Here is a 115,343-nt window from a genome sequence, read left to right on the forward strand (position 1 = left end):
TGCAAAGGGGCGATGACTTTGTGATCAACGGCAGCAAGCATTTCATCAGCCACGCCGGGCACGCCGATTTCGCCATTGTCTTTGCCGTCACCGACACCTACGAACACAACGGCCGCCAGCGCAACGCAGTCACTTCATTTTTGGTGGACCGCGACACCCCCGGCATGACTATCCGCCGAGGCCCCAAGTGTGTGAGCAACCGTGGTTATCACACTTACGAAATGTTCTTCGATGACTGCCGCGTGCCGGCCTCCAAAGTGCTGGGCGAGGTGGGCAAGGGCTGGGACGTGGCCAATGCCTGGCTGACCGCAGGCAGAGTGATGGTGGCCGCCAACTGCGTCGGCCAGGCCCAGCGCGCGCTGGACCTCTCGCTGCAGTGGGCGGCGGACCGCAAGCAGTTCGGCCAGCCCATCGGGACTTATCAGGGCGTGTCGTTCAAGCTTGCCGACATGGCCACGCAGATCCGCGCCGCTGAACTGTTGACCCTGCATACCGCCTGGAAAATGGACCAGGGCAGCATGACCGACGGCGAAGCCGGCATGGCCAAGCTGTTTGCCAGCGAAACGCTGGGCAAGGTCGCCGACGAAGCCGTGCAGATTTTTGGTGGCATGGGCCTGATGGACGAAGGCCCGGTGGAGCGCATCTGGCGCAACGCACGGATTGAACGGATCTGGGAAGGTACCTCGGAAATCCAGCGTCATATCATCGCCCGCGAACTGTTGCGGCCCCTGTTGCGCTGATCGGGTCGGAGAACGCTCATGTCCCAGACAATTCGCGACAACCTCAAGCGTCTGCTGGCGCCTCGTCACCTGGCCTTCGTCGGCGGGCGCAGCATGGCCCGAGCCCTCAAGCGCTGCGCTGAAGGCGGCTTTGCAGGGCAGATGTGGCTGGTCAATCCCCAGCATGACAGCCTCGACGGTATTCCCTGTGTGCGCCGCGTCGCCGACTTGCCGTGCGGCCCGGACGCGGTGTTTATCGCCACCAACCGCGAACTCACCCTGACCTGCGTCGGCGAGTTGGCCGCCATGGGCACCGGCGGCGCCATCTGCTACGCCTCAGGCTTTGCCGAAGCTGGTGCCGAGGGCCAGGCCTTGCAGCAACAACTGCTCAAGGCGGCCGGCGACATGGCTCTGCTCGGCCCCAACTGCTACGGATTGCTCGATTACCTGCACAGCTCGGCGCTGTGGCCGGTGGCCCATGGCGGCAAGCCGGTAGAGCGTGGCGTGGCGGTGCTGACCCAGAGCGGCAACTTCGCCTACAACCTGTCCATGAGCGACCGCTCGCTGCCGGTGGCCTATATGGCCTCGGTGGGTAATCAGGCGCAATTGGGCGTTGCCGAACTGATGGACGTGCTGCTGGATGAGCCGCGCGTCACTGCCATCGGCTTGCATTTGGAAGGCTTGAAAAATGTGCCGGGATTCGCCCGTGCCGCTCATAAGGCCTTGGAAAAAGGCATCCCGATCATCGCCCTGAAAACCGGCGTGTCGCAGATTGGTGCCGAGCTGGCCTTGAGTCACACTAGCTCGTTGTCCGGCTCCGATGTGCTGTACGACAGCCTGTTTGCCCGTCTTGGGGTGATTCGGGTCAGCGGGCCGGTGAGTTTTGTCGAGACCCTGAAAGCGGCGGCCTGTGGCAACCTGCCGGCGGGCAATAGCCTGATCGCGCTGGCCTGTTCCGGTGGTGACGCGGGGTTGATTGCCGACTACGCCGAACGCAATCACCTCGCACTGCCCAAGCTCGATGAGGGCCAGCGCGTCGAGTTGGCGCAGGTGCTGCCCAGCTATGCCAACCTGGTCAATCCGCTGGATTTCACCACGGCGATCTGGGGCAACAGCGACGCGCTCAACGCGATGCTCGACACCGCGCTGCGCACCGAGGCCGATGCAGCGATGCTGGTGCTCGATTACCCGGCGCCATTTACCGGCGAGCGCAAGGAATGCGACCTGCTGCTGGAGTTGTTTTGTGCGGCCCTGGTTCGCCATGGCAAGACCGGTTTTGTCACTTCGGCCTTCCCCGAGTTATTGCCCGCCCATGCCCGTGAGCGCTTGCATGCTCAAGGTGTTGCCGCGCTGCAAGGCGTGGAGGACGCGCTCGCCGCCTGGGGCCGGATCGCCCATTACCAGAGCAATCGCCAAGTCCTGCTGGCGCGGGGCGAATCGACCCTGGAGCTGTTGTGCCCCCAAGCCTTGAACCATCAGGGGCAAGTGCTGAATGAATGGGATTCCAAGCAAGCCTTGCGGGCTTTTGGGCTACCCACGCCGGCCAGTGTCTTGAGCACTCCCGAACGCGCCATCGCCGACGCCAAGGTGCTCGGCTACCCGCTGGTACTCAAGGCGGTCAGTGCGCAGTTGCCCCATAAAACCGAGGCCGGCGCCGTGGTGTTGAACCTGCAGGATGGCCTGGCCTTGACTGCTGCCCTGGCGCATATGCGTGTGCAAATCGGCGCCTACGCGCCGGATGTGGCGTTCGATCAACTGCTGCTGGAAACCATGGCCCTACCACCGTTGGCCGAGCTGATTGTCGGCATCAAGCGCGAAAACGACTTCGGCCTGGCGCTGGTGATCGGTGCCGGTGGGATTCTGGTGGAGTTGCTCAAGGACAGCCGCAGCCTGTTGTTGCCGACCACTGACGATGCTATCCGCAACGCGCTGTTGAGCCTGCGCAGCGCTACGTTGCTGCAAGGTTTTCGCGGTCGTGAGGTGGCGGACATGGACGCCCTGGTGGCAGCGATCCGCGCCGTCGCCGATTACGCCTGCGCCAACGCCGGGCAGTTGCTGGAGCTGGATGTGAACCCATTGCTGGTCAATGCCCAGGGCGCCACGGCGGTCGACGCGCTGATCCGCCTCGGCCAGGCTTGAAGGAGATAATGATGCAAGGCATAACCTTGACGGGCGGCCAGGCCCTGGTGCGATTGTTGGCCAACTACGGCGTCGACACCGTGTTCGGCATTCCCGGCGTGCACACCCTGGAGCTGTATCGCGGCTTACCTGGCAGCGGCATTCGCCATGTCCTGACCCGCCACGAACAGGGCGCGGGTTTTATGGCGGACGGTTATGCGCGGGTCAGCGGCAAGCCGGGGGTGTGCTTCATCATCACCGGGCCCGGCGTAACCAACGCCGCCACCGCCATCGGCCAGGCCTATGCCGACTCGATCCCGATGCTGGTGATTTCCAGCGTCAACCACACCGCCAGCCTGGGCAAGGGCTGGGGCTGCCTGCATGAAACCCAGGACCAGCGTGCCATGACCGCGCCTATCACCGCGTTCTCGGCGGTGGCCTTGAACACCGAGGATCTGCCTGAACTGATCGCCCGTGCCTACGCGGTGTTCGACAGTGAACGGCCACGTCCGGTGCATATTTCGGTGCCGCTGGATGTGTTGTCGGCGCCCATCAAGCGTGATTGGAGCAATGAGGTGGTACGCCGTCCGGGACGTTGTGTGCCGTCGACTGAAATCCTTGATCAAGCCGCAGCGAAGCTGTCGGCGGCCAAGCGGCCGATGATCATCGCCGGTGGCGGTGCATTGTTGGCTGGCGACGCCTTGCAACGCTTGAGCACACAACTGGCGGCGCCGTTTTTCACGAGCGTCGCCGGCAAGGGATTGTTGCCTGTGGGCGATCCGTTGAACGCCGGTTCGACCCTGTGTGTCGAACCCGGTTGGCAACTGATCAGCGAGGCTGATGTGGTGCTCGCCATCGGCACCGAAATGGCTGACACCGACTACTGGCGCGAGCGTTTGCCGCTCAACGCCGAGCTGCTGCGGGTGGACATCGATTCGCGCAAATTCAACGACTTTTATCCCTGCGCCGTGGCCCTGCACGGCGATGCTCGGCACACGGCATTGGCGCTGCTGGAACGCTTGCCGTGCGCACCGCGCAACGCCGATACAGCGATCAAGGCTGTCGCGGCGCTACGCCTGGCGGTCATATCCGGGCATGGCCCCTTGCAGTCGATCCACCAGGCCATTCTCGACCGTGTTGCCGCCGAGCTGCCGACCAATGCTTTTATCAGCAGCGACATGACCCAACTGGCCTACACCGGCAATTACACCTTCCCCAGCAACGCGCCGCGCAGTTGGCTGCATCCCACCGGCTACGGCACCCTGGGTTACGGCTTGCCGGCGGGAATCGGCGCCAAGTTTGGCGCGCCGCAAAGGCCCGGGCTGGTACTGGTGGGCGACGGCGGCTTCCTCTATACCGCTCAGGAACTGGCGACGGCGGTGGAGGAATTGGACAGCCCGCTGGTGGTGTTGCTGTGGAACAACGACGCCCTGGGGCAGATTCGCGACGACATGCTGGGCCTGGATATCGAACCCATTGGCGTCCTGCCGCGCAACCCGGATTTTTCCGCCCTGGCGCGAGCGTTTGGCTGCACGGTGAATCAACCCCAGAACCTGGATGAGCTGCAGACGGATTTGCGTAACGGCTTCAAGCGTAACGGCGTGACATTGATCGAGTTAAAGCATGCCTGCGCCTGTTGAACTCTATTAGAGGAGCAAGACCATGAGCGATAACAACAACAAAATGACTCAAGCGATGCATCGGCGCGACTTCCTCAAACACAGCGCCGTAGCCGGTGCCGTGGCGGCAGCGTTTTCCATGGGCTTGCCGCTGCACGCTTTCGCCGAGGAATCCACTCCCAAGCCCGGTGGCGTGCTGCGCCTGGGGCTGGCCGGCGGCAGCACCACCGATTCGCGTGACCCTGGTTCCTGGAGCGATACCTTCACCTTCGTCGGCTTCTCGGCGGTGTACAACACCCTCACTGAAATTGCCGTCGACGGCACCGCCATTCCCGAACTGGCGGAGCAGTTTGAGTCCACGCCCGATGCGCGTATCTGGACCTTCAAGCTGCGCCAGGGCGTGACCTTCCACGACGGCAAGCCCCTGACTGCCGAGGACGTGGTGGCCTCGATCAACCATCACCTGGGGGACAAGTCCACATCGGCGGCCAAGACCGTGCTGGGCGATGTCGCCAGTGTTAGCGCCAAGGGCCTGGACGCCGTGGTGTTCGAGTTGCATTCGGGCAATGCCGACTTCGCCTATGTGGTCGCCGATTACCACTTGGTGATCATGCCCGCCAAGGAGGGTACCGCCGACTGGCAGGCCGGGATTGGCACCGGCGGCTATCGCCTGAAGACCTTCGACCCCGGCGTGCGCATGGACCTGGAACGCAGCCCCGACTATTGGAAACCGGGCAGGGCGCACTTCGCCAGTGCCGAGCTGATCGCCATTGCCGACGGTGCGGCGCGGGTCAACGCGTTGGTCACCGGGCAAGTGGATGTGATCAACAAGGTCGACCTGAAAACCGTGGCCCTGCTCAAGCGCAATCCCAAGCTAATCATCGAAGAAACCAAGGGCGCCCAGCACTACACCTTCCCGATGCTGTGCGACAGCAATGAGTTCAAGAACAACGACATTCGCATGGCCATGAAGTATGCGATCAACCGCGAAACCCTGTTGGCCTCGGTGTTGCACGGCTATGGCCTGGTGGGCAACGACCATCCGATCCAGCCCGGCAGCCGCTTTATCAACAGTGCTTTGGAGCAGCGCAGCTACGATCCGGACAAATCGCGCTTCTACCTGCGCAAGGCCGGCGTCGAGACCCTCAAGGTACGCCTGCAAGCGTCCGACGCCGCCTACACCGGTGCGGTGGACGCCTCGGTGCTGTTCAAGGAGCAGGCGCGCCAGGCCGGCATTGATATCGACGTGGTACGCGAACCCGCGGACGGTTTTTTCTCCAACGTCTGGATGAAGCAGCCGTTCACCACCTCGTTCTGGTACAGCAGCCTGACCGCCGACCGCATGTTCAGCATCGGCTACGCCAAGGGCGCGGCGTGGAACGAAACCCATTGGGATAACGCCCGTTTCAACCAGTTGCTCAACGCTGCTCGCGGTGAGATGAACGCGCCGCTACGCCAGGAGATGTACAACGAAATGCAGGCCTTGTGCCGGGACGACGGCGGGGCGATTGTGCCGCTGTTTGCCAGCTCCGTGGCGGCCCGTTCGAACCGGGTCAGCCATGGCCCGTTGACCGCGCCTTATGGGGAGTTGGATGGCTTGCGGGTGATTGAGCGGTGGTGGCAAGCCTGATTTTTGTAGGGGGCAAGCCCTCTCGCCACAGAAGTTCTATCCCTTTCAAGGCACCCTGCGATGAATAGTCTGCTAAAACTTGTGTTCCAGCGCCTGGCCCTCGGCCTGCTGTCGCTGTTCGCCGTGTCGGTGATCATCTTCCTCGCCGTCGGCCTGCTCCCCGGCGACATCGCCCAGGCCATGCTCGGCCAGTCCGCCACCCCGGAAACCGTCGCTGCGTTCCGTACGCAATTGGGCCTGGACTTGCCGCCGCTGAGCCGCTTCGTGCAATGGCTGCTGCGCCTGCTGCAAGGAGATCTCGGCGCGTCCCTGGCCAACCAAAGGCCCATCGCCGAACTGATCGGCGCCCGCTTGGGCAACACCTTGCGCCTGGCGGTACTGGCCGCGCTGGTGTCGGTGCCCTTGGCGCTGGTGCTGGGCATGCTTGCCGCGTTGTACCGCAACAGCTGGTTCGACCGTTTGCTCAACACTTCAGCCCTGAGTGCCGTGTCGTTTCCGGAGTTCTTCGTCGCCTACCTGCTGATCCTGGTGTTCTCGGTCAAACTCGGCTGGTTCCCCAGCCTGTCCAACCTGGCGCCGGATGCGTCCTTCGGCACCATCCTCGAACGCTCAGTGCTGCCGGTCGCAACCCTGAGCCTGGTGGTGATCGCGCAGATGATGCGCATGACCCGCGCCTCCTTGATCAACCTGCTGGCCAGCCCCTACATCGAAATGGCCCGGCTCAAGGGCATCAGTCGGTCGCGGATTATCTGGCGCCACGCCTTGCCCAATGCCCTGGCGCCTATCGTCAACGTGGTGGCGCTGAACCTCGCTTACCTGGTGGTAGGCGTGGTGGTGGTCGAAGTGGTGTTCGTCTATCCGGGCCTGGGCCAGTTGCTGGTGGACTCGGTGGCCAAGCGCGACATCCCGGTGGTGCAGGCCTGCAGCCTGATTTTTGCCGCCACCTACATCCTGCTCAACACCAGCGCCGACGTGCTGTCCATCGCCAGTAACCCACGCCTGATGCATCCGAAGGGGTAGACCATGAGCCTGATCAAACAACTGGCCAAGGCACCGTTGAGCGCGAAGTTCGGCCTGCTGGTCATCCTGCTCTACGTGCTGGTGGCGCTGTTTGCGCCGATGCTTGCGCCCTATGGCGAAACCCAGGTGGTGGGCGAGGGTTTTGCGCCCTGGAGCGGTCAGTTCTGGCTGGGCACCGATAACCTGGGTCGCGACATGTTCAGTCGCCTGGTGTACGGCGCGCGCAACACCTTGGGGATCGCCTTTCTGACCACCGTTCTGGCGTTTCTGCTGGGCGGCCTGAGCGGCTTGATCGCGGCGATCAGGGGCGGTTGGATCGACCAGGGTTTATCGCGGGTGGTGGATATCCTGATGGCAATCCCGCAACTGATTTTTGCCTTGCTGATCCTTAGCGTGGTTGGCACCAATGCCACTTCGCTGGTGCTGGTGATCGCGCTGCTGGATTCGACGCGGGTGTTTCGTCTTTCTCGCGCCGTTGCGATGACCGTAGTGGTCCAGGATTTCGTCGAAGCTGCCCGGCTGCGCGGGGAAGGGCTGTGGTGGCTGGTGACTCGCGAGGTGCTGCCCAACGCTGCCGCGCCTTTGATTGCCGAGTTTGGCCTGCGTTTCTGCTTCGTGTTTTTGTTTATCAGCGCGCTGTCCTTCCTCGGCCTGGGCATTCAACCGCCCACCGCCGATTGGGGCAGCATGGTCCGTGACAACGCTGTGCTGATCACCTTCGGCGACATCAGCCCGTTGCTGCCGGCCCTGGCGGTAGCGCTGATCACCGTCAGCGTGAACTTCGTCGTTGACTGGATGCTGCATAAATCCAGCGGCCTCAAGGAGTGTTGAGTATGAGCGTCAACGAAAAGCCACTGCTGGAAATCCGCAACCTGCACATCGAAGGCCACTACGAAGATGCCTGGCACCCGCTGATCAAGGGTATCGACCTGACCTTGCTGCGCGGTGAGGTACTGGGGCTGATCGGCGAGTCCGGTGCCGGCAAGTCCACCCTCGGCCTGGCCGCCATGGGTTATGCCCGCGATGGCTGCCGCATCACTGGCGGCTCAGTGTGTTTCGATGGCATTGCGTTGTTGCAGGCCAAGCCCGAAGCCCTGCGCAAGCTGCGAGGGTTGCGCATCGCCTATGTCGCGCAAAGCGCTGCAGCCTCGTTCAATCCTGCGCATCGCTTGATTGACCAGCATGTGGAAACGGCTGTGATCAATGGCGGCATAAGCCGGGCCCAGGCCGAGCGTGAGGCGGTGGAGTTGTATCGCGTGCTGCGCCTGCCTAACCCGCACCAGATTGGTCAACGCTACCCGCACCAGGTCTCCGGCGGGCAACTGCAACGGGTGATGACAGCGATGGCCATGGCCTGCCACCCGGATCTGATCATCTTCGACGAACCCACCACTGCGCTTGATGTCACCACCCAGATCGAAGTGCTGGCGGCCATTCGTGACGCGGTGAAAACCTTCGGCAGCGCTGCCATTTATATCAGCCACGACCTGGCGGTAGTCGCGCAGATGGCCGACCGCATCATGGTGCTGCGCCATGGCAAGCTGGTGGAGGAGGCGGCGACCCGCACCATGCTCAGTGATCCCCAGCAGGACTACACCAAATCCCTGTGGGCGGTGCGCAGCTTTCGCACCGAACCCAAGCCGTGCCCGGTGCAGCAGACGCCGCTGCTGGAAGTACGCCAGGCCTGCGCCAGCTACGGCCATCAACCGGTGTTGCACGACGTGTCGATGCGCCTGTATCGCGGCCAGACCCTGGCGGTAATCGGTGAGTCCGGCAGCGGCAAAAGCTCTACGGCGCGGCTGATTACTGGCCTGTTGCCGCCCACGTCCGGGCACGTGCTGTATGACGGCCAAGCGCTGCCGGCGGACTTGCGTCGGCGCAGCAAGGAGCAGTTGCGACGGATTCAGATGATCTACCAGATTCCCGACACCGCACTGAATCCGCGCCAACGCATCGTCGACATCATCGGCCGGCCGCTGACCTTCTACCTCGGCCTCAAGGGTCGCGCCATGCGGGCCCGTGTGGCCGAGTTGCTGGAGATGATCGAGTTGGACCCTGCGATTTTCATGGAGCGCCAGCCCCGTGAACTGTCTGGCGGCCAGAAGCAGCGAGTCTGCATCGCCCGCGCCTTGGCGGCCGACCCGCAACTGATCATCTGCGACGAGGTGACCTCGGCCCTGGACCAACTGGTGGCCGAAGGTGTGCTGAAACTGCTCAACCGCATCCAGCAGCAGTTGGGCGTGGCCTACCTGTTTATCACCCACGATGTGGCCACCGTGCGGGCCATTGCCGATGAAGTGGTGGTGATGCAGCGCGGGCGAGTGGTGGACCAGGGCAGTCGCAGCGCGATTTTCACTGCGCCGTATCAGGACTACACCGGCCTGTTGTTTTCATCGGAACCGGAAATGGACCCTGACTGGCTTGATCACTTGCTGGCCAAACGAGCCGCGATTACTTCTTGAGGAGCTTGTATGAATGTGTTGATTGTTCACGCCCATCCCGAGCCGCAATCCTTTACCGCCGCCTTGCGCGACCAGGCTATAAATACGCTGCAAGCCCAGGGGCATGAGGTAAAGGTCAGCGATTTGTACGCCATGAACTGGAACCCGGTAGCCAGTGCCGAGGACTTCACTTGCCGGGAAAATCCCGATTACCTGGTGTATGCCCTGGAGCAACGGCAGGGGGTCAAGAACCAGTCCATTGCGGCGGATATCCGCCAGGAACTGGACAAATTGCTGTGGGCGGATCTGCTGATCCTCAACTTCCCGATCTTCTGGTTTTCCGCACCGGCGATGCTCAAGGGCTGGATCGACCGGGTGCTGGTGTCGGGCGTGTGTTACGGCGGCAAGCGTTTCTATGATCAGGGCGGGCTCAGCGGCAAGAAAGCCCTGGTGACCGTGACCCTGGGCGGGCGCGAACACATGTTTGGCGAGGGGGCGATTCATGGGCCGCTGGAGGATATGCTGCGGCCGATTTTGCGCGGCACGCTGGCGTATGTCGGGTTTGAGGTGCTGGAGCCATTTGTGGCCTGGCATGTGCCGTATATCAGTGCTGAGGCGCGAGGGGAGTTTTTGAGCGCTTATCAGCAGCGGCTTGAAGGGTTGGCAAATGACCAGCCGTTGGTGTTTGCGAGGTTGGCGCAGTTTGACGAAGCACTTTATCCGCTATGACAGCGATTAAGGCGGGCAGGCTTGCGCGCTCCCGCAGTGGGGGGCAAGGCAGGATGATGTAGTCGTTCTCATACGGGGCTTGCCCCGGGAACTCCTTTGAACCCTTTTGCCGATGCAGTGCCACACTGTTACATCGCGAACTCATTTGGAGGTTTTCATGCGCACCATTGATCTGGCTGGCACTCCTGTCCCTGTTATCGGCCAAGGGACGTGGCGTATGGGTGAAAATCCCGCACAGCGGGGCGCAGAAGTGGCTGCGCTGCAGTTGGGTATTGACGAGGGCATGACCCTGATCGATACCGCCGAGATGTACGGCGAGGGCGGCGCTGAAGAAGTGGTCGGCGAGGCGATTCGCGGGCGGCGAGACCAGGTGTTCCTGGTCAGCAAGGTCTACCCCCACAATGCCAGCCGCAAAGGCATTCCTCGTGCCTGTGATGCCAGCCTTCAGCGCCTGGGCACCGACCATATCGATCTATATCTGCTGCATTGGCGTGGGCAATACCCCCTTGAAGAAACGGTAGACGCATTCGAGCGCCTGCGTGAAACCGGCAAGATTGGCCGTTGGGGCGTGTCCAATTTCGACTTGGCTGATCTTCAGGAACTGGCATCCCCGGCCTGCGCCGCCAATCAGGTGCTGTACAACATCGAAGAACGTGGCATTGAGTTCGACCTGTTGCCTTGGTGGCAGCAACACAACCTGCCGTTGATGGCGTACTGCCCCATCGCCCAGGGAGGCGAGTTGCTGTCCAGCCCGACCCTCAAGCAGATCGCCCATCGTCACGAGGCAACGCCTGCCCAGGTTTCCCTGGCGTGGGTGTTACGCCAGCAAGGCGTAATCGCCATCCCCAAGGCCGTGCAGCCTGAGCACGTGCGGCTCAATGCCGCTGCGGCGAAACTGATTCTCGACGAGCATGACCTGGAGGCTATTGACCGTGTGTTCGGTGCACCAAAGCGCAAGCATCCGCTGGCGATGGTGTGAAACTGGGGTATGAAATGGCATCGCGCGTGGCGATGCCGTCTCATCTTTACCAGGGCTTAGCCTGCTGCCGGGCTGCGCCAGTCATCTGAACCTGAAGTTCCGGAGACTTCGTGGGTCCAGACGATTTTACGGTAGGTGAAGTGCACATCTTCCAAGTGAGTGAAGTGGGCATTGTTCGGGTCCTGGCAGTTCGGCATCCGCGACTGGATGTCGACGATAATCGCGTCTTCCAACTCAATGGTGAAGTAGTGTTCCTGGGTACCCGCGGCAGAGGTGCGGTACCACTCAAGGCGGCATTTGACCATCTCCCCCGAGGTCAGTGCGCTGAACAGCAGGGGGGAGGATTTATCGAACACCTTGCTGATCATCAGCGGCTTGTGCACCCGCTGCCCTGTAGGCTGGCCGGACTGCGGATCACGGGGAATGATCACTTGATGCTGGAAGGCTTCGACCAGGATCTGGTCTTCATGGCCTTCCTGGTAGATGTTGCCTACTGAGTCCTGGGTGAAAGTGTCTGCCGTAATCAAACCTTGCTTGGTGCCGGTAATGGACAGATATGCGGGTGTTGGCATGATTGGTTTCCTTGCCTGATAGAGAGGTCGCGCCAAATAGCGATTTTGCCGGTTGGGCAGTGTTCAATAACAAGGATCGTGCCGGAAAGTTCTGGAGCCAATAGAATAAGGCGCGCGCGGTGCTTTGTTCGGGTGAGAGGGGTTTCGTTAGAGTGTTTTTTTGTTTTAAGTTGGATTTGGTTGCGCAGTAGTGCGCAGTTAGTTGCTCAGCTTGTATGGGCTTATATGTCGGCGTGGCAGGGGGTGGGTGGAGGGTTTGCTTGAATTTATCTGCGCAAATACTTGCGCATATATTTCCAGTCGGGTTGGTAAATGGGCTGGCGGGCCAATATTAATAGGCCTTCATGGCGAGGCAAAGGTGATGATTAAGTAATCAAAAGCAATCACCTGTTCGGTTGTTTTACTTTTATGGAGGGTTTTCTTTAGTTTTGTAGGAATCTCCTTAACTGTCCTTCTGCTGCTTGCTCAATGTTTTTGCTCTGGATAAGGTGCGCACTCTTCGTTGCGTGAAAACGCAATTTAAAGGGTGTTCAAGTCGGCAGTTAAAATGCCACTAACGCTTTATTGTGCATTGATCAGCAAAGTACAGTCCATAATGGTTTATTCAAACAAACTGTCCGCTTGTTATCTGGAACTTGCTCAGTCGCCAAACTCGAAAGCGAGTTTCGCAGGCGAAGATGTGCGTTTTTCGAGCGCGTACGAGGCGCTGGAGAGCGAGGTGGGCAAGGCACACTCGATCCACGGCAACAGCCAGCCTGACTGGCAGCAGGTCATGGAAAAAAGCGAAGACTTGTTGCGTCATGAGTCCAAGGATTTGCGGGTCGCTGTCTGGCTGACCTGGGCATTGCATCAGCGCGAATCCTTTCCCGGCCTGCTCGCCGGACTCGGGGTGTTGCGCTACCTCTGTGAATATCATTGGGCCGATGTGTATCCACGCAAGGCGCGTACCCGCAGTGCCGCGTTTGCCTGGCTGGTTTCGCGTCTTGAACAGGTGTTTATACAAACCCTGTCGCTCAAGGATCAGCGGCCATTGTTCCTGTGCATGGTCGAACATCTGGCGCGCCTTGATGAGCTATGGGCCGAGCACCTTGGAGATGATGCTCCCCTGTTACTGCCAATCTGCAGGCAACTGTCGGACATGCTGCAACAGGCCACCGAGAGCAATCCCCTGCCGAGTGGCGTGAGTGGTGTGATCGCCCAGGTCAAACAGGCGGCAACTCAACTGCTGGTGCCCGACTTAGTTGTGGACAATGAAAAAGACGCCCACAAACTCCTGCGCACGGTGCAGGAGGAGGCGCGCCCCTTGTGCGCCTGGTGGCTGCGGCAGAACGCCACTGACCTGCGCGCCTTGCGCCTGAACCGAACATTGGCCTGGCTGACGGTCAACAGCCTCCCGGGCTGCGACAACGAGCAGAAAACCCCCTTGCGAGGGCCGGCGGCGGACAAGCTCAAGCGCTACCAGGAGCGTCTTGCCCAGGGCCATTATGCTGACTTGCTGCTGGAACTTGAGGCCAGCCTGGCCTGCGCACCTTTCTGGTTTGACGGGGTGCGCATGGCCTGGGAGTGCCTACAGGCATTGCAGGCCGACATGGCCATGATCGAGACGGAAATGCACTTCGCCCTGCTGTTACAACGTCTGCCAGGGCTCATACAGCTGCGTTTTTACGATGGAGCTCCGTTCGCCGATGCTGCCACACGCAGCTGGATCAACACTCAGGTCGTCCGCCACCTGCAAGCACTGACGCCACCCAAGGCTGTAGTCGGTGCCCACCCTGCGCCTTGGGATGAAGCATTACAGGACGTCATGCCCATTCTGCGCAAGGACGGGCTCAAAGCGGCGGTCCAGGTATTCAAGCAAGGCATACAGGCTGCCCAGGGCGAGCGTGCCAGGTTTTATTGGCGACTGGGCCTGGCCAGGTTGTGTGTCCAGGCGGGCAAGCATGACCTGGCAAAAATCCAGCTCGAACACCTTGAGCAGGAGTTGCAGCACTCAGGCTTGCAGCACTGGGAACCCGATCTGACCCTTGAGGTACTGCAACTGCTGTACGCCTGTTGCGACCTGTTGCCACAAGGCCATGCCCTGCGAGAGCGCAAGGAAGACATCCATCGCAAGCTGTGCCACTTCGATCTTGAAGCGGTACTTCAATAGGCTTTCGAGCCACCAGAAACGGAGAAGCATCATGGCCAAAGAAGGTTCGGTAGCCCCCAAGGAACGAATCAATATCACCTTCAAACCCGCCGTGGGCGGCGCCCAGGAGGAGATCGAGCTGCCGTTGAAGCTGCTGGTACTGGGCGATTTCACCCAGCGAGAGGACCTGCGCAAGGTGGAAGACCGCAAGCCTATCGGTATCGATAAGAACACGCTGGATGAGGTGTTGGCCAAGCAAGCCCTGAGCCTGCTCATGAGTGTCCCCAATCGACTCCAGGAGTCTGGAGAAATCGAAGAGCTGGCCATCCAGGTCAGGATCAACTCGATGAAGGACTTCAATCCGGCCAACCTGGTTGAGCAGATTCCCGAACTGAAAAAACTGATGGAGTTGCGTGATGCATTGGTGGCGCTCAAGGGGCCTCTGGGCAACACGCCGAGCTTTCGAAAGGCGATTGAAAACGCCTTGGCCGATGACCAGTCCCGCGCCCGAGTGCTGGCTGAATTAGGGCTGATAAGCCCTGCCATATGACCTCCTCAGTAAAAGGACACTGATACCATGACCACCCGCCATATCCCGCAACACACGCCCCCAAGCGACGAATACAGCATTCTCGACGGCATCATTGCCCAGACCCGTCTGAGCACCGACGATGAGGCCTACGGTATTGCCAGGCGTGGCGTCTCGGCATTTATCGAGGAACTGATCAAGCCGCAGAACAGCGGCGAGCCGGTCAAAAAACAGATGGTCGACCGGATGATTGCCGAGATTGACGCAAAGCTCAGCCGGCAAATGGATGAAATCCTCCATCATCCCGCGTTTCAGGCCATGGAGGCTGCCTGGCGTGGCTTGAAGCTGTTGGTTGACCGCACCAATTTCCGTGAAAACATCAAGATTGAACTGCTGAACGTCTCCAGCCAGGACCTGCTGGACGATTTCGAGGACTCGCCGGAGGTCACCCAATCCGGACTCTATAAACATACCTACAGTGCCGAATACGGTCAGTTTGGCGGCCAGCCGGTGGGCGCGATCATCGCCAACTACTTCCTGTCCCCCAGTGCTCCCGACGTCAAGCTGATGCAGTACGTTTCCAGTGTCGCCTGCATGGCCCATGCGCCGTTCATTGCTGCGGCGGGGCCTGGTTTTTTCGGCCTTGAGAGCTTTGCCGGCCTGCCTGACCTGAAGGACCTGAAAGATCATTTCGAGGGCCCACAGTTTTCCAAATGGCAAAGTTTACGACAGAGCGAAGATGCCCGTTATATCGGCTTGACCGTACCGCGTTTCCTGTTGCGCACGCCTTACGACCCTACGGATTGTCCGGTCAAAACCTTTGCTTACACGGAGAACGTGGTCAACAGCCACGAGCACTATCTGTGGGGCAATACGGCCTATGCCTTTGCGACTCGCTTGACCGACAGCTTCGCCCGGTTCCGCTGGTGCCCGAACATTATCGGCCCGCAAAGTGGCGGTGCAGTGGAGGACTTGCCGTTGCATCATTTTCACAGCATGGGAGAAATCGAAACCAAGATTCCCACAGAGGTGCTGATTTGCGATCGTCGTGAATACGAGCTGGCAGAGGAGGGGTTCATTGCCCTGACCATGCGCAAGGGCAGCGACAATGCCGCTTTCTTTTCTGCCAGTTCGGTGCAGAAACCCAAGTCCTTCGGGATCAGTGCCGAGGGCAAGGTCGCCGAGTTGAACTACAGGCTTGGCACCCAACTGCCGTACATGATGATTGTCAACCGCCTGGCTCATTACCTGAAGGTCCTGCAGCGCGAGCAGCTTGGCTCCTGGAAGGAGCGCACCGACCTGGAACTGGAGCTCAACAAGTGGATTCGCCAGTACGTTGCCGATCAGGAAAACCCCAATGCCGAAGTTCGTGGACGACGCCCGCTGCGTGCGGCGCGCATTGTCGTCAGTGATGTCGAGGGTGAGCCTGGCTGGTATCGCCCAGGTGCGCCAGAGGTTCGAAGCGTTGCTCCAACGTTTGAGCGGTGAGCTAATCCAGCGTTTGCACCAAGAGCGTAATGCCGAACGCCGTGGCCGGATGCTTGATTTTCCTCAACAGGTGGCTCGGATGGGCGAGCGCCTGTGCCTGTACATCGAGTTGGCTTTTTCCGTTCATCGCTATCAGTGTGCCAACTCATTGCAGGGCTTTTACTTGACCAGCGCCGGTGACCGTCCTGAAACGGCCGCAGAACGCTCGCGCTTCATCCAGGGCTTGTTCAGCCGGGTAGTTTTTTCCGAGACTGACCTGGTCGGCCTCGACAGCCTTGAGTTGGGTCGAATCCGGAGACGCCAGCGCATGCTGGCCCTTGCTGCGCTGATGGTCTTCGGTGGGGCGGGCTTGCTGTGGATGCAGAGCTATTCTGTCAATCACCAGCAACTGGAGCAGCTGCGTGATCTGGCTCGGCAACCGTTACAGGCGCCGGCGGATGACGTCCTGGCGATACTGCCCTTGTTAGACAGTCGCCTGGCCGCCACTCAGGTTTTCCCGCGCCAAGGGCAGGCGAGGTGGCTAGAGCAGGTTGGTTTGTATCAAGGCGACAGCAGTCGTCCAGTACTGGAGGAGGCGTACCAACAGGCGCTGCAACATCTACTCCTGTCACAGGTCCGCGAGATACTTGAAGAGCAGGTGCGCACCAGCTTGCAGGATCGTGAGTTGCTGTTGCACAGCCTACGGGCGTACCTGATGCTCAATCTGCGCGAGCGTCGTGATTCGGATTGGTTGGCAGATCGGCTGGCGGACCAATGGTCGGTGCGTTATGCCGACGATACGTCGGTACAGCATCGCTTGAATCGGCATATGGTGCGATTGCTCGAACAGCCCTTCGTGGCGCCGCTCAATGACGAGTTGGTAGCCCAGGCGCGTCAGGTGCTGCGGGGCGAGTCATTGGCCAGCGTGGTGTATCGAGTGCTGCGTGAGCAGGCCGGCAGTCTTGAACCCTATCGCTTGAGCCAGCATCTGGACCCCCAGGAACGGGTGTTTTCCGGGATCGACCAGCCAATCCCCGGTTTTTTCACGCAGCAGGGTTACCTTCGGTATTTCACGGTGCAGGGCGCGCGGATGGTGGGCACCATCGTGCGGGATAACTGGGTATTGGGGGAGGGCACTGAACTCAGTGCCATGGGCTTGCGGCGATTGATGGTCGAACTGGAACAGCGCTATTTCAGCGAATACGCCCAAGCCTGGGGCGAGGCACTTGGCCGGATTCGTCTGCGAGAGACCGATACCGCCAAACAAGGTGCCGAGCAGTTGGCGAGCCTGACCTCAGCCCACTCACCGTTGTTGCAGCTGTTGCAACAGGTTTGGGAAAACACTCGTTTTCCGATGCCTGAAGACCCACTGGGTAACTTCGCCAGTAGCCTGCCTGGACAGGCAGGCGCGCCTGGGTTGATTGCCCAGGCGGCATTGGGCAGTGTTCAGGACGGGTTGCCCGACACCGCTCGAAGGGCGCTGAAACGTCGCTTCGAATCCCTGCACCAACTGCTCGACGATCAGCAGAATCCGGGGCCGCAGTTGAACCAGGCGCTGCAATCGCTCAACGAGTTGCACCTGCAGATGGCCACGCTGAGCCGGGAGGGTCAGTCGGAGCAGGCGGCATTCCAGATGGTCAAGCGACGCATGCAGGGACAACAGGATGCCCTGGGTAACTTGCGTAACGTGACGGTACGTTTGCCGGCGCCACTGAACGGCTGGCTTGATGGTTTGGCCGATGACAGTTGGCGCCGCGTGCTCGACGGTGCTTATCGTCACCTGAATCAGCGCTACCAAAGTGAGGTGTACGGGTTTTACGCCAAGGCAATCAAACACCGTTATCCGTTTAACGCCCACGCCAGCAGCGACGTTGCCCTCAACGACTTTCGTGAGTTCTTCAAGGCGCAGGGGGTGATGGTACGGTTCTTCGACGACTATCTTCGGCCCTTTGTCAGTGGCGATGGCGACCACTATAAGCTGCGCAATCTGGACGGCCGCAGTTTGCCGATGTCTCGGGCGCTGCTGGATCAACTGGTAAAGGTGCAGGTGATTCGCCAGAGTTTTTTTGCCGATGACCTGGGCGAGCCCCAGGTACGTTTTACCCTTGCACCGTACAGCCTTGACCCAACGGTGAGCCGTGCAATCTTGCGGTTCGGTGGGCAGCAGATGGAGTATCGCCATGGTCCGATCGTACCGATGGTTTTCCAGTGGCCGAGCGAAGCTGAAGACGGACGCAGCAGCCTGGTGCTGGAGCGAGGCGCAGAGCGGGCACTGGGCATCGAAAAAAACACTGGCCCATGGTCGTTGTTTCGTCTGTTCGACCTGATGCAAGACGAACCCTTTAACGGACGGGATGCACAGGTACTCAAGGCTGACCTTGGGGGGCTGCGTGCCAATTACCTGCTGACCAGCCAGCGTATGCCCAACCCGTTTGATATCAGTGCATGGCGCACCTTTCGTATACCGGAGCAGTTGTGAGCCATATAGGGATGCGCTGGCGCAGCGCCGGGCGTACGGACTGTGGAAAAATCAGGCCGCGCAACGAGGATGCCTTTCTCGATTGTCCGCAACTGGGTTGCTGGGCGGTGGCGGATGGAATGGGCGGCCATCTGGCGGGGGATGTTGCCAGCCAATGGGTGGTCAGCAGCCTGGCCACGCTGCCTGGGCGCGGCAGTTTCGACGAGCGTCTCAAGGGCATTCGGCGTTGCCTGCAATGGCTGAACCGGCGGTTGAGCCAGGAGTTGACGGTGACCGACCACGGTGCCGATCTCATCATGGGCAGCACGGTGGTGGCGTTGTTGCTTGAGGGCGACCGCGTCGCCTGCATCTGGGCTGGTGACAGTCGCTGCTACCTGTGGAGGAAGCAGGTGTTGTACCAGCTGTCTCGGGACCACTCTCTGTTGGAGCAGTTGATCGATGAGCAGCACTTTAGTCCTGAGCAGGCCAGAGTCCACCCGAACGCCAATGCCCTGACCCAGGCAATCGGCGCGGGCGAGCCATTGATCCTGGGCGTGCTGGAGCTCAAAACCAGGCCGGGTGATGTTTTTCTGCTGTGCAGTGACGGGTTGTACCAGGAACTCAATCATGCCGAGCTGGGCTGTGCCTTGAGCCTGGCAACGCCAACGTTGGTGTTGGATCGGTTGTTCGAAGGTGTGATGCGCGGTAACGCCAGGGATAACGTGACGGCCGTGGTCATTCAGCCATGATTGAAAAATCGCAGGAGGTGCTCGGCACGCCAGATGCCGAGGCACCGTTGACACGCCTTGCCTTTGCCAAACCTGCGGCCGGTAGGGTACCGAACCCGACAGGCGCGGACGGCCTACCTTCCTTGCTGGCAGGGCGATATCGTATCGAGCGGGTATTGGGCGTTGGCGGCATGGGCGTTGTCTATCGCGCCCGGGATCTGCTCCACGAGCAATTTGGAGAAACGAGTTCTCACGTGGCGCTCAAGGTACTGGGCGAAACATTGTCCCGCTCGACGGATGCTCACTTGCTGCTCTACAGCGAGTTTGCCCTGACCCGTTGCTTGCGGCATGAGCGGGTGATCCGGGCTTTTTCGTTCGAAGTGGATGCTGGTTGCCAAATAGCGTTCTTCACCATGGAGCTGATGAAAGGCATGACGCTGGATCGGTTACTGGTTGAGCGGCCGAGCGGATTGCCATGGTGTGAACTGCAGCCCATCGCTCTGGAGTTACTGGATGCGCTGCGTTACACCCACCAGCAAGGTGTGCTACATGGCGATGTGAAGCCGGGCAATGTCATGGTCGGGGAGGAGGGGCTGCGACTGTTTGATTTTGGTCTCGGCCAGGCCGCCGCGCAGGTGTCGGCAGGTTTGCCTGGCTTGAGTCTCAGTCGTTTCAATGCCTGGACGCCGGCCTATGCCGCGCCGGAATTGCTGGGCGGCGCCCCCCTTTCAGCGAGTGCCGACCTCTATGCGGTGGCGTGCTTACTCTATGAGCTGGCGCAGGGGCTGCGGCCTTTTCAAGGCGTGCTGACTCAGTGCTCCAGCGAGCGATTGCCTGCACCCAGGCAACTCCCCCGGTACTGTTGGCCGGCATTGCGTGCGGCGTTGGCGGTTGACCCACACCAAAGAACCATGACGGTTGCCGAGTTGCGAGAGGTCATGCGCCGCGGTCCCTCCCGGCTTCGTCGCTGGTTCAACAGCCATGCCAACTGAGCCTGTCAACCAGCAAGCCCGTGGAGTTGACAGTATTCATCCCAGCTCATGCCTGCCATCTGGGCGACTTCCCTGTGGACTTCCAGGCGTTGGGCCTCGAACTCCTGGGGTGAGTGTGCGACCAGTTGCAGCGTCAGTTCCCAGGAAAACAGGCCCTGGCGTTCTGCCTCTGCTTCAAATGCCTCATGCAAGCGCTCGGCGCGGTACTGCGCCATTGTTTCCTGCTTGGCCTGGGCGGCCAGCGGATTCAAGGTGTCCAGCTCGGCGCGCAGTTCGGGTCGCGCGTCCAAAAAAATATCCAGGGCACGCTGGTGGTTTTCGCCAGGTTGGGACAAGGATCTACTCCAGGGTGAACAGGTTGTTAAACCTTATTCCGAGGTTTGATGTGAGCGGTTTTTGTGTCTTTCGCGTTTGCGTGACCGGTGCGAAATCCAGTTTTGCAGGGGGGCGAGTAAAAAGAAAAACAGATAGGCAGCCAGCACCAGGGTCAAGTCAATCCAGGTTTCGCCGATGGGCCCGTCTACCGATTCGATAACGGCCTTGATCAAAAACAGTAACGCTACCCCACACAACCATAGCACTGCAGTGAGACACAGCGGTCGTGCACGATTTGAAAGCCTGCCTTGCATGTTTAATACATCTCCTTGAGGGCGCAGGGGAGGCTGGCATGCCCCCTCCCGAAAATCTATGGCTGGTCGCCGACTCGATTCATTTCGACGGTGGCCTGTTGGTTTATGGGGCTGTGAAGCTCATGACCTGATCGGGTGGGATTTGGTTCCAAAAAGCCATTATATGCTCTCAATATCGGGGCTGCGCCATCAAGAAGCGCGCCATCCCTTCAAAGGCAGGCAAGGTCACGCCATCGTTGGCGGCATTGCCGGCGATGGGGTGGGAGGCGTAGCGGACAATGACCATCTCGGCCTTGGGATCAATATAAATGCTCTGGCCATGGACGCCCCGTGCCATGAAGGCGCCATTCGGGTTGTGGCTCACCCACCACATGGAGCGATAACTCCAGCCTTTCAACTGCCCATAACCTGCCTGGGCAAACGCCTGTTTGTCGCCGCCTCGCTGGATATCCTTGACCACGTCTTCAGGGACGATCTGTTGGCCATTGAAACGCCCGCCGTTACGTAGCATTTCGCCAAACCGTGCGAGGTCTCGCAGCCCGGCGTTCAGACCGCCACCAGCGAAGGGGGTGCCGATGGAGTCGACGGTGAAGTAGGCGTCCTGTTCAGCGCCGAGGCGACTCCAGATACGTTCGCTGAGCAGATGCGCGACATTGCGCCCGGTGGCTCGGGCGATCACCCAGCCGAGCACGTCGGTATTGACCGTCTTGTAGCCGAAGGCACGACCATGTTCGCCGCGCAATTGAACCGTCTGCAGGAACTCGTAATAGCTGCGCGGCCCGGTATAGTCCTTGGGTTTTGGCAACGGGTTGCCGGCCTGCGCATGGGCCCAGACTTGGGCGTTGGGGTCGGCATAGTCTTCGCTGTAGTCCAGGGCGGTGGTCATGTCCAGCACCTGGCGCAGGGTGGCGCTGCCAAAGGCCGAATGGGCCAACTCGGGAATATAGTCGACGATCTTTTTCTCGGCATCGAGACTGCCATCTGCCACCAACATGGCGCCCAGGGTGCCGATCACCGATTTGGTGACCGACATGGCCGCATGTTGCCCTTCAGCCCGGAGTACCCCGAAGTAGCGTTCATAGACGATGGCCCCGCGATGCAGGACCACAATGCCGTCGGTGTAGGTGGCGTCGAGTGTCTGCCGCCAGGTCAGCGTGCGGCTGGCGCCCAGAGGCAGAACAGCCAAGGCGTCGATCTGTGGATCAAGTTGTTCCGCCAGCGTCAGGGGGGCACCGAGACCCCGGGAGACGTTAACGGTGGGCATCAATTGGCGAAAGTTGGCGACGCTCCAACGCATCGCCGGGAAGCGAAAATAGCTGCCGTCTTCAAAACGCAGGGTCCGGTCCGGCGGCGGCGGTGCGCCGACCATCCACTTGAGTGTGGCCGGATCGCTGGCCGCTGCATCAGGGAATGTCGGGCTGCTGGCGGCGCCGGCGAGGTTGCCGGTCAGGCAGAGCAGGGCTCCAATCATGGCGGCAGGCAAAGCGGTAATTCGCAGCATCAGTGGGCTCGATTCCATTCGAAAAAATCGTCGCCCTTCAGGCAACCAGATGTGTCAAAGGATGAGCTAAGTGAAGGCAATCGACAAGCGTCGCAGGGATCGGACGCCTCTGGATCGTGCCCGCGCAAAGGCTATTTTGTTTATTGACCCCGGTGTCCCTCTTTCGCTTACCGCAGAATCAGGCTTGCGGGGCTGCTTTGTAGTGCGTCTGTTCGATCTCATCTATAAGCCCCTCAAGGCTGTCCAGGTGTGCCCGATTGTCATGGTCCCAGGGATGAAACCCCGGCTTGAAATAATGCAACCATGGCAACGCCATGCGTGGGAACACCCCTTTGGGGCCATATAAAAACTTCAGCATCCGCCAGAACCCCTTGAGATGCCCACCGGCACGCCGGTCTGCAAACAACATGCGCAGGTGAAAATCAAACACCACAAGCCAGAAGAATACCGTGGTGAACAGCATGGTCCCGGTGCGTAGCAAGTAGCGCTTGGGTCCAGGCTTGATGACGGTGTTCCACACATCGAAAGCCACCGCCTTGTGCTCGGTTTCCTCAAGGGCGTGCCAGTACCACATTTGCTGGTAACCCTTGACCGAGTCACCAAAGCGCGACGGGTCGCTGAGCAGAATTTCCGCGAGCATCGCCGTGTAGTGTTCCAAGGCGATGGTCACGGCAAGGTTGAACGAAGCGGGCAGGTGTTTCTTCTGCAAGTCCAGGATCACTTTCAGCCGATGATCCAGGGTCTGCGCCGGCAGCCCAGCGGCTTGTAGAAGGTCGTTATAGGCCACATGTTCACGGCTGTGCATGGCTTCCTGGCCGATGAAGCCCTGTATTTCTTTCTTCAGCTCAGGGTCGTCGATGTGCTTGCGGTAGTGGCGCACGCTGTCCATGAAGAACAGCTCGCCCTGGGGAAACAACAGCGACAGGGCATTGAAGAAATGAGTGATGAACGGCCCTTGTTCGTGCCAGTTCTTGATGCGTTCAGCAGGCAGGGCAAAACGGATATCGCGGCGAATGGGCAGCATGATGACTACTCCTGGTCAGAGAGGGTGTTCGTCATTGGTTTTAGCGCGTTGCGCTTTTTCGGTGCCATACGCTTGCTGGCGAACACCACCAGCGCCTGATAAGCCGCCGGCAGGCAGCGCGCGAGCAGATCCAGGGCGTAGGCATCGCGGCCGATCAGCACGCGGCGCTTGTTTTTGCGCACGCCCTGTAGAATCACTTTGGCGGCCTGGTCGGCGTCAGTGATAAACAGTTTTTCGAAGTCTGCGCGGGCCTGTTCTTCGCTGTGGATCAGGAAGCCGGTCATGTTGGCGTCGATGCGGCTGCTACGGCAGATATCCGTGCGAATCCCGCCGGGGTGGACGCAAGTGGCCGAGACGCCGCTGCACTGCATGTCCAACTCCTGGCGCAGGGATTCGGTAAAGCCGCGCACGGCAAATTTGGTGGCGTTGTAGCCGCTCATGCCAGGCTGGGCGAACAGGCCGAAAACGCTGGAAGTATTGATCACATGGCCGTCGCCGCTGGCCTTGAGGTAGGACAGGAACGCCTTGGTGCCGTAGACCACTCCCCAGAAGTTAATGCCGACGATCCACTCCAGATCCGCATAATCCATGCCTTCCACGGTGCTCGACAGGGCAACCCCGGCGTTATTGAAAATCAGGTTGACCTGGCCGTGCTCGGCGGCACAGGTGGCGGCCCAGTCGTCCATCGCCTGGCGGTCGGAAACATCCAGTACCTGGGAAGTGATGCGCACGGGCGACAGGGCCGAAGCCTTGACCAACTCCACCGTCTGCTCCAGACCCGCAGGGTTTTTGTCGGCCAGGGCCAGGTGGCAGCCTTCCCGTGCCAGGGCCAGGGCCAACGCACGCCCCATGCCTGATGCAGCACCGGTGATTGCCGCCACGCGGCCGGTAAATGACTTCATGACAGGCTGCCTTCTGTGGTGGTGTGGGGCTGGGCAACAAGGCGCGGCGTGGAGTCGGCCGACACTGGTGTGGCGAGGTAATCCTTGAGGGCGAACTGGCGGGTGACCCGTTTGAAGCGCCAGGTCGAACCGGGCCATAACGTGGTGTTCTTGCCGGTGCGCGGGTCGAGGTACCAGCTCTGGCAGCCGCCGGTGGACCAGATGGTGCGCTTGAGTTTTTCCTGCAACTGCTGGTTGTAGGCGCTTTCCACCGCTGGTTTGACGTCCACCGTGGCGATCCGATTTCGGCGCATTTGCTGCAAGGCATGGAGGATGTAGGTGACCTGCGCCTCGATCATCAGAATCATCGAGTTATGGCCAAGCCCGGTGTTGGGGCCGACGATCAGAAACAGGTTGGGATAACCCGGCACCGTGGTGCCGAGGTAGGCGTGGGCACCGTCGCGCCAGGTGTCCATCAGGTCGATGCCGTCGCGGCCGATGATGCAGTCCCGTGGCAGGGGATCGGTGGCCTGGAAACCGGTGCCGAAGATCAGGCAATCGGCCGGGTGCTTGATGCCATCGGCGGTGATCACCCCGTCGGCTTCGATGCGCAACACGCTGTCGGTGACCACCTGGACATTGCTGCGTGACAGCGCCGGGTAGTAGTCGTTGGAGATCAGCACGCGCTTGCAGCCGATGGTGTAATCCGGCGTCAGGGTCTTGCGCAAGGAAGGCCGCACCACTTGATTGTGAAGATGGCGCAGGGCGATTTTTTGCACCATTTTCATCAGCCGCGGGTGCAGGGAAAAGCCCACCACGCGACCTTCCAGCGCCCAGTAGAGCGCGCCGCGTACCAGGCGCTGGGTGAAGGGCAGGTGTTTGAAGGCCCAGCGTTCAACCCGTGAAATCGGCCGGTCCGGTTTGGGCATGATCCACGGCGGGGTGCGCTGGAACAGGTCCAGGTGCGCCACCTGCGGTGCGATCTGCGGCACGAACTGTATGGCGCTGGCGCCGGTGCCGATCACGGCCACGCGTTTGCCCTTCAATGAATACTCATGGTCCCACTGCTGGGAGTGGAAACGTTTGCCCTTGAAGGTCTCAAGGCCCGGAATGTCCGGTAGCGCCGGGCGCGACAGGCCGCCCATCCCCGACACCAGGACCCGTGCGCTGACCTGGCGGCCATTGCTGAAACTCAACTGCCAGCGTTGGCGCTCATCATCGAACACTGCGCGCTCAAGGCCCATGCCAAAACGCAGGTACGGCGCCAGCTCAAAGCACTGGGCGCATTGTTCCAGGTAGGCACGGATTTCCGCCTGGGGGGCGAACTGCCGTGTCCAGTCCGGGTTGGGGGCGAAGGAAAACGAATACACATGGGATTGCACATCGCAGGCGCAACCGGGGTAGTGGTTGTCGCGCCAGGTGCCACCGAGGGCGTCTGCCTGCTCGGCAATAAAGAAGTCGTCGAGCCCGGCTTCCTTGAGTTTGATCGCCATGCACAGGCCGGCAAAACCAGAGCCGATGATGGCGATGTCGATGGAGTCCATTTGGGAGTAGGCATTCATAGGGTGTCCCTCGTGGGCAGCGTGCGCCTTACGGGTTTTGACATCGGATGTGCTCCTGTTTTTGTTATGGGCTGTGGCGAGCCCTTTCGCCACAAACCGATAAAACACCATTGCAAAGAAAAATTGAATTAATTATTTTAAAAAACATTTTAAATAATGTACCTGAAAATATCGCCTACGCTAGGGCCCAGTTCCTCATGTGCGGCTTGTCCGACGGACAGGGCTTTACGCACGCAGTTAAGGTCCAGGGTGTGGACGATGGCTGAGGTCTTGATCAATTCCGGTCGGATCGCCAGCAGCAGGGAAGGCAGGGGACCGAGCTATGGCTGTCGAATGGGTTGTCGCTGCAGCTGTGTTTGTGATGGCAAGTGCTGTGTTGTGGGGCTTCGGTGCCTGGATGACGCGCCGTATCGAAGCGGCTGTTCCGATCAACGGGCGCTTTCTGGAGGTTGATGGCGAGCGCTTTCATTATGTAGAAGAGGGCAAGGGCCCGCCGCTGGTGATGATCCACGGCCTGATGGGCAGCAGTCGCAACCTGACCTATGCTTTGTCCGCTCAATTACGCGAGCACTTTCGGGTCATCACCCTTGACCGGCCTGGCTCGGGTTATTCCACCCGCCATAAAGGCACCGCCGCTGACCTGCAAGCCCAGGCCCGGCAAGTCGCTACTTTCATCAAAACCCTGGGCCTGGGGCAACCTTTGGTATTGGGGCATTCCCTGGGGGGGACGATTTCGCTAGCCTTGGCCCTGGATCATCCTCACGCAGTTTCAGGATTGGTCCTGGTGGCGCCACTGACCCACCCCCAGCGCATGTTGCCCTTGGTGTTTGTATCCTTGGCGGTGCGCCCGGCGTGGTTGCGGCGCTGGGTCTCGCGAACGCTCACGGTGCCCCTGGGCATGCTCACCAGCGCTTCGGTGGTCAAGGGCGTATTCGCTCCCGATGCTGCCCCGGCGGACTTCGCCACGCGTGGCGGAGGCTTGCTGGGCATGCGGCCCGACAACTTCTATGCCGCCTCCAGTGAGATCGCCTTGGTCAACGACGACCTGCCAGAGATGGTCAAGCGCTACCCGCAGCTGCGCCTGCCGATTGGCCTGATCTATGGCGCTCGGGACAAGGTGCTGGACTTTCGAAAACATGGTCAGGCCCTGGCGGATAAGGTGCCGGGGTTGAAGCTGCAATTGGTCGAAGGCCGTGGCCATATGTTGCCGATCACCGCCACCGAGCGTGTTGCAGCCTTGGTGGAACAGGTCGCCAAGCGCGCCAAACAGCCGGAAACCGCTACGATCTTTGCCTTGGCGAGCAAATAAGTGTGGCACTCACGGCGCGGTCGAGAACGCTCGATGCTTGCCCTAGACACCTGACCAAGCAGCTGGAAAAGAGACTGCTCAGTCATGTTTAAAAGGGTTCAATAAAGTAGTTGACGACCTAACGGTTCCGCGCTATTTATTTAAAAAAATATTTCAATTTTTATTTTTAAATGTTTTTTGAAATGCCTAAGAGCGAATAAAAATGAAAAAAACGTCTTTTATCGCATGGTTGATTTCTCGGAGCATTCAGCGCTCCCTGAACCTGTTGACTGCTCAGTTTACCTCCCTGCCCACATGCCACGTCAGGAGGCTGCCATGAATCAAACCCTGGCCGCCCCGCACGTCTGGACCGACGGCAAGCGCCACCTGTGGTGGCTCGGCATCATGCCCCTGGCAACCCCTTTGCTCTCTGGTGCCCTGGCCATCGTCGCCGGCGTGCAGGAACTGTGGTGGGTGGGTGTGCTGGTGATCTTTGGTTTGATCCCGCTGATCGACGGCCTTCTCGGCGAAGACGTCAGCAACCCGCCGGAATCCGCCGTCAGTGGCCTTGAATCGCAGAAGTATTACCGCTGGATCGTCTACACCGGCGTGCTGTTCGTCATTACCTCGGTGATCGTCACCGGTTGGCTGGCGGCTGGCGGCATCGACTGGATTATCGGTGGTGGCCTGCTGCAACTTACCGCGTCCCTCGACCCATCAAGCGGGATGGCGCAAACCGCCAGCTACCTGACTTCTCGTGCCCAGGTGCATGGCGAAATCAGTTGGTTCACGTACCTGGGCATGGCCATGTCCACCGGCGCCGCCACCGGGATCGCCATCAACACCGCCCATGAATTGGGCCACAAGCCCCGCCTGCTGGAGATCGTACTGGCGAAGATTACCCTGGCGCCAACCTTCTACGGGCACTTCTACACCGAACACAACCGTGGCCACCACGTGCGGGTTGCCACGCCGGAAGATCCGGCCAGTTCGCGACTGGGCGAGAGCTTCTGGGCTTTCCTGCCACGCTCAGTATGGTTCAGCGCCCGCTCGGCCTGGAACCTGGAGCGCGAACGACTGTGCAAACTGGGCTTGCCGGCCTGGCACTGGAAGAACGGTGTACTCAGCGCCTGGATGTACAGCATGGTGTTGTGGGGTGTGATGATTGCCTGGCTCGGGATGACGGTAGTTCCGTTCCTGATCATCCAGGGCATCTACGGTTTCTCGCTATTGGAAGTAGTGAACTACGTCGAACATTACGGCTTGCAACGCCAGAAGTTGCCCAACGGTCGTTATGAGCGTTGTTCACCACGACACTCATGGAACAGTAACCGGATTGTCACCAACATCTTTCTGTTCCAGTTGCAGCGTCATTCCGATCATCACGCCAACCCGACTCGCAGTTATCAATCGCTGCGCCACTTTGATGAATCGCCGCAATTGCCTTATGGCTACGCCAGCATGATTGTCTGGGCGTATGTCCCGTACTTGTGGCGTCGGCGCATGGACCATCGGGTACTCAGGCATTACTCGGGCAATGTGACACTGGCTAATATCCACCCGCCAAAACGCTTGAAGATCCTGGAGAAGTACGGCCACACCAGTACCTTCTGATGTGAAGTAGTGAGTTGATCTGAGTACTCGGGATCTGTGTATCGCGCAGGTTTTCATCGCCCACCGTTTGCCGATTTCGAGTGCTGAGCCGTTGCAAGAAAGTTGTTTGACCCAGACAAAAATAAAACAAAGGGAAGGACGTACACCATGCAAACCCCTGCCAAGTTCACTGTGCATATTGTATTGGCTGCATTGGGCCTGATCGCCTATCAGCAGGCGCAGGCCGCCCGCATCGAGCCCGCTGGCAGTGCATTCACCGCCCAGGGCCCCATCAGTTTTTCCAAGGGCGCCCTCATCAGTGCCGATTGCACCATCAAGGTGGCCGGTAAGGTCGCTGCCGATGGCGCGTTCGTCAGTGTCGACAAGGTCGAGTTCGACGGTGGCCTCAAGTGCAGCCGGGTTGAAGCAATCAAGTTGCCCTGGAAGTTGATCGCCAAAAACATCGGCAGTGGCTCGATGTCGGGAATCAGCGTCGACGTGCACGCCTTCGGTCTGGGCGGCAAGTGCGGACCCTCCACGGCCGACGGCACCTGGGATAACGCCACCGGCAAGTTGGAGGCTGCCGACGTCCCTATTGGCGAAGACTGCAAGATCAAAACCGTGTCGATCAAGATGCCGCCGACCTTCAAGGTCGTCGAGTAAGTACACCCGAATTTGTAGTGGTAATTGAATTGAAATTTGGCTGGAAAGGGAAGTTCTGCAGTTTCTCCGTGACCTCTCGATCATGGCCATTACCCCGGCGAAATGACTCGCCATACATGTGAGGAAAAACAATGAAAAGCTTGAAAACCCTCGTGTCGTTGACTGCTTTGACTGTTTGCATGGGTGCGGCTTCAATGGCTAATGCTGTCAGCATCAGCCCGATCAATACGGACTTCAGTGCCCCTGGCACGATTTCCGTGAAGTCCCCGTCGTCGCTCCAACTGCCGATCTCCTGTAATGCGACATTTACAGGTCGGGTCAATGCCGCCGGGGTCGCCAGTATCACCAACGTCGTGGTGAGTGGCACCAGTGCGCTGTGTGGATATCCAACTATCACCGGGCTGCCTTGGACGTTGACGGCCACTGCTGTTTCCGGCGTGGAAAACGGCACTGTGACCAACGTGGGCTACACCATCACCAAGCCTGGCCTGATTCCATCCAATTGCGGTCCATCCACCATCAAAGTCACTTACAACAATACCTCCCATGTCCTGAGTGCTGCCAATCAGGCCCTGGCGGGTAGTTGCACAGTCGTGAGCTTGAGCGTAACGCCTACCCCGGCCCTGACCATCGTGCCTTGATGGGTGCTTGAGAACCAAGGGCTGATCACCCGTTAGACACAGGCACCCTTCGCGGGGTGCCTGTTGATGGGAAACGGAACGGTTTGCTGGTCAGGATGAATAATAATAAGGAGTGCCGCATGAGCAACAAGAAACTACAGGTGCAGGTTTTGATAGGGCTGGCGTTAATGGGGGGAGTGATGGTCAGCAGCCAATCCCAGGCCGGTGGGTTCGCTACACCAACCTTTGGCGCGCCTGGCTGGGGCCGAGCGTTCGGCGGTGGTTCAATGTTCCACAACGATCCGTCAGCGGCCTACAACAACCCGGCTGCGATGGCTTTCATTGATAAGACTATCTCGCAGTTCACCGTCGACTACGCTCGCGTCAATATCAAATACAAAGGTACGGCCACTGACTACGCCGGAAACGCACCGGCCATTGTCGACATTGACCCATTAACCGGCACCACAACCTCCACTCCCCGTACCGGTGACGGTGGTCAAGGCGGTTTCACGGCATGGTTGCCAACTGGATTCATGGTGATGCCGATAAACGACCGCTTCGCCTTTGGCCTTAGCCAAGTGGTGCCCATGGGGGCCCGTACCACGTGGGACGATGACTGGATCGGTCGGGACTTTGCGGTGGATACTCGAATAGAAACCGTCGGCCTGACCGGGGCCTTGTCGTTCAAGGTCAACGATCAGTTTTCCGTAGGTGCCGGTGCCATCGTTCAGCACACCAAAGGCTTTGTCAGTCAGAACATTGACTTGTATGCCGCAGCGGCCCTTTCTCCGGCAATTGGGATTCCATTTCCCTCCGGAGCGGGGCACTCGTTGATGCGGGTCAAGGTCGACAATACCTCGGTAGGCTGGTTTGCCGGCCTAGCCTGGAAACCCACACTGCAAGACACCCTCGGCCTGAACTACCACGCCAAGATCAAGAACAAGCTGGAGGGCAAATACAGTATTTACTCTGATCCAGGGTCCAAGGGGCTAATAGATTCCGGTCTGCCTGGGCTTGCGTACCCCGGCCTCAATCTTAATTCCAATGGCGCCAACGCCAGCACCCAACTGGATGTTCCTGCCAACGCGTCCATCGACTGGGTACACCAGTTCTCTGACCGCCTGTCCCTGGGCGCCAGCGTGACCTGGACCCAATGGTCATCGTTCCAGGCGCTGACATTGAAGTCCGATGGCGCCCTGATTGTTTCCATTCCTTATAACTATAAGGATTCATGGATGTACTCGTTTGGTGGTGACTACAAACTCACCGACGATTTTACCCTTCGCGCCGGTGTTGCCTTTGACCAGACGCCCACTCGCAATTCCACTCGTGACCCGCGTATCCCGGACGGCGATCGAATTTTTGCGTCCCTGGGCTTTGGCTACAACATCAGGGCCATTCCCGGTTTGAGTATTGACGGTGCCTACTCGCGACAGTTCGTCGAAGAGGCCAAGCTCAAGACTCACAACCAGGATCGCCTTGGCGGCGCAACGCTCGATGGCAAAGCTGATGCCAAAGGCGAAGTAGTCAGCCTCTCGGCAACCTACGCGTTCTGATTCACCGTTGTGGCGCGTATTGAAAACGGTTGGCGTAGCGCCGATGTGAAACGAGCAGTCAGCGCATCTTTCTGCAAGTTTTCACACCGGCACTGCATCGACGGGTCGCCCACGCGACTCATTCCGATCCCTTTCCTTTGATCAACCAGGCTGACCCGTTCAGCCACTATTTTTCGGCAAAGAGTTAAATATAAATTTAAAAACAAAATTTGAATTTATCTTCCCGAGTTTGTAGTGTGGCTTTACGTCGCAGGTCATTGCGATCTGCCGCGTGTATGCCGTGCCCTGAATAAGTAGAGGTATCTCCATGATTATCTGGTTATTGGCGGGACTCGCTGCGGCGATTGCCTTGGCGTATCGACAAGCCGCTGCCACCCTCTGGTTGGGCGCTGGCCTTGTCTGGCTGGCGTGCGGTTACCTGTTCAACGTGGTGGCAGGTTTTGGCGCCATCGTCGTGGCATTGCTGGTGCTGCTGCCGGCGCTGCTGCTGTCGATCAAACCCCTGTGCCGCACGCTGTTGACCAGCAAGGCATTGAGCCTGTTTCGCACGATCATGCCGGCCATGTCCGACACCGAACGCGCGGCCATCGAATCTGGCACCGTGTGGTGGGACGCAGAGCTGTTCAGCGGCAAACCACGCTGGGAGCGGCTGTTGCAAGCTGCACCGGCTTCCTTGAGTGCCGAAGAACAAACCTTTCTCGACAACGAAGTCGAGACCCTCTGCGACATGGCCAACGACTGGGAAACCACTCAAGTCTGGCAAGACATGTCCCCCGACAGCTGGCAGTACACCAAGGACGCCGGTTTCCTGGGCATAATCATTCCCAAGCAATACGGCGGCAAAGGCTTCTCCCATTATGCCCATTCGCAAGTGGTGATGAAGCTGTCGACTCGTTGTTCGGCGGCGGCGATTTCGGTGATGGTGCCCAACTCCCTGGGGCCGGCCGAACTGCTGCTGCACTACGGTACCGACGCCCAGCGCAATTACTATCTGCCGCGCCTGGCCCGTGGCGAAGACATCCCGTGCTTCGCCCTGACCAGCCCCTATGCCGGCTCCGATGCCGGGGCGATTCCCGACCTGGGCATCGTCTGCAAAGGCACGCATGAAGGTCAGCAAGTGTTGGGCTTCAGCGTCACCTGGGACAAGCGCTATATCACCCTTGGCCCCATCGCCACGGTGCTTGGCCTGGCCTTTCGCGCTGAAGACCCGAACGGTTTGCTGGGCATGCCCGGTTCGTTGGGCATCACCTGCGCCTTGATTCCAACCTCCCATCCCGGCGTGCAAAGTGGTCGCCGGCACTGGCCCCTCAACGCCGTATTCCAGAACGGCCCGACCCAGGGCAAAGACGTGTTCATCCCGCTGGAGTGGGTCATCGGCGGCCGCGAACAAGTCGGCAACGGCTGGCGCATGTTGATGGAGTGTCTGGCGGCCGGGCGGGCGATTTCCCTGCCGTCGGCCAACGTTGGCCTGGGCAAGGTGGCGGTACGCGGGACGACGGCCTATGCAGCGATGCGCAAGCAATTCGGCCTGCCCATCGGCAAGTTCGAAGGCGTGCAGGCGCCGCTGGCGCGCATGGCCGGGCATTTGTACGCCTGTGATGCGGTGCGCAAAGTGTCGGTGGCGTCCCTGGATGCGGGCGAAAAGCCTTCGGTGATCTCGGCTATTGCCAAGTACCACGTTACCGAGCGGGCGCGAATCATCGTCAACGACGGCATGGACATCGTCGCCGGCAAGGGCATCTGTATGGGCCCCAATAACTTCCTGGCCCGTGCTTACCAGCAAAGCCCCATCGCCATCACCGTGGAAGGCGCGAACATTATGACCCGCTGCCTGATCATCTACGGTCAGGGCCTGATTCGTTGCCATCCCTATGTGTTTCGCGAGATGGAGGCGGCGCGCAACACCGATGGGCGCAAGGCGCTGGCGGATTTCGACAGCGCAATGTTCGGCCATCTGAGCTTTTTTTTGGCCAATACCGTACGCGCGGCGGTGCATTCCCTGACCGGCGGGCGGCTGATTTCCGCACCGGGCAAGACCGAACCGGCGCTGGCGGCCTACTACCGCCAGGCCAATCGCCTGTCGGTGGTCCTGGCGTTGATTTCCGATATTTCCATGGGTGTGCTGGGCAGTGCCTTGAAGCGCAAGGAAAGCATCACTGGCCGCCTGGGGGACATGTTGTCCCAGCTGTACATCCTGTCTTGCGTGCTCAAGCGTTTTGAAGATGACGGTCGACCCCAGGCAGACCTGCCGCTGGTGCATTGGGCGGCGCAGGACGCGTTGCTGCGAGCCCATGAGGCCCTGGCCGAAGTGCTCGACAACTATCCGTCGAAAACCGCCGCCGCAGTGATTCGTGGTCTGACCTTCCCATGGGGCATCCCGCAGCGAAAACCGTCGGATCGCTTGCTGGCCCAGGTGGCAGACCTGGTGCAAGTGCCGGGGGAAACCCGCGACCGCTTGTTGGGCAACTCCTACATCCCAAGGCCGGAAATTGACAAGCTGGCCTACGGCGAACTGGGTTTTCGTTTACTGCCGCAGGTGGAGCTGATCGAGGGTCGGCTCAAGGTGTCGGTCAAGCAAGGCCTGATCGAACCGATGCCGATTAGCGCCGCTGCGTTCACCGACTGGCGCATCAAGGTACGGGCCCTGGATTTGATCAGCGCCGACGAAGATACCTTGCTGACCCAGTATGTGGAGTACGCCGACCACGGCATCCAGGTGGACGACTTCCCGCAGGATTTCGGATTGTTGGAGGCCTTGCAACAGCGTCAGCAGGCGCTGGAGCAGGCAGCCAGGCCAAGCGTAAAAAAACGCGCGAACCACGGCGAAAACGCGCCGGTCAATTAAGGAGAAACGCGGTCAGTGTAGGAGCTGGCTATGGCCATCGCACGCAAGCAGCTCTCACGCTGATCGGGTTTTCATGCCAGGACAGTGTTGATAAGTGGATCTACCCATGAGTGACAGCTATCTATCTTTCGTCAATTCCCCCTGGGGTCGCTGGCTCGCCCAGACTGCCGGGTTACCGCAACCGCTGCCCCTGCAGCGCCATCGCAGCGGCCAGCAAGGCCTGGCCAATCCGGTAATCGTCGCGGGAGCAGGGCGCCTGGCGAGTGAGATCCAGCGGATCTTCCACGCCACCGACACCGTGACCGCTGCACCGGCAACCCTCAAGGCCCCGTCCACGGTCACGGTCCAGGGCGCGGTATTCGACGCCAGTGCAATAGTCGACCTCAAGCAACTGGACGAGCTCTACCAATTCTTCCATGCCAATGCCAAGCGCCTGGGGCAACACGCACGGGTGATGGTGTTGGGCACCGCGCCCGAGTTGTGCCAGGACTTGCCCCAGGCCATCGCCCAACGCGCCCTCGAAGGACTGGTGCGCTCCCTGGCCAAGGAGTTGCGCCGGGCCATTACCGTGCAACTGATCTACGTCGCCCCCGGCGCCGAAAAGGCACTGGAAAGCAGCCTGCGCTTCTTCCTGTCCCGGCGTTCGGCCTATGTCTCGGGGCAAGTGGTGCGTCTGGACAAACCCGTCGACCAGGCCCAAGCCATCGACTGGGATAAACCCTTGAACGGGCGCCGCGCCCTGGTCACCGGTGCTTCCCGAGGCATCGGCCTGGCGATTGCCCAGGTGCTGGCTCGCGACGGTGCGCAGGTGGTCTGCGTGGATGTGCCACAAGCCACCGAAGCCCTGGAGCAGGCCGCCAGCAGCGTCGGCGGCAGCGCCTTGGCCCTGGATATCACCGCCTCGGATGCCGTGCAGCAGTTGCAGGCGCACATCAGTGAGCAGGGTGGTTTTGATGTGGTGGTACACAACGCCGGGATTACCCGCGACAAGACCATCGCGAAAATGACCGAGGCCGCCTGGCGCAGTGTGCTGGCGGTCAACCTCGAAGCGCCGTTGCACCTGAGCACGGCGTTGCTGGAGGGGCAGGGGTTGAAACCGGGTGGGCGGATTGTCTGCGTCTCATCCATTTGCGGTATCGCCGGCAACCTGGGGCAGAGCAACTACGCCACTTCCAAGGCTGGCGTGATTGGTTTGGTGCAGGGCCTGGCACCGTTGGCGTCGGCGCGACAGGTCACGGTCAATGCCGTGGCCCCCGGCTTTATCGAGACCCAGATGACCGCGAAAATCCCGCTGATGATTCGCGAAGCGGGGCGGCGGATGAACTCTCTGTCCCAGGGCGGACAACCCATCGACGTCGCCGAAACCATCGCCTGGCTGGCTCACCCGGCATCCGGCGGGGTCAACGGCCAAGTGGTACGGGTCTGCGGCCAAAGCCTGCTGGGAGCCTGACCATGGACTATGTGACGCAGATCATCGACCCGCCGCCGTCGCGCCGCAGGCTATTGCTGGACGGGGTCCTGGCCTTACGCAAACCCAAGCTGGAAGGTGCGCCGACCTTGCCCAGGGAATGCCTGGTGCGCTCGGCGGTGGAGCTTTCGCCCAGTGCCATTGCCGGCTATGGCCAGGCCTGTGGTTTTCGCCGCGAACAAGGCGTGCCGCTGTCCTACCCCCATGTGCTGGCGTTCCCCTTGCACCTGATGCTGCTGACCCGGCCGAGCTTCCCGTACCCGGCCAGCGGCATGGTCCACCTGGCCAATCGCATCCGTCAGCACCAGCGTCTGGAGGAGGGCCAGGCCTTGCGCCTGGAGGTGTATTGCGAACGCTGGGTCGCCCATCCCAAGGGCCAGGCCCTGAGCATCGCCACCCGCGCCTACAGCGCAGGGGTGCTGGTATGGGAAAGCGACAGCCTGTATTTGCGTCGTGACGTGCATACGCCTGTGGGAGAGCCTTGGAGCTACGTCTTGCCGTTGCAGGACGAAGGATTGCAGCGCACCCAACGCTGGGTTCTGCCCGCCGATCTCGGCCGCCGTTTTGCCAAGGTATCGGGTGACTTCAACCCGATCCACACCTCAGTGATTGGCGCGCGGCTGTTCGGCTTTCGCCAGGCCATCGCCCATGGCATGTGGACCCTGGGCCGTGCGCTGGCCGCCCAGCAGCCACCGGGCGGTCTGGACGTGGCCCAGGCCCATTGTGATTTCAAATTGCCGATCTTCCTGCCCGGCCAGGTCGTCCTGTGGAACGCCCCCGCATCCGGCCCGCGCCGGGAGTTCGAAGTGCGCAATTTTGCCGGTGACAAACCCCATATGCGCGGCCTGTTTATCTGGAATCCGCGCACTGATGAGAGTCGTCCATGAGTGACTACAGCTTCAATCCCGCCCCGACCCGACGCGTGGCGATCATCGGTGGCAACCGCACCCCGTTCGCCCGCTCCAACACGGTCTACGCCCACGACAGCAATCAAGACCTGCTGGTCGCCGCACTGCAAGGCCTGGTGGACCGCTACAACCTCCACGGCCTGCGCCTGGGTGAATTCGCCGCCGGTGCGGTGATCAAGCACTCCCGTGACTTCAACCTGGCGCGCGAGTCGCTGTTGTCCACCACGCTGTCGCCCGAAACCCCGGCCTACGACCTGCAACAGGCCTGCGGCACCGGCCTGGAAGCCGCTCTGCTGGTGGCCAATAAAATCGCCCTCGGCCAGATCGAGGTGGGCATCGCCGGTGGCGCCGACACCACCTCCGACGCGCCCATCGGCATCAACGAATCCCTGCGCCGCACGCTGCTGTTGGCCAACCGCGCCAAGGGTACCGCCAACAAATTGCGCAGCCTGCTGGGCGTGCGGCCGTCGATGTTTTTCAAGCCGCTGCTGCCACGCAATGGCGAGCCACGCACGGGCTTGTCCATGGGTGAGCATTGCGAGGAAATGGCCAAGCGCTGGCAGATCAAGCGCCTGGCCCAGGACGAGTTGACCCTCACCAGCCATCAGCGTTTGGAGGCGGCGTATAAAAACGGTTTTTTCGACGATCTGATCAGCCCTTATCGCGGCCTTGCCCGGGACAACAACCTGCGGGCTGACGCCAGCCTGGAAAAACTTGCCAGCCTGTCCCCAGCCTACGACCGCCAAAACGGCACCCTCACGGCGGGCAACTCGACGCCCCTGACGGACGGCGCCTCGGTGGTGTTGCTGGCCAGCGAAGAGTGGGCCGTCGAACGCGGCCTGCCGGTGCTGGCCTACCTGCGCACCGGTGAAACGGCGGCGGTGAATTTTGTCGATGGCAGCGAAGGCCTGCTGATGGCCCCGGCTTACGCAGTGCCGCGAATGCTCAAGCGCGAAGGCCTGACGTTTGCCGACATTGATTTTTTCGAGATTCATGAGGCCTTCGCCGCCCAGGTGCTGTGCACCCTAAAGGCCTGGGAAGACGCCGATTACTGCCGCGAACGCCTTGGGTTGGACGCGCCCCTAGGCGCCATCGATCGCGAAAAAATGAACGTCAACGGCGGCTCTCTGGGCTGTGGTCACCCGTTCGCCGCCACCGGCGGCCGGCAACTGGCAGCCCTGGCCAAGGCCATTCACCAGCGCGGTAGCGGGCGCGGCTTGATTTCCATCTGTGCGGCCGGCGGGTTGGGGATTACCGCCATTGTCGAGAAGTAGCTCTACAACAAAAACAACAAGGAGACTGCCATGAACGCTGTAACCCTGGACCAAGCAGAACGTATCTGGTTGAACGCCTACCTGCCTGGCGTGCCGGCGGATATCGACGTCGGCATCGAGCAATACCCGTCGTTGCGCGAGGTGTTTCTCGAACACCTGAACCAGTACCGCGACCGGGTGGCCTACGTCAGCATCGGCACCGAAATGACCTACGCTACCTGGCAGGTCCAGGGCATTGCCTTTGCCGCCTGGCTGCAAGCTCAAGGGGTGAAGAAGGGCGACCGGGTGGCGCTGATGATGCCCAACTGTTTGCAGTACCCGATCTGCCTGCTGGGCACCATCCTCGCCGGTGCCGTGGTGGTCAACGTCAACCCGCTGTACACCTCCCATGAACTCAAGCACCTGCTCAAGGACAGCGGTGCCGAGACCGTGGTGATCTTCGAAAACTTCGCCCATACCCTGGAGAAAGTCGTGGCCGGCAGCACCGTCAAGTGCATCGTCGTGGCGGCCATCGGTGACTTGCTGGGCACCTTCAAGGGCGCGGCGATGAACTTCATTCTGCGTAGCGTGCAAAAACAGGTGCCGCGCTTCAACCTGCCGGGTGCAGTGCGCTTCAATACCACGTTGAAACAGGGCCGGGCCCTGTCCCATACGCAGGTGCCCCTGGACCGCGAGGAACTGGCCTTCTTGCAATACACCGGCGGTACCACCGGGGACGCCAAGGGCGTGATGCTCAGCCACCGCAACATTATCGCCAACCTGTTGCAGGCCAAGGCGTGGGTAGGCGATCAACTGGACCAGGACCAGCAGGAAACCAACGTCACCCTGTTGCCGCTGTACCACATCTTTTCCCTGACAGTGAACTGCCTGATGTTCATGTGCCTGGGCGGGCGCAACATCTTGATTGCCAACCCACGGGACGTGAAACGGGTGCAGATGATCCTGCGCAAGGAACGCTTCAACGGCATCGCCGGGGTCAACACGCTGTTCAATGGTTTGCTGGAGAACAAGGAGTTTTGCGCCCGGGACTTCTCCGACTTGCGCATGGTGATCGCTGGCGGCATGGCGACCCACACGGCGGTTGCCAAGCGCTGGAAGGAAGTCACCGGGCTGCCGATCATCGAAGGCTACGGCCTGACGGAATGCTCGCCAGTGGTGAGCATCAGCCCCATCGACATCTCACGGATGCGCGAGATGGAATTTACCGGCAGCATCGGCGTGCCACTGCCCTCGACCTGGGTGCGTTTTCTGCGTGAAGACGGCGAACTGGCCGACATCGGCGAGCAGGGTGAGCTGCAAGTACGCGGCCCGCAGGTGATGAAGGGCTACTGGCAACGCCCCAAGGAAACCGCCGAGGTGCTGGATGCCGAGGGTTGGTTGTCCACCGGTGATATCGGGGTGATGAATGAACAGGGCTACATTCGCCTGGTGGACCGCAAGAAGGACATGATCCTGGTCTCGGGCTTCAATGTGTACCCCAATGAAATCGAGGACGTCGTGGCCTTGCACCCAGGCGTAGGCGAAGTGGCGGCGATTGGGGTTGAAGATGCAGTGACGGGCGAGCGAGTGAAAATCATCGTGGTACGCAAGGACCCGACCCTGACCCAGGAACAACTCCTCGCCCATTGCCGGGAATACCTGACGGGGTACAAGGTGCCACGGTATGTGGAGTTTCGCACCGAGGAGTTACCCAAGACCACGGTGGGCAAGGTGTTGCGCAGGGCGCTGCGCTAAACACAACACGGCAACGACCCCGTTGATCGTTCCCATGCAGAGGGAGCGATCAATCAAACTTCATCAATCCTGACCCAGCGTTCTTCCCGCGCCGCCAACCGAATCGCCGTCGCCAGCCGCTCCACTTGCCACGCTGCGTCAAAGTCAGTGCCGGCAGCACCTTGGCCTGCCAGCGCCATAATCAACTCATGCACTTCCAGCGTCTTGAGCTCGTTGTACCCCAGCTGATGCCCCGCCGCCGGGCTGAACGCCGCATAGCCGGGCAGGGAAGGGCCGGCCAATAAACGCTGGAAACCTTCTTGGCCGACACGAAACAGCTGCAGTTCATTCAACCGCTCTTGATCAAACGCCAGCGTCCCTCGGGTGCCGCTGATCTCGAAACTCAAGTGGTTCTTGTAGCCGTGCTTGAGCCAACTGCTGCTGATCGTCCCACGAGCGGCATTGGCAAAGCGCAGCAGGGCGTGGACCTGATCGTCTACCGCAATCTGGCGCAGGTCTGCGCTACCGGCACTGGCTGGACGCCGAGCATGCACGGTCTGGGTGTCGGCACAGACGCTTTGCACATCGCCCACCAAGTACCGCGCCATCGCCAGCAAATGACTGCCCAGGTCCGCCAGGGCGCCACCGGCATGTTCCACTTCGCAGCGCCATGACCAAGGCGACGCCGGGTCGGCCATGAAGTCTTCGCAAAATTCGCCCTGGAAGCTGATGATCTCCCCCAACTCGCCGTTGTCGATCATCTGCCGCGCCAGGGCGATCATCGGGTTGTGCTGATAGTTGTAGCCCACCCGCGTTACCACTGCGGCCTGGTTGGCGGCACGACGCATGGCATCGGCTTGTTCCAGGCTGACCGCCAGGGGTTTTTCGCAATACACAGCCTTGCCCGCCGCCAGGGCAGCCATGGCCATGGGGTAGTGCAGGTGATTGGGGGTAGTGATGGCGACCACGTCCACTTTTGGATCATTGATCAACCGCTGCCAGTCGCCGTGTGCCTGGGCAAATCCCCAGGCCGTGGCGCAACGCTGGGCGCGGTCGGTGTCGGCATCGGCCAGGGCCGCAAGCCTGAGGGTGACCGGCAAGTCAAATACCGCGCGAGCGTTGTTGAACGCCAACGCGTGGGCACGCCCCATAAAGCCTGTGCCGATCAGGCCTATTCCGAGTTCGCGCATAGCCGTGGTCCTTTTGGATTATTGTTTTCAGGGATGCTATTAATGGAATAAATATTCACAAATATCAATATGTGGAATAAAAATTCATTTTCTGCTGCGAAAATATTCTCTGTGGCGAGGGGGGGGCGCATCATTGTTACGAATGCAGCTATATTCAGCTCGCAGGCAAAAGGCCTCTAGTTAACAAAACATAACGTAGCGCCGATTGTCAGACGATTCGAAAGCCCGCTAGGATGACCCCTGCTTCCTCAAGTGGCTCTAGATTGCAGGTTTCAGGACGATGTCCTGGCCCAGGAAGCCCCGGAAGGCGATACGACCTAACAATAATAAATGGGAGAAAGGTCTATGAGTGAGCCTGTCATGGGTGAGGTTTTTTGCCGCCCGCGAGCGTCGCGAAAGGTCGCGTTGCTGGCCACAGCGCTCTCGCTGCTGGGGGTTGTCGCGTTGTCGACCGTCGCCCAGGCTGCAACCGACACCGCCGCCCCGGCGGTGTTTGCCATTGAATCGGCCAAGGCCGCCAAAGGCCTGATGATTGACGTCGTCCACGCAGGCAAGCGCCTGGTGGCGGTGGGTGATCGTGGGCACATTCTCTATTCCGACGACAAGGGTGCCACCTGGACCCAGGCCAAGGTGCCGACCCGCCAACTGCTCACCGCGGTATTTTTTGCCGATGACCAGCACGGCTGGGCAGTCGGTCATGACGCCAAGATCCTCGCCACGACTGACGCCGGTGCGACCTGGACCCAACAATTTGAAGACCTGACCCGTGAAGCACCGTTGCTGGATGTCTGGTTCAACGACGCCAATCATGGTTTTGCCGTGGGCGCCTATGGCGCGCTGATCGAGACCACCGATGGCGGCAAGGACTGGCACGACGTCAGTGACCGCCTGGACAACGAAGACCAGTACCACCTCAACGCCATCGCGTTTGTCAAAGACGCCGGCCTGTTTATCGTCGGCGAGCAGGGCAGCATGTTCCGCTCCAGCGACGACGGGCAAACCTGGGAAAAACTCGAAGGCCCCTATGAGGGCTCGCTGTTTGGTGTGATCGGCACCGCGCAGCCGCAAACCCTGCTGGCCTACGGCTTGCGCGGCAACCTGTTTCGGTCCACGGATTTTGGCAGCACCTGGGAGCCAGTGGAGTTGCAGGCCGCCCGTGGCGCCCTGGAGTTCGGCTTGTCAGGCGCGACCCTGCTGGACGATGGCTCATTGGTGGTGGTCGGCAACGGTGGCAGCGTAGTGGTGAGCCACGACGATGGCCTGACCTTCAGCGTATTCAATCGCCCGGACCGCATTTCGTTATCGGCGGTTACGGCGGCGGGCAATGGCAACTTGATTCTGGTGGGGCAGGGCGGCGTTCGCGCGGCCACGGCAACCGGCGCTGAGCTGACCCAGCAAGCCCAGGCAAAATAATAAGAAGGCGGGGATCTACATGAGCAGTCATCACAACGATAAGGCGACGTTTCTGGAGCGCCTGATTTTCAACAACCGCCCGGCAGTGATCGTCATCTGCCTGCTGGTCAGCATCTTCCTGTTCTGGCAGGCGACGCTAATCCGGCCGTCCACCAGCTTCGAAAAAATGATCCCCCTCAAGCACCCCTTCATCGAGAAGATGATGGAGCACCGTAACGACCTGGCGAACCTGGGCAACACGGTACGGATCTCGGTGGAGGCCAAGGACGGCGACATCTTCTCCAAGGAGTACATGGAGACCCTGCGTCAGATCAACGACGAGGTGTTCTACATCTCCGGCGTCGACCGCTCCGGCCTCAAGTCCCTGTGGAGCCCCAGCGTACGCTGGACCGAAGTGACCGAAGAGGGTTTTGCCGGCGGCGAAGTGATCCCGCAAAGCTACAACGGCTCCCCCCAAAGCCTCGACCAGTTGCGCAATAACGTGCTCAAGTCCGGCCAGGTCGGGCGCCTGGTGTCCAACGATTTCAAGTCGAGCATCGTCGATATCCCGTTGATGGAGTCCTACCCGGACCCGGCTGATCAGGGCAAGCTGCTGGCTCTGGACTACCAGAAGTTTTCCCACGAGCTTGAAGACAAGATCCGCACCAAGTTCCAGGAACAGAACCCCAACGTCCAAATCCATATCGTCGGCTTCGCCAAGAAAGTCGGCGACCTGATCGATGGCCTGATCATGGTGGTGCTGTTCTTCGGCATCGCCTTCGTTATCACCCTGGTGTTGTTGTACTGGTTCACCTGGTGTATCCGCAGCACCATCGCGGTATTGATCACCACGTTGGTGGCGGTGGTCTGGCAACTGGGGCTGATGCATGCCCTGGGTTTTGGGCTTGATCCCTACTCGATGCTGGTGCCGTTCCTGATTTTCGCCATCGGCATTTCCCACGGTGTGCAGAAGATCAACGGTATCGCCCTGCAATCGAGCGATGCCGACAACGCCCTGACCGCCGCCCGCCGTACGTTCCGCCAGTTGTTCCTGCCGGGGATGATCGCGATCCTCGCCGATGCGGTGGGCTTTATCACCTTGCTGATCATTGATATCGGGGTGATTCGCGAACTGGCCATTGGTGCGTCGGTCGGTGTGGCGGTAATCGTGTTCACCAACTTGATCCTGCTGCCGGTAGCGATTTCCTACGTCGGCATCAGCAAGCGCGCCATCGAGCGCAGCAAGAAGGATGCGGTCCGCGAGCATAGTTTCTGGCGTCTGCTGTCGAAATTCGCCAGCCCCAAAGTGGCCCCGGTGTCGATCTTCCTGGCGCTGATCGCCTTTAGTGGCGGCCTCTGGTACAGCCAGAACCTGAAAATCGGCGACCTCGACCAGGGCGCACCGGAACTGCGTCCGGATTCGCGCTACAACAAGGACAACAACTTCATCATCAGCAACTACTCCACCAGCTCCGACGTGCTGGTGGTAATGGTCAAGACCAAGGCAGAGGGCTGTTCGCGCTATGAAGCCATGGCGCCCATCGACCAGTTGATGTGGAAGATGCAGAACACCGAGGGTGTGCAGTCGGCGATCTCCCTGGTGACCGTATCCAAGCAGATGATCAAGGGCATGAACGAGGGCAACCTGAAATGGGAAACCCTGTCGCGTAACCCCGACGTGCTGAACAATTCCATTGCCCGCGCCGACGGCCTGTACAACAACACGTGCTCGCTTGCGCCCGTGCTGGTGTTCCTCAACGACCACAAGGCCGAAACCCTCGACCGCGCAGTGCATGCGGTGCAGGACTTCGCCAAGGAGAACAACAAGGACGGCCTGGAATTCATCCTCGCCGCCGGTAACGCCGGGATCGAGGCGGCCACCAACGAGGTGATCAAAGAATCCGAGCTGACCATCCTGATCCTGGTCTACCTGTGCGTGGCAACCATGTGCATGATCACCTTCCGTTCCTGGGCGGCGACCCTGTGCATCGTCCTGCCGCTGGTATTGACCTCGGTGCTGGGCAACGCGCTGATGGCGTTCATGGGCATCGGCGTCAAGGTTGCGACCCTGCCGGTGGTGGCCCTGGGCGTGGGGATTGGCGTGGACTACGGCATCTACATCTACAGCCGCCTGGAAAGTTTCCTGCGGGCTGGGTTACCGTTGCAGGAAGCCTATTACCAGACCCTCAAGTCCACCGGTAAAGCCGTGCTGTTCACCGGCCTGTGCCTGGCGATTGGCGTGGCGACCTGGATTTTCTCGGCCATCAAGTTCCAGGCTGACATGGGCCTGATGTTGACCTTCATGCTGCTGTGGAACATGTTCGGCGCGCTGTGGTTGTTGCCGGCGCTGGCGCGGTTCCTGATCAAGCCGGAGAAGCTGGCGGGGCAGAAGGGCAATTCGTTGTTTGCCCACTGATACTTTGCTGTCACCCAAAACGCCGTGGCCTGTGCCACGGCGTTTTGCATTGCGCCATCTTAGGTCGATGCAACAATTTGACCTATCATGAGGTCTTTCCTCTTGATGATTGATGGTTATGACTGCCGACACTGCCACCCTGCTGAAAACCCTTTTAACCAGCGACATGCTGGAAATCGACGGCCTGCACGCCTTTGACTTCACATTGGATGACCAGCGCTTGCTGATCGAGTGCATGGACGGTCGGGTTAACAAGCGCTGGAATTTCAGCCTGGAGCAGATCAACGCCGCGACCTTTGATCAGACCTTGCAAAGCTGGACCATCACGGGTGATACAGGCGAGCACCGCCTGGTCTGCCTGAGCGCATTCACCGGCAATAATAACGACGAGGATGAAGCGGATGATGATGCGTAAATTCTGGCCCTTGCTGATGGCCGGCAGTGTCGGCGCGATGTCGGTGCAGGCCGCGCCGGTCGACACCTTCGAGTTGCTGGTGGGCACCTACACCGCAGGCACCAGCGAAGGGATCTACCGCCTGCAGTTCGACAGCCGCACCGGCCAGCTCAACGGCAAACCGGTGCTGGCCGCCAAGGCGGCTAACCCGTCCTGGCTGACCTTGTCCAAGGACCAGAAGCGCCTGTTTGTGGTCAATGAAAACGGCCCCGGCCAGAAAGATCTGGTCGGTCGTGTCAGTAGCTACAGCATTGATCCGAAAAACCATTCGTTGACCCTGATTAATCAGGTGCAGAGCCTGGGCAACGAGCCGACCCATTCCAGCCTTGCAGCGGATGGCCGTTTCCTGTTTGTCGCCAACTATTCGGTACTGGAAGATCCGGGTGGCAGCCTCGCCATCCTGCCGGTGGACGCAGACGGCAAGCTGTCGCCACCTGTTCAACTGAGCGCGCACCCGGCCAGCCGGGTCAATCCTGAGCGCCAGGCGTCCAACCATGTGCATTCGGTGGTGTCCTCGCCGGATGGCAAGTACGTGTTTGTTCAGGACCTGGGTGCGGACAAGATTTTTGCCTACCACTACGATCCCAAGGCCAACCATGAACTGCCGCTGACCCCGGCCGACCCTGCGTTTGTGCAACTGCCACCGGGCAGCGGCCCGCGTCACCTGCTGTTCTCCGCAAGCGGCAAGCACGCCTGGCTGACCACCGAGATGAGCGCGCAAGTGGCCGTGTTCGACTACAAGGATGGCAAGCTGACCCAGAAGCAATTGGTCGACTTTGCTGCCGGGCAACCGATCTCGGACAAGGCCGGTGCAGCGTTGCACACTTCAAACGACGGCAAGTTCCTTTACGTGAGCAACCGTGGGACCGCCAACCAGATGCTGGTATTTGCCATCGACCTGGCCACTGCGCAGTTGAAGGAAATCCAGCGACACTCGGTGGAAGGCGATCATCCCCGGGAGTTCGCCCTGGACCCCAGCGGCAAGTTCTTACTGATCGCCAACCAGAAAAGTAATGAAATCGTGGTGGTCGAGCGTGATGCCAAGACCGGCCTGTTGGGTAAAACCGTGCAGAAATTGCCGATCGACGCCCCCAGCGACATCAAGTTCCTGGTGCGACAATAAGCCACAGGCCTCGCCATGCGGGGCCTGCCACCTTCTATTAATGTCAGTGATAACAGCTACTGTTTCAAAGAATTTCTGCGCGTAAGCCCCCGGGCGTAAGTTTGCTTCAAGGCCTTCACAGGCCACCAAGCCAACCGAACACAAGGGTTACCGACATGAACTTCAATCTCTTCTCGATCATTGCCGCTTCTGCTATCTCCGCAAGCGTGGCCCTGCCTGCTAGCGCCAGTGTTGAAATCAGCGGAAAAAAATCCAGCACCAATACCTACACCCAAAAATACCTGCAACAAAGTGCCAACTTCTACGCAGCGCTGGACCACAAAATCCAGAACTGAGTGCTTTTCCTGACTCCTGTAGGAGCGAGCTTGCTCGCGAAGGTCGTCAACGATAACGCGTGCAGTCTGAATCAACGCGGCGTCCTTGAGTTCTTCGCGAGCAAGCTCGCTCCTACAGGGGCTTTGCCATTACGGCGATGAACAACGGTGACTCAAGGAACCGCTGTAACCAAGCTTGCAACCGTGGATAGGGCGCCTGGGCAAACCACTCCCGATCCACATGCGCGAACTGCCGCACAAACGGCGCCAGTGCCACATCCGCCAGGCTCAAGTGCGCGGCCAGCAAGTATTCCCGCCCGGCCAGCAAGGCCTCCAGCTTCAACAAAAATACTTCACCTTCGGCCCGGTAGTGCTCCATTGGCTGATCCGGGTAGCGCTCGGAGTATTTGTAGCGATTCAAGTGAACCTTGAACCCCTGGTCATTCTCTTCAATCAGCTCAGCCATAAGCGCCCGTGCCACCGGATCGTCCTTGAGCAACCAATCATCAGGGTCATTCTGCGCGAGGGCCCACCCCATGATCGCCAGGCTTTCATCAATCACTCGGCCGTCGATGCACAACACCGGAACCGTGCCCTTGGGCGACAGCGCCAGCATCTCGGCTGGTTTGGCCTTGAGGCTGACCTCGACAATCCGCACCGCCAGCCCCGAGTAACGCAATGCCATCCGCGCGCGCATGGCATAGGGGCAGCGGCGAAACGAATACAGCGCAGCCCCGATCACTTGACCTCCAGGGTGCTCAAGCCATTGCCCTGACGCTTGACCTGGATTTGCACCGGAATTCGCTCATGCATTTCCTGCACATGGGAAATTACCGCCACCTTGCGCCCCTGGGCCTGCAAGCCATCCAGGGCATCCATCGCCAATTGCAGCGACTCGGGATCAAGGCTGCCGAAGCCCTCGTCAATAAACAGCGATTCGATTTTCAAGGTGCTGGACGCCATCGACGCCAGCCCCAACGCCAGGGCCAACGACACCAGGAATGTCTCGCCCCCGGACAGCGAATGCACCGAGCGGGTTTCGTCGCCCATTTCCGTGTCCAGCACCAGCAGGCCGAGCATGCTGCCACCGCGCTTGAGGCGGTAGCGGCGCACCAGTTGGCGCAGTTGCACGTTGGCGTGGTGTACCAGCAGGTCGAGGTTATAGGCCTGGGCGATCTTGCGGAACTTGTCGCCGGTCGCCGAACCTATCAGCGTCTCAAGCCGAGCCCAGCGCTGCCATTCGTCATAGGCTTTGGCTGTCGTAAGCGCCAGGGCTTGGTTGGCGTCCTGGCGGCGCTGGTCTTCGGCTTGCTGGGCGCGCAGTTCGGCGCAGTGTTTTTCGCCCGTTGAGAGCTGGCTGTTGAGTTCGTTCAGGGCGCTGTCGAGCTGGGCTACATCAAGGTTGCCGTTATGCAGGGCCTGGTGATCCTTGAGTCGTTGTTCGCGTTCTTGCAGCAACACCTTGGCTTGTTCGACGGCTTTTTCGCTCTGTTGCAGCTGCTGGCGCAGTTGCGTGAACTGTTGATCATCCACCTTCAATAACTGCGCCAAACCGTCGTCATTCAGTTCCGGGTGCAGGGCGCGCCAGTCGGCGACCCTTGCGCTCAGTGCCTGCTGCTCGGCCTCCAACGCCTGTTGGCGTTCCCGCTGGGCCTTGAGATCGGCGGCCAGTTGGATCAGTTGGCTGGCGGTGTCTTGCAGTTGCTGATTGGCCTGGCTGTCGCTGCGCCGCGCGTGTTCGACGGCCTGGTCCAGATGCTGTTGCCAGTGCTCGGCGCGGGTATGTTCGCCCAGCAGTTGAGTGAGTTTTTCCTGGGCGATTTGCTGCTGGGCGCTGAGGTCGACCAATTGCTGTTGAGCCACGTCCAACTGTTGCTGACGGTGCGTCTGTTGGACCTGTTCCTTTTCCAGGGTCTGTTGACGCTGTTGCTGTTCGGCGAGTTCTTCGCGCTGGTGGTCCAGTTGTTCCAGGCGTTGGCTGATCTGCTGATCAAGCTGCATGAACGTGGCCGCAGGCTCGCGGCGCAGGCCTTCGAGGGTCTCGGCCGGGAGTAGGCTGGCGAAGGCATTGAGTTCTTCGTCCAGGCGTTCGCGGTCATTGGCCAGTTCCCGTTGCTGGTCCACTAGCTGTTGGCGGGCCTGCTGGCTGGCGTCCTGGGCGGCTTGCAGTTGTTGCTGCATACGCCCGGCGTTTTGTTGCAGGTTGAGCAGGGCGCCCTGGCGCTGTTCGTCCTGGGTGATGCTTTGGCTGAGTTGGCTTAACTGCTGGCTCAGCCAGGCATCGCGTTTGGTGGCGTCCTGATTGAGCAGTGATGCCGAGAGCGGATGGGCTTCGATGCTGGGGGCCAGGGCTTGCTGTTCTGTCGCGACATCCTGTTGCTGGCGTAAAAGCTCCTTTTGCCGGGCGATCAGTTCTCCCAGCTCTGTGCGCAACGCGTCTACTTTTTCTTTGAGTACATCAACCGATTGACGGGCGTTGCTCACTTCATCTTCGTCGTGGCGTTCAAGACTGCTGAGCAAGGCGTCAGATGAGTGATAGGGATGATCGACGCTGCCACAGACCGGGCAGGGTTGATCAGACTCCAATTGTTCACGCAATGTCTGAACGTTGACATCCCGAGCCAAGCGCTGGCGCTCCAACAGCTGCAGGATGACGGTAAGGGTTTGCTCCGCGACGGCAAGATCAGCCTTGGCCTGGATGCCTACCCGGTTGAATTCTTCGCGCTGCTGCTTGGCTGCCAGTTGGTTAGCATTCAGGTCGTCTGCACGCTTTTCCAGCCTTTGATGGCTGTCCCAAAGCCGCGCCAAATCCTCGAAGGCCCGCTGTTGCTTGCGGTTGTCCTGCAACAGGCTGCCCAGCAACTGAATCTGCTCGGCCACGGCGTGGGGCTCGGCGCCGGCTTCGTGGTACAGCAGGTCCAGGGTGTTGCGTTGTTCCGCCAGTTTGTCGGCGAGCGTGGTTGCGCGTTGTTCCAGTTGCGGCAGTTCAGCCTGGCCTTTGTTGAGGCGGTTGCCGGTCAGCATGAGCTTTTGCAGGCTGTCGCGGTAGGCAGTCCAGGCGTTGCCCAGGGAGGCGAGGGTGGCGCTGCGCTCCAACTGTGCCGCGAGCTGTTGCAGGCGTGTGACGACCTTTTTTTGCTGGTCGAGCAGGCTGTTTACCGTGGCCTGGCCCTGGGTGAAGGCGGCTTCGGTATGCTGCTTGTGCGCCTCGCTTTGGCTTAAGTCGTTGGTCAGGCGGGCGAGGGTGCTCTGTTCGTCGAAGGCCTGGCGCAGCAGTGGCACGGCGTCGCTTTGCTGTTTCAGCGCTTGGGTTAACGCCGCTTGCGCAGCGGCTTGCTGCTGTTGCAACTGATCCTGGCGGGTGTGCAGAGTGCTCTGTTGTTCAAGGTGCTGCGCAATCTGTAGCGCCAGTGGGTTGAGTTGGGTGGTCAGCTCAGTTTGCCGGGCGAAGTGGTGACGCTGCGGCGCGAGTTGTTCTAGGCGACTCAAGTCCAGGCGTTGCTGGTTTTGCCCCAGCCAGTCCTGTTCGGCCTGTTGCAGTTGCTCAACGGCGTGTTGCTGGCGTTCCTGCCATTCGCGCAATTCCTTGAGCCAGGTGTGTTGCAGCTCAAGCTGCTTGAGCTGGGCCTGTTGGGTCTTGAGTTGCTGCTGGGCTTCGTTGAAGCGTTGATCCAGTTCGACGCGAGCTTCGGCAGGCAGCGGCGTGACACCGGTGGCCTGGTCCAGCAGCAGCTTGTGGGCGTCCTTGGCGTCCTTGGCCTTGTCGAAGGCGCGCCGGCCCAGTTGGGTGTAAAGCGCGGTGTCGGTGAGCTTTTCCAACAGCTCGCTGCGTTCGTTGTCATTGGCCTTGAGGAAGGCGCTGAACTCACTTTGCGCCAGCAGCACGGCGCGGGTGAACTGCTCGAAGTTCAAGCCCAGGGCCAGTTCCAGCTGGGTTTTGTATTCGGTTTTCTGACTGGCCAGTAGTTGCTCGCTGTCCAGGTCGATCAGGCTTTGCCGGCTGTTTTGCAGTTTGCCGCTGGCCTTGTCACGGGCGCGGTTGGCTTCCCAGCGCGCGCGGTAGCGCCGGCCGCTGACGCCGACAAAATCCACTTCGGCATACCCGCCACCAGTACCGCGACGAATCAGCGTGCGCGGATCGCCGATGGAAATATCCGTGTCGGCATCGGGCATTTTCGCCTGTCCGGTATCTCCCAGCCTTGGCACCGCGCCAAACAGCGCCAGGCACAAGGCGTCGAGCAAGGTGCTTTTACCGGCGCCGGTAGGCCCGGTAATGGCGAACAACCCGGCACTGGCCAGGGGCTCGGCAGTGAAGTCGATTTCAAAGGGGCCGGCCAGGGAGGCAAGGTTTTTCAGGCGAATGGCGAGGATCTTCATGGCTGTTCACCCGCCTGTTGCACTTCCTGGAGCAGCACGGCGAAATCCTTCAAGGTCTGTTCGTCTACTTCATTGCCGTAGCTTTCCAGCCAGGCGCGGCTGAACAACTCCTGGGGCGTGAGCTGGTCCAGCTCGATCAGGCGATCCTCATGACTGTCTTCGCGATTGCCTGAGCCTGCGTATTCGGCGGCGATACGCACCAGGCGCACGGCCTTGCCTTGCAGGGCGTTTTCCACTTGCTGGCGCAGGTCGGGCTGGGGCTCGTCGAGGCGTACCCGCACTTCCAGCCAGGGCTGGCGTTGGGTTTCGGCCAGCAGATCGATGTCGGGCAAGCCCGCCAGTTGCTTGAGGATGTCGGCCAGGGGCGCGGCTTCCAGGCGTTGCAGGTTGACCGCCCGGGGAATCAGGCGGGATTCGACGCTGACCAGCGTCTCGCCGTCCAGTTGCACATCGAGAATCTGGTGCTGGTAGCCGATTTCGGAAAACGACAGCGGAATCGGCGAGCCGCAATAACGAATGCGCTCCTCGCCATTGACCCGCTGGGGCTTGTGCAAATGACCGAGGGCGACATAGCTGACGCTGGCGTCGAACAGACTGGCCGGCAGTGCTTCGGCATTGCCGATGATCAGGCTGCGTTCGGAGTCTTCCGAGACCGAGCCACCGGCCATGTGCGCATGGCTGATGGCGACCAGCGCCTGGCCCGGCTGGCGCTTGGCGTTGGCTGCGGCGATCAGCCATTCATGGACCTGGCCAATGCCGCGCAGGTAATCGTCACCCAAGTGAGCGCCGGTGACTTCCGCCGGGCGCAGGAAGGGCAGGGCCAGGCACCATCCGGCGACATCACCGTTTTTATTGGGCAAGGGAATCAGCAGTCGCTCCACATCCAGTTGCCCATCATCCAGCCACAGCACCCGGCCTAGGGCATGGGTACGCAGGCGGCGCATCAACGGCGCGGGCAGTTCGATGCGCGAGCCGGAATCATGGTTACCGGCGATCATCACGATGGTCAGCGCGGGGTTTTGCTCGTGGGCGCTGATGATGAAGTCATACAGACGCTCCTGGGCTTTGAGCGGCGGGTTGACCGTGTCAAAGATATCGCCAGCGATCAGCAGCACATCGGGGCGGTGCTGGCCCAGTTGCTCCAGCAGCCAGTCGAGGAAACAGGCGTGTTCGAAGTCGCGCTCCTGGCCGTGGAGGTTTTGGCCAAGGTGCCAGTCGGAGGTGTGGAACAGACGCAAGGCGAACTCCGTGAAGAAGATGAAAAGGAGGGGAGTTTACCCGTAAATGCCTACACGCTTGCACCCAGGCGGCATCTGGTTCTAAAGCCAGGCACTACTTGGGATACAACGGCGGCAAGCTGGTGTTGTCCGTCACTGGGTCCTGTGCCCGCTCCGCCATTGGAATTGCCTTCACCGCCCGCCACAACTCCTCACCCTGCCAATGCTGGCCAGTCTCACTGTAGAGCGCGCCGTTCAAGCCATCCAAAGCATCAGACAACGGCACAAACCGCGCCGCCATGTCCGCCAGGGTTTCCGGCTGTTGCCGGGCCCAGGCATCCAAAGCCTGACGAGTAGCCTGAGGATCGTTGGCCTGGCTGGCACGCTTGAGATCGTCCAGCAGGGTGCGCGGGCTCGGGCCGGTTTGCGCGGCACGCAGAATCGCCGGCTGCCAGCGGGCACGCCACCACAGGCCGAAGCCCAGCAGGGTGGTGCAGGCCAGGATCAGGCTGGTCAGTTGCCAGATCCACAGTGACTCATTGTCTGGCGTGGTGATTACCGTCGGGGTGGCCGGGGTGTCCACCACCAGGCTCGGGTTGTTCGCCACCTGCACGGTGCGAGCCGGCAGGCTGGTGCGCTCCAGGTGGTCTTCGTGGGTGTTCCACCACACCACTTCCACTGCTGGCAGCTCCAGAGCGCCGACCCGGTTGGGCACCAGGGCTTCACGGTCTTCACGGCTGCCGATCACGCCACGCTCGCTGTTCTGGTTGCTCAGCACCGGTTGGTCCGGGTAGCGGCGCAAACCGTTGATCTCGGTGACCGGCAGCGGCGGCAGTTGCGAGCTGGACAGGCCTTCGGCCTTGAGAGTCAGGCTGCGGGTCAGGGAATCACCGACCTGGGCGTGGTCCGGCTCCGGGTTCCAGCTTTCACTCAGGCTCAAACTGCTGGCCGGCAACCAGGGTGCATCGGCGGGGTACAGGGCGGGCTTGGCCTTGACCTTCAGGGGGATTTCGGCTGAGCTGACATGCATCAGCTTGCCGGGTTTCGGCCCCTGGGGCCTGGCGTCCTGGGTGGGACGCGGCTCCACCAGGGTTGCACTGAATATCTGCGCCGGAATCAGCAACTCGCCGCTGTGCTGCGGGTAGATGGCATAGCGCATCTCGATCACCCCATGGCGAATGCCATTGATGACTTTTTCGTAGGTACGCGACTCTCCGAGTTGCTCCGTACGGGCATCGGGAATCTGCAACGGGGTCAGGCTGCTGTCGTCGTACAGCGACACCGAATGGTAGATGCGCAAGGTCAGCAGGGCCTGGGCCTGGACGTACACCGTGCCCTGGTCGAGGCTGGCGTCAATGAAGATCGGCGCCAGTTGGGTCTTGGTGTTCTGGCTGGCAGTTTCGATGACTTGCAGGGTGATCGGCTGGGTCTTGACCTCACCCAGCTGCAACGATGGAATCACTACGGTGCCGTTGACCTTGGGCAACAGGGTGATGATCCAGCGGGTGGTCGCATGATTGTCGGTGCTCAAGGTGGTGAGCTGGTTGACCTGACGGGTGCCGCGTACTTCGAACAGCAGCTCCAGGGGCGACAGGTCCGGCTTGCCGAACAAGGTGACGTCGTTGGATTCCACGGTCAGCTCCACCGTCTCCCCAGAGTTCAGGCGGCTGCGGTCGACACTGGCGACCAGGTCCGAAGCCTGGGCCTGGCAGGCCCACAGTGCGAGTGAGAGGAGAAGGGCGGTGCAGCGGCTCATCGAGTCTTGTCCTGATGTTGTTGCTGTTCGTACCAGAATTTACGTCGCAGCAGCTCGCCGGGGTTGTCCGGGATCTGCCGCAGCCATTGTTCCAGGGCCTGGCGGTGCTCGCCGTCAAGCGGGTTGCCGCTGGGGCGCAAGGGTGGGGTGGTGGTTTGTTCATCACCCAGTTCGCTGCCCGGCACTTCGTTGCCGCCGGCAGGCGGCGCATCGCCGGGCGGCGTTTCGCTACTGCCGGCCTGGCCGCTGCCGGGTGTGGATTGTTCGCCACCGGATGCGCTCTGGCCACTGGTGCCCGGTTGCGCAGTCTGGCCGGGTTGGGTGGTTTCGTCATCCTCGTCCTTGGAGGGCTTGTCGGGTTCGGGCTCTGGTTCTTCCTGTAGCAGTTTTTCGATCAGGACCTTGTTCTTCAGCGCCGGCTGTAAGTCCGGTCGGGCTTCCAGAGCTTGTTCATAGGCGTCCAGGGCCGCTTCCAGCTCACCGCTCCTGGCTAGGGCATTGCCGCGATTGTAATGGGAATAGGCGTCGCTGCCTTCGGCAAAACGCTTGGCGGCGCTGGCATAGTCACCGGCTTCGTACAGCGCCACGCCTTGCCATTGCGGGTTTTCGAAGTGTTCGGCGGCCTCGCTGGGGCGTTTTTTCTTGAGCAGGTACTGGCCCTGTTGGTCCGGGCGCAGCCACAGGTCCTGGAAGTCGAAGGCGTAGCTTGGTTGTGGCGCGCCCAGCAACAGCAAGGGCAGGAAGAACAGCCAGCCACGACGGCCAGCGCAGGCGGCGAGCAGCAATAGCGGAAGGAGTAGCCAGTAACCCTGGTCGGCCCAGGTGTCCAGTTGCAGTAGCTGGCCGTCGTTGCGCAAGGCTTGCGGGCCGTCGAGCAGGCCGAGGTTGCGCAGGTCCTTGTCATCCAGGCGCGCTTGCCGGTAGCGACCGCCCATTTCGCTGGCGAAGGCCTTGAGGGTCGGACTGTCGAGGCGTGGTATCAGGATTGCGCCCTGATCGTCCTTGAGGAACTCGCCGCTCTCTTGAGTCACCGGGGTGCCTTCACGGCTGCCGATGCCGAGGATCGACAGACTCGGCGCCTGACTGCCTTGCAGCAGTAGGCGAATGCCCTGGCGTTCCTGTTTGGACAGCGACGAGCCAATCAGCAGCAAGCGCCCCTGGCCCAGTCCGCCGTGCTTAAGCAGGCTCAAGGCTTTTTCCACGGCCAGGTCGGCGCGGTGGCCGGCCTCGGGCATGATCGAGGGCCGCAGGGCTTCCAGCAGGTTGTGGCTGGTGGCCAGGTCATCCGACAGCGGCACCAGAGTGTGGGCGCTGCCGGCATAGACGACGATGGCGGTCTGCGCATCGCTGCGGGCCTGAAGCAGGTCGAACAACTTGCGCCGCGCCTGTTCCAGGCGATTGGGTGGGCTGTCGGTGGCGAGCATTTCCGGAGTCAGCTCCAGCAACACCACCAGTGGGTCGGCGGGTTTTTGGCTGGTCAGTTCCACACGCTGCCAACTGGGGCCGAGCAAGGCCAGCACCGCCAGCAGCCAGGCCAGACCCAGCAACAGCCACGGTGATTTACTTTCCCGGCCATTACCGCCACTGAGCAACGCGGCGTGAAAGGCCGGCGGCAGAATCATCTGCCAGCGCCCGGCGCGTTTTTGTCGATGCCATAACTGCCACAGTAACCAGCCGAGCACCGGCAGCAGCAACAGCCACCAGGGATGGAACCAGTGCGGCCACAAAGCGATCATCGACGCCTCCGCAAACGCAGGCGTTTGAGGCGCTGACGCCATTCAGGGTGCTGTTGCAGAAAGTGACCCTTGCTGGATATTTTTTGTAGAAGTCGGTTGAAAAGTCGTTGCAGAGCGTTGTCCGGCCAGCGTTCGTGGATGACCAGCAGCATGCTGAGGATCAGCGCCAGGGCCAGTGGGCCGCTGTAGAGCGCCTGGGCCGGGCGGGCCTGGGTGGGTTGCTGAGTCACTGGCTCAAGCTGGTCGAGGGTTTCCTTGATCGCTTGCAGTTCCTCGCTGTCGCGGGCCCGGAAGTAGCGGCCACCAGTGACCTCGGCAATGGCCTTGAGGGCCGGCTCGTCGAGGTCCAGGCTCGGGTTGAGGCCGAGCATGCCCAGGGTGCCGGTTTGTTCGGGATCGGCGCCAATGCCGATGGGGTAGATCTTCACGGCTTCTTCGGCGGCCAGGCGGGCAGCGGTCAGTGGGTCTATTTGGCCACCGTTGTTGGCGCCGTCGGTTATCAGGATCAGCACCCGGCTTTGTGCCGGCCGCTGGCGCAGGCGTTTGAGGGCTAGACCAATAGCATCACCGATGGCAGTGTTTTTCCCGGCGATACCAATGCGGGCCTCATCCAGCCAGGTGCGCACGGTACGTCGGTCAAAGGTCAGCGGCGCTTGCAGGTAAGCCTGGCTGCCGAACAGGATCAGGCCGACGCGGTCGCCTTCGCGGCCTTCAAGGAAGTCTCCGAGCAAGTGCTTGACCAGGCTCAGGCGGCTGACGTCTTCGTCCTGCCACTGCATATCGGGGAAGTCCATTGAGCCGGACACGTCCACCGCCACAAGCAAGTCGCGACCGCTGGCGGCTATCGGCAAGGGTTCGCCGAGCCATTCCGGGCGTGCGGCGGCGGTCAATAGCAGCAGCCACAGGACCACGAACGGCGCTTGCTGGCGCCAGCCTGGCAGATTCACTCGGGCACGGCGGCGCGCCAGGCTTTCCAGGTCGCCGAGGAAACTGACTTTCAGGGCGGGCTCGCCGCTGTCGGCCGTTGGCAGGATGACTCGCAGCAACCAGGGCAATGGCAACAGGGTGAAGATCCACGGCCAGGCGAACTCAAACATGTTTGCGAATCCAGGTGTCGACGGCCTGGGTCAGGCCGGCGATGGCCTTGTCGTCGAGTTTGCATTCGGGCTTGTAGGCGCCTTCCACCAGTACCATCCAGCGTGTAAGCCCGGCGGCCGGGCAACGGTTGTCGAGGAACGCCAGCCATTTGCGACCGTTGAGGGTATGGCTCTGGCTATAGGGGTAGTCGTTGCGACACAGGCGCTTGAGCAGGCCGTTGAGTTGCTGCAGCCAGGCTCCGGCCGGGGCGCCGTCATAGGGTTTTGGCATCAACGCCAGTTCCGCCAGGGCGGCGATGCGCAACGGGTCGAGGGGCTGTTCGGCACGGGCCAGCGGGCGCTTGGTTGGCAGAAAGCGGCGCAGCGTCCACAGGCCCCAGGCGGCGAGCGGGATGAGCAGCAGCAACAGCCACCAGCCCGGCGCTGGTGGCCAGAAGCCGATGGGCGGCGGGGCGATCAGCGGTTGCAGCTGTTCAAGGCCGTTCATTGCTTTTTGCCCGGACGTTGCGGGTTAAGGTATTCGCGCAACTGCTCGATCATTTCGCTCTGGGTGCTCAAAGGCATGAGCAATATCCGCAGCTTTTGCGCCAGCAACTCCCAGCGCGCGCTACGTGCTTCGGCCTGGGCCTTGTAGGCCTGGCGCAGGTCGAAATTCAGGGTGTCGATTTCCAACTGTGCACCGCGTTCGGCAAACCGCAGCAGCCCGGCGGCGGGCAGGGCATGGTCCAGCGGGTCGGAGACTGGCAGCAGCAGCAGGTCGCAGTGCCGCGACAGCAGGCTAAGCTGTTGCTCGGCGCCTTCGGTGAGGGCGCGTTCGTCGCAGATTACGATTACCAGGCTGCCGGGGCGCAAAACTTCCCGGCCACGGCGCAAGGCCATGCCGAGGGCGTCGTGGTCCGGCTGGCTTTCGGTGTTCAGGCTCTGGTTGACCCGCACCAGACGGTTGAGCAGTTGCAGCAGGCTTTGCTTGCTGCGCCGCGGCTTGATTTCGTAATGCTCGTTGTCGCCGAACACCAGCCCGCCAACGCGGTCGTTATGCCCCAGTGCAGCCCAGCCGATCAGGCTCGCCGCCTGGGCCGCCAGCACCGACTTGAACATCAGCCCCGAGCCGAAGAACAACCGGCAGCTTTGTTCCACCATGATAAAGATCGGCCGCTCCCGCTCTTCGTGGAACAGCTTGGTGTGGGGTTCCTGGGTGCGGGCGGTGACGCGCCAGTCAATGGTGCGCACATCGTCCCCGGCCTGGTAGACCCGCACCTGATCGAAGTCGACCCCGCGACCCCGCAGTTTCGAGTGGTGCAAGCCGATCAACGGGCTGCGCTGGCTCGGCGTGGAAAACAGTTGCACTTCCCGCACGCGATGACGCATCTCGATCAATTCGCTCAGGGTGACACGGGTACCATCGCCAGGGCTCATGGGGGTCAAGCGACGGCAACGACGTCGAGAATGCGTTGCACCACACGGTCCTGGTCAATGCCAGCCGCTTCGGCCTCGAACGACAGAATGATCCGGTGGCGCAGCACGTCGAAGAGCACTGCCTGGATATCTTCGGGGCTGACAAAGTCGCGACCGGCCAGCCAGGCGTGGGCCCGAGCGCAGCGGTCGAGGGCAATCGAGCCCCGGGGGCTGGCGCCATAGGCAATCCACTCGGCCATTTCCGGGTCGAACTTGGCTGGGGTTCGGGTGGCCATCACCAGTTGCACCAGGTATTCCTCCACGGCGTCGGCCATGTACAGGCCAAGGATTTCCTTGCGCGCAGCGAAGATTGCTTGCTGGCTGACCCGGCGCTCAGGCTTGGTTTCACCGTTGAGGGCTTCGCCGCGGGCCTGCTGCAGGATGCGCCGTTCGACGGCGGCATCGGGGAAGCCGATCTTGACGTGCATCAGGAAGCGGTCGAGTTGGGCTTCGGGCAGGGGATAGGTGCCTTCCTGCTCGATGGGGTTTTGCGTGGCCATTACCAGAAACAGCGGCGACAGCTCATAAGTACTGCGCCCGACACTGACCTGACGCTCAGCCATGGCTTCGAGCAACGCCGATTGAACCTTGGCCGGGGCACGGTTGATTTCGTCCGCCAGCACCAGGTTGTGGAAGATCGGCCCTTGCTGGAACACAAAACTGCCGGTTTCCGGACGATAGATCTCGGTGCCGGTGATGTCGGCGGGCAGCAGGTCGGGGGTGAACTGGATGCGATGGAACTGCGCTTCGATCCCTTCGGCGAGCTCTTTGATGGCCTTGGTCTTGGCCAGGCCCGGTGCGCCCTCAACCAGCATATGGCCGTCGGCGAGCAGGGCAATGAGCAGGCGCTCGATGAGTTTTTCCTGGCCGAGAATCTGCGTAGAAAGAAAGGTTCGCAGCGCGAGCAGCGCTTCACGATGTTCCATCGTTGACGGTTCCTGGAAAGGTGAGCCTGGGTGCTTGGAAAAACACCTGGGCTTGGGGGCCTTACTTTAATGCATCAGAGGGTGCGGCGACTAACTGCGCGGGGGGTATTTTTGGGAATTGTGGGAAATATCCGAGGTTTTTGCAGGCTGGCACAGACCTTTGTGGCGAGGGAGCAAGCGCCCTCGCCACATTGAGCGGTTTTGGCGGGCTAGATTCGGATATAGGTCCCGGTACCCTTGAGAATGTTCTGCAAGGTTTCTTCCACTTCAGCCAAGTCCGAGGCATCGGTGCCGTGGGTGATCTCCAGATGATCACTGCCGCCCAATGCATCCGCATCCGCCGCCGCAATCTCCACCAGCAACCGCGTGGCGCTCAGGGTGATTTTCAGCCCGTCCAGGGTTGACGGCTCGTAATCCCAGGTGACCTCCACCTCGTCCTCATCCGGATAACGGGTCAGCATGAACATCTCGCCCTTGTCGCCGTGGCAGCAGAGCATGGCCATGTTGTCTTCTTCGTCATCGCACGGGTTGACGATCAGGTGGGCGGTGGTCAGTTGCATGTCAAATCCTGTCTGGGGGAGGGTGCAGCAGGGCAATTGTGCCATTGCGGCGAATTTTGTGCTTCATTCTGTGTCAGTAGTTGTGGCATGACCTGGCGGGCTGTATCAGTCATTTCCGGTACTCGGCGGGCCAGGATTTGTCTGGAAAGTACCCGGTTGCCCAAGTCGCAACTCGCCAGCTGCGTGCCGATGACCGAATATGTCGCAGCGTCGCAAGCAGCGGTCTTCCTACACTCGTTAAGCTGCGCAACGGATGAGCGCCTGCCAGGACTCCGACCTGCCCGTCGTACCGTCGCCTGGAAAGCGGCTCATTTTATGTTCGTGGATAGACAGTTGAATGTGACCTCACTGTCTTGTCCAGCTTCACCCACCTGTCACTCTGAATTCGTTATGGTAGACCCCGAACAGAGCTGACGGTCTCCCCGCAAGGGGACAACACGCGACGCTTCCATTAATAACAAGCCCAAGCGGAGTACCACAGATGGCGTTCTTCACCGCAGCCAGCAAAGCCGACTTCCAGCACCAACTGCAAGCGGCACTGGCCCAGCACATCAGTGAACAGGCACTGCCACAAGTGGCGCTGTTCGCTGAACAATTTTTCGGCATTATTTCCCTGGATGAGCTGACCCAGCGTCGCATGTCCGACCTGGCCGGTTGCACCCTGTCTGCCTGGCGCCTGCTTGAGCGCTTTGATCACACCCAACCGCAAGTGCGAGTCTACAACCCCGATTACGAACGTCACGGCTGGCAATCGACCCACACCGCGGTCGAAGTGCTGCACCACGACCTGCCATTTTTGGTGGACTCGGTGCGCACCGAACTGAACCGCCGTGGCTACAGCATCCACACCCTGCAAACCACCGTGCTCAGCGTGCGTCGTGGCAAGAAGGGCGAGTTGTTGGAAATCCTGCCCAAGGGCACCCAGGGCGACGATGTCCTGCAAGAGTCGTTGATGTACCTGGAAATCGACCGCTGCGCCAACGCTGCCGAGCTGAGTATCCTGAGCAAGGAACTTGAGCAGGTGCTGGGCGAAGTGCGCGTCGCCGTCGCCGATTTTGAACCGATGAAGGACAAGGTCCAGGAACTGCTGGCCGGTATCGACTCCAGCGCCTTCGCCATCGAAGGCGAAGAAAAAGCCGAGATCAAGAGCTTCCTCGAATGGCTGGTGGGCAACCACTTCACCTTCCTGGGCTATGAAGAGTTTGTGGTACGTGACGAGGCAGATGGCGGTCATATCGAATATGACGCCGACTCCTTCCTCGGTCTGACCAAATTGCTGCGCTCCGGCCTCACCGCCGACGACCTGCGCATCGAAGACTACGCCGTCAATTACCTGCGTGAACCGGCCGTCCTGTCGTTCGCCAAGGCAGCACACCCAAGCCGTGTACACCGCCCGGCCTATCCGGACTACGTGTCGATCCGACAGATCGACGCCGACGGCAAGGTCATCAAGGAATGCCGCTTCATGGGCCTCTACACCTCTTCGGTGTACGGCGAAAGCGTGCGGGTGATCCCGTATATCCGTCGCAAGGTCGCGGAAATCGAACGTCGTTCCGGCTTCCAGGCCAAGGCGCATTTGGGCAAGGAACTGACCCAAGTGGTCGAAGTACTGCCCCGCGATGACCTGTTCCAGACCCCGGTAGACGAGCTGTTCAGCACCGTGATGTCGATTGTGCAGATCCAGGAGCGTAACAAGATCCGCGTGTTCCTGCGCAAAGACCCCTACGGTCGCTTCTGCTACTGCCTGGCCTACGTGCCGCGCGACATCTATTCCACCGAAGTGCGCCAGAAGATCCAGCAAGTGCTGATGGATCGCCTGAAAGCCTCGGACTGCGAGTTCTGGACCTTCTTCTCCGAGTCCGTTCTGGCCCGTGTACAACTGATCCTGCGGGTTGATCCAAAAAACCGCCTGGACATCGACCCGCTGCTGCTGGAAAAAGAAGTGGTGCAGGCCTGCCGCAGCTGGCAGGACGACTACGCCAGCCTGGTGGTTGAAAGCTTTGGCGAAGCCCACGGCACAAACGTGCTGACAGACTTCCCCAAAGGCTTCCCCGCGGGCTACCGTGAACGCTTTGCCGCGCACTCGGCTGTGGTCGATATGCAGCATTTGCTTAACCTGACCGAAGCCAAGCCGCTGGTGATGAGCTTCTATCAGCCGCTGGGCCACGTGACGGGCCAGCAAGAGCTGCACTGCAAGCTCTATCACGCAGACACGCCGCTGGCGTTGTCCGACGTGCTGCCGATCCTGGAAAACCTCGGCCTGCGCGTGCTGGGTGAATTCCCGTACCGCCTGCGCCACGCCAACGGTCGGGAGTTCTGGATTCATGATTTCGCGTTCACCGCCGCCGAAGGCCTGAACCTCGACATCCAGCAACTCAACGACACCCTGCAGGACGCGTTTGTGCACATCGTCAACGGCGATGCCGAGAACGATGCGTTCAACCGCCTGGTGCTGACCGCCGGCCTGCCATGGCGCGATGTCGCGCTGCTGCGTGCCTATGCCCGTTACCTGAAGCAGATTCGCCTGGGCTTTGACCTGGGTTACATCGCCAGCACCCTGAACAACCACACCGATATCGCTCGCGAGCTGACCCGGTTGTTCAAGACCCGCTTCTACCTGGCGCGCAAACTCACCAGCGACGACCTGGAAGACAAGCAGCAACGTCTGGAACAAGCGATTCTGGCGGCCCTGGACGATGTTCAGGTGCTCAACGAAGACCGCATCCTGCGTCGCTACCTGGACCTGATCAAGGCCACCTTGCGTACCAACTTCTACCAGACTGATGCTAACGGTCAGAACAAGTCGTACTTCAGCTTCAAGTTCAACCCGCATGCGATTCCTGAGCTGCCCAAGCCCGTGCCGAAGTTTGAAATCTTCGTTTACTCGCCTCGTGTCGAAGGCGTGCACCTGCGCTTTGGCAACGTCGCGCGCGGTGGCCTGCGCTGGTCGGACCGTGAAGAAGACTTCCGTACCGAAGTGCTGGGCCTGGTAAAAGCCCAGCAAGTGAAAAACTCGGTGATCGTGCCGGTGGGCGCCAAGGGCGGCTTCCTGCCCCGTCGCCTGCCATTGGGCGGCGGTCGGGACGAGATCGCGGCCGAGGGCATCGCCTGCTACCGCATCTTCATTTCCGGCCTGTTGGACATTACTGACAACCTGAAAGACGGCGCCCTGGTGCCACCGTTGAACGTGGTCCGCCACGACGGCGATGACCCATACCTGGTAGTGGCCGCCGACAAAGGCACCGCGACCTTCTCCGACATCGCCAACGGCATTGCCATCGACTACGGCTTCTGGCTCGGCGATGCGTTCGCTTCCGGTGGTTCGGCCGGTTACGACCACAAGAAAATGGGCATCACCGCCAAGGGCGCGTGGGTCGGTGTGCAGCGTCACTTCCGCGAGCGTGACATCAACGTTCAGGAAGACAGCATCACCGTGGTCGGCGTCGGCGATATGGCCGGCGACGTGTTCGGTAACGGCCTGTTGATGTCCGACAAGCTGCAACTGGTCGCGGCCTTCAACCACCTGCACATCTTTATCGATCCAAACCCGACCCCGGCTAACAGTTTCGTTGAGCGTCAGCGCCTGTTCGACCTGCCGCGCTCGGCCTGGACCGACTACGACACCAGCATCATGTCCGAAGGCGGCGGTATCTTCTCGCGCAGCGCGAAAAGCATCGCTATCTCGGCGCAGATGAAAGAACGCTTCGACATCAAGGCCGACAAGCTGACCCCGACTGAACTGCTGAACGCCTTGCTCAAGGCGCCGGTGGACCTGTTGTGGAACGGCGGCATCGGTACTTACGTCAAGGCCAGCACCGAAAGCCACGCTGACGTCGGCGACAAGGCCAACGACGCCCTGCGCGTCAACGGCAACGAGTTGCGCTGCAAGGTAGTGGGCGAGGGCGGTAACCTGGGCATGACCCAACTGGGTCGTGTGGAATTTGGCCTCAATGGCGGCGGTTCCAACACCGACTTCATCGACAACGCCGGTGGCGTGGATTGCTCCGACCACGAAGTAAACATCAAGATCCTGCTCAACGAAGTGGTGCAGGCTGGCGACATGACCGACAAGCAACGTAACCAGTTGCTGGCGAGCATGACCGACGAAGTCGGCAGCCTGGTGTTGGGCAACAACTACAAGCAGACCCAGGCCCTGTCCCTGGCGGCGCGTCGAGCCTTCGACCGTATTGCCGAGTACAAGCGCCTGATGAGCGACCTCGAAGGCCGGGGCAAGCTGGACCGCGCCATTGAGTACCTGCCTTCGGAAGACCAGCTCATCGAGCGCGCTGCCGTCGGTAAGGGCCTGACCCGTCCGGAGCTGTCGGTGTTGATCTCCTACAGCAAGATCGACCTCAAGGAGGCACTGCTCAAATCCCAGGTGCCGGATGATGACTACCTGACCCGTGACATGGAGACTGCGTTCCCGCCGACCCTGGTGGCAAAATTCTCCGAAGCCATGCGTCGCCATCGTCTCAAGCGCGAGATCGTCAGCACCCAGATCGCCAACGACCTGGTCAACCACATGGGCATCACCTTCGTTCAAAGGCTCAAAGAGTCCACCGGCATGAGCCCGGCGAACGTGGCGGGCGCTTATGTGATCGTGCGTGACATCTTCCATCTCCCGCACTGGTTCCGTCAGATTGAAGCCCTGGATCACCAGGTTTCCGCTGAAGTGCAACTGGCGCTGATGGACGAGCTGATGCGCCTGGGCCGTCGTGCCACACGCTGGTTCCTGCGCAGCCGTCGCAACGAGCAGGATGCGGCTCGTGACGTCGCGCACTTCGGTCCGCACCTGGCGGCGTTGGGCCTCAAGCTCGACGAACTGCTGGAAGGCCCGACCCGCGAAGGCTGGCAGAACCGCTATCAGAAGTACGTCGAAGCCGGTGTGCCGGAGTTGTTGGCGCGCATGGTTGCAGGCACCACGCACCTGTACACCTTGCTGCCGATCATCGAAGCCGCTGACGTCACCGGCCAGAGCGCTGCAGATGTGGCCAAGGCATACTTCGCCGTCGGCAGTGCCCTGGACTTGCCATGGTACCTGCAGCAGATCAGCGATCTGCCGGTGGGTAACAACTGGCAGGCCCAGGCCCGCGAAGCCTTCCGCGACGACGTGGACTGGCAGCAACGGGCGATCACCATCAAGGTTCTGCAAATGGCCGATGCGCCAGAAGACATGGAAGCCCGCGTGGCCCTGTGGCTTGAGCAGAACGTGAGCATGGTCGAGCGCTGGCGCGCAATGATGGTGGAGATTCGTGCTGCGGTTGGCACGGACTACGCCATGTACGCGGTGGCTAACCGTGAGTTGTTGGACCTGGCGTTGAGCGGTCAGTCGGTGCTGTAACAGGCTGATCGAGCGGTAAACAGAAAGCCCCGTATCTTGCGATACGGGGCTTTTTGCATTGAGGGCCTATTTTCGCGCGCTGAAAATTTTTTCGCTTATCATCCGCCGTCTGGCAAGCAAGGTGACCTATGGACAACCCGGGACTGACAACGGACGACACGGGGCTGACCCGCTGCACATGGCGCACGGCGGCTCCTGAATACCCGCATTACCATGACCACGAGTGGGGCGTGCCGGTTGCCGATGATCGTGCGTTGTACGAGAAGATCTGCCTGGAAGGGTTCCAGGCGGGCATGGCGTGGATCACTATCCTGCGCAAGCGCGAGCACTTTCGGCGAGCGTTCGAGGGTTTTGATTATCAAAGGGTGGCGCGGTACACCGAAGAGGATATCGAGCGGCTGATGGCTGATCCGGGCATCGTGCGCAACCGCGCCAAAATCGTCTCGACCATCAACAATGCCCGGCGTGCCTGTGAATTGGTGGATGAAACCGGGTCACTGGCGAGCTGGTTATGGTCATTCGAGCCCGGCGCCGATGAGCGTCCGGCGACGGTCGACCTGGCGTACTGGACGGCTAACCCGACATCGGCTGCGTCCCTACGTTTGTCCAAGGCCTTGAAGAAACGCGGTTGGACCTTTGTGGGGCCGACCACGATGTATGCCTTCATGCAGGCGATGGGCATGGTCAATGATCATCTGGAAGGGTGCCTCTGCCGGCAGCAGATCGAAGAGTGTCGCCGGCAGTTCAAGCGCCCTTAATGCGCCAGGGGCGTGAGCACCTCGCCGAGTCAGGACAGGAAACCACCATCCACATTCAGCGATACCCCGGTGGTGTAGCTCGACGCATCACTGGCCAGGTACAGCACCGCACCGGCCATTTCGCTCGGCGCCGCGACACGCTTGAGCGGAATCTGTTGCAGGGCCACTTTCAGGATCGAATCGTTTTGCACCAGTGCCGAGGCAAACTTGGTGTCGGTCAGCCCCGGCAACAGGGCGTTGCAGCGAATACCGAACTGCGCGCACTCCTTGGCGAAGACCTTGGTCATGTTGATCACCGCAGCTTTGGTCACCGAGTAGATGCCCTGGAAATGCCCTGGGGAAATACCGTTGATCGACGCCACGTTGATGATGCTGCCGCCGCCGTTCTCGCGCATCAGCTTGCCGGCTTCCACCGACATGAAAAAGTAGCCGCGAATGTTCACGTCGACGGTTTTCTGGAACGCGCCCAGGTCGGTGTCCAGCACGTTGCAGAACTGCGGGTTGGTGGCCGCGTTGTTGACCAGGATGTCCAGGCGTCCGAACTGCTCGCGAATGTTGGCGAAGACCTGGGTGATCTGCTCCATCTCGCCGATATGGCAGGCAATGGCTGTAGCCTTGCCGCCTGCTTCGATGATTGCGTCGGCCACGTGCTGGCAGCCTTCGAGCTTGCGGCTGGAAACAATAACGTGGGCGCCTTGCTGGGCCAGCAGCTTGGCGATGGCCTCACCGATACCGCGGCTGGCGCCGGAGACAAAAGCGATCTTGCCGTCGAGGTCGAACAATTGGGTCTTGGACATGGTTGTTCCTTGTGGGGGCAGAGCTCGGACTATCAGAGTGCGGATTTGCCGATGACGTTCAGGCTCATCTGCTCCAGCAGCTTGTTCATGTGAATGAACTGCGCAAAGCGTTTGTCCTGGGTCTGGCCATGGAAGAAGCGGTAGTAGATCTGCTGCACGATGCCGGCCAGGCGGAACAGGCCGTAGGTGTAGTAGAAGTCGTAATTGTCGATCTGGATTCCCGAACGCTCGGCGTAGTAGTCGACGAACTGGCGGCGGGTGAGCATGCCGGGGGCGTTGCTTGGCTGGCGGCGCATCAATTGCACGGGCGCAGGGTCCGCGGCCTCGATCCAGTAGGCGAGGGTGTTGCCCAAATCCATCAGCGGATCGCCGAGGGTGGTCAGCTCCCAGTCCAGCACGCCGATGATCTGCATCGGGTTGTGCGGGTCGAGGATCACGTTGTCGAAGCGGTAGTCGTTGTGCACGATGCTCGACGTCGGGTGGTCGGCCGGCATCTTGTCGTTGAGCCAGGCGCGCACGGCTTCCCAGCTGGGGGCGTCGGGGGTCAGGGCTTTTTCGTAGCGGTCGCTCCAGCCGCGAATCTGCCGCTGGACGTAACCTTCGGGCTTGCCCAGGTCCGCCAGGCCGCAGGCGGTGTAATCCACCTGATGCAACTCGACGAACTTGTCGATAAAGCTTTTGCACAGGGCGCCGGTAGCCGCCGCGTCCAGGCCCAGCTCCGGCGGCAGGTCCGAACGCAGGATGATGCCGTTGACCCGCTCCATCACATAGAACTCGGCGCCGATCACTGATTCATCGGTGCAGTGCACGTAGGCCTTGGGGCAGTACGGGAAGCCGTCCTTGAGTTGATTGAGAATGCGAAATTCGCGGCCCATATCATGGGCGGACTTGGCCTTGTGGCCAAACGGCGGGCGGCGCAGTACGAATTCCTGGTTCGGGTATTCCAGCAGGTAGGTCAGGTTGGAAGCGCCCCCCGGGAACTGGCTGATCTTCGGTGTGCCGCTCAAGTCCGCAATATGGGCCTTGAGGTAGGGATCGATCAGGCTGGCATCAAGTTCTTCGCCTGGGCGAATCTGGGTGGATTGGTCATTGAGCGCCATGCTTATCCCTTCTGCTTATTCTTGAGGCCTTGGACTATTGGCTAATCTAATGCGCGCAGACCCCCAGCCACAAGGCCGGGGCGGCTTAATAGGTTAGCGTGTTGGCCGATGATCAGTGTTCCTGATATGCAGTGTGCAGTGCGCCCACGGCGTCAGTGGCGCGGCGGTAACTCCACTGGGGTCAGCACCGGCCGGCCGGCGAAGTATTCCAACAGGTTGTCCGCCACGCGCTGCACGGTGTCGTGGGCTGCTTCCGGCGACAGGCCCGCCACATGGGGCGTCAGCACTGTGTTACTCAGCAGCTTGAGGGCGTCGGGCACGCTGGGCTCGTCGTCGAACACATCCAGTGCAGCACCACCGATGCGGCGTTGCTCAAGGGCGGTGATCAGGTCGGCAGTAACGATTACACTGGCGCGAGCAATGTTTACCAGAAAACCGTTGGGGCCAAGGGCATCCAGGACCTGGCGGTCGACCAGATGGCGGGTGCCTGCGCCACCTGGGGTGGCGATGATCAGGAAGTCCACGCTGCGCGCCAGTTCCACGGGAGTCGAGCAGTAGGTGTAGTCCACATCAGTGCGGGGCTGGCGGCTGTGGTAGCTGATGTCCATATCGAAGCCCAGGGCCGCGCGCTTGGCGATGGCCATGCCCACCGCGCCCAGGCCAAGGATGCCCAGTTGTTTGCCAGCCAGGGAAGGGCGCATGACCTTGGGCCATTCGCTGCGGCGCACCGCCGCGTCCGCCCGGGGAATATCCCGAACCAGCGACAGCAGCAGTGCCATGGCATGGTCCGCCACCGATGGTGCGTTTACTCCGGCACCGTTGGTCACAACGATCCCGCGATTGCTCGCGGCCTGCAGGTCCACATGCTCGTAGCCGGCGCCGATCACACAGATGATCTCCAGCAACGGCAGGGCGGCGATTTCCTCGGCATACAAACCCAGCGGGCCACGGGTCAGGACGGCCTGGATCTGCTCGCCATGGGTCTTGATTGCCTGGCTGCGTTCAGCAGGTGTGGGCGCGAGGATCACATGGAGATCATTACTTTCGATGATCGACAGGTAGTCGTTGATGGTTTCAACCAGGACCAGAACAGTGATGGGCATGTGAGGGCTCTTCCTGAGGGCTTGAGAGATGGATTATGCGGGATTTTTTGTAAGACAGACCCCTCGCTTCAGGAGGGGGCCGTTAATAGTGCCACCTTAAAATTGAATGTCAGTGGCTTTTACTCGCCGCACAAATGCCCCTGCCAGGAGGCTGTTGTGATGCTCGATGATGGTTTGTGCCGACAACGCCTGGGTGTCCATGCAGGTATGGCCGTCTTCCGGCAGCACCACCGAAAACCCCAGTTCTACGGCAACCCGGCACGTGGTGTCGATGCAGTACTGGGTTTTCATGCCGACGATCACCAGTTCATTGACCTGGGCTTGCGCCAACTGCCGAGCCAGTTCGGTCCCCAGGAAGCAACTTGGACGCGCTTTGTTGAAGACTGTGTCACGAGTCTCGTCCACTTCCAGGCTTGGCAACAGCTGCCAGAACGGGCTGCCGGCTTCAATGGGCGAGCCGGCAGGGCCGGTGTGGCGGGCGGCGAAGATCGGTACCGTGGCTTTCCGGGCGCGGTGGATCAGATGGTTGATCGTTTCGAGTACACGCTCACGTTCGAACGGTTTTTCCGGTCCGTCGTACAGGCCTGTTTGCATATCGATGATCAGCAGGGCGGGGCGTTTGACGTCAGGCATGGTGTTGCTCCTTGTGGTTGCCAGGTGGGCGCACCAATAAAAAGGCCCCGTCCATTGCTGGCGGGGCCTTGGGTGTTTCGGGTGGCTTGTTAGCTTGCGCGCCACTCACAACGACCACACGACCCGCAAGCGGTCGTGGTGGTGGTACGGGTGAGGGCCAGCGGGATCAGGTTCATGGGGCGATCATGCTGGGAGCGACTCGCGAGTGTCAACGCGTTAGTCGGATTTTTTGAGACCCCGGGTTGTTATACCAAATCGTTTTAACCTGGCTAGCAGCCCGGTTTATCAAGGCTGTAGCCTTATACAAACCTTGCTCAAACCCTCTGCGCCGCACAACGACTCCTAAGCTAAGCCTTTGCTTATTCAGGAGAATCCCGGACAATCGCGCCCCTATTATGGTCGGGCGCTGCCTGTCAGGTTTTTCTGACTCGTCCCGACTGTGTCAATGGGGAGATCCGACCGGATGAATGATCAGGCCAATAGCGTCGACGAACGCTACGCAACGACACCTGCAACCCTCGCAAGCTGGGGCCACCAGGACACCACCTGGATGCTCGGCTTGTTCGGCACGGCCATCGGCGCCGGGACCTTGTTTTTGCCTATCAACGCCGGCCTCGGCGGCTTCTGGCCGCTGCTGATCCTGGCGGTCCTGGCCTTCCCGATGACCTTCTATGCCCACCGAGGACTGACGCGCTTCGTGCTCTCGGGCCGAAAGGGTTCTGATATCACTGAAGTGGTCGAAGAGCATTTCGGGATCAAGGCCGGTGCGTTGATCACCTTGCTGTATTTCTTGGCGATCTTTCCGATCCTGCTGATCTACAGCGTTGCCCTGACCAACACCGTCGGCAGTTTCCTTGAACACCAATTGCACATCGCGCCGCCGCCACGGGTGATTCTGTCGTTTGTGCTGATCCTTGGCCTGCTGGCCGTAGTGCGCTGCGGTGAGCAGGTGATCGTCAAGGCCATGAGCCTGATGGTTTATCCATTTATCGTAGCCTTGCTGTTTCTCGCGGTGTTCCTGATTCCCCACTGGAATGGCGGCATCCTCAGCACCGCCAGCACGCTGCCCGAGCCGTCGGCGTTGCTGCACACCCTGTGGCTGGCGATTCCGGTGATGGTGTTCTCGTTCAACCATTCCCCGATCATCTCGGCCTTCGCGGTTGACCAGAAGCGCCGTTACGGCGACCACGCCGAAGAGCGCAGCTCGCAGATCCTCTCCCACGCCCACCTGCTGATGGTGGCGATGGTGCTGTTCTTCGTGTTCAGCTGCGTACTGACCCTGACACCGGCGCAACTGGCCGAGGCAAAGGCGCAGAACCTGTCGATCCTGTCGTACCTGGCCAACCACTTCAGCAACCCGACCATCGCTTTCGCCGCGCCGTTGATTGCGTTCGTGGCGATTACCAAGTCGTTCCTGGGCCACTACATCGGCGCCAGCGAGGGCCTCAAGGGCCTGGTCGTCAAGAGTGGCCGTCGTCCGTCGCCCAAGGCGCTGGACCGTATGACCGCGGCCTTCATGCTGGTGGTGTGCTGGATCGTTGCCACGCTGAACCCGAGCATCCTGGGGATGATTGAGACGTTGGGCGGGCCGATCATTGCGTCGATCCTGTTCCTGATGCCGATGTATGCCATCCACAAGGTGCCGGCCATGGCCAAGTACCGTGGGCAGGCGTCGAATGTGTTTGTCACGGCGGTAGGCCTGGTGGCGATCACTGCGCTGGTCTATTCGTTTATCGCCTGATACACGTTGTGAAGTGACAATGGCCGATTCGTGCTTGACGCGAATCGGCTTTTTTTTGCGCGCCGTGTGGGTCTTACAGCAGGTTGATGGATATCAACACCCTGTTTGCAGGTGGGAGTAAGCTTGCCCGGGGCCATCTTGACGGGCTATTTGATCTGGAGATCAACGATGATGGCTCGTGCCGCCGCACCTTTGCTGCGCAACCGCCTGCAAGACCTGCTCGCCGGGCTATCAATCGCAGGCTTGCTGCTGCCTGAGGCCGTGGCCTATTCGAGTATTGCCGCCTTGCCGCCCCAGGCTGGGGTCATCGCCTTGTTCGCCGGGCTGCTGTGTTATGGACTGTTGGGTACCAGCCGTTTTGCCATTGTGTCGGCTACATCGTCCTCGGCTGCGGTGCTGGCGGCGGCCACGGCAAGCCTGGCCGGTGATGACCCGGCACTGCGCCTGACGTTGGCGGTAGGCCTGGTGCTGATCACCGGGCTGTTTTTCCTGTTGGCTGGGCTGCTCAAGCTCGGTGGCGTGACCTCGTTTATCGCCAAGCCGGTGTTGCGCGGCTTTGCCTTCGGCCTGGCGTTGACGATCATCCTCAAGCAACTGGCCGGCGTGGTTGGCGTACACCTGACAGACAACAACCTGATTCGCTTCCTGCCACAGTTGTTCGAACAGTTGCCCCACTGGAACTGGCCGGCAGCAGCGGTGGCCGCAAGCGCCCTGGCATTGCTCTGCGTGTTTGCACGGTCGCGTCGTTTGCCGGGAGGCTTGCTGGTGGTGGTGCTGGGTATCGCCGCCGGGCAATGGCTCGACTTGCAAGCCCACGGCGTAGCCCTGATCGGGGCGATCGACCTGCGCCTGGAAATCGTCCACCTGCCGGTGTTGCCGTTCTCCGACTGGCTGCGCCTGGGGGAGTTGGCGTTTGCCATGGTGATGATCCTGTATGCCGAGTCTTATGGCTCGATCAGATCGTTCGCCCTCAAGCATGGCGACCGGGTGTCGTCCAACCGTGATTTGCTGGCGCTGGGTGCCGCCAACCTGGTGTCCGGGTTGTTTCACGGCATGCCGGTGGGGGCGGGGTTTTCCGCGACGGCGGCCAATGAGGCTGCTGGTGCATGTTCGCGCCTAGCGGGTGGGATCGCGGCATTGGTGGTGTTGCTGATTGTACTGACGGTGTTGCCGCTGGTGGCGTTGACCCCGGAGCCGGTGTTGGCGGCCATCGTCATCCATGCCCTCGCTCGTGGCCTGAGCCTGCAACCCTTGGGCCGCTATTTCATCTGGCGCCGCGACCGGGTATTGGTGATCTGTGCCGTGTCGGCGGTGTTGGTATTGGGGGTGCTGGACGGTTTGCTGGTGGCGGTGGCGATCAGCGTGGTGCTGATGTTGCGCCAGATGTCGGCGGCGGATGTTCAGGTGCTCGGTCGAATGGGCGTCGGCCACGATTTTGTCGACCTTGCGCACCATCCAGACGCTAAGGAGATAACGGGCGTACTGATCGTGCGTCCCGGCGAAGCGCTGTTTTTCGCCAATGCCGAACGCATCCTCGGTGCCGCGTTGCGCTTGATGCGTCACGCGCCGTTGCCGGTACACACGGTGGTGCTCAGCCTGGAAGAGTCGCCGGACCTGGATGGCACCAGTATCGAGGCGCTGGAGGCGTTTTTTGTTCGGGTGCGGGTGGAAGGCAGGCGTCTGGTACTGGCTCGCGTGCGGCATGATGCGCGCATGGTGCTGCAGGGGTTGCCCGAAGCCCTGGCGTCTGGGGTGCTGCTCAGCGGCTTGAGTGTGGATGGGGCGGTGCAGCAGGCCCTTGCCGCCAACGCCCAGGCATAAAAAAACGCCGCGCATCTTGCGATACGCGGCGTTTTTTTTACTGGGTATAGCTACAACGTGTAAGCCTTAGGCTTGAACGACCGGGATATTGGCGTTCGCTGCAGCTTCACGGAACTCGGCGATCTGGTCAAAACTCAGGTAGCGATAGACATCGCTGGCCATGGTGTTGATTTCCTTCGCATAGGCCATGTACTCCTCGACGGTCGGCAGGCGACCCAGGATGGATGCAACGGACGCCAGCTCAGCCGAAGCCAGGTAGACGTTCGCGCCGTCACCCAGACGGTTCGGGAAGTTACGGGTCGACGTCGACACCACGGTGGCGTTCGGTTCAACCCGTGCCTGGTTACCCATGCACAGCGAGCAGCCTGGCATTTCCATGCGCGCGCCAGCCTTGCCGTAGATGCCGTAGTAGCCTTCTTCGGTCAGTTGGTGAGCGTCCATCTTGGTCGGCGGCGACAGCCACAGACGGGTTGGCAGCTGACCCTTGACCTTTTCCAGCAGTTTGCCGGCAGCGCGGAAGTGACCGATGTTGGTCATGCACGAACCGATGAACACTTCGTCGATCTTCTCGCCAGCAACGCTGGACAGCAGACGGGCGTCATCCGGGTCGTTTGGTGCGCAGAGCACAGGCTCCTTGATGTCGGCCAGGTCGATTTCGATGATTTCGGCGTATTCGGCGTCGGCATCGGCAACCATCAACTCAGGGTTGGCAACCCAGGCTTCCATCGCTTGGGCGCGACGTTCCAGGGTGCGTGCATCGCCGTAGCCTTCGCCGATCATCCAGCGCAGCAGGGTGATGTTGGAGTTCAGGTATTCGGTGATCGACTCTTTCGACAGCTTGATGGTGCAACCGGCAGCCGAACGTTCGGCCGAGGCGTCGGACAGCTCGAAAGCCTGTTCGATGCTCAGGTTGTCCAGGCCTTCGATTTCCAGGATGCGGCCGGAGAAGGCGTTTTTCTTGCCTTTCTTTTCTACGGTCAACAGGCCAGCCTGGATCGCGTAGTAAGGAATGGAGTGAACCAGGTCACGCAGGGTGATGCCCGGTTGCATTTCGCCTTTGAAGCGCACCAGGATCGATTCCGGCATGTCCAGTGGCATAACACCAGTGGCTGCTGCGAACGCTACCAGGCCGGAACCGGCCGGGAACGAGATGCCCATCGGGAAACGGGTGTGGGAGTCACCACCGGTGCCGACGGTGTCCGGCAGCAGCATGCGGTTCAGCCAGCTGTGGATGATGCCGTCGCCCGGACGCAGGGACACGCCGCCACGGGTCATGATGAAGTCAGGCAGGGTGTGGTGGGTGGTCACGTCGATCGGCTTTGGATAAGCCGCGGTGTGGCAGAACGACTGCATTACCAGATCGGTGGAGAAGCCCAGGCACGCCAGGTCTTTGAGTTCATCACGGGTCATTGGACCGGTGGTGTCCTGGGAGCCGACGGTGGTCATCTTCGGTTCGCAGTAGGTGCCTGGACGAACGCCAGCCACGCCGCAAGCCTTGCCGACCATTTTCTGCGCCAGGGTGTAGCCCTTGTCGCTTTCAGCCGGAGTTTCCGGCAGTTTGAACAGCGTCGAAGGTGGCAGGCCCAGCTCGGTACGCGCCTTCTCGGTCAGGCCACGGCCGATGATCAGCGGGATACGACCGCCGGCACGAACTTCGTCCAACAGTACCGGAGTCTTCATTTCGAAGGTGGTCAGGACTTCATCGGTGCCGTGTTTGCAGACTTTGCCAGCATGCGGGTACAGGTCGATCACGTCGCCCATGTTCATGTTGGTAACGTCGAATTCGATTGGCAGTGCGCCGGCATCTTCCATGGTGTTGTAGAAGATTGGAGCGATCTTGCTGCCGAAGCAGAAGCCGCCTGCGCGCTTGTTCGGCACGTAGGGAACGTCGTCGCCGAAGAACCACAGTACCGAGTTGGTCGCTGATTTGCGGGACGAACCGGTACCGACCACGTCACCGACGTAGGCGATCGGGAAGCCTTGGCTGCGCATTTCTTCGATCTGCTTCATCGGGCCGGTGGTGCCTTGCACGTCCGGTACGATGCCTTCACGGGCCATTTTCAGCATGGCCAGGGCGTGCAGCGGGATGTCAGGACGGGACCAGGCATCCGGGGCAGGGGACAGGTCATCGGTGTTGGTTTCGCCGGTGACCTTGAAGACCCGCAGGCTGATCTTGTCGGCCAGGGTCGCACGGTTCTGGAACCACTCGCCGTCGGCCCAGGACTGGATCACGTCTTTGGCGTGCTGGTTGCCGTTCTTGGCTTTTTCGGCGACGTCGTGGAACGCATCGAACATCAGCAGGGTGTGCTTGAGTTGCTTGGCTGCCACCGGTGCCAGGGTCGCGTCGTCCAGCAGATCGACCAGGGTCACGATGTTGTAGCCGCCTTGCATGGTGCCAAGCAGTTCAACAGCGCGTTTTTTGTCGATCAAGGGAGAAGTGACTTCGCCCTTGGCCAGGGCAGACAGGAAACCGGCCTTGACGTAAGCAGCTTCGTCAACGCCTGGTGGAATGCGGTTGGTGATCAGGTCAACGAGGAAAGCTTCTTCGCCAGCCGGGGGATTTTTCAGCAGCTCGACCAGGCCTGCAGTTTGTTCGGCGTTAAGCGGCTGGGGAACAATACCCAGGGCTGCACGCTCTTCGATATGTTTGCGGTAGGCTTCAAGCACAGTTATTACCCTCATCAGTGGTCCCAAATGGGTGTCCGGGACGCTCATCCAGAAATGCGTGGCACGCATGTGCTCGCAGGCCTTTTGGGCCGCAAAGCCAGCGCTGCCGGCATTCCTCACAGAAGCTGCTTTCAAAGTTTTACGCCTGCAGAACGGAGCTGATGAGGGTTGGCGGCGGCTATTTACCGGGTAAATAACCATCGCCAACACCGTTCTTTAGGAACGACTGTGCTCGTGACGCTTTGAAAACAGCTTCCAACGGACTATTGGTGCCTTAAAAGGCTGGCTAATTCTACGGCAAAAAATTTCTAAAGGTAAGTTGCCACGGCAAGTTTGCAGGGTGATGAAGGTTAGACAAAGGGCTAATATGTCCCACTGTTTCGCTGATTTGCGTGTTGCTGCCCATGTCCAACCAAACCATCAAGACCCCCTGCGTAGGCCTGTGCTCCACGGTTTACGGCGATCTCGTGTGCCGGGGCTGCAAGCGCTTTCACCACGAGGTGATCCAGTGGAATGGTTACAACGAGGAAGAAAAGCGCGCAGTGTGGCTCAGGCTTGAGCAACTGCTGGTGCAGGTGATGGCGGGAAAACTTGAGGTGTTCGACCCGAAAAAGCTGTGCTGGCAGCTGGAACAGCGAAAAATCCGCTTTGTGCCCCATCAGTCCGAATATTGCTGGGCCTACCAGTTGATCGCCCGTGGCGCACGGGTGATCACCCATCTGGAGGCCTATGGCATGGTGCTGCTGCCGGAGTTTCGCGAGTGGAACCTGCCGCAGCTGCGCGATGCCATTGATCGGGAGTTCTTCATCCTCTCCGAAGCCCACTACCAGCGCTATATCGCGCCGGGGTTCTTGAAGGATGCCTTTGGCGCCTGAGCATCAATGCTGGCAAATAACCTCTTCCAGATGATCCATGATGTCCACCGGCTTGAGCACCAGCACATCACTTTCCAGCGCATCCAGCACCACTTCCGCCGTATTGCCGATCAGCGCCCCGGAAATCCCGGTGCGAGCCACGGTGCCAATGATCGTCACCGCCGCCTGCAGTTTGTGGGCCATATGGGGGATCAGCACATCGGCCGGGCCTTCTTCGATATGCAGACGGTGGTTATCAATATCGAATTCCGCTTGAAACGCCTTGCACTGCTCGCGATAGCGAGCCTCGATGGTTTCCTTGAGCTGGAACACCGGGTCGGCCGCCGACAGCATGGGCGACGGATGGGCGCTGATCACATGCAGTTGGGCCTTGGCCAGGCTGGCGATATCGAAGCCGTGATCGATGATGGCGGCGTGCAGGGTCTTGTGCTCGCCGTCGATGTTGCCGACGTCAATCGCCGCCAGAATGACTTCGCCGGTCCATGGCCGGTTGTGCTTGACCAGTAATACCGGGGCTGGGCAGTAGCGCAGCAGCTTCCAGTCCGCGGGGGTCAGCAAGGCCTTTTTCAGCGGGCTGTCGGGAAAATGCTGCTTGATCACCAGGCCACAGCCTTCGGCCTGCTGCACATTGATGATGGTTTCGTGCAGGCTTTCATTCCACGCCTGTTCGGTGGTGACGCTGTAGCCATCCTCCTGAAGGCCGGACTTGAGCAGGCTCAACAGCGCTGAATGCTCATGTTTCTTGTCGCACACCAGCAAATGCAGGTGCGCGTCGGTCACCCCGGCGATCAGCTTGGCGCGCTTGAGTGCCAGGCTTTCCGAATGCTCGGGCTCGATAACCACCAAAATGCTGCGAATGGCTTGCATGATCGGGATCTCCAGGGAAGGGAAGCAGTGAGTAAGGGCCGAGGCTTGCAACAACTATAGTTGCTGCTCGCCAGGCGTCATGTTGATGTACATCAAGCCCCGTGACTGGTGGTCTGCGGCGCGGTCGGTATAATCGGCGCCTTTCGCTGTGAACCCTTACTCGTGAGCCAAATGTTCCTGACCCTTGCCGTTGTGCCGGAAGTGACCCGATGAACCTGCCGCAAATTCATGAGTTTCTCGGCTGCCGCACGCCAGACGGCTGGGTTCAGGCCGCGCTGGCAGATCAGGAAACCCTGCTGATCGACCACAAGAATTGCGAGTTCAAGGCTGCCAGCACCGCCTTGAGCCTGATCGCCAAGTATCACTCCCACGTTGACCTTATCAGCCTCATGTCGCGCCTGGCCCGGGAAGAACTGGTGCACCACGAGCAAGTCATGCGCCTGATGAAAAAGCGCAAGATCGAGCTGCGCCAGCTGTCCGCCGGGCGTTATGCCTCGGGCCTGCGCAAGGTGGTGCGTAACCATGAGCCGGTGAAACTGGTGGATACCCTGGTGGTCGGGGCCTTTATCGAGGCCCGCAGTTGCGAGCGTTTCGAAGCGCTGGTGCCGCATTTGGACGAAGAACTCGGCAAGTTCTACTTCGGATTGCTGAAAAGCGAGGCCCGGCACTTTCAGGGTTATCTGAAGCTGGCTTATCAGTACGGTGATGCCAAGGACATTGCCCAGGTCATCGACCGGGTACGGGCTGCCGAGCAGGAGTTGATCGAGTCACCGGACATCGAGTTCCGGTTTCACAGCGGTGTGCCTGCCTGAAATTGCGTAAACCAACCCACCTATCAAGACGGTGATCCCGGCCAGCAGCAGGATCACCGTCTGCGTGCCCAGCGGCGCCGCCAGCAGCGCGATCAATAACCCGGCCAAAGGCTGGGACAGATTGTTGAGCAAGGTCAAGACTCCCACTGTCTTGCCAAAGTCCCGAGCGGGGATCACCCGTTGGCGGATGCTGCGGATGTACACGTTGAACATCTTGTCGAAACCGGTGATCAGCAGAAACCCTGCGGTGTAAGCCCAGATATTCGGGCTCAGCGCGGTGATCAGTGCCCCCACGGCAATCATCGTATATGACAGGCTCCCGAGGACTTTCAACGGCAAGGTCGCCCGGGCCAGAAAAAACAGAATGGCTATCGTCACCACAGCACCCGCTGCCTGCAAGCCGGCGTAGGTATCCTTGCCGGCTGCATATTGACCGATCACCATGGCCGCTGAGGTCGCCAGGGTCACGCCGATGATCAGGTTGACGCCAACGGCCAGGGCGATGATTTTTTTCAGTTCCGTCAGGTTGCGGATATGACCGAAGGCGATGCGCAGCGGTTGCAGCCAGATATCGTTGTGTTGCTCGAAGGTTTCCAGGTTCACGGTGGTGCTGCGCTGCCAGATCAGCATCGCCAGGTCGGCCAGCAGGAACACCCCGGCAATCCCCAGCACCACCCAGTGCCAGGCCCAAACTTGCAGCATCAGCGCGGCCACCAGCGGGCCCAGTACCAGGCCGCTCTGGTCGGCAATTTGCGAGTAGGAGAGGGTCTTGGCGTAGGTGTACTGCTTGAAGATATGCGGCATCAGCACCTCACGGGCCATGATGCCTTGGGTGGTCAACACCCCGCACAGAGCCGAGAGGCCGACGATCCAGTAGATGCCGTCGAACATCCCGTACAACACCACTGCCATCACACAGGCCGCGGCGCGGTAGACCTGGCTGATATGCAGGATGCGCACCGGGGAAAACCTGTCGCACAATGCGCCGCACACCGGGAATGACAAATAGCGCGGCAGCGACTCGACAAAAAACGCCAGCCCGGCCCAGGACACACTGTTGGTGGTCTGGAACACAATCAGCGGCACGATGAACAGCAAAATCTGATCTGCCAGCCGCGACAGGAACAGCGAAATGAAGAACGCCAAGTAATCCTTGCGCATAAAATTCCCTGTAAGTTGCCAGCCACGCTCTGACAAAAAATGTCCCGTTAAAGATTGCGGGCTATTTGTTAAAAACTCTTAAAAGCATGAAGCTTCTTCGAAAACCGCTGCTCAATGATGGCAACGTGCTCTTGTTGGCAATCATTGCCACCTATAATACGCACCTTCAATCCGCGTTCGCATACTGGGAATTTATGGAAAATCTGGGTCTTGGCAAGGTCTTGCTCGTTGAGGATGATCAGAAGCTGGCAGGGCTGATCGCGCATTTCCTCTCCCAGCATGGTTTCGAGGTGCTGGCGGTGCACCGTGGCGACGAGGCATTGGCAGCCTTCCTTGAGTTCAAGCCCAAGATCGTCGTGCTCGACCTGATGCTGCCGGGCCAAAGCGGCCTGCATGTATGCCGCGAGATTCGCAATGTGGCCGACACCCCCATCGTGATCCTCACCGCCAAGGAGGACGACCTGGACCATATCCTCGGCCTTGAGTCCGGCGCCGACGACTACGTGATCAAACCCATCAAGCCGCCCGTGCTGCTGGCACGCCTGCGCGCCCTGCAGCGGCGCCAGGTGCCGGAGCCGACGGTGCGCGGCGCCCTGGCGTTTGGCCAGTTGGCCATTGATCGTAGTTGCCGCGGGGTGAGCCTGGGCGGCGAGAAGATCGATCTGACTACCATGGAATTCGAACTGCTGTGGCTGCTGGCCAGCGCCGCCGGGAAAATCCTCTCCAGGGACGACATCCTCAACCGCATGCGCGGGATCGCCTTTGATGGGCTCAACCGCAGCGTCGACGTCTATATCAGCAAGCTGCGCGGCAAGCTCAACGACAACCCCAGGGAGCCGGTGTGCATCAAGACCATCTGGGGCAAGGGCTATCTGTTCAACCCGTTTGCCTGGGAGATCTAGATGCTACGGCTGTTTCTGCGTCTGTATGTGATCCTGGCCCTGGGGCTGGCCGGGGCGATCTGGCTGGTGAATTTCACCTTCGATGAATTACTGCCCGAAGCCAACGAAACATATAACCGCGAAGCCATGCGCGGCCCGGCCTATGCCTTGGTGGAGCAATTACGACCACTGCTCGGAGAGGCCCGCGATGCCCGCCTGGCTGAACTGCAACCCCATTACGGCTTACGCCTGGCGTTAATGCAGCGTGATGCCGCAGGGCTGACCGAGCGCGAGCAAAAATTGCTGGCTGACGGCCAGTTGGTGGTGCGCGGCGATTTCATGGAATTCGTGGCCGATATCGACGGCGGCCGGCAACTGCTCAATATCAAGCTGCCAGAAGAGCCAAGGTGGCTGTACTTGTGGGCCTATTCGTTGCTTGGCCTGTGCCTGGCGGTGGTCCTGTATTTTTGGGTGCGGCCCCATTGGCGCGACCTGGAGCATATTCGCCTGGCTGCCCAGCGTTTTGGTGACAACGACTTGGGTTCGCGAATCCTGTTGCCACGCCGTTCCACCGTGCGTGAGCTGGCCGGGCACTTCAACCAGATGGCCGAGCGCATCGAAAGCCTGATCGCCAACCAGCGCGAGTTGACCAACGCTGTCTCCCACGAGCTGCGTACACCAATTGCGCGCTTGTCCTTTGAGCTCGACCAGCTCAAGCAGGAAGCCGATCCAAGGCAGAGCCGCGCGTTGATCAACGACATGTACGCCGACCTCGGCGAGCTGGAAGAGATGGTCTCGGAGCTGTTGACCTACGCCAGCCTGGAGCGGGGCGCGACGCAGATCACCCGGGAAAGCATTGAGGCCCACAGTTGGCTCGACAGTGTGATTGGCAGCGTGGCCCTTGAAGCCGAGGCGGCGGGGGTGCAGTTGTTGTTGCGCACCTGTGAAGTCGACTATATCCGCATCGAACCGCGCTTTATGGCCAGGGCGGTGATCAACCTGTTGCGCAACGCCATTCGGTATGCCGATCGGCGCGTCGAGGTGTCGTTGGTCAAGTTTGGCGCGGGCTATGAAGTGCGGGTCAATGACGATGGCCCCGGCGTTCCGATGGAAGGCCGCGCGAAGATTTTCGAACCCTTCCTGCGCCTGGATGCCAGTCGTGATCGTCGCACCGGTGGCTTTGGTTTGGGCTTGGCGCTGGTGCGGCGAGTTTGTCAGTGGCACGGAGGGCAGGTCGAGGTGCTGGATTCGGAGTGGGGTGGGGCCTCGTTTCGGATGACCTGGGCGTATGCGGAGTAGGCCGACATGCCGCCGGTGCGGGTACAGAAAATCCCGCATTGGGTAAAGCAATAGGCGATGGCCATGGAGCCGACCGCGGTGATTACCCACGAGAGCATCGACACCGCGCCCAACTGCGTCATGCTGGCCGGCAACATAATAATGCCCGAGCCCATCTTCTTGCTCGGATCGGCCATCGGGAACTCCTTGTTCTGGTATCAGGTCCGGGTGAATTAGCCCGGTCAGGCCATCGCTTGCGCCTGAATCCGCAACTCCCCGTCCACATCCTTGACCAACCCACTGGCCAAAAACAGCGCCAGCAAGCGTTTGTGCAACTGCGGCTCGACAAAGTCCTTCACCGTGTCCAGCGCCAGGTTGCCGCTGCCGGGCAGCTCGGTCTTGGTATAGGACAGCCAGGCTTTTTTCAGCATTAACAGGACATCGCTGCCAGCGGTGGAGGCGAAGCGGCGGTTGGCCTGTTGGCCTTGCAGGTTGAAGGTGTGCTGGAATTCATAACCGGTCTCGTCGCCCGCGCTGGCCACACAACGCACGCACGTGCAGGGGCCATCGCCAAAGGCGGCGAGCAGATAGGTATTGAAGTCCACCACGGGCTTGAGCGCCAGGCGCTTATCGACTTCGAACAGGTCCCCGGTCATTTTTGCGTCAGTGCTCAACGTCCATTTCCTTACAGGTCTACGGCTGGTTTTTTAGGAGCGCGGCACAATACCAGCCGGATGGAGTGTGCGGGTGTTTTTTGCCAAGGGACGACCCGTAAACCCTGTCTTTTATCTACGCCCAAAAATTGCAGGAACTGGGCGTGCTGAAAAACAAGGCGAGCAGTTGGAAGGATTACTTCTTTGAAGAGGCCCATGCCTGGTCATTAGCGGAAGAACTCTCCCGGCGTCGCATCAAACTGCTGGCGGAAAGCCGCAATAAACGCCGAAGTCGACTCGTACCCACACGCCAGTGCCACATCGGTCACCCGCTCACCCTGTTCCAGCGCGGGCAGGGCGCTCAGCAGCCGTAACCGCTGGCGCCACGCCCGAAACGTCAAACCGGTATCTCTCAAAAACAACCGACTCAGGGTTTTCTCGCTGACTCCCAGCTTCTGGCTCCACTGCCCCAGAGTGGTCTGCTGTTCCGGGTGCAGATTCAAGCTGCGGTAGATCTGCCGCAGACGACCGTCAAGGGGCAATGGCAACATCAAGTCCACCTGGGGCGCAGCGGCCAACTGGTCCAGCACCACCTGGGCCAGCCGCCCGTGCGGACCATCCTCGGCATACTCCACCGGCAACTCGCTGAAGCTGCGGATCAATTCGCGCAACAAGCTACTCACCGCCAGCACCTGGCAACGCTCGGCCGCCCAGGCGGTGACGCTGCAATCGAGGTACAGGCTGCGCATCTCGGTATGGGGCGAACTGAACACCCGGTGCGGCATCCCGGCCGGTATCCACACCGCCCGTTGCGGCGGCGCGACAAAGCGCCCGGCGCTGGTCTGGATCTCCAGCACCCCGCAAATCGCGTAGGACAACTGCACCCACGGATGACTATGGCGGTGGGTCAGGGCGCGGTTGGGCAGGGATTCGGTGCGGCCATATACCGGCCGTGGCAGGCTGGAAAGCCCAGGCACGCTGCGGCGGACGGTTTTTTCATGTCCTTTAGGCGGCATTTACTGGCTCATTGGCGTTAGTCGGTAACAAGCCGTTACGTTAGAGTCGCTTGGATGCTCTTGGCAACCCCTGGAAGATCCTGCTTATGACCCGCCCACGCTTTTTGCCTGACAACTTCACCCTGACGCTGATCGCCACGGTGATCCTCGCCTCGCTGCTGCCCGTCAGCGGCCAGGCTGGCGTGGCCTTCGGCTGGCTGACCAACGCTGCCATCGCCCTGTTGTTTTTCCTCCACGGCGCCAAGCTGTCGCAACAGGCCATCGTCGCCGGGGCCGGCCACTGGCGCCTGCACCTGCTGGTGTTCAGCCTGACGTTCGTGCTGTTCCCGCTGTTGGGCCTGGCACTCAAGCCGCTGCTGTCGCCAATGATCGGCAAAGACTTGTACATGGGTATGCTCTACCTGTGTGCGTTGCCGGCCACCGTGCAGTCGGCGATTGCCTTTACGTCCCTGGCCCGGGGCAATATCCCGGCGGCGATTTGCAGTGCGGCGGCGTCCAGCCTGTTCGGCATCTTTCTTACGCCGTTGCTGGTGGCGTTGTTGCTCAATGTCCACGGCGAAGGCAGCTCCACCGTTGATGCCATCCTCAAGATCAGTGTGCAGTTGTTGCTGCCCTTTGTAGCCGGGCAAATCGCCCGCCGCTGGATCGGCGCCTGGGTGGCGCGTAATAAAGCCTGGTTGAAGTTCGTCGACCAGGGTTCGATCCTGCTGGTGGTCTATGGCGCATTCAGCGAAGCGGTCAACGAAGGTATCTGGCAGCAGATTCCGCTGTGGGAGTTGGGCGGCCTGGTCGTCGCTTGCTGTGTGTTGCTGGCGCTGGTGCTGGTAGCGTCCACGGTGCTGGGCAAGGCGTTCGGCTTTAATCAGGAAGACCGCATCACCATCCTGTTCTGCGGCTCGAAGAAAAGCCTGGCCACTGGCGTGCCGATGGCCCAGGTGCTGTTCGCCGGTAGCACCATAGGCGTGCTGATCCTGCCGTTGATGCTGTTTCATCAGATCCAGTTAATGGTCTGCGCGGCCCTGGCCCAGCGTTATGCCAAACGGCCGGAGACAATCCCGGAGTTAATGGGGCAAGTGGACCCCTGAACCATCGTGTTACTATTTTTGCGCGCTGCTCAAGGGCTGGCATCGGGCTGGCAAGATATGCGCGCAACGAGTACGACGACCTGTAAATGAGCCTTTCTTCAACAACACCTCAAGCCAACTGGCAACCGGTCATCGCCCTCGCGCTGGCGGCCTTTGTCTTCAATACCACCGAATTTGTCCCAGTCGGCCTGCTCAGTGCCATCGGCGCCAGCTTCGACCTGCCCACCGCGCGCGTTGGCTTGATGCTCACCATTTATGCCTGGGTGGTGTCCCTGACGTCGCTGCCGGTGATGTTGCTGACCCGCAACGTCGAGCGGCGCAAGCTGTTGATCGTGCTGTTCGGCATGTTTATCGTCAGCCATATCCTTTCCAGCGTGGCCACCAGCTTTGGCCTGCTGATGGTCAGTCGCATCGGCATTGCGCTGTCCCATGCGTTGTTCTGGTCCATTACCGCGTCCCTTGCGGTGCGCCTGGCGCCGGAGGGCAAGCAGGTCCAGGCGTTGGGGCTACTGGCAACTGGCACATCATTGGCGATGGTGCTGGGTATTCCGCTGGGACGCTTGCTGGGCGAAGCCATGGGCTGGCGCACCACCTTCCTGGTGATCGCCGCGTTCGCTGCCGCCCTGGTGTTCTGGCTGGCGCGAACCTTGCCACTGCTGCCCAGCCAGAACTCGGGTTCCCTGCGCAGCCTGCCGATGCTGTTCAAACGCCCGGCGCTGGTGGCGCTCTATGTGCTGACGGCCCTGGTGGTGACCGCCCAGTTCACCGCCTACAGCTACATCGAACCCTTCGTCGAAGGCGTCGCTGGCCTGAGTGGCAATTCAGTGACGTTGATCCTGCTGGTATTCGGCGGCGCGGGCATCATTGGCTCGCTGCTGTTCAGCCTGGTGCACCGCCTCAATCCCTACCGTTTCCTTATCGCGGCCGTGACCGTGCTCGCCTTGTGCCTGGCCTTGTTGCTGCCGTTGAGCGGTGAGGTCTCGTACCTGGTGACGCTGAGTGTGTTCTGGGGGATGGCGATCATGGCTTTCGGCCTGGCGCTGCAATCCAAGGTGCTGGTGCTGGCGCCGGATGCCACCGATGTGGCGATGGCGATGTTTTCCGGGATCTACAACATCGGTATCGGCGGCGGGGCATTGCTGGGGAGTTGGGTGGGCGTGCAGTTTGGCTTCGCCTATATCGGCGCGGTGGGGGGATTGCTGGCGGCGGTAGCGTTGGGGCTTTACTGCCTGGCGATCTACCGGTTTGGCCAGGGTGTGGCTCGCTGAGTCATACGGTCTATAAAGTGCAGCAAATTTAGTGTGGGAGAGTTGGCTTGCTCGCGATAGCCATAGGTATCTACACCTCTTCTTGTGAGTGTTGATATCTGTGGCAAGCCCGCTTGCCACAGGGAATCCGCCAGCCATCAGACATTGGTAGATACCTATGCCGCGATAGCCGTGGGTCAGCTACCTAAATGTTGACTGATAGACCGCTATCGCAGGCAAGCCAGCTCTCACATGTGACCAGTATCGGTTTGAGTTTTATGCCACCGGGGTCAGCGGATCGGCAGCCATTAATCGGCGTGCCGAAAATATAGGGTCAGACCACGTTTAAATAATGGTGGTCTGACCCCTGTTATCATGCTTATTTCAATGTTGTTACGGGCAGAGGGTTGGCTATGCAGTCGCGGGAAGCTGCGAAGCGAGTGGGGAGGTAAACGACAGCGTGCGGGAAGGCGGAGACTCGAAAAGTCGCCTGACTAAAATCAAACAGCCTCCGCGAAACCCGGGGCGGTTCAATATACTCAAACTGGATGTCACCAGATGAACCAAATAAAAACATTCATTTTTACTCTGGCTATGTTCATAACCAGCACGGCTTTTGCAGCAGGCCAGCCCGCCAAGAATTACATTTACTTCCCTAACCGCGAAGCAGGCGGTTCAAATATCAGGGAGGACAAGGCTTTGCCCGACCCGCGCTTTAGCGGGGCGCAAATTGTCTACACCTGGCGCAGCCTAGAGCCGGTCAAAGACCAATACGATTTTTCCGCGATCAAGCAGGACCTTGCCTATTTGAGTTCTGTTGATAAGAAACTCTGGATACAACTACAGGAAAAATCCTTCCAGCCTAATAAAAAAAACGTACCGGACTATCTGCTGCTCGATCCCATTTACAACGGCGGTGTACTGAAACAGAGCATGCTCTCGGCTCCGGAGCGCGATCCTAATAAACCAGAGACTGATGATGAGTATGGGTGGTCGGCAAGGATGTGGGAGAAACCGGTACGTGATCGTTTCCAAAAGCTGATTGCTGCATTAGGAAAGGAGCTGGATGGAAAAGTCGAAGGGATAAATTTTAGTGAGAGTTCTATCGAAATCGGCGTCGAGCAGCCAGACGGTAAGACCGTCTTCCCAAAGGATTTTGATCCAAAGGTATATGTGGATGCGATCAACTCAAATATGCAGGCACTGAGTCACGCATTCAGGAAGTCGACCCCAATGGTTTACCTGAATTTTCTACCTGGCGAGTGGCTACCCTGGCAGGACAAGGGGTATATGCGTAGCTTATTTGCCGAAGCGAAGAAACTGAAAATTGGAGTCGGTGGCCCCGATTTGATGCCCTATCGTAAAAGTCATATGGCACAAACATACGGATTCTTCAAGGCGTATCCGAATACTTTAGTGAAAGGGATGGCAGTCCAGCATGGCAATCTGCGCCAAATCAACCCCAAGACAGGAAAGAAAAACACAGTTGCCGATATTATCAATTTTTCCCGCAACTACCTCGAACTGGATTATATCTTCTGGGTAGAGGACGAACCCTACTTTACTAATGAAGTGCTGCAGCAATTGCCATACTAAGTGTAGCGGCTCGTGTTTGAAACTCCGTAAGGCGCAAGTTTGATAATAAGTATGATAAGGCAATAAAAAAATGCTCGACTATGCTGACACTTTAAATCCCGGCGACTTTAAGAAGAGGTGATGGGCTGTGGTTTATGAATATTTAACATTGGGCGCGGTTGGGCCATTAATTGTTGGAATGCCTAGGAGTGATGTGCGCTCTCTACTTGGAGAAGATTTCAGGGCGTTCAAAAAAACTGCCGCAGCTTTGAATACAATTGATGCCTACGACGACCATGAGCTTCATGTGTATTATGATGAAAGTGATACGGTAAAGGGTGTCGAGTTTTTCAAGGGTAGTAGTTTTTTATGGAAAGGCAGAACCCTGGTAGGTGAAACCTACGCTAAAGTTAAAGAGTGTTTCTCGCGTGAAGGAATGGGTTTTTCTGTCGATAACTATGGGGTTTATGGCGAAAAGTTAGGTATGGGGTTTTACATTCCTGATATTGGCGACGAGGGTGATGAGGCTATGGTTGAATCCCTCTATCTTGATTTGACAGTGAGCTGACTGCTTTTCTATTTTTCAAAAAATGATCGATATGTAGGGGCTGAAAAAAACGGGGTCAAACCCTGAGGAATCCCCACAAATCTACTCCAAGCTCTGCGACTGATGGTGCACTTCATCACGCAGGGTTTTCTCCAACATTTTCAAGCATGCTCGCCCACCGAAATCTGTGCAGCTGCACCAATATTCCCAGCCTAGCCGCCACAACGAAAGTACCCGTTTCGCCCTGAGGCTGTTGCTTTGATAGCGCCGTTCAAAATCACGTTCTCGTGCCTGAGAAAAGGACGAAAAAAGCGAGAAAAGCGGACGGATTTATTTTTCAACTTACGAACAGCGCCTGATCCAGCAGGCAGTGGTCGAACGTACCGGCCAACGCTTTATCGACGGCCAGGACACCAACGAAAAGTTGTTCAAGTACCTGATGGACAACGCCCTGGCCAGCAAGCAGCAGTTGAACCTGGCGGTGGGCGTCACCCTGACCTCGCAACAGGTCGCAGCCCTGACCCATGACATCGTTTGGCTCGAAGAGCATGAAGTGAATGGCGAAAAAGTCCTGGTGCCAGGGCTGTACCTGGCCCAGGCCGACAACCGCCTAGCACCGAACGGCGCGTTGATCGCCGGTAACGACCTGAACCTGATCGCCGGGGAAAACCTGCTCAACGCCGGCAATCGCCTGGATCAGCAGATCGGCAGCCATTAATCGGCCTACCAGCGCCCGTCATAACGCAGCCAGAACACTCTCCAGCTTTTCCTGATCGCGCGCGAATTGCCGAATCCCTTCCGCCAACTTCTCCGTGGCCATCGCATCTTCATTGGACGCCCAGCGAAATTGCGCTTTGTTGAGGTGCAGGCGAGCTTCCCCGGCATTTCCCGGAACCAATAAACGCTCCAGTGGCCCCTGATCTTCATCGAGTTTTTGCAGCAGGTCAGGGCTGATGGTCAGTCGGTCGCAACCGGCCAACAGTTCGATTTGGCTCAAGGTGCGGAAGCTGGCGCCCATGACCACGGTCTGGATGCCGGCTTTTTCCAGGCGCTCGGCGGTGCGGATGCCTTCCCAGGTAGAGGTCAGCTTGATCAAAACGCGGTCGCGGCTCACGCCAGCCTGGTCGTAAAGGGCGATCAACTGGTTGGCCTTGGTCCACAGCGCCTCTTCGTCGAAGGATAGGCGGGCGTCGACCTCGGTGGAGATACGCCCCGGAATCACTTCCAGGATGCCGCAGCCCACCGATACCCGACCAAAACCATCGGCATTTCTTGATCGCCATCAAGCAGCTTTTACCCCCTCACTTTCTATCATGGTCCCTGCCAAGCAATGAGGAAGCGACCATGTCAGAGACCTTCACCAAGGGCATGGCCAGGAATATTTACTTCGGAGGAAGCGTGTTCTTCTTCCTGATATTCCTGGCACTGACCTACCACACCGAACAAACCTTTCCCGCCCGCAGCAACCAGGACCAGCTCACCGAGTCAGTCGTTCGCGGCAAGGGTGTCTGGGAGCGCAATAACTGCGTCGGCTGCCACACCCTGCTGGGCGAGGGTGCTTACTTTGCGCCGGAGCTGGGCAATGTGTTCAACCGCCGGGGTGGTGACGAAGCGTTCAAACCCTTCCTGCACGCCTGGATGAAAATGCAACCGTTGGGCGTACCCGGGCGGCGTGCCATGCCGCAATTCAACTTGAGCGAGCAGGAGGTGGACGATATGGCCGAGTTCCTTAAATGGAGCTCGAAGATCAACACCAATGGCTGGCCGCCAAACAAGGAGGGCTGAGGAATGCGCATCGCCAATCCCTATCTGAAATTCCAATCCCAGGCTGTGGCCAAACCCTACTTCGTCTTCGCGCTGATCCTGTTCCTCGGCCAGGTGCTGTTCGGTTTGATCATGGGCCTGCAATACGTGGTGGGCGACTTTCTGTTCCCGTTGATTCCCTTCAACGTGGCGCGGATGGTCCACACCAACCTGCTGATCGTCTGGCTGCTGTTTGGCTTTATGGGCGCAGCCTACTACTTGATTCCCGAGGAGGCTGACCGCGAACTGCACAGTCCGAAACTGGCGATTATCCTGTTCTGGGTGTTTGCCGCCGCTGGCGTGTTAACCATCCTCGGTTACTTGCTGGTGCCCTATGCGGCCCTGGCCAAGCTGACCCACAACGAACTGCTGCCGACCATGGGCCGCGAATTCCTGGAGCAGCCGACGATTACCAAGATGGGCATCGTTGTCGTCTGCCTGGGCTTTCTCTACAACATCGGCATGACCCTGCTCAAGGGCCGCAAGACCACCATCAGCATGGTGATGATGACCGGCCTGATCGGTCTGGCGGTGTTCTTCCTGTTCTCCTTCTACAACCCCGGCAACCTGGCACGTGACAAGTTCTACTGGTGGTGGGTGGTGCATCTTTGGGTGGAAGGCGTGTGGGAGCTGATCATGGGCTCGATGCTGGCCTTCGTGCTGATCAAAGTCACCGGTGTCGACCGTGAAGTGGTGGAGAAATGGCTGTACGTAATTATCGCCATGGCCCTGATCACCGGGATCATTGGCACCGGTCACCACTTCTTCTGGATCGGCGCACCCGAGGTGTGGCTGTGGGTTGGTTCGATCTTCTCCGCGCTTGAACCGCTGCCGTTCCTGGCGATGGTGATGTTTGCCTTCACCATGGTTAAACAGCGTCGGCGCCAGCACCCCAATCGTGCGGCCACGTTGTGGGCCAAGGGTACTACCGTCACGGCGTTTTTCGGCGCCGGGGTCTGGGGTTTCCTGCACACCCTGGCACCGGTCAACTTCTACACCCACGGTACGCAATTGACAGCGGCCCACGGGCACCTGGCGTTCTTCGGCGCTTACGCAATGATCGTCATGACGCTGATCAGCTACGCCATGCCTCGCTTGCGTGGCCTGGGTGAAGCGCCGGACCAGCGCTCCCAGACTATCGAAATCTGGGGCTTCTGGATGATGGTTTTGTCCATGGTGATGATCACCCTGTTCCTCACCGCCGCCGGTGCAGTGCAGGTCTGGTTGCAGCGCTGGCAGGTAGACGGTGTGGCCTTGCCGTTCATGGCCACGATGGATCATCTGACTCTGTTGTTCTGGGCGCGACTGGCCAGTGGCGTGGTGTTCCTGCTGGGGCTGCTCTGCTACCTGTACAGCTTCCGTCAGCGGGGCCGGGTCAAGGTGGCGGGCGCACCGGAGCCGATTGTCTATTGATCGCTGAACGTTAATCCCCAAGAGGGCGGTCCGGCTGATACAGCGGGCCGTTTTACGTCTGGAGCACGTCACATGGCCTTTACCCTTGAGTTGGAAGAGTGGGTCGGCAGTGTCTGGCACCGCTTTATCACCCGGCACGCCAGTGCCGATTTCCCCGAAGCCCGGGTTGATCTGGCCGACCGTCAACGCAGCCTGGCCCTGTTGTTCCGCGCCCTGGGCGGCGCCAGCGGGATTTCCCTGGAAGCCGCCAGCGAGCGTGATCTGTTACTGCGCCGCAACTTGTTGATGCGCATTGCCGGCACCTGCAAGCAAGCGCCGCTGGCGTCCTGCGACGGTAGTCGCCTGCGCCTGCCAGCGAGCCTGGCGGTGTTCCCCGATGCATCGCTGAACCGTGAGTTGTACCGCTGGCTGGCATTGCTGGCAGCGCAATCGGGCCCCATGACCCATTGGGCGCGAGACAATCAGCGCTGGACCTGGCTGCTGCTGCAACGCTACCCGGCCATGCTCCCCAGCTACCATCGGCTGGTGGACGCGCACATTCAACTGCGCCCCGATCCGGCCAGCCTCAACCCCGGCGAAGCTGCCCTGGAAAAGTCGCTGCGCAAAGCCCTGCGTGAACCCGGCAGCATCCGCGATCTGCCACGCAGTGAGCGGGCCGCCTGGCCATTGCCCTTGTGGCTGTACCCACCCTTGCACCTCAACAGCCCCCAGGCCGGTGACCTTGAGGATGACGGCGACGACCTGGCCACCAGCCCCGGCGAACAGCAGGGCGCACCCAAACGCGCCACCCGCGTCGACGACAATACCCGCGACGGTGGCCTGCTAGTGGTGCGCCTGGAAAACCTGTTCAGTTGGACCGAACACGTCGACCTCGATCGCTGGTCCGACGACAGCCAGGACCCGGATGCGGCACGGGTCGCCGAAGACCTGGATCAGCTCAGCCTGTCCCGCCAGCGCGTGCGCAAGAGCGGCGGCTTGAAACTGCACCTGGATCTGCCGCCCGCCGACGTCGATGATATTCCCTTGGGCGAAGGCATCAAGCTGCCCGAGTGGGATTACCGCCAGCAACGCTTGCAGGAAGGCTTCGTCAACCTGCAACTGATGCAGCCCAGGGATAGTGAGCCCCAGTCATTGCCGGCGCGCTTGCTGCCCCAGGCCCAGCGTTTGCGCCGCCAGTTTCAACAACTGCGCACCGACCGCCAATGGCTGCGCCAACAACCCCAGGGCTCGGAACTGGACCTGCAGGCATGGCTGGATTTTCATGTGGAGCGTCAACACGGCCCCTGTGCCGCCCGTGGCCTGTTCATGGAGCAGCGCCATACCCGGCGCGACTTGGCGTGCCTGCTGCTGGCGGACGTGTCGATGTCCACCGACGCCCATTTGAACGATGAGCAAAAGGTCATCGACGTGATTCGCGACAGTCTGTTGTTGTTTGGTGAGAGCCTGTCCGGCCTGGGGGATGCGTTTGCTCTGTATGGCTTTTCTTCCCTGCGTCGGCACCAAGTGCGCCTGCAGCAACTCAAGTCATTCCAGCAGCCTTACGACGACCGCACGCGCGGCAGTATCCAGGGGCTGAAACCGGGCTACTACACCCGCATGGGCGCGGCGATTCGCCAGGCCACGCAACTACTGGGTGGCTGCAAGCAGCGGCGCAAACTGCTGCTGATACTCACCGATGGCAAGCCCAATGACCTGGATTTGTATGAGGGGCGTTACGGCGTCGAGGACACCCGTCAGGCGGTGGTGGAGGCGCGGCGTCAGGGCTTGACCCCGTTCTGTATCACCATCGACAAACAGGCTGGGGATTACTTGCCGTACATGTTCGGCGCCCACGGCTACACCCTGATCCGTCAGCCGGAACAGTTGCCGTTGCGCTTGCCTCAGCTTTATCGGCAGTTAACCGAGCGTCAGTAGAAGTCCCGAGGCAGCCAGAAGAACATGACGATGCAAAACAGCGTCAGGCCCAGGCAAAACCATTGGAAGCGCTTGAGTTTACGGGCCTGGACGCTGGCCTCGCAGGTGGGCAGGGCCATGGCGCAGCGCTCGCACTGCTCACCGTCAACCGCATTGGGATGTTGGCAATACAGGCAGACGCGCACTGCGTTCACTCAAATTGCTCCAGGCGTGGGCGATCGAGAATGGCAATCTGCCGACCGTCCTGGGTGATGATCTTTTCATCAATCAGCCGGCGAATGATCCGCGAGAAGGTTTCCGGCTGGATCGACAGGTGCCCGGCGATTAACTGCTTGGCCATGGGCAATTCGAAACTGCTGTCGATGCTGTGCAGGCGCACCAGTTGCGTGAGCAGGTAGCGCACCACCCGGTGGGTGGCGTTCTTCAGCGACAGGGTTTCGATCTCGTTGACCCGCTGGTGCAGGCGCACGCACAGCTTGCCCAGCAGGGCGAAGGTCAGGCGGCTGTTGCTGTGCAGCAGGCGCATGTAGGTGGCGTTGGACAGGCGATACAACTGCGTGGGGCACACCGCTTCGGCGCAGGCCACGTAGTTGGGGGTGTCCATCAGCATCATCGCCTCGGCGAAGGTGTGCCGCTCGCCAATCACTTCGAAGACCTTCTCCTGGCCATCCGGGGTCAAGCGGTAGATCTTCACCGCGCCGGCAATCACGAAGTAGAACGAGTCGGCTGGTTCACCCTGGCGAAACAGCGGCTCGCCCTTGTCTATGCTCAGCAAGTGACTGGTGGACATCAACTCATCCATCTGTTCCTCGTTCAACGGCTCGAACAGGTGATGGCTGCGCAGGATCTGGTGATGGACGCGGTGCAGAACCATGGGCGCATCCTTGGGGCACGACAGGGACGGGATCATACGAGCAACAACGACAGGCCACTGGCCGCCGCCATCATTGAACCGAGGATCACGAACCAGGCCAGGGGCTGGATGACTTTTTTCATGGAAACTCCGAGAGGCAAGGTATTAACGGGATAACCGGGTAGAGCAAGAGGCGGGCCAGGGGAGGAGCCTTGTAATTGGAGGGCTGTAGCGGCGAAAGGGTAAAAATGACCTTGGTGCTTATGGTTGTTTTAACCCCAAAATGGTCATTTTTACCCTCTTCGCCGTAGCCCGAACCTGAACGGGCGTAGCAGGAGCGATACCGATCAGGGTGGCCCAGCCCTTGCTACCTCATCAGACAATGGCCCCAAGGTTAATCCCACCGCTCTTGACCCAGCTTGACCTGCGACAAGGGCCATGCGCGGGCAATACCGGATGATCGGGCCGGCAACGAATTGAGGAGTGGTTGTATGCAAGTGCTGGATCGGCGCAAGGCAATGTCGATTACCCCGTTATTTCGTCTGGCCTTTCGGCCATTTTTCCTTGGTGGCTGCCTGTTGGCGTTGCTGGCAATCCCGTTGTGGCTGCTGGCCCTGGCCGGCACTACCGGCGCCTGGCAGCCGGCGGGTGGCTGGCTGGCCTGGCACCGTCACGAACTGTTGTTCGGCTTCGCCATGGCGATCATCGCCGGCTTCCTGCTGACCGCCGTGCAGACCTGGACCGGTCGTCCCGGCCTGAGCGGCACGCCCCTGGGCCTGCTGGCGGCGATATGGCTGGCCGCACGACTGGCCTGGCTGTTCAACCTGCCGTGGCCGCTGCTGGCGGTGCTGGAATTGACGTTTCCCCTGGCGGTCGTCGGGTTGATGGGCTGGACCCTGTGGCAGGTTCGGCAACAGCGCAACTACCCGATTGTGTTGGTATTGCTGCTGCTGACCCTGGCCGACGGCCTGTCCCTGTATGGCTTGCTGCGCGGCGATGAAGGCTGGCAGCGCCAGTCGGTGTTGACCGGCTTGTGGCTGGTGGCGGCGATGATGGGCTTGATCGGCGGGCGGGTAATTCCGTTTTTCACCAAGCGTGGCCTGGGTCGTACCGACGCGGTAAAACCCTGGCCCTGGCTCGATCATCTGTTGTTGATCGGCTCAGCCCTGGTAGCGCTGCTGTATGCCGTCGGGCTGGCGTCGGTTGCCAGTGTCTGGGTTGGCATCTTGTTCGCGCTGCTGGGTCTGGGCCACTTGCTGCGCTTGGTGCGCTGGCATGACCGGGGCCTGTGGCGTGTGCCGCTGCTCTGGTCATTGCACCTGGCCTATGCCTGGCTGGCAGTGGCGTGCCTGGGCATGGCGCTGTGGCATGTGGGTGTGCCGCTCAATCCCAGCCTGGCGGTGCATGCACTGACGATTGGCGCGATGGGTGGCTTGATTCTGGCGATGATCGCCCGGGTCAGCCTGGGCCACACCGGCCGCGCCCTGGCGCCGCCCTCGGGCATGACCCTGGCGTTTGTGCTGCTCAACGTTGCGTGTCTGAGCCGGGTCGTACTGGTGCTGTTCTGGCCCTACGCTGCGCTGTGGCTGGCCGGCCTGTGCTGGACCGCAGGGCTTGGCATCTATGTATGGCGCTACGGCCCGATGCTGTGGCGCACGCGGGTTGATGGCCATCCGGGCTAGGAGATCGACAATGCTGTATTCGGGGTTACTGATTTTGCATCTGCTGGCGGCGATTGCCTTTATTGGCACGCTGTTTTTCGAAGTGTTTATCTGGCACAGCGCCCGCAAGGAACTGGCCTGGTCGGCGCAATTGACCTCGGACCAGGCCATTGCCCGGCGTTCGCGGCGGGTGCTGCACGGGGTTGTGGTGCTGTTATACGGCGCCGGGATTGCAATGGCGTGGCAATACCGGGGGGTGTTGAGCTTGCCGTGGGCCAGTCATTTTGCGGCGCTGTTGAGCCTCAAGATTGTGCTGGCGGTGAGCATCATCGGGCATTACCTGCTGCTGGCTTACTGGCTGGGGCGCGATCATCTAAGCCCGGCGCGGGCGATGTGGATACGCCGCAGTATCCTGGGGCATATGCTGCTGATCGTTATCCTGGCGAAGATGATGATGCGCTGAGCGCGGGCATATTGTGGCGAGCCCGCTCGCCACAGGTGGCTCATATGCTTGGATTCAACGCCCGAACAAACAACACATCATTTTCCAGATGAATATGCTCCAGCAGGTCGCCGTGAAACACCTCCAGCCCTTGGTACAAGGTGCGCCAGGTATTGCAGGCACCGGCTGGCGGCTTGATCTGGTCGGTCAGTGCCAGCAGTTGCTCCAGGGCCTGGCCATGTTGCTCATGCTCATAACGCATCACCTGAATCGGCGGCGCGGCGTGGGCCCCCATGCCCATTTTCAGCATCGGGAACAGCACCTGTTCCTCCTTGAGCATATGGCCCTCTAGTTCCTGACGGATGTCGCGCAGCAGGTCGGCCAAACCGTTGGGGCAATGGCTGTGCTCACCGTGGACCTGTTCGACGCGGCAGGCCAGGCGAATCAGCTCCGGCAGTTGCTCGCGGTGGCGGGTGTGATAACGCTCCAGCAGATGCTCGATCAATTGTTCCTGGGGCAGGGTGGTCGGGTTCATCAGGCTTCCTCATAAATGTGGACGAATGAGTCCGTTATTGCATCCTCTGTGCCACCTCCAACCTATTGAAAATTAACGCTTAGTTATTTGTGGTGGTCAGGATCACCCTGATGCTGCAGGGTAGAACCGACCATACAAGGGTAATTATGACCATGCTGCGTGAAAGTCTGTCGGCCGACCTGATTGTCGAACTGCCCAATGCCGTGCGCCTGCAACGGCTGGTGCAGACCCTGCGTGAATACTTCAACAGCGGCGCCGTCGGCCTGCTGCGCCTGGATGGCGACGACAGCCTGCGCCCGGTGGCCACCGTCGGCCTGGTCCATGAAGCCCTTGGCCGGCGTTTTGTGATTGCCCAGCATCCACGGTTGGCGGCGATCATGGCGTCCCGCGAGCCCACTTGGTTCGAGCCCGACAGTCGCCTGCCTGACCCCTACGACGGCCTGCTGGACACCCTGGTCGGCGAGCCGCTGCCGGTGCATGACTGCATGGGCGTAAGCCTGTTTGTCGAAGGCCGGCCCTGGGGCGCGATCACCCTCGATGCGCTGCACGCCGGCACGTTCGACGCCAGTGCCCGCGACCAGCTCAAGCGCTGCACCCTGCAGATCGAAGCGGCGGTGCGGGTCACGCGCCTGGAGCAGGAAAATCGCAGCCTGCGCCTGTCTCGCAGCGACCTCGGCGAGGGCTTGCCCAACGTCGAAGACGGCGAAATCCTCGGGCAAAGCCCGGTCCTGCACCAGTTGCTCAACGAACTGGATGTGCTCGCCGACTCTGACTTGCCGGTGCTGTTGCTGGGGGAAACCGGAGTGGGCAAGGAACTGTTCGCCCGCCGCTTGCATCGGCTGTCGCGGCGCAGCCACAAGCCGCTGATCCAGGTTAATTGCGCGGCACTGCCGGAATCATTGGCCGAGAGCGAGCTGTTCGGTCACGTCAAAGGCGCCTTTTCTGGCGCCACCAGCGACCGCGCCGGGCGTTTTGATGCGGCCAATGGCGGCACGTTGTTTCTCGATGAGGTCGGCGAGTTACCCCTCAGTGTCCAGGCCAAGCTGTTGCGTACCTTGCAAAATGGCGAGATCCAGCGCCTGGGGGCCGATAAACCGTTGCATGTGGACGTGCGCATCATTGCCGCCACCAACCGCCATCTGCCGGACAGTATCCGCAGCGGACTGTTTCGCGCCGACCTGTATCACCGGCTTTCGGTGTACCCGGTACCGATTCCGCCGCTGCGTGAGCGCGGCCACGACGTGTTGCTGCTGGCCGGGCATTTCCTCGAACTCAATCGTGCCCGGCTTGGCCTGCGCGGGCTGCGCCTGTCGCCGGCAGCCGAACAGGCGCTGCTCGGTTATGGCTGGCCGGGCAATGTGCGCGAGCTGGAGCATGTGATCAGCCGTGCCGCCCTCAAACAACTGAGCCGTGGTGGCAATCGCAGCGAGATCATGACCCTGGAAGCCGGCCTGCTGGACCTTGACAGCAGTGCTGTCGCGCCTCAGGCCCTGGTTCAGCAGGCGCCGCCGCAAGCCTTTCAATCCCTGGGAGAGGCGGTGGACGAATGCCAGCGCCAGAAAATCCGCCAGGCCCTGGGCCTGTCCGGCGATAACTGGGCCAGTGCTGCGCGGTTGTTGGGGCTGGACTCAAGTAACCTGCACAAACTGGCCCGGCGCCTGGGGCTCAAGTAGCTTCCTGCGATCCCATGACGCAGCGCGCAGTTGATCGCGGTCAAGGTGTTGCACACGTGGGCTGATCAGACTGCGGTGAACTTTCTGGAGGTTCGCCCCATGCCCCTTTCCCTCGCACAAATGCGCCGCAACTACACCCTGTATGGCTTGCGGGACGAGTTGGCGCAGGACGATCCGATCGCCTTGTTTGGCCAGTGGCTGGAGCAGGCACGCACAACTGAAGCAGCCCCGGTGGAAGCTAACAGCATGGCCCTGGCCACGGTGGACAGCGAAGGCCGCGCCCATTGCCGAATCATCTTGCTCAAGGGCTTCAGTGACCAGGGTTTTACCTTCTTCGGCAATTACCTGAGTGGCAAGGGCTTTGATCTGGCGAGCAACCCCAGCGCCGCAATGACCTTCTTCTGGCCCGGCCTGGAGCGCCAGGTGCGCATCGAAGGCACGATCTCGCGTCTGGCGCCGGAGCTGTCCGATGAATACTTCCACGCTCGACCTATGGCCAGTCAGCTCGGCGCCTGGGCCTCACCGCAAAGCCAGCCCCTGGCCCATCGCACCGAGCTGGAAAGCCGTCTGCGCGAAGTGACCCAACGCTTTGCCGGGCACCAGCCGCCGCGTCCCGAGGCGTGGGGCGGCTGGTGCCTGCACCCCGAGCGCGTGGAATTCTGGCAAGGACGCGCCGACCGCCTCCACGACCGCCTCGACTATCGCCTGGAACAAGGCGTATGGCAGCGCACGCGATTGGCACCCTGAACCCAGCGGAGGTACCTCCTTGGAGGAATAGGCCCGCATGCGGATGCAGTGCAGGCTGGGCCAATTGCTCATTTATCCCGAGATTTTGACCATGGCACATTTGACCCAACGCGACTTTGCTTCACTGAACATTGCGGTACTCACCATCAGCGATACCCGCACCTTTGACACCGACACCTCCGGGCAGACCCTGTGCGATCGGCTGCAAGGAGCAGGTCACGAACTGATCGAGCGGGCCTTGGTGGTGGACGATATCTACCAGATTCGCGCGCGTATCTCGCAATGGATCGCCGACCCGCAGGTGCAGGTGATCCTCACCACCGGCGGCACCGGTTTCACTGCCCGAGACAACACCCCGCAAGCGGTACTGCCGCTGCTGGACAAGCACGTCGACGGTTTCGGTGAACTGTTCCGTCAGGTTTCCCTGGCAGAGATCGGCATGTCGACCCTGCAGTCCCGCGCCCTGGCGGGTATGAGCAATGGCGTGTTGGTGTGCTGCATACCGGGTTCGCCGGGTGCTTGCCGCACGGCATGGGACAAAATCCTCTCGGGGCAATTGGACAGTCGCACCGGGCCGTGCAATTTCGCCCCGCACCTCAAAATCCAGGCGCAGCAGCAGCTTGAACCCTGTGAGGCGCGACCATGAGCACATCCGTGTGTGAAAGCGGTGAGTTGACCCCGGTGGACGACGCCATCGAACGGTTGTTGGCCCTGGCGCCGCTGGCGCCTTCGACTCAACAAATAAAGCTGGACCAGGCGTTGGGCCGGGTATTGGCCTGCGATATTTTTTCCCCGCTGAACCTACCGGCCTGGGACAACAGCGCCATGGACGGTTACGCCTTGTGCGCGGCTGATCTGCCGTCCGAGGGCGGCTACCTACGCCTGGCCGGGCGCATTGCCGCCGGAACGGAAGCGGCTACGGGATTGTCCAGCGGGCAAACCATGCGCATTTTTACCGGCGCGCCATTGCCGGCCGGCGCCGACACCGTGGTCCCTCAAGAGCGCTGCCGAGTCTACGGCCAGCGCATCTGGTGCCCGCCGATGCGTGCCGGTGAGCATGTGCGCAAACAGGGCGAAGAAGTGCATCAGGGCCAGTTGCTGTTGGCGACCGGCAAGCGTCTGCGGGCACAGGAATTGGGCCTGCTGGCAGCGGCTGGATTGGGCCATATCAAGGTCTACCGACCCTTGCGGGTGTGCCTGCTGAGCAGCGGCGACGAACTGCGCGACCCCGGCGATCACCTGGCGCCGGGGCAGATTTACAACAGCAATCGGTATTGTCTGGCGGCGCTGTTGAAGGGCTGGGGCGTGGAGGTGCATGACTACGGCGTCATGGCCGACGAACTGGCCGCCAGCCGCGACGCCCTGAGCCTGGCCTCATCGGAATGCGACCTGCTGCTGACCTCTGGCGGCGTTTCGGTGGGTGAGGAAGACCATCTGAAACAGGCGATCAAGGAATTGGGCCGCGTGGACTTCTGGCGCCTGGCAATCCAGCCCGGCAAACCCCTGGCTTTTGGTGACGTCGCCGGCAAACCGTGGATCGGTTTGCCAGGCAATCCGTCGGCAGCGCTGATCACCGCGCTGGTGGTGGTGCGTCCGTTTCTGCTGCGAGCCCAAGGGGTGACTGACGTCACGCCGCTGCCGGTGCTGTTGCCAGCCGATTTCGAGTGGACCCAACGCAACAAGCGCCGGCAATACCTGCGCGCGCGGTTGAGCCCGGGTACCGATGGTCAGGCACGGGTGACGCTGCATCCAAGGCAAAGCTCGGCCATGTTGAGCGCCGCTTGCTGGGCTGATGGCCTGGCGGTGGTGGAGCGCGAGCAGTTGATCGACAAGGGGGCGCTGGTGCGATTCATGCCCTTCGCCGAATTGATGATGTAGGCGCGAGCTTGTTCCTACATGGGCTATACGATGCTTTTTTCGATGAGGAGTCACCATGCAACTGGTCTGCCCGGCAGGGAATCTGCCTGCGCTTAAAGCGGCGGTGCGCCAAGGTGCCGATGCGGTGTATGTCGGTTTTCGCGACGACACCAACGCTCGGCATTTCGCCGGTCTGAACATGGACGACAAACAGTTCGACGGTGCCGTCGCCCATATCCGCGAGCACCAGCGCAAGCTGTATGTCGCGGTCAATACCTACCCGCAACCCAAGGGCTGGGAGCGATGGCAGCGGGCGGTGGACCGGGCGGCTGACCATGGCGTCGACGCGCTGATTGCCGGCGACCCAGGGGTGCTCAACTACGCCAGCAAACGGCATCCGCAGATGGCCTTGCACCTGTCGGTCCAGGGTTCGGCAACCCATGCCGCCGCGTTGCAGTTCTACGCCGAGCGCTACGGTATTCGACGCGCGGTGCTGCCTCGGGTGTTGTCCCTGGCCCAGGTCAAGCAAGTGGCTGCCAGCAGCTCGGTGCCCATTGAAGTGTTCGGTTTTGGCAGCCTGTGCATCATGGCCGAGGGGCGTTGCCACTTGTCTTCGTACATCACCGGTGAGTCACCAAACCTGTGTGGCGTGTGCTCACCGGCCAAGGCCGTGCGCTGGAGCAACGATGCCGAGGGCCTGACGGCGCGCCTCAGTGAAGTGCTGATCGACCGCTACACGCCGGATGAACCCGCCGGTTATCCGACCCTGTGCAAGGGCCGCTTCATGGTGGGCGGCAAGCGTTTCCACGCCCTGGAAGAGCCCACCAGCCTCGACACCCTGGACCTGTTGCCGGAACTCACCGCCATCGGCGTCCAAGCGATAAAAATCGAAGGCCGACAACGCAGCCCGGCCTACGTCGAACAAGTCACCCGAGTCTGGCGCGCCGCGCTGGACGCCCACCGAATCGCGCCCGCCAAATTTGTGGTCAAGGACCAGTGGCGCCAGGCGCTGGCGGGTCTATCCGAAGGCAGCCAGACCACCCTGGGCGCCTACCATCGATCGTGGCAATGAGGGCACAGATATGAAACTCAGCCTGGGACCGGTGCTGTTTTATTGGGATAAGCAACAACTGGGGCAGTTCTACAGCGAGATGGCTGAGCTGCCTCTGGACGTGATCTACCTGGGGGAAACCGTGTGCTCCAAGCGGCGGGCATTCAACCTGGATCAATGGCTGGGCCTGGGGCGCGAGCTACAGGCTGCAGGCTCGGCGCAAATCGTGCTGTCGAGTCTGACGTTGATTGAGGCGGCTTCGGAACTGTCGAGTCTGCGTCGCCTGTGCGACAACGGCCAGTTGTTGGTGGAAGCCAACGACATGGGCGCAGTGCAATTTCTTGCCGACCGCAAGCTGCCCTTTGTGGGCGGCCCGGCGCTTAATTTGTATAACGGCCATGCGCTGGTGCAATTGCTGGATGCCGGCATGGTGCGTTGGGTGCCGCCAGTGGAATGCTCCCGCGCCTTGATCAGCGACGTGTTGGCACAAGTCAGCGAACTGGGGCGCCCGCTGCCTGAAGTGGAAATCTTCGCCTACGGGCATTTGCCCCTGGCCTATTCGGCGCGCTGCTTCACTGCACGTGCGGAAAACCGGCCCAAGGATGACTGCCTGTTCTGCTGCATCAATTACCCGGACGGCATGGCGTTGACCAGCCAGGAAGGGCAGGCGCTGTTTACCCTCAATGGCATTCAAACCATGTCGGCAGAGGTGACCAACCTGCTGGCGGACTATCCGGGGCTGGTGAGTTGTGGTGCCGACATGCTGCGTTTGAGCCCCAGGGCCCAGGGCACGGCGGGTATCGTCGAGGCGTTTGACCAGGTACGTCAGGGCGCCACGCCGCCGCTGTTTGTCGAAGGCTGCAATGGCTATTGGCATGGCCAGGCCGGGATGTTACGGGTTGAGGAGGCAGGCCTGTGTTGAGTCGCAAACAATGGCTGCTCAAAGGCGCCGACCGAATATTGCCGCTGATGCGCAAGGTACCGTTTGCGGTGCAGCGGTTGGCGTTGCAGCAGGGCCTTAATCGTTGCCTGGCGGAGCCGTTGCGTGACGGTGGTTTTGAGCTGTTGCGCGGGCGCTGGATGTGCCTGCGCATCCCTGACCTGGGGTTGTGCTGGTACCTGACCCTGGGGCACGACGGATTGCGTATTGCCGAACGGGCCGAGGCCCAGGTCACGATCAGTGGCAACTGGCGGGAGTTTTTGTTGCTGGCCAGTCGGCAGGAGGATCCGGATACGCTGTTTTTCCGGCGGCGGTTGGTGATCGAGGGGGATACGGAGTTGGGGTTGGGGCTCAAGAACCTTATCGACAGCCTGGACCCCGATGTATTGCCACCCTGGCTATGGCGCAATCTGGAGCGGGCGGGGAAGGGGTTGGCGGCTTTGTAGCTACCTTGAAAAACACCGGTAGTTGGGCTAAAGCCGATCAGTTAACCCCACTACTGTAGGAACGAGCTTGCTCGCGAAAAACTCGAGAGCGCCGCGGTTAACCCGCAAACCCGCGTTAGCGTTCACGACCTTCGCGAGCAAGCTCGCTCCTACAGGGGGCTGAGGCAGTCGGCTACCAAGCCGCTATGCGCCAAAACGCCGCACCGCCAATCCCCAGGTCGCGGCCTAACTTGATTTCAATCAAGGGCCATCTGACCGCCTGCCACCTACCATCGGTCTCACATTCCGGCCGTTGAAGGCAGTGAATTCATGAGCAGCCTCCAACCCTCGTTATTCGCAAAAGTGGCTTCAAATTCGGTCATTTGGCTGGTTTTCCTGGTGCTGTTCTTCACGGCCTTGGAACCCGTCCAGGCCAAACCCTACGGCGACATCGAACAACAACGCATCGAAAAAATCTTCCCCCAGGTCGACACCGTCTCCACCCCCGAAGGCAAGTTCAACGTCCGCACGTTATCAGCAGCCGGCAAGATCATCGGCTACGTGTTCCAAAGCCTGGACGTGGTGGATATCCCGGCCTATTCCGGCAAACCCATCAACACCCAAGTCATCCTCGACCCGACAGGCACGATCCGCGATGCCTTTGTGCTGGAACACCACGAACCGATCCTGCTGATCGGCATTCCCGAAGCCAGACTCCACGACTTCACCGCCCATTACTCCGGCATCAAGGTCAACCAGCGCGTGGTGGTGGGTCGCTCCAGTGATGTGAAGGCGGTGACGGTAGATGCCATCGCCGGTGCAACGGTGACGGCCATGGTGGTTAACGAAGTGATCATGCGTGCCGCCCATGAGGTAGCCGTCTCCCTCAAGCTGATCGAAGACAAGGCCAGCACGGCGCAAAAAGTCGCCCTCATACGCACCGGCCATTTTGAACCCGCCACCTGGCAGCAACTGACCGGCAATGGCGCCATCCGCAGCCTCAACCTGACTCGTGGCCAGGTGGACGCCGCGTTCAAGGGCACCGAAGCCGAAGGTGTCGAAGTTGCCAGCGTCGATCAGGTCGATGAGACGTTTATTGACCTGTATGTCGCTGACATCAACCCACCGAGCATCGGCCGCAACTTGCTGGGGGATGATCAATACCGCGTGCTGATGCAAGGCCTCAAGCCCGGCGAGCAGGCCATCGCCGTGCTGGGGCGCGGGCTGTTTTCCTTCAAGGGTTCGGGGTATGTGCGCGGCGGGATTTTCGATCGAGTGCAATTGCGCCAGTTTGGCAATGTCATCAGCTTCCGCGACATGGACCACCAGCGGGTCTACGACGTGTTCGCCCAGGGCATACCTGAGTTCGACGAAATGTCGGTGTTTACCGTGCGGCCCCAAGCCGGTTTCGATCCCGGTTCGCCCTGGACCCTGGAGCTGTTGGTGCGGCGTCAGACTGGCCCGGTCAGCGGCACGTTCAGCAGTTTCGAATTGCCTTACCAGATGCCCGAGCAGTACCTGGAACGGCCACTGCCCACGGCCGCCGAGCAGGCCGCCATCGAGGAAGCCAACCGGCCGATGTGGCTGACCATCTGGTACCAGAAGCAGTTCCAGATTCTGGTGCTCGGTGCTGCGCTGGTGCTACTCACGGTGATCCTGTTTCTGCAGGACAGCCTGGCGCGCCGGCCCCGCTTGCTGCACTGGGTGCGCCGAGGCTACCTGGTATTCACCGTGGTGTTTATCGGCTGGTACGCCCTTGGGCAGTTATCGGTGGTTAACGTACTGACCTTCGTCCATGCGCTGTTCCAGCAGTTTCGCTGGGAGCTGTTCCTCACCGATCCGTTGATTTTCATGCTCTGGGTGTTCACCGCCGCCAGCATCCTGCTGTGGGGCCGTGGCGTGTTCTGCGGCTGGCTGTGCCCGTTCGGCGCCTTGCAGGAACTGATCAACGAAGCCGCCCGCAAGCTGAAGATTCGCCAATACGAGTTGCCCTTTGCTGTCCATGAACGGTTGTGGGCGATCAAGTACCTGATCCTGTTGCTGCTGTTTGGCATTTCCCTGGAGTCGATGTCCAGCGCCGAGATGTTTGCCGAAGTGGAACCCTTCAAGACCGCCATCACCCTCAAGTTCGACCGCCAGTGGTGGTTTGTGCTCTACGCCGTGGCGCTGCTGGTCATCAACATCTTCACCCGCAAGGTCTATTGCCGCTACCTCTGCCCACTGGGCGCGGCGCTGGCGATCCCGAGCAAATTTCGCCTGTTCGACTGGTTGAAACGACGCAAGGAGTGTGGCGATCCCTGCCAACTGTGCGCCAAGGAATGTGAGATCCAGGCGATCCACCCCGACGGCCATATCAACGCCAATGAATGCCACTACTGCCTCGATTGCCAGATGACCTGGCACAACGACAACAAATGCCCGCCACTGATCAATAAGCGCAAGAAACGCAATAAGGCCGCCGCTGTCGTCGCGCAGTTGATACCAGTGGTGCAGGTGCCTACGTCCGAATCTCAGTGATTGTTTTTATTCTCTCAAGGAGCATCCCATGAACGACACAGAATCGAAAAAACCAGGGCAAACCCCGGAACCCGAAGGCCTGAGCCGGCGTGGTTTTCTCGGCACTGGTGCCATCACCGGCGCGGTACTGGCGGGTGCCACGGCCCTTGGAGGCACAGTGTTTACTCGTGAGTCCTTCGCCGCAGCGGCCAAGGAAGCCAAGTCGAAAATCCACGTTGGACCAGGAGAGCTGGACCAGTACTACGGTTTCTGGAGCGGCGGCCATCAGGGCGAAGTGCGCGTAATGGGCATTCCGTCGATGCGCGAGCTGATGCGCATCCCGGTATTCAACGTCGATTCCGCCACCGGCTGGGGCCTGACCAACGAAAGCAAGCGCATCCTGGGGGAGGGCGCCAAGTACCAGAACGGCGATTGCCACCACCCGCACCTGTCTACCACCGACGGCAAGTACGACGGCAAATACCTGTTCATCAATGACAAGGCCAACACCCGGGTTGCACGGATTCGCCTGGACATCATGAAGTGCGACAAGATTCTCACCGTGCCCAACGCCCAGGCCATTCATGGCCTGCGCCTGCAAAAGGTGCCGTACACCAAGTACGTGTTCTGCAATGCCGAGTTCATCATTCCGCACCCTAACGACGGCCACTCCTTCGATTTGCAGGACAAGAGCAGTTTCACCATGTTCAACGTCATCGATGCCGAGAAAATGGAGATGGCCTTCCAGGTCATCGTCGACGGCAACCTCGACAACGCCGACGCCGACTACACCGGCAAGTACGCGGCCGCCACCTGCTACAACTCGGAGAAAGCCTCCGACCTGGGCGGCATGATGCGCAACGAGCGCGACTGGGTGGTGGTGTTCAATATCCCGCGCATCGAAGCGGCGATCAAGGCTGGCAAGTTCATCAACCTCGATGGCGTCAAGGTGCCGGTGGTCGACGGGCGCAAGGGCGACGACGGCAAAGACAGCGAGTTTACCCGCTACATCCCGGTACCGAAGAACCCCCACGGCTGCAACACTTCGCCGGACGGCAAATACTTTATCGCCAACGGCAAGCTGTCGCCGACGTGCACCATCATCGCCATCGACAAGCTCGACGACCTGTTCAGTGACAAGATCAAGGACCCGCGTGGCGTGGTGGTCGGCGAGCCGGAACTGGGCCTGGGCCCGTTGCACACCACCTACGACGGGCGGGGTTTTGCCTACACCACGCTGTTTATCGACAGCCAGGTGGTCAAGTGGAACATCGCCGAAGCCATCCGCGCCTACGGTGGTGAGAAGGTCAACTACATCAAGCAGAAACTCGATGTGCAATACCAACCGGGCCACAACCACGCCTCGCTGACGGAAACCCGCGATGCCGACGGCCAATGGCTGGTGGTGCTCAGCAAGTTCTCCAAGGACCGCTTCCTGCCAACCGGGCCACTGCACCCGGAAAACGACCAGTTGATCGACATTTCCGGCGACGAGATGAAGCTGGTCCACGACGGCCCGGCCTTTGCCGAACCCCACGACTGCGTCATGGCCCGCCGTGACCAGATCAAGACCAAGAAAATCTGGGAGCGTAACGACCCGTTCTTCGCCGAAACCGTGGCCATTGCGGCTAAGGACGGTATCAAGCTGGAGACCGACAACAAGGTCATCCGCGACGGCAAGAAAGTACGGGTGTACATGACCTCCATGGCCCCGACCTACGGCCTGACGGAGTTCACCGTCAAGCACGGCGATGAAGTCACCGTGACCATCACCAACATCGACCAGATCGAAGACGTGACCCATGGCTTTGTCATGACCAACCACGGCGTGAGCATGGAAATCAGCCCGCAGCAGACGTCGTCGATCACCTTTATCGCTGATAAGCCCGGCCTGCATTGGTACTACTGCAGCTGGTTCTGCCATGCACTGCATATGGAAATGGTCGGGCGGATGTTGGTCGAACGGGCCTGACGGCTTATGCGGCTAACGTAGCAGTTGTCGAGCTTTAGCGAGGCTACGTTGGCCGCACCGCTGCCATCAAGTCAGTCCCCGGCCCCGAGTCGCACCTGACGCAGCCTCGCTAAAGCTCGACAGCTGCTTTGTTTCATAGACCGGACTTCGATCACAAGGAAAATACTGTGGCTCGATCACGGACCCTGTTCATTGGGCTTGTATTGCTGGTGTTATGCACCAGCGCCCAAGCCTTGGTACTCCCCATCACCGACTTGCCCCTGCAAGCCGACGGCGCGCAACACTGGCGCCTGCCGGCCGGTCAATACCAGGGCTCTTTCAGCATCGATCAACCCATGCAACTCACCTGCGAACCCGGCGCCATCTTCCAGGGCCAAGGCCAGGGCAACGGTTTGCTCATCAACGCCCCTGACGTCACCGTTCAAGGCTGCACCTTCCTTGACTGGGGCCACGACCTCACCGCCATGAACGCCGCCGTGTTCATCCAACCCAAGGCCCATGGCGCCCTGATCAAGAACAACCACCTGCAAGGCCCGGGCTTCGGCATTTGGGTCGATGGCACCGCCGATGTCAGCCTGATCGACAACCAGATCCAGGGTGACCCGACGATACGCTCCCAGGACCGTGGCAACGGCATTCACCTGTACGCGGTACACGGTGCGAAGGTCATCGGCAACCAGGTCCGTGACGCTCGCGATGGCATCTACATCGATACCTCCAACGGCAACCTGCTGCAAGGCAACACCCTGGAAGACCTGCGCTACGGCATTCACTACATGTTTGCCAACGACAACCAGGTGCTGGGCAATATCACCCGCCGCACCCGCACTGGCTACGCCTTGATGCAGAGCCGCAAACTGACAGTGATCGGCAATCGCTCCGAGCAGGATGAGAACTACGGCATCCTGATGAACTACATCACCTATTCGACCCTGAGGGACAACTTCGTCAGCGAGGTGCGTGACGGCTCCACCGGCGACACCATGATCACCGGTGCCGAGGGCAAGGCATTGTTTATCTACAACTCGCTGTTCAACAGCATTGAGCACAACCACTTCGAACGCAGCGCTGTGGGCATTCACCTCACCGCGGGCTCGGAAGACAACCGCATTGCCGACAACGCCTTTGTCGGCAACCAGCGCCAGGTCAAATACGTCGCCACCCGTTTGCAAGAGTGGTCGGTGGAAGGCCGCGGCAACTACTGGAGCGACTACCTGGGCTGGGATCGCAACAACGATGGCCTGGGGGATGTTGCCTATGAACCCAACGACAACGTCGACCGCCTGCTGTGGCTTTACCCCCAGGTGCGGCTGTTGATGAACAGCCCCGGCATCGAACTGCTGCGCTGGGTGCAACGGGCGTTTCCGGTGATGAAGTCGCCGGGGGTGATGGACAGTCATCCGCTGATGAAAGACCCCACGCTTTCCCTGCTCAAGGAGCCCGCATGATGAATGTCGTCGAGATCGAAGGCGTCAGCCAGCGCTACGGGGACACCACCGTATTGCATGACTTGAACCTGAGCCTGGCGCCCGGTGAAGTGCTTGGGCTGTTCGGCCACAACGGCGCCGGCAAGACCACCAGCATGAAGTTGATATTGGGCCTGTTGCAGGCCAGTGTCGGCCAGGTGCGGGTATTCGGTCGCCAGCCCAGCGACCCCCATGTGCGGCAGTTGTTGGGTTATTTGCCGGAGAACGTGACGTTTTATCCGCAGCTCAGTGGCCTGGAAACCTTGCAGCATTTTGCCCGGCTCAAGGGCGCCGCCATGGCCCAGGTCACTACCTTGCTGGAAGACGTCGGCCTCACAGGGGCGGCGCGGCGACGGGTCAAGACCTACTCAAAAGGTATGCGCCAGCGCCTGGGGCTGGCTCAGGCGTTGCTCGGCAAACCGCGTTTGTTACTGCTGGACGAGCCCACCGTGGGCCTCGATCCGATCGCCACCCAGGACCTGTATTGCCTGCTCGACCGCCTGCGGGAGCAAGGCACCAGCATCATCCTGTGCTCCCACGTACTGCCAGGTGTCGAAGCCCATATCAACCGCGCTGCGATCCTGACCCAGGGCCGCCTGCTGGCCCTCGGCACCCTGGCGACGTTGCGCGAAGAGGCGGGGCTGCCGACGCTGATTCGCAGCAGCGGCCTGCAATATGGGGCGCTGTTGCAAAAACGCTGGAGTGAGGCGGGCCATGTCACCCAACGCTGGGGCGTGCAAGGCCTGCAAGTGGAGGTGTTCAACGGCAAAAAAGTCGAGCTGTTGCGTCAGTTGCTGGAGCAGGACAGCCCCTGCGACGTGGAAATTCATCCGCCGTCCCTGGAAGACATCTACCGCCACTACATGAACAGCGCCATGGAGCGTGCCCTATGAACCCGATCTGGAACATGGCCCGCAAGGAGTTCTGCGACGGCCTGCGCAATCGCTGGTTGTTGGCCATCAGTGTGTTGTTTGCCGTACTCGCCATCGGCATCGCCTGGCTGGGGGCGGCGGCGTCAGGGCAGCTGGGTTTTACTTCGATTCCGGCGACCATTGCCAGCCTGGCCAGCCTGGCGACCTTCCTGATGCCGCTGATTGCGTTGCTGCTGGCCTATGACGCGATTGTCGGTGAGGACGAAAGCGGCACGTTATTGCTGTTGCTGACCTATCCCCTGGGACGCGGGCATATCCTGCTGGGCAAGTTTGTCGGCCACGGCTTGATTCTGGCACTGGCCACGTTGATTGGTTTTGGCTGCGCGATGCTGGCCATCGCCGTGCTGGTGGATGACGTCGAATTCAGCCTGCTGCTGTGGGCCTTTGGCCGCTTCATGCTGACCTCGACCTTGCTCGGCTGGGGGTTTCTCGGCATGGCCTATGTGCTCAGCAGCGTCTCGGCGGAGAAATCCACTGCGGCCGGGCTGGCGCTCGGGGTGTGGTTCTTCTTCGTTCTGGTATTCGACTTGGCGTTGCTGGCCCTGCTGGTACTGAGCGAGGGCCAGTTCAGCCCGACGTTGCTGCCCTGGTTGCTGCTGCTCAATCCGGCAGATGTTTACCGGCTGATCAATCTGTCGGGCTTTGAATCTGGCCCGGCGTCCGTCGGCGTGATGGCCTTGGGTGGAGACCTGGCGGTGCCGGTTGCCGCGCTTTGGTTGTGCCTGGTGGCATGGGTTGCAGTACCGCTGGCCCTGGCCTATGGGCTGTTTCGTCGGCGCGCGGCATGAGGTTTTTACTGATGGAGCAATTGAGCATGAAGAGATTTTATTCGACGCTATTGGCCGTGGTGATGGGCCTGATGCTGGCTGGCTGTGACAAACCGGTAAAAGCCACCGCCAGCGAGGGGGTGGTGGGTTTTCATCGCAGTGATGAGTGCCACGTGTGTGGCATGGTGATCAGCGATTTCCCCGGCCCCAAGGGCGAAGTGGTAGAGCAGGGCGGGGTGAAGAAATTCTGTTCTACGGCGGAAATGGTCGGCTGGTGGATGCAGCCTGAAAATCATCATCAGAACGCCAAACTGTACGTGCATGACATGGGAAAAAGTCACTGGGATACCCCTGATGACGCTCACTTGATCGATGCCAAAATTGCGTTTTATGTACTCGGCACCGGGCTCAAGGGCGCCATGGGCGTGGTATTGGCCTCGTTTGCTGATGAGGCCGCGGCGCAGAAAGTAGCGGCGGATACTGGCGGACGGGTGTTGCGGTTTGGTGATATTGATTTGGCGTTGTTGCAGCAGCCGGTGGGGATGTCCCATATGAGCCATTGAGCGGACGTTGTGTCGATGTCGATGGCTATCCAGCAGAGGTATCGACACATCTCATGAGGTTGCTGATGGCTGGGGGGCAGGTTCGGTTGAGTACATATCCGTTGCTGCGGTAACGGCGGCTTAGGGTTACGCCCTTACGGCGTGTCACTTTGCAAAAGCGGCAAAGTAACCAAAGCGCTCCTGCCCTACCTATCGGCACCTCGCTGGGGCTCGGCGTGCCCGAACGAAGGCATTGCTCCGTGGGTCGCCGCGATGGGCCATCCCTGGCCCAGCGCGGCTAAACCGGCATCCTTGCCGGTTTACCCACTGCGCAATACCTGCGTTCGGCCTCTGGTTTTATGGGCAGGCAGATCAAGAGCCAGCGCCATCCGCTTTTCTGTAGGAGCGAGGGGGACGCCTAGTTCTTGCTCGCGAAGAACCTGAGGGCACCGCGTTCATCCAGGAAGCCCGTGTCATCGTTAACGACCATCGCGAGCAAGCTAGCTCCTACAGGTGGCAGTGAATCCGCTCTTGCTTCTCACCACTCAGGTCGGCTACCAGGCCGCCGTGCTTTTGCTTTTGATCTTAGGCGCCCCGTTAAACCACGATGGCTGAACGCCGGTTTAGCCGCGCTGGGCCAAGGATGGCCCAGCGCGGCGGCCCACGCCGTAAGGGCGTAACCCTAAGCCGCCGTTACCGCAGCAACGGATATGTACCCAACCCAACCTCAGCCCGCCTGGTACCCCATCAACTGCTCTTCGCACAAAATCCGAATCGTGCGCCGCTGCACCTCGATCATCCCGCCATCCACCAGCCGATGCAGAATCCTGGAAAACGTCTCCGGCTGGATTCCCAGTTTCGACGCCACCAACCGCTTGGGCACCTGCAACACCACATCGCCGCTGACCGTATCGCGTTCCTGAAGCAGAAAGTTGATCACCCGCCGGCTGGCATTCGTCAGGGTCAGGGTGTCGATGTCCTTGAGTCGTTGATGCAGGTGGATGCTCAGGGTGCCCAGGATCGCCAGGCAAATTTTTGGCTGGACCTCCAGGGCCTTGCGGTAGTGATGGCCTTCGATGGTCACCAGCAGACTGTCCTTGAGGGCCGTGGCGCTCACCGGGTAGGCCTTGGCCTGGCTGAACAGCAAGGCTTCGGCAAAGGTCTGGCCGGGGCGGATGACTTCCACCAGGTGTTCCTGGCCTTCACCGGTGACCCGATGCAATTTGATCTGGCCGCTCACCAGCAGGAAAAACCGCTCGGCGGGATCGCCCTGGTGCATCAGCGTGACGTGGGTGGGCAGGCGTTTGAGGTTGGCCAGGGTGCAGACGTCCTGGAAGACTTTTTCCGGCAACTGACTGAACAGGTGATGGCGGCGCAGGGTTAAAACGATGGATGGGTGGGTCAGCATGGCATACCTCCGGTCTCGCCCATGGTAGGCCGTGACACTGGCGGGGCCTATGCCTCTACCGGGCTACCTCCAAAGAGGCAGGGTTAGACGTACAACTACAACGCGTAGCAGCAACTGTCTTGGTGACTTTTGTTCAGGCCGAATTTATCCAGCCTGACGCAGATGCTCCATCGCCCACACTGCCGCCTCTACCCGCGAGCGCAACCCCAGTTTGTGCAGCAAATTCTTCACATGCACCTTCACCGTTCCTTCGGTAATCCCCAGCTTGTGCCCGATCACTTTGTTGCTGTACCCGCCGGCAATGGTCTTCAACACCTGGCGTTCACGTTCCGTCAGTTCCACCGCCGCATGGGGCTGCGGTGAACGCAAGGCCTGGGCGAGGACGCGGGTCAAGCCGGGGCTGATTACCAGGGCGCCGTGGAGGGCGTCTCGGATGTACTGGATCAGAAGTTCCGGCTCCATGTCCTTGAGCAAGTAACCGTTGGCATCCAGGCGCAGGGCGTCGCGGATGTCGTCTTCGGCATCGGACACGGTAAACAGCAGTACCTTGCCGGCGTAGTTCATGGCCCGCAGGCGGCGCAGGGTTTCCAGGCCGTTCATTTGCGGCATGTTGTTGTCCAGCAGCACCAGGTCCGGTTGCAGCGACTCGATCAGTCCCAGGGCTTCTTCGCCGTTGCCGGCTTCGCCGACTACCTGCAGGTCATCTTCCAGCTCCAGCATCTGGCGCATGCCGTGGCGCATCATCGGGTGGTCGTCTACCAGCAGGATGTGGTGGCGCAGGGGAGTGTTCATGAAAAGCTACCTTGTAGGGACTGCCCGAGAAATTCCGGGCGGAACAGCAATTGCACTCGCGTACCCTGAGGCTCGCGGGAAGATATATCGAGCTGGCCGTGCAGGCTGCGGGCACGCTCGTCCATGATGGTCAGGCCGTGGTGTTCGCGCTGGTCCACGGCGCCGCTGAAGCCACGACCATCGTCTTCGATACTCAGGGTCACGGTTTCGCCGCTCTGGCGCAGTTGCAGCCAGGCGTTTTGCGCATGGGCGTGGCGCAGGCAGTTGGACAGGGCTTCACGGGTGATTTGCAGCAGGTGAATCTGCTCGCTGGCGGAGAGTTGGAAGGCCAGGGCATCGACGTGCAGGTGCACCTGGAATTCGCCCCGGCGGGAGAACTCTTCGGCGGTGTCCTTGAGTTCCTCCACCAGCCCGGCATCATGGATTTGCAGGCGGAAGGTGGTGAGCAATTCCCGCAACTGGCGGTAGGCGTTGCTCAGGCCTTCGCGCAATTCGCCGGTGACGGTTTCCAGGGTTTCCACCGGTTCGCCCCGGCGCAGCAAGGTTTGCATGCGGCTGACTTGCAGCTTCATATAAGACAGGGCCTGGGCCAGGGAATCGTGCAGTTCCCGAGCGATGATGGTGCGTTCGTCCAGCAGCAACAGGCGGTGATCCTGTTCGCGCTGACGCTTGAGGGACAGCGAGGTGCCGATCAGGTTGGCCAGGGCCTGGATCAGTTCATTCTCCCAGCCTTGGGGCGGATGGCCGTCGACAAAGTGTGCCTTGAGTTCCCCCAGTTCCGCGCCCTGGTTGCTGATGCTGAACACTTGCGGCGGGGCGACGTGATGCCGCTCGCAGGTGGCGCAATCGCCGATGGCGCAGATGTTGCGGCTGTTCTCGCCATGCAGGGCGAGCATCTGCTGGGCCGGTGCAAGGAAATGGCCTTTCAGGCACAGCGACAGACGCAGGCCCGGCAAGCGTTTCTGGAAGCGGCGGATCAACTCGTCGAGGCCTTCGGCATTGGCCTGGCGCGTGGCCAGGCTGCGGCTGCTTTGGTAGAGCAATTCGAGGGCCGCGTTGGCCTGTTGCAGATTGAGGGTTTTCTGCTGGACCTGGCTTTCCAGGGTGCGATGGGACTCTTCGATGGTTTCGGCCAGGGTGTTGAAGCTCAGGGCAAGCTGGCCCAGTTCATCCTGGGAGCGGTGGTTGACCCGGGTCTTGTAGTCACCGTCGCGAAAGCGCCGGGTAGCGTCGACCAACTCCTGCAAGGGGGTAACCACGCCGTACTGCAACTCATAAAGGCCCAGCAGCAGGATGATCAGGGTGCTGAACAACGCCAGGCCCTGGATCAGTTGCTGCCAGCTTTGTTTATGTTCGCTTTGCTGCTGCAACAGGCTGACGAATTGGTTGAGCTGTTCGACGAAAGCCGGGGCTCGCTCGCGGAAAAACACCCCGTCACCGCGCTCCAGCGCCGGGCGCAACTCAAGGTTCCAGTGTTGCTGGATCTGCCGGTAGCTCTGTTGCAGGGAACTGTTAGGGCCGCCTTCCAGCACCGCCTTGAGGGACTGGCTGTCCAGGCGCTGTTGCAGGCTTTGGGTGATCGTTTTTATTTCTTCATCGCTGGCGCTGTCGGAGAGTTTCCAGCTCAGGTGGTAGGTCTCCATGCGCACGGAGCCGGCAGTATTGATCGCGGCGCCATCGCCCTGGCTGAACCAGGCGATCAGCCCGGCGCTCAGGGAACTGGCCAGGGCCAGGACTGCAATCAAGATCACTGCGAGGCCGGCGCGAGCGGGCAGGGAGCTGCGCAGCCAGTTAAACATCACGGCGTAATCGCAGGGTAGAAAGAAGCAGCATGGCGGCACCTGAAACGGGGATGGTGGATAAAAAACCGCAATCCCTGGCGCACTACCTCTAAAGAGTTGCCGGCAAACCCTCCCACGGGAAAACACCGGCACAAGAGATCAATCCATTGATAAATAAAGACTTTCTCTTGTTGTTGGATATACCTCCTTAGAGGTAGATGGCCCCAGCATAGGCCAATACCCCT

The 115,343-nt window shown here is 60.4% G+C and carries 90 protein-coding genes and 5 pseudogenes (1 of these 95 running past the window's edge); 61 read left to right on the top strand and 34 right to left on the bottom strand.

The features are described 5' to 3' along the window. The 9 genes from ACZRKZ_RS16800 to ACZRKZ_RS16840 all read left to right on the top strand — a co-directional run. Positions 1–740: the 3' portion of an acyl-CoA dehydrogenase family protein gene (locus ACZRKZ_RS16800; protein WP_463968776.1), read on the top strand. It extends 421 nt beyond the left edge of the window; only the last 740 of its 1,161 coding nucleotides appear in the window; the start codon falls outside the window, past its left edge; the stop codon is at positions 738–740. A gap of 18 nt (positions 741–758) precedes the next feature. After that, on the top strand, positions 759–2,858 hold the full coding sequence (locus ACZRKZ_RS16805; RefSeq protein ID WP_463982156.1) for an acetate--CoA ligase family protein: 2,100 nt from the start codon (positions 759–761) through the stop codon (positions 2,856–2,858). Positions 2,859–2,869: 11 nt separating this feature from the next. Further along, on the top strand, positions 2,870–4,477 hold the full coding sequence (locus ACZRKZ_RS16810) for a 5-guanidino-2-oxopentanoate decarboxylase (protein WP_463982157.1): 1,608 nt from the start codon (positions 2,870–2,872) through the stop codon (positions 4,475–4,477). Between the two features lie 22 nt (positions 4,478–4,499). Next, on the top strand, positions 4,500–6,086 hold the full coding sequence (locus ACZRKZ_RS16815) for an ABC transporter substrate-binding protein (protein WP_463982158.1): 1,587 nt from the start codon (positions 4,500–4,502) through the stop codon (positions 6,084–6,086). Between the two features lie 60 nt (positions 6,087–6,146). Then, a complete protein-coding gene (locus tag ACZRKZ_RS16820; protein ID WP_463968772.1) occupies positions 6,147–7,106 on the top strand; it encodes an ABC transporter permease in 960 nt (319 codons plus the stop codon). A gap of 3 nt (positions 7,107–7,109) precedes the next feature. Further along, positions 7,110–7,937, top strand: coding sequence for an ABC transporter permease (locus tag ACZRKZ_RS16825; RefSeq protein WP_463968771.1), 828 nt, complete (start codon positions 7,110–7,112; stop codon positions 7,935–7,937). Positions 7,938–7,939: 2 nt separating this feature from the next. Further along, positions 7,940–9,568, top strand: coding sequence for an ABC transporter ATP-binding protein (locus ACZRKZ_RS16830; protein ID WP_463982159.1), 1,629 nt, complete (start codon positions 7,940–7,942; stop codon positions 9,566–9,568). A gap of 9 nt (positions 9,569–9,577) precedes the next feature. Beyond that, positions 9,578–10,276, top strand: a complete 699-nt coding sequence (locus ACZRKZ_RS16835; RefSeq protein WP_463982160.1) for an NAD(P)H-dependent oxidoreductase — start codon at positions 9,578–9,580, stop codon at positions 10,274–10,276. 157 nt (positions 10,277–10,433) lie between these two features. After that, entirely contained in the window at positions 10,434–11,255 is an 822-nt protein-coding gene (locus ACZRKZ_RS16840) for an aldo/keto reductase (RefSeq protein WP_463982161.1), read from the top strand. Between the two features lie 56 nt (positions 11,256–11,311). Here ACZRKZ_RS16840 and ACZRKZ_RS16845 read toward each other — a convergent pair whose 3' ends face one another. Continuing rightward, complete coding sequence (locus ACZRKZ_RS16845) at positions 11,312–11,827, bottom strand: Hcp family type VI secretion system effector (RefSeq protein ID WP_463982162.1); 516 nt, start codon at positions 11,825–11,827, stop codon at positions 11,312–11,314. Positions 11,828–12,422: 595 nt separating this feature from the next. Here ACZRKZ_RS16845 and tssA point away from each other — a divergent pair. The 6 genes and pseudogenes from tssA (at position 12,423) to ACZRKZ_RS16875 (ending at position 20,129) form a co-directional block, all read left to right on the top strand. Continuing rightward, positions 12,423–13,976: a type VI secretion system protein TssA gene (gene tssA, locus ACZRKZ_RS16850; RefSeq protein WP_463982163.1), complete on the top strand. Its 1,554-nt coding sequence runs from the start codon at positions 12,423–12,425 to the stop codon at positions 13,974–13,976. A gap of 31 nt (positions 13,977–14,007) precedes the next feature. Next, positions 14,008–14,505: a type VI secretion system contractile sheath small subunit gene (gene tssB, locus ACZRKZ_RS16855; RefSeq protein WP_463982164.1), complete on the top strand. Its 498-nt coding sequence runs from the start codon at positions 14,008–14,010 to the stop codon at positions 14,503–14,505. A 27-nt stretch (positions 14,506–14,532) separates the two neighbouring features. Continuing rightward, positions 14,533–15,972: a type VI secretion system contractile sheath large subunit gene (gene tssC, locus ACZRKZ_RS16860; protein WP_463982165.1), complete on the top strand. Its 1,440-nt coding sequence runs from the start codon at positions 14,533–14,535 to the stop codon at positions 15,970–15,972. Next, positions 15,920–18,430: pseudogene (tssM, locus tag ACZRKZ_RS16865) on the top strand (type VI secretion system membrane subunit TssM); the annotation flags it as partial. The gene tssC and the pseudogene tssM, both read left to right, overlap by 53 nt. Positions 18,431–18,441: 11 nt before the next feature. Beyond that, entirely contained in the window at positions 18,442–19,158 is a 717-nt protein-coding gene (locus ACZRKZ_RS16870; RefSeq protein WP_463968884.1) for a PP2C family protein-serine/threonine phosphatase, read from the top strand. Beyond that, complete coding sequence (locus ACZRKZ_RS16875) at positions 19,155–20,129, top strand: serine/threonine-protein kinase (RefSeq protein WP_463982166.1); 975 nt, start codon at positions 19,155–19,157, stop codon at positions 20,127–20,129. The genes ACZRKZ_RS16870 and ACZRKZ_RS16875 overlap by 4 nt, the downstream gene beginning before the upstream one ends. Positions 20,130–20,134: 5 nt before the next feature. On the opposite strand, the gene ACZRKZ_RS16880 is transcribed toward ACZRKZ_RS16875, so the two are convergent. The 5 genes from ACZRKZ_RS16880 to ACZRKZ_RS16900 form a co-directional block, all read right to left on the bottom strand. Further along, complete coding sequence (locus tag ACZRKZ_RS16880; RefSeq protein WP_463982167.1) at positions 20,135–20,464, bottom strand: DUF6388 family protein; 330 nt, start codon at positions 20,462–20,464, stop codon at positions 20,135–20,137. Positions 20,465–20,927: 463 nt separating this feature from the next. Then, entirely contained in the window at positions 20,928–22,259 is a 1,332-nt protein-coding gene (locus ACZRKZ_RS16885) for a serine hydrolase domain-containing protein (RefSeq protein WP_463982168.1), read from the bottom strand. A gap of 178 nt (positions 22,260–22,437) precedes the next feature. After that, the gene (locus ACZRKZ_RS16890) at positions 22,438–23,283 is read right to left on the bottom strand and encodes a metal-dependent hydrolase (protein ID WP_463982169.1); all 846 of its coding nucleotides are present in this window, start codon (positions 23,281–23,283) and stop codon (positions 22,438–22,440) included. A 5-nt stretch (positions 23,284–23,288) separates the two neighbouring features. Next, on the bottom strand, positions 23,289–24,185 hold the full coding sequence (locus ACZRKZ_RS16895) for an SDR family NAD(P)-dependent oxidoreductase (RefSeq protein WP_463982170.1): 897 nt from the start codon (positions 24,183–24,185) through the stop codon (positions 23,289–23,291). Next, positions 24,182–25,726 carry a flavin-containing monooxygenase gene (locus ACZRKZ_RS16900; protein WP_463982171.1) on the bottom strand — a complete coding sequence of 515 codons (1,545 nt, stop codon included), beginning with the start codon at positions 25,724–25,726 and terminating at the stop codon, positions 24,182–24,184. Before ACZRKZ_RS16900 ends, ACZRKZ_RS16895 begins: the two co-directional genes overlap by 4 nt. Before the next feature lie 322 nt (positions 25,727–26,048). Between ACZRKZ_RS16900 and ACZRKZ_RS16905 the strand changes: the two genes are divergently transcribed. The 10 genes from ACZRKZ_RS16905 to ACZRKZ_RS16950 all read left to right on the top strand — a co-directional run bounded on the left by ACZRKZ_RS16905 (position 26,049) and on the right by ACZRKZ_RS16950 (position 39,678). Then, a complete protein-coding gene (locus ACZRKZ_RS16905; protein WP_463982172.1) occupies positions 26,049–27,035 on the top strand; it encodes an alpha/beta fold hydrolase in 987 nt (328 codons plus the stop codon). 315 nt (positions 27,036–27,350) lie between these two features. Beyond that, the gene (locus ACZRKZ_RS16910; RefSeq protein WP_463982173.1) at positions 27,351–28,628 is read left to right on the top strand and encodes an alkane 1-monooxygenase; all 1,278 of its coding nucleotides are present in this window, start codon (positions 27,351–27,353) and stop codon (positions 28,626–28,628) included. A 147-nt stretch (positions 28,629–28,775) separates the two neighbouring features. Beyond that, the gene (gene praA, locus ACZRKZ_RS16915) at positions 28,776–29,270 is read left to right on the top strand and encodes an alkane oxidation protein activator PraA (protein WP_463982174.1); all 495 of its coding nucleotides are present in this window, start codon (positions 28,776–28,778) and stop codon (positions 29,268–29,270) included. Between the two features lie 131 nt (positions 29,271–29,401). Next, entirely contained in the window at positions 29,402–29,911 is a 510-nt protein-coding gene (praB, locus tag ACZRKZ_RS16920; RefSeq protein WP_133101072.1) for an alkane oxidation protein activator PraB, read from the top strand. Between the two features lie 119 nt (positions 29,912–30,030). Then, positions 30,031–31,449 carry an outer membrane protein transport protein gene (locus tag ACZRKZ_RS16925; RefSeq protein WP_463982175.1) on the top strand — a complete coding sequence of 473 codons (1,419 nt, stop codon included), beginning with the start codon at positions 30,031–30,033 and terminating at the stop codon, positions 31,447–31,449. Between the two features lie 307 nt (positions 31,450–31,756). Further along, positions 31,757–34,294, top strand: a complete 2,538-nt coding sequence (locus tag ACZRKZ_RS16930) for an acyl-CoA dehydrogenase (RefSeq protein WP_463982176.1) — start codon at positions 31,757–31,759, stop codon at positions 34,292–34,294. Positions 34,295–34,400: 106 nt separating this feature from the next. Continuing rightward, the gene (locus ACZRKZ_RS16935) at positions 34,401–35,744 is read left to right on the top strand and encodes a 3-oxoacyl-ACP reductase (protein WP_463982177.1); all 1,344 of its coding nucleotides are present in this window, start codon (positions 34,401–34,403) and stop codon (positions 35,742–35,744) included. A 2-nt stretch (positions 35,745–35,746) separates the two neighbouring features. Next, positions 35,747–36,649, top strand: a complete 903-nt coding sequence (locus ACZRKZ_RS16940) for a MaoC/PaaZ C-terminal domain-containing protein (RefSeq protein WP_463982178.1) — start codon at positions 35,747–35,749, stop codon at positions 36,647–36,649. Next, the gene (locus tag ACZRKZ_RS16945) at positions 36,646–37,944 is read left to right on the top strand and encodes an acetyl-CoA C-acetyltransferase (RefSeq protein WP_463982179.1); all 1,299 of its coding nucleotides are present in this window, start codon (positions 36,646–36,648) and stop codon (positions 37,942–37,944) included. The genes ACZRKZ_RS16940 and ACZRKZ_RS16945 overlap by 4 nt, the downstream gene beginning before the upstream one ends. Positions 37,945–37,974: 30 nt before the next feature. Beyond that, a complete protein-coding gene (locus tag ACZRKZ_RS16950) occupies positions 37,975–39,678 on the top strand; it encodes an AMP-binding protein (RefSeq protein ID WP_463982180.1) in 1,704 nt (567 codons plus the stop codon). A 53-nt stretch (positions 39,679–39,731) separates the two neighbouring features. Here the strand turns inward: ACZRKZ_RS16950 and ACZRKZ_RS16955 are convergent, their stop codons facing one another. Continuing rightward, positions 39,732–40,847, bottom strand: a complete 1,116-nt coding sequence (locus tag ACZRKZ_RS16955) for a Gfo/Idh/MocA family protein (protein ID WP_463982181.1) — start codon at positions 40,845–40,847, stop codon at positions 39,732–39,734. Positions 40,848–41,207: 360 nt separating this feature from the next. Between ACZRKZ_RS16955 and ACZRKZ_RS16960 the strand changes: the two genes are divergently transcribed. The 5 genes from ACZRKZ_RS16960 (at position 41,208) to ACZRKZ_RS16980 (ending at position 46,567) form a co-directional block, all read left to right on the top strand. Further along, positions 41,208–42,260 (top strand): WD40/YVTN/BNR-like repeat-containing protein, encoded by a 1,053-nt coding sequence (locus tag ACZRKZ_RS16960; RefSeq protein WP_463982304.1) that lies wholly within the window; start codon positions 41,208–41,210, stop codon positions 42,258–42,260. Positions 42,261–42,279: 19 nt separating this feature from the next. Beyond that, the gene (locus ACZRKZ_RS16965) at positions 42,280–44,655 is read left to right on the top strand and encodes an efflux RND transporter permease subunit (protein WP_463982182.1); all 2,376 of its coding nucleotides are present in this window, start codon (positions 42,280–42,282) and stop codon (positions 44,653–44,655) included. Between the two features lie 118 nt (positions 44,656–44,773). Beyond that, positions 44,774–45,070: a DUF5629 family protein gene (locus ACZRKZ_RS16970; protein ID WP_463968749.1), complete on the top strand. Its 297-nt coding sequence runs from the start codon at positions 44,774–44,776 to the stop codon at positions 45,068–45,070. Then, positions 45,057–46,232, top strand: a complete 1,176-nt coding sequence (locus ACZRKZ_RS16975; protein ID WP_463982183.1) for a lactonase family protein — start codon at positions 45,057–45,059, stop codon at positions 46,230–46,232. The genes ACZRKZ_RS16970 and ACZRKZ_RS16975 overlap by 14 nt, the downstream gene beginning before the upstream one ends. A gap of 155 nt (positions 46,233–46,387) precedes the next feature. Further along, positions 46,388–46,567, top strand: coding sequence for a hypothetical protein (locus ACZRKZ_RS16980; protein WP_149412620.1), 180 nt, complete (start codon positions 46,388–46,390; stop codon positions 46,565–46,567). Positions 46,568–46,679: 112 nt separating this feature from the next. Here the strand turns inward: ACZRKZ_RS16980 and ACZRKZ_RS16985 are convergent, their stop codons facing one another. From ACZRKZ_RS16985 to ACZRKZ_RS17030, 10 genes are all read right to left on the bottom strand, one after another. Continuing rightward, the gene (locus tag ACZRKZ_RS16985) at positions 46,680–47,288 is read right to left on the bottom strand and encodes a glutathione S-transferase (RefSeq protein WP_463982184.1); all 609 of its coding nucleotides are present in this window, start codon (positions 47,286–47,288) and stop codon (positions 46,680–46,682) included. Continuing rightward, on the bottom strand, positions 47,285–50,923 hold the full coding sequence (locus ACZRKZ_RS16990; protein ID WP_463982185.1) for an AAA family ATPase: 3,639 nt from the start codon (positions 50,921–50,923) through the stop codon (positions 47,285–47,287). Before ACZRKZ_RS16990 ends, ACZRKZ_RS16985 begins: the two co-directional genes overlap by 4 nt. Continuing rightward, complete coding sequence (locus ACZRKZ_RS16995; protein WP_463982186.1) at positions 50,920–52,161, bottom strand: exonuclease SbcCD subunit D C-terminal domain-containing protein; 1,242 nt, start codon at positions 52,159–52,161, stop codon at positions 50,920–50,922. The genes ACZRKZ_RS16990 and ACZRKZ_RS16995 overlap by 4 nt, the downstream gene beginning before the upstream one ends. A 94-nt stretch (positions 52,162–52,255) precedes the next feature. Further along, positions 52,256–53,896: a BatD family protein gene (locus tag ACZRKZ_RS17000; RefSeq protein ID WP_463982187.1), complete on the bottom strand. Its 1,641-nt coding sequence runs from the start codon at positions 53,894–53,896 to the stop codon at positions 52,256–52,258. Beyond that, positions 53,893–55,632 (bottom strand): vWA domain-containing protein, encoded by a 1,740-nt coding sequence (locus tag ACZRKZ_RS17005; protein ID WP_463982188.1) that lies wholly within the window; start codon positions 55,630–55,632, stop codon positions 53,893–53,895. The genes ACZRKZ_RS17000 and ACZRKZ_RS17005 overlap by 4 nt, the downstream gene beginning before the upstream one ends. Beyond that, entirely contained in the window at positions 55,629–56,729 is a 1,101-nt protein-coding gene (locus ACZRKZ_RS17010) for a vWA domain-containing protein (protein WP_463982189.1), read from the bottom strand. Before ACZRKZ_RS17010 ends, ACZRKZ_RS17005 begins: the two co-directional genes overlap by 4 nt. Beyond that, positions 56,722–57,216: a DUF4381 domain-containing protein gene (locus tag ACZRKZ_RS17015; protein WP_463968741.1), complete on the bottom strand. Its 495-nt coding sequence runs from the start codon at positions 57,214–57,216 to the stop codon at positions 56,722–56,724. The genes ACZRKZ_RS17010 and ACZRKZ_RS17015 overlap by 8 nt, the downstream gene beginning before the upstream one ends. Beyond that, positions 57,213–58,145, bottom strand: a complete 933-nt coding sequence (locus ACZRKZ_RS17020; protein WP_463968740.1) for a DUF58 domain-containing protein — start codon at positions 58,143–58,145, stop codon at positions 57,213–57,215. Before ACZRKZ_RS17020 ends, ACZRKZ_RS17015 begins: the two co-directional genes overlap by 4 nt. Before the next feature lie 5 nt (positions 58,146–58,150). Further along, a complete protein-coding gene (locus tag ACZRKZ_RS17025; RefSeq protein WP_003218556.1) occupies positions 58,151–59,110 on the bottom strand; it encodes an AAA family ATPase in 960 nt (319 codons plus the stop codon). 209 nt (positions 59,111–59,319) lie between these two features. Beyond that, positions 59,320–59,670 carry a hypothetical protein gene (locus ACZRKZ_RS17030; protein WP_149412611.1) on the bottom strand — a complete coding sequence of 117 codons (351 nt, stop codon included), beginning with the start codon at positions 59,668–59,670 and terminating at the stop codon, positions 59,320–59,322. A gap of 481 nt (positions 59,671–60,151) precedes the next feature. On the opposite strand from ACZRKZ_RS17030, the gene ACZRKZ_RS17035 reads away from it, so the two are divergent. Both ACZRKZ_RS17035 and ACZRKZ_RS17040 read left to right on the top strand, forming a co-directional pair. Then, positions 60,152–65,011: an NAD-glutamate dehydrogenase gene (locus tag ACZRKZ_RS17035; protein ID WP_463982190.1), complete on the top strand. Its 4,860-nt coding sequence runs from the start codon at positions 60,152–60,154 to the stop codon at positions 65,009–65,011. Positions 65,012–65,139: 128 nt separating this feature from the next. Continuing rightward, positions 65,140–65,769, top strand: coding sequence for a DNA-3-methyladenine glycosylase I (locus tag ACZRKZ_RS17040; protein ID WP_463982191.1), 630 nt, complete (start codon positions 65,140–65,142; stop codon positions 65,767–65,769). 29 nt (positions 65,770–65,798) lie between these two features. Here the strand turns inward: ACZRKZ_RS17040 and ACZRKZ_RS17045 are convergent, their stop codons facing one another. From ACZRKZ_RS17045 to ACZRKZ_RS17060, 4 genes are all read right to left on the bottom strand, one after another. Continuing rightward, a complete protein-coding gene (locus tag ACZRKZ_RS17045; RefSeq protein WP_350614793.1) occupies positions 65,799–66,566 on the bottom strand; it encodes an SDR family oxidoreductase in 768 nt (255 codons plus the stop codon). 32 nt (positions 66,567–66,598) lie between these two features. Beyond that, positions 66,599–67,666 carry a phosphotransferase family protein gene (locus ACZRKZ_RS17050; protein ID WP_463968736.1) on the bottom strand — a complete coding sequence of 356 codons (1,068 nt, stop codon included), beginning with the start codon at positions 67,664–67,666 and terminating at the stop codon, positions 66,599–66,601. 152 nt (positions 67,667–67,818) lie between these two features. After that, on the bottom strand, positions 67,819–68,769 hold the full coding sequence (locus tag ACZRKZ_RS17055; protein ID WP_463982192.1) for a 2-hydroxyacid dehydrogenase: 951 nt from the start codon (positions 68,767–68,769) through the stop codon (positions 67,819–67,821). 96 nt (positions 68,770–68,865) lie between these two features. After that, positions 68,866–69,402 carry a cysteine hydrolase family protein gene (locus tag ACZRKZ_RS17060; protein ID WP_463982193.1) on the bottom strand — a complete coding sequence of 179 codons (537 nt, stop codon included), beginning with the start codon at positions 69,400–69,402 and terminating at the stop codon, positions 68,866–68,868. A gap of 463 nt (positions 69,403–69,865) precedes the next feature. Between ACZRKZ_RS17060 and ACZRKZ_RS17065 the strand changes: the two genes are divergently transcribed. Both ACZRKZ_RS17065 and ACZRKZ_RS17070 read left to right on the top strand, forming a co-directional pair. Beyond that, positions 69,866–71,143: a serine/threonine transporter gene (locus tag ACZRKZ_RS17065; RefSeq protein ID WP_463982194.1), complete on the top strand. Its 1,278-nt coding sequence runs from the start codon at positions 69,866–69,868 to the stop codon at positions 71,141–71,143. Between the two features lie 168 nt (positions 71,144–71,311). After that, positions 71,312–72,964, top strand: coding sequence for a SulP family inorganic anion transporter (locus ACZRKZ_RS17070; RefSeq protein WP_463968733.1), 1,653 nt, complete (start codon positions 71,312–71,314; stop codon positions 72,962–72,964). A 66-nt stretch (positions 72,965–73,030) separates the two neighbouring features. Here ACZRKZ_RS17070 and acnB read toward each other — a convergent pair whose 3' ends face one another. Then, positions 73,031–75,631 (bottom strand): bifunctional aconitate hydratase 2/2-methylisocitrate dehydratase, encoded by a 2,601-nt coding sequence (gene acnB, locus ACZRKZ_RS17075; RefSeq protein ID WP_463982305.1) that lies wholly within the window; start codon positions 75,629–75,631, stop codon positions 73,031–73,033. 404 nt (positions 75,632–76,035) lie between these two features. Here acnB and ACZRKZ_RS17080 point away from each other — a divergent pair, with 404 nt between their 5' ends. Further along, complete coding sequence (locus ACZRKZ_RS17080; RefSeq protein WP_463982195.1) at positions 76,036–76,506, top strand: DUF1289 domain-containing protein; 471 nt, start codon at positions 76,036–76,038, stop codon at positions 76,504–76,506. A 3-nt stretch (positions 76,507–76,509) separates the two neighbouring features. Here ACZRKZ_RS17080 and ACZRKZ_RS17085 read toward each other — a convergent pair whose 3' ends face one another. Beyond that, a complete protein-coding gene (locus ACZRKZ_RS17085) occupies positions 76,510–77,373 on the bottom strand; it encodes a universal stress protein (RefSeq protein ID WP_463968732.1) in 864 nt (287 codons plus the stop codon). Positions 77,374–77,582: 209 nt separating this feature from the next. On the opposite strand from ACZRKZ_RS17085, the gene ACZRKZ_RS17090 reads away from it, so the two are divergent. Then, positions 77,583–78,185 (top strand): tRNA isopentenyl-2-thiomethyl-A-37 hydroxylase MiaE, encoded by a 603-nt coding sequence (locus tag ACZRKZ_RS17090; RefSeq protein ID WP_133101037.1) that lies wholly within the window; start codon positions 77,583–77,585, stop codon positions 78,183–78,185. Here the strand turns inward: ACZRKZ_RS17090 and ACZRKZ_RS17095 are convergent. Continuing rightward, the gene (locus tag ACZRKZ_RS17095) at positions 78,141–79,346 is read right to left on the bottom strand and encodes an MFS transporter (RefSeq protein WP_463982196.1); all 1,206 of its coding nucleotides are present in this window, start codon (positions 79,344–79,346) and stop codon (positions 78,141–78,143) included. The genes ACZRKZ_RS17090 and ACZRKZ_RS17095 overlap by 45 nt on opposite strands. A gap of 194 nt (positions 79,347–79,540) precedes the next feature. Here ACZRKZ_RS17095 and ACZRKZ_RS17100 point away from each other — a divergent pair, with 194 nt between their 5' ends. Both ACZRKZ_RS17100 and ACZRKZ_RS17105 read left to right on the top strand, forming a co-directional pair. Next, positions 79,541–80,248 (top strand): response regulator, encoded by a 708-nt coding sequence (locus ACZRKZ_RS17100; protein WP_463968730.1) that lies wholly within the window; start codon positions 79,541–79,543, stop codon positions 80,246–80,248. Beyond that, positions 80,249–81,526: an ATP-binding protein gene (locus ACZRKZ_RS17105; RefSeq protein ID WP_463982197.1), complete on the top strand. Its 1,278-nt coding sequence runs from the start codon at positions 80,249–80,251 to the stop codon at positions 81,524–81,526. Here ACZRKZ_RS17105 and ACZRKZ_RS17110 read toward each other — a convergent pair. The 3 genes and pseudogenes from ACZRKZ_RS17110 to ACZRKZ_RS17120 all read right to left on the bottom strand — a co-directional run. Beyond that, positions 81,511–81,702 (bottom strand): annotated as a pseudogene (locus tag ACZRKZ_RS17110) (putrescine-ornithine antiporter); the annotation flags it as partial. The gene ACZRKZ_RS17105 and the pseudogene ACZRKZ_RS17110 sit on opposite strands and share 16 nt — an antisense overlap. 45 nt (positions 81,703–81,747) lie before the next feature. Then, on the bottom strand, positions 81,748–82,179 hold the full coding sequence (locus tag ACZRKZ_RS17115) for a hypothetical protein (RefSeq protein ID WP_463982198.1): 432 nt from the start codon (positions 82,177–82,179) through the stop codon (positions 81,748–81,750). A 206-nt stretch (positions 82,180–82,385) separates the two neighbouring features. Then, positions 82,386–83,174: an AraC family transcriptional regulator gene (locus ACZRKZ_RS17120; RefSeq protein ID WP_463968725.1), complete on the bottom strand. Its 789-nt coding sequence runs from the start codon at positions 83,172–83,174 to the stop codon at positions 82,386–82,388. Between the two features lie 86 nt (positions 83,175–83,260). Between ACZRKZ_RS17120 and ACZRKZ_RS17125 the strand changes: the two genes are divergently transcribed. From ACZRKZ_RS17125 to ACZRKZ_RS17145, 5 genes and pseudogenes are all read left to right on the top strand, one after another. Then, positions 83,261–84,259 carry a bile acid:sodium symporter family protein gene (locus ACZRKZ_RS17125; RefSeq protein WP_463982199.1) on the top strand — a complete coding sequence of 333 codons (999 nt, stop codon included), beginning with the start codon at positions 83,261–83,263 and terminating at the stop codon, positions 84,257–84,259. Between the two features lie 86 nt (positions 84,260–84,345). Beyond that, positions 84,346–85,527, top strand: coding sequence for a sugar transporter (locus ACZRKZ_RS17130; RefSeq protein WP_463982200.1), 1,182 nt, complete (start codon positions 84,346–84,348; stop codon positions 85,525–85,527). A 537-nt stretch (positions 85,528–86,064) separates the two neighbouring features. Then, the gene (locus ACZRKZ_RS17135; RefSeq protein ID WP_463982201.1) at positions 86,065–87,102 is read left to right on the top strand and encodes a hypothetical protein; all 1,038 of its coding nucleotides are present in this window, start codon (positions 86,065–86,067) and stop codon (positions 87,100–87,102) included. A gap of 127 nt (positions 87,103–87,229) precedes the next feature. Then, complete coding sequence (locus ACZRKZ_RS17140; protein ID WP_463982202.1) at positions 87,230–87,649, top strand: hypothetical protein; 420 nt, start codon at positions 87,230–87,232, stop codon at positions 87,647–87,649. 319 nt (positions 87,650–87,968) lie between these two features. Continuing rightward, positions 87,969–88,313, top strand: a pseudogene (locus ACZRKZ_RS17145) (hemagglutinin repeat-containing protein); the annotation flags it as partial. A 51-nt stretch (positions 88,314–88,364) separates the two neighbouring features. Here the strand turns inward: ACZRKZ_RS17145 and ACZRKZ_RS17150 are convergent. Further along, positions 88,365–88,877: pseudogene (locus ACZRKZ_RS17150) on the bottom strand (transaldolase family protein); the annotation flags it as partial. Positions 88,878–88,972: 95 nt separating this feature from the next. Here ACZRKZ_RS17150 and ACZRKZ_RS17155 point away from each other — a divergent pair. The 3 genes from ACZRKZ_RS17155 to ACZRKZ_RS17165 all read left to right on the top strand — a co-directional run bounded on the left by ACZRKZ_RS17155 (position 88,973) and on the right by ACZRKZ_RS17165 (position 92,758). Next, a complete protein-coding gene (locus ACZRKZ_RS17155) occupies positions 88,973–89,413 on the top strand; it encodes a c-type cytochrome (protein WP_133101017.1) in 441 nt (146 codons plus the stop codon). 3 nt (positions 89,414–89,416) lie between these two features. Then, on the top strand, positions 89,417–90,844 hold the full coding sequence (locus ACZRKZ_RS17160; protein ID WP_463968717.1) for a cbb3-type cytochrome c oxidase subunit I: 1,428 nt from the start codon (positions 89,417–89,419) through the stop codon (positions 90,842–90,844). 72 nt (positions 90,845–90,916) lie between these two features. Continuing rightward, positions 90,917–92,758, top strand: coding sequence for a nitric oxide reductase activation protein NorD (locus ACZRKZ_RS17165; protein ID WP_463982203.1), 1,842 nt, complete (start codon positions 90,917–90,919; stop codon positions 92,756–92,758). On the opposite strand, the gene ACZRKZ_RS17170 is transcribed toward ACZRKZ_RS17165, so the two are convergent. Beyond that, positions 92,752–92,952: a protein DnrP gene (locus ACZRKZ_RS17170; RefSeq protein WP_463982204.1), complete on the bottom strand. Its 201-nt coding sequence runs from the start codon at positions 92,950–92,952 to the stop codon at positions 92,752–92,754. The two genes, ACZRKZ_RS17165 and ACZRKZ_RS17170, sit on opposite strands and share 7 nt — an antisense overlap. Next, positions 92,949–93,632 carry a Crp/Fnr family transcriptional regulator gene (locus ACZRKZ_RS17175; RefSeq protein WP_463968715.1) on the bottom strand — a complete coding sequence of 228 codons (684 nt, stop codon included), beginning with the start codon at positions 93,630–93,632 and terminating at the stop codon, positions 92,949–92,951. Before ACZRKZ_RS17175 ends, ACZRKZ_RS17170 begins: the two co-directional genes overlap by 4 nt. Positions 93,633–94,102: 470 nt before the next feature. Between ACZRKZ_RS17175 and ACZRKZ_RS17180 the strand changes: the two genes are divergently transcribed. Both ACZRKZ_RS17180 and ACZRKZ_RS17185 read left to right on the top strand, forming a co-directional pair. Beyond that, entirely contained in the window at positions 94,103–95,293 is a 1,191-nt protein-coding gene (locus tag ACZRKZ_RS17180) for an NnrS family protein (protein WP_463982205.1), read from the top strand. Positions 95,294–95,303: 10 nt separating this feature from the next. Beyond that, positions 95,304–95,735 (top strand): hypothetical protein, encoded by a 432-nt coding sequence (locus tag ACZRKZ_RS17185; protein WP_133101012.1) that lies wholly within the window; start codon positions 95,304–95,306, stop codon positions 95,733–95,735. A 40-nt stretch (positions 95,736–95,775) separates the two neighbouring features. On the opposite strand, the pseudogene ACZRKZ_RS17190 reads toward ACZRKZ_RS17185, so the two are convergent. Beyond that, positions 95,776–96,231: pseudogene (locus ACZRKZ_RS17190) on the bottom strand (hemerythrin domain-containing protein); the annotation flags it as partial. A gap of 170 nt (positions 96,232–96,401) precedes the next feature. Here ACZRKZ_RS17190 and norR point away from each other — a divergent pair. The 13 genes from norR to ACZRKZ_RS17255 all read left to right on the top strand — a co-directional run bounded on the left by norR (position 96,402) and on the right by ACZRKZ_RS17255 (position 111,138). Further along, a complete protein-coding gene (norR, locus tag ACZRKZ_RS17195) occupies positions 96,402–97,922 on the top strand; it encodes a nitric oxide reductase transcriptional regulator NorR (protein WP_463968713.1) in 1,521 nt (506 codons plus the stop codon). Between the two features lie 99 nt (positions 97,923–98,021). Beyond that, positions 98,022–98,669, top strand: coding sequence for a pyridoxamine 5'-phosphate oxidase (pdxH, locus tag ACZRKZ_RS17200; RefSeq protein WP_463982206.1), 648 nt, complete (start codon positions 98,022–98,024; stop codon positions 98,667–98,669). A 91-nt stretch (positions 98,670–98,760) separates the two neighbouring features. Further along, positions 98,761–99,315 (top strand): molybdenum cofactor biosynthesis protein B, encoded by a 555-nt coding sequence (gene moaB, locus ACZRKZ_RS17205; protein WP_463968711.1) that lies wholly within the window; start codon positions 98,761–98,763, stop codon positions 99,313–99,315. Next, positions 99,312–100,547, top strand: coding sequence for a molybdopterin molybdotransferase MoeA (locus ACZRKZ_RS17210; RefSeq protein WP_463982207.1), 1,236 nt, complete (start codon positions 99,312–99,314; stop codon positions 100,545–100,547). The genes moaB and ACZRKZ_RS17210 overlap by 4 nt, the downstream gene beginning before the upstream one ends. 55 nt (positions 100,548–100,602) lie before the next feature. Beyond that, positions 100,603–101,598: a ubiquinone anaerobic biosynthesis protein UbiU gene (gene ubiU, locus ACZRKZ_RS17215; RefSeq protein WP_463968709.1), complete on the top strand. Its 996-nt coding sequence runs from the start codon at positions 100,603–100,605 to the stop codon at positions 101,596–101,598. 10 nt (positions 101,599–101,608) lie between these two features. After that, positions 101,609–102,499: a U32 family peptidase gene (locus tag ACZRKZ_RS17220; RefSeq protein ID WP_463982208.1), complete on the top strand. Its 891-nt coding sequence runs from the start codon at positions 101,609–101,611 to the stop codon at positions 102,497–102,499. Continuing rightward, positions 102,493–102,963 carry a ubiquinone anaerobic biosynthesis accessory factor UbiT gene (gene ubiT, locus ACZRKZ_RS17225; RefSeq protein ID WP_463968707.1) on the top strand — a complete coding sequence of 157 codons (471 nt, stop codon included), beginning with the start codon at positions 102,493–102,495 and terminating at the stop codon, positions 102,961–102,963. The genes ACZRKZ_RS17220 and ubiT overlap by 7 nt, the downstream gene beginning before the upstream one ends. A gap of 309 nt (positions 102,964–103,272) precedes the next feature. Then, positions 103,273–105,459, top strand: coding sequence for a transcriptional regulator NosR (nosR, locus tag ACZRKZ_RS17230; protein ID WP_463982209.1), 2,187 nt, complete (start codon positions 103,273–103,275; stop codon positions 105,457–105,459). A 28-nt stretch (positions 105,460–105,487) separates the two neighbouring features. Further along, positions 105,488–107,410 (top strand): TAT-dependent nitrous-oxide reductase, encoded by a 1,923-nt coding sequence (gene nosZ, locus ACZRKZ_RS17235; protein ID WP_463982210.1) that lies wholly within the window; start codon positions 105,488–105,490, stop codon positions 107,408–107,410. A gap of 185 nt (positions 107,411–107,595) precedes the next feature. Further along, entirely contained in the window at positions 107,596–108,858 is a 1,263-nt protein-coding gene (locus ACZRKZ_RS17240) for a nitrous oxide reductase family maturation protein NosD (RefSeq protein WP_463982306.1), read from the top strand. Further along, positions 108,858–109,769 (top strand): ABC transporter ATP-binding protein, encoded by a 912-nt coding sequence (locus tag ACZRKZ_RS17245; RefSeq protein WP_463982307.1) that lies wholly within the window; start codon positions 108,858–108,860, stop codon positions 109,767–109,769. Before ACZRKZ_RS17240 ends, ACZRKZ_RS17245 begins: the two co-directional genes overlap by 1 nt. Then, positions 109,766–110,596, top strand: a complete 831-nt coding sequence (locus ACZRKZ_RS17250; protein WP_133100999.1) for an ABC transporter permease — start codon at positions 109,766–109,768, stop codon at positions 110,594–110,596. Before ACZRKZ_RS17245 ends, ACZRKZ_RS17250 begins: the two co-directional genes overlap by 4 nt. 26 nt (positions 110,597–110,622) lie before the next feature. Next, positions 110,623–111,138, top strand: a complete 516-nt coding sequence (locus ACZRKZ_RS17255) for a nitrous oxide reductase accessory protein NosL (protein ID WP_463968704.1) — start codon at positions 110,623–110,625, stop codon at positions 111,136–111,138. A 706-nt stretch (positions 111,139–111,844) separates the two neighbouring features. On the opposite strand, the gene ACZRKZ_RS17260 is transcribed toward ACZRKZ_RS17255, so the two are convergent. The 3 genes from ACZRKZ_RS17260 to ACZRKZ_RS17270 all read right to left on the bottom strand — a co-directional run bounded on the left by ACZRKZ_RS17260 (position 111,845) and on the right by ACZRKZ_RS17270 (position 115,116). Next, on the bottom strand, positions 111,845–112,525 hold the full coding sequence (locus ACZRKZ_RS17260; protein WP_463968703.1) for a Crp/Fnr family transcriptional regulator: 681 nt from the start codon (positions 112,523–112,525) through the stop codon (positions 111,845–111,847). Positions 112,526–112,669: 144 nt separating this feature from the next. Beyond that, positions 112,670–113,317 carry a two-component system response regulator NarL gene (narL, locus tag ACZRKZ_RS17265; RefSeq protein ID WP_463968702.1) on the bottom strand — a complete coding sequence of 216 codons (648 nt, stop codon included), beginning with the start codon at positions 113,315–113,317 and terminating at the stop codon, positions 112,670–112,672. Further along, a complete protein-coding gene (locus ACZRKZ_RS17270; protein WP_463982211.1) occupies positions 113,314–115,116 on the bottom strand; it encodes a HAMP domain-containing protein in 1,803 nt (600 codons plus the stop codon). The genes narL and ACZRKZ_RS17270 overlap by 4 nt, the downstream gene beginning before the upstream one ends. Positions 115,117–115,343: the final 227 nt, after the last annotated feature.

The organism is Pseudomonas sp. c313 (assembly GCF_055407145.1).

What these genes read in the sequence shown, in the direction of transcription:
- ACZRKZ_RS17030 (WP_149412611.1), bottom strand. Translation starts at nt 59,670, where the DNA reads ATGCAACTGACCACCGCCCACCTGATCGTCAACCCGTGCGATGACGAA.
- ACZRKZ_RS17270 (WP_463982211.1), bottom strand. Translation starts at nt 115,116, where the DNA reads ATGTTTAACTGGCTGCGCAGCTCCCTGCCCGCTCGCGCCGGCCTCGCA.
- ACZRKZ_RS17045 (WP_350614793.1), bottom strand. Translation starts at nt 66,566, where the DNA reads ATGTCCAAGACCCAATTGTTCGACCTCGACGGCAAGATCGCTTTTGTC.
- ACZRKZ_RS17105 (WP_463982197.1), top strand. Translation starts at nt 80,249, where the DNA reads ATGCTACGGCTGTTTCTGCGTCTGTATGTGATCCTGGCCCTGGGGCTG.
- ACZRKZ_RS16840 (WP_463982161.1), top strand. Translation starts at nt 10,434, where the DNA reads ATGCGCACCATTGATCTGGCTGGCACTCCTGTCCCTGTTATCGGCCAA.
- ACZRKZ_RS16970 (WP_463968749.1), top strand. Translation starts at nt 44,774, where the DNA reads ATGACTGCCGACACTGCCACCCTGCTGAAAACCCTTTTAACCAGCGAC.
- tssA (WP_463982163.1), top strand. Translation starts at nt 12,423, where the DNA reads ATGGTTTATTCAAACAAACTGTCCGCTTGTTATCTGGAACTTGCTCAG.
- ACZRKZ_RS16820 (WP_463968772.1), top strand. Translation starts at nt 6,147, where the DNA reads ATGAATAGTCTGCTAAAACTTGTGTTCCAGCGCCTGGCCCTCGGCCTG.
- tssC (WP_463982165.1), top strand. Translation starts at nt 14,533, where the DNA reads ATGACCACCCGCCATATCCCGCAACACACGCCCCCAAGCGACGAATAC.
- ACZRKZ_RS17245 (WP_463982307.1), top strand. Translation starts at nt 108,858, where the DNA reads ATGAATGTCGTCGAGATCGAAGGCGTCAGCCAGCGCTACGGGGACACC.
- ACZRKZ_RS17055 (WP_463982192.1), bottom strand. Translation starts at nt 68,769, where the DNA reads ATGCCCATCACTGTTCTGGTCCTGGTTGAAACCATCAACGACTACCTG.
- ACZRKZ_RS16925 (WP_463982175.1), top strand. Translation starts at nt 30,031, where the DNA reads ATGAGCAACAAGAAACTACAGGTGCAGGTTTTGATAGGGCTGGCGTTA.
- ACZRKZ_RS17155 (WP_133101017.1), top strand. Translation starts at nt 88,973, where the DNA reads ATGTCAGAGACCTTCACCAAGGGCATGGCCAGGAATATTTACTTCGGA.
- norR (WP_463968713.1), top strand. Translation starts at nt 96,402, where the DNA reads ATGCTGCGTGAAAGTCTGTCGGCCGACCTGATTGTCGAACTGCCCAAT.
- ACZRKZ_RS17035 (WP_463982190.1), top strand. Translation starts at nt 60,152, where the DNA reads ATGGCGTTCTTCACCGCAGCCAGCAAAGCCGACTTCCAGCACCAACTG.
- ACZRKZ_RS16900 (WP_463982171.1), bottom strand. Translation starts at nt 25,726, where the DNA reads ATGAATGCCTACTCCCAAATGGACTCCATCGACATCGCCATCATCGGC.
- ACZRKZ_RS17130 (WP_463982200.1), top strand. Translation starts at nt 84,346, where the DNA reads ATGAGCCTTTCTTCAACAACACCTCAAGCCAACTGGCAACCGGTCATC.
- ACZRKZ_RS17000 (WP_463982187.1), bottom strand. Translation starts at nt 53,896, where the DNA reads ATGAGCCGCTGCACCGCCCTTCTCCTCTCACTCGCACTGTGGGCCTGC.
- ACZRKZ_RS17250 (WP_133100999.1), top strand. Translation starts at nt 109,766, where the DNA reads ATGAACCCGATCTGGAACATGGCCCGCAAGGAGTTCTGCGACGGCCTG.
- praA (WP_463982174.1), top strand. Translation starts at nt 28,776, where the DNA reads ATGCAAACCCCTGCCAAGTTCACTGTGCATATTGTATTGGCTGCATTG.
- ACZRKZ_RS16980 (WP_149412620.1), top strand. Translation starts at nt 46,388, where the DNA reads ATGAACTTCAATCTCTTCTCGATCATTGCCGCTTCTGCTATCTCCGCA.
- nosR (WP_463982209.1), top strand. Translation starts at nt 103,273, where the DNA reads ATGAGCAGCCTCCAACCCTCGTTATTCGCAAAAGTGGCTTCAAATTCG.
- ACZRKZ_RS16810 (WP_463982157.1), top strand. Translation starts at nt 2,870, where the DNA reads ATGCAAGGCATAACCTTGACGGGCGGCCAGGCCCTGGTGCGATTGTTG.
- ACZRKZ_RS17180 (WP_463982205.1), top strand. Translation starts at nt 94,103, where the DNA reads ATGCAAGTGCTGGATCGGCGCAAGGCAATGTCGATTACCCCGTTATTT.
- praB (WP_133101072.1), top strand. Translation starts at nt 29,402, where the DNA reads ATGAAAAGCTTGAAAACCCTCGTGTCGTTGACTGCTTTGACTGTTTGC.
- ACZRKZ_RS17005 (WP_463982188.1), bottom strand. Translation starts at nt 55,632, where the DNA reads ATGATCGCTTTGTGGCCGCACTGGTTCCATCCCTGGTGGCTGTTGCTG.
- ACZRKZ_RS17050 (WP_463968736.1), bottom strand. Translation starts at nt 67,666, where the DNA reads ATGGCGCTCAATGACCAATCCACCCAGATTCGCCCAGGCGAAGAACTT.
- ACZRKZ_RS16895 (WP_463982170.1), bottom strand. Translation starts at nt 24,185, where the DNA reads ATGAAGTCATTTACCGGCCGCGTGGCGGCAATCACCGGTGCTGCATCA.
- ACZRKZ_RS17070 (WP_463968733.1), top strand. Translation starts at nt 71,312, where the DNA reads ATGATGGCTCGTGCCGCCGCACCTTTGCTGCGCAACCGCCTGCAAGAC.
- ACZRKZ_RS17165 (WP_463982203.1), top strand. Translation starts at nt 90,917, where the DNA reads ATGGCCTTTACCCTTGAGTTGGAAGAGTGGGTCGGCAGTGTCTGGCAC.
- ACZRKZ_RS16815 (WP_463982158.1), top strand. Translation starts at nt 4,500, where the DNA reads ATGAGCGATAACAACAACAAAATGACTCAAGCGATGCATCGGCGCGAC.
- ACZRKZ_RS17060 (WP_463982193.1), bottom strand. Translation starts at nt 69,402, where the DNA reads ATGCCTGACGTCAAACGCCCCGCCCTGCTGATCATCGATATGCAAACA.
- ACZRKZ_RS17080 (WP_463982195.1), top strand. Translation starts at nt 76,036, where the DNA reads ATGTCCAACCAAACCATCAAGACCCCCTGCGTAGGCCTGTGCTCCACG.
- ACZRKZ_RS16950 (WP_463982180.1), top strand. Translation starts at nt 37,975, where the DNA reads ATGAACGCTGTAACCCTGGACCAAGCAGAACGTATCTGGTTGAACGCC.
- ACZRKZ_RS17160 (WP_463968717.1), top strand. Translation starts at nt 89,417, where the DNA reads ATGCGCATCGCCAATCCCTATCTGAAATTCCAATCCCAGGCTGTGGCC.
- ACZRKZ_RS17065 (WP_463982194.1), top strand. Translation starts at nt 69,866, where the DNA reads ATGAATGATCAGGCCAATAGCGTCGACGAACGCTACGCAACGACACCT.
- ACZRKZ_RS17015 (WP_463968741.1), bottom strand. Translation starts at nt 57,216, where the DNA reads ATGAACGGCCTTGAACAGCTGCAACCGCTGATCGCCCCGCCGCCCATC.
- ACZRKZ_RS16835 (WP_463982160.1), top strand. Translation starts at nt 9,578, where the DNA reads ATGAATGTGTTGATTGTTCACGCCCATCCCGAGCCGCAATCCTTTACC.
- ACZRKZ_RS16845 (WP_463982162.1), bottom strand. Translation starts at nt 11,827, where the DNA reads ATGCCAACACCCGCATATCTGTCCATTACCGGCACCAAGCAAGGTTTG.
- ACZRKZ_RS16930 (WP_463982176.1), top strand. Translation starts at nt 31,757, where the DNA reads ATGATTATCTGGTTATTGGCGGGACTCGCTGCGGCGATTGCCTTGGCG.
- ACZRKZ_RS16935 (WP_463982177.1), top strand. Translation starts at nt 34,401, where the DNA reads ATGAGTGACAGCTATCTATCTTTCGTCAATTCCCCCTGGGGTCGCTGG.
- ACZRKZ_RS16960 (WP_463982304.1), top strand. Translation starts at nt 41,208, where the DNA reads ATGGGTGAGGTTTTTTGCCGCCCGCGAGCGTCGCGAAAGGTCGCGTTG.
- nosZ (WP_463982210.1), top strand. Translation starts at nt 105,488, where the DNA reads ATGAACGACACAGAATCGAAAAAACCAGGGCAAACCCCGGAACCCGAA.
- ACZRKZ_RS16870 (WP_463968884.1), top strand. Translation starts at nt 18,442, where the DNA reads ATGCGCTGGCGCAGCGCCGGGCGTACGGACTGTGGAAAAATCAGGCCG.
- tssB (WP_463982164.1), top strand. Translation starts at nt 14,008, where the DNA reads ATGGCCAAAGAAGGTTCGGTAGCCCCCAAGGAACGAATCAATATCACC.
- ACZRKZ_RS16990 (WP_463982185.1), bottom strand. Translation starts at nt 50,923, where the DNA reads ATGAAGATCCTCGCCATTCGCCTGAAAAACCTTGCCTCCCTGGCCGGC.
- moaB (WP_463968711.1), top strand. Translation starts at nt 98,761, where the DNA reads ATGGCACATTTGACCCAACGCGACTTTGCTTCACTGAACATTGCGGTA.
- ACZRKZ_RS16875 (WP_463982166.1), top strand. Translation starts at nt 19,155, where the DNA reads ATGATTGAAAAATCGCAGGAGGTGCTCGGCACGCCAGATGCCGAGGCA.
- ACZRKZ_RS16940 (WP_463982178.1), top strand. Translation starts at nt 35,747, where the DNA reads ATGGACTATGTGACGCAGATCATCGACCCGCCGCCGTCGCGCCGCAGG.
- ACZRKZ_RS17040 (WP_463982191.1), top strand. Translation starts at nt 65,140, where the DNA reads ATGGACAACCCGGGACTGACAACGGACGACACGGGGCTGACCCGCTGC.
- ACZRKZ_RS17100 (WP_463968730.1), top strand. Translation starts at nt 79,541, where the DNA reads ATGGAAAATCTGGGTCTTGGCAAGGTCTTGCTCGTTGAGGATGATCAG.
- ACZRKZ_RS16955 (WP_463982181.1), bottom strand. Translation starts at nt 40,847, where the DNA reads ATGCGCGAACTCGGAATAGGCCTGATCGGCACAGGCTTTATGGGGCGT.
- ACZRKZ_RS17025 (WP_003218556.1), bottom strand. Translation starts at nt 59,110, where the DNA reads ATGGAACATCGTGAAGCGCTGCTCGCGCTGCGAACCTTTCTTTCTACG.
- pdxH (WP_463982206.1), top strand. Translation starts at nt 98,022, where the DNA reads ATGCCCCTTTCCCTCGCACAAATGCGCCGCAACTACACCCTGTATGGC.
- ACZRKZ_RS16890 (WP_463982169.1), bottom strand. Translation starts at nt 23,283, where the DNA reads ATGCTGCCCATTCGCCGCGATATCCGTTTTGCCCTGCCTGCTGAACGC.
- ACZRKZ_RS17095 (WP_463982196.1), bottom strand. Translation starts at nt 79,346, where the DNA reads ATGCGCAAGGATTACTTGGCGTTCTTCATTTCGCTGTTCCTGTCGCGG.
- ACZRKZ_RS16805 (WP_463982156.1), top strand. Translation starts at nt 759, where the DNA reads ATGTCCCAGACAATTCGCGACAACCTCAAGCGTCTGCTGGCGCCTCGT.
- ACZRKZ_RS16885 (WP_463982168.1), bottom strand. Translation starts at nt 22,259, where the DNA reads ATGCTGCGAATTACCGCTTTGCCTGCCGCCATGATTGGAGCCCTGCTC.
- ACZRKZ_RS17085 (WP_463968732.1), bottom strand. Translation starts at nt 77,373, where the DNA reads ATGCAAGCCATTCGCAGCATTTTGGTGGTTATCGAGCCCGAGCATTCG.
- ACZRKZ_RS17090 (WP_133101037.1), top strand. Translation starts at nt 77,583, where the DNA reads ATGAACCTGCCGCAAATTCATGAGTTTCTCGGCTGCCGCACGCCAGAC.
- ACZRKZ_RS17260 (WP_463968703.1), bottom strand. Translation starts at nt 112,525, where the DNA reads ATGCTGACCCACCCATCCATCGTTTTAACCCTGCGCCGCCATCACCTG.
- narL (WP_463968702.1), bottom strand. Translation starts at nt 113,317, where the DNA reads ATGAACACTCCCCTGCGCCACCACATCCTGCTGGTAGACGACCACCCG.
- ACZRKZ_RS17255 (WP_463968704.1), top strand. Translation starts at nt 110,623, where the DNA reads ATGAAGAGATTTTATTCGACGCTATTGGCCGTGGTGATGGGCCTGATG.
- ubiU (WP_463968709.1), top strand. Translation starts at nt 100,603, where the DNA reads ATGCAACTGGTCTGCCCGGCAGGGAATCTGCCTGCGCTTAAAGCGGCG.
- ACZRKZ_RS17175 (WP_463968715.1), bottom strand. Translation starts at nt 93,632, where the DNA reads ATGGTTCTGCACCGCGTCCATCACCAGATCCTGCGCAGCCATCACCTG.
- ACZRKZ_RS17010 (WP_463982189.1), bottom strand. Translation starts at nt 56,729, where the DNA reads ATGTTTGAGTTCGCCTGGCCGTGGATCTTCACCCTGTTGCCATTGCCC.
- ACZRKZ_RS17125 (WP_463982199.1), top strand. Translation starts at nt 83,261, where the DNA reads ATGACCCGCCCACGCTTTTTGCCTGACAACTTCACCCTGACGCTGATC.
- ACZRKZ_RS17135 (WP_463982201.1), top strand. Translation starts at nt 86,065, where the DNA reads ATGAACCAAATAAAAACATTCATTTTTACTCTGGCTATGTTCATAACC.
- ACZRKZ_RS16910 (WP_463982173.1), top strand. Translation starts at nt 27,351, where the DNA reads ATGAATCAAACCCTGGCCGCCCCGCACGTCTGGACCGACGGCAAGCGC.
- ACZRKZ_RS16975 (WP_463982183.1), top strand. Translation starts at nt 45,057, where the DNA reads ATGATGATGCGTAAATTCTGGCCCTTGCTGATGGCCGGCAGTGTCGGC.
- ACZRKZ_RS17020 (WP_463968740.1), bottom strand. Translation starts at nt 58,145, where the DNA reads ATGAGCCCTGGCGATGGTACCCGTGTCACCCTGAGCGAATTGATCGAG.
- ACZRKZ_RS16965 (WP_463982182.1), top strand. Translation starts at nt 42,280, where the DNA reads ATGAGCAGTCATCACAACGATAAGGCGACGTTTCTGGAGCGCCTGATT.
- ACZRKZ_RS16825 (WP_463968771.1), top strand. Translation starts at nt 7,110, where the DNA reads ATGAGCCTGATCAAACAACTGGCCAAGGCACCGTTGAGCGCGAAGTTC.
- ACZRKZ_RS16945 (WP_463982179.1), top strand. Translation starts at nt 36,646, where the DNA reads ATGAGTGACTACAGCTTCAATCCCGCCCCGACCCGACGCGTGGCGATC.
- ACZRKZ_RS16905 (WP_463982172.1), top strand. Translation starts at nt 26,049, where the DNA reads ATGGCTGTCGAATGGGTTGTCGCTGCAGCTGTGTTTGTGATGGCAAGT.
- ACZRKZ_RS17220 (WP_463982208.1), top strand. Translation starts at nt 101,609, where the DNA reads ATGAAACTCAGCCTGGGACCGGTGCTGTTTTATTGGGATAAGCAACAA.
- ACZRKZ_RS16830 (WP_463982159.1), top strand. Translation starts at nt 7,940, where the DNA reads ATGAGCGTCAACGAAAAGCCACTGCTGGAAATCCGCAACCTGCACATC.
- ACZRKZ_RS17210 (WP_463982207.1), top strand. Translation starts at nt 99,312, where the DNA reads ATGAGCACATCCGTGTGTGAAAGCGGTGAGTTGACCCCGGTGGACGAC.
- ACZRKZ_RS17185 (WP_133101012.1), top strand. Translation starts at nt 95,304, where the DNA reads ATGCTGTATTCGGGGTTACTGATTTTGCATCTGCTGGCGGCGATTGCC.
- ACZRKZ_RS17120 (WP_463968725.1), bottom strand. Translation starts at nt 83,174, where the DNA reads ATGCCGCCTAAAGGACATGAAAAAACCGTCCGCCGCAGCGTGCCTGGG.